At 60.4% G+C, this 95,390-nt stretch carries 92 protein-coding genes (1 of these 92 running past the window's edge); 56 read left to right on the forward strand and 36 right to left on the reverse strand.

The window, feature by feature from the left end:
• Window positions 1-1,574: the 3' portion of an ABC-F family ATP-binding cassette domain-containing protein gene (locus tag HGP17_RS25765; protein ID WP_168813322.1), read on the forward strand. It extends 25 nt beyond the left edge of the window; the window shows 1,574 of its 1,599 coding nt (coding positions 26-1,599); its start codon lies beyond the left edge, outside the window; the stop codon is at window positions 1,572-1,574.
• Between the two features lie 9 nt (window positions 1,575-1,583).
• On the opposite strand, the gene HGP17_RS25770 is transcribed toward HGP17_RS25765, so the two are convergent.
• The 3 genes from HGP17_RS25770 to HGP17_RS25780 all read right to left on the reverse strand — a co-directional run bounded on the left by HGP17_RS25770 (window position 1,584) and on the right by HGP17_RS25780 (window position 4,968).
• Window positions 1,584-2,462: an aldo/keto reductase family oxidoreductase gene (locus tag HGP17_RS25770; protein ID WP_168813323.1), complete on the reverse strand. Its 879-nt coding sequence runs from the start codon at window positions 2,460-2,462 to the stop codon at window positions 1,584-1,586.
• A gap of 127 nt (window positions 2,463-2,589) precedes the next feature.
• Window positions 2,590-3,459, reverse strand: a complete 870-nt coding sequence (locus HGP17_RS25775; RefSeq protein WP_168813324.1) for a DUF937 domain-containing protein — start codon at window positions 3,457-3,459, stop codon at window positions 2,590-2,592.
• A gap of 135 nt (window positions 3,460-3,594) precedes the next feature.
• Window positions 3,595-4,968 carry a glutamate--cysteine ligase gene (locus tag HGP17_RS25780; RefSeq protein ID WP_168813325.1) on the reverse strand — a complete coding sequence of 458 codons (1,374 nt, stop codon included), beginning with the start codon at window positions 4,966-4,968 and terminating at the stop codon, window positions 3,595-3,597.
• 243 nt (window positions 4,969-5,211) lie between these two features.
• Here HGP17_RS25780 and HGP17_RS25785 point away from each other — a divergent pair, with 243 nt between their 5' ends.
• Complete coding sequence (locus HGP17_RS25785; protein WP_168813326.1) at window positions 5,212-5,826, forward strand: LysE family translocator; 615 nt, start codon at window positions 5,212-5,214, stop codon at window positions 5,824-5,826.
• Window positions 5,827-5,830: 4 nt separating this feature from the next.
• On the opposite strand, the gene HGP17_RS25790 is transcribed toward HGP17_RS25785, so the two are convergent.
• The 3 genes from HGP17_RS25790 to HGP17_RS25800 all read right to left on the reverse strand — a co-directional run bounded on the left by HGP17_RS25790 (window position 5,831) and on the right by HGP17_RS25800 (window position 8,771).
• The gene (locus tag HGP17_RS25790; RefSeq protein WP_168813327.1) at window positions 5,831-6,568 is read right to left on the reverse strand and encodes a 16S rRNA (uracil(1498)-N(3))-methyltransferase; all 738 of its coding nucleotides are present in this window, start codon (window positions 6,566-6,568) and stop codon (window positions 5,831-5,833) included.
• 71 nt (window positions 6,569-6,639) lie between these two features.
• Window positions 6,640-8,175, reverse strand: coding sequence for an inorganic phosphate transporter (locus tag HGP17_RS25795; protein WP_168813328.1), 1,536 nt, complete (start codon window positions 8,173-8,175; stop codon window positions 6,640-6,642).
• A gap of 98 nt (window positions 8,176-8,273) precedes the next feature.
• Window positions 8,274-8,771, reverse strand: coding sequence for an NUDIX hydrolase (locus tag HGP17_RS25800; protein WP_205926133.1), 498 nt, complete (start codon window positions 8,769-8,771; stop codon window positions 8,274-8,276).
• 262 nt (window positions 8,772-9,033) lie between these two features.
• Here HGP17_RS25800 and HGP17_RS25805 point away from each other — a divergent pair, with 262 nt between their 5' ends.
• Together HGP17_RS25805 and HGP17_RS25810 are read left to right on the forward strand one after the other, a co-directional pair.
• Window positions 9,034-9,942, forward strand: a complete 909-nt coding sequence (locus tag HGP17_RS25805; RefSeq protein ID WP_168813330.1) for a LysR substrate-binding domain-containing protein — start codon at window positions 9,034-9,036, stop codon at window positions 9,940-9,942.
• 124 nt (window positions 9,943-10,066) lie between these two features.
• Window positions 10,067-11,230, forward strand: a complete 1,164-nt coding sequence (locus HGP17_RS25810; protein ID WP_168813331.1) for an adenosylhomocysteinase — start codon at window positions 10,067-10,069, stop codon at window positions 11,228-11,230.
• A 12-nt stretch (window positions 11,231-11,242) separates the two neighbouring features.
• Here the strand turns inward: HGP17_RS25810 and HGP17_RS25815 are convergent, their stop codons facing one another.
• Together HGP17_RS25815 and HGP17_RS25820 are read right to left on the reverse strand one after the other, a co-directional pair.
• Window positions 11,243-11,806, reverse strand: a complete 564-nt coding sequence (locus HGP17_RS25815) for an O-acetyl-ADP-ribose deacetylase (protein ID WP_168813332.1) — start codon at window positions 11,804-11,806, stop codon at window positions 11,243-11,245.
• 18 nt (window positions 11,807-11,824) lie between these two features.
• Window positions 11,825-12,721 (reverse strand): LysR family transcriptional regulator, encoded by an 897-nt coding sequence (locus tag HGP17_RS25820; protein WP_168813333.1) that lies wholly within the window; start codon window positions 12,719-12,721, stop codon window positions 11,825-11,827.
• A gap of 119 nt (window positions 12,722-12,840) precedes the next feature.
• On the opposite strand from HGP17_RS25820, the gene HGP17_RS25825 reads away from it, so the two are divergent.
• Genes HGP17_RS25825 through glcF form a run of 3 tightly spaced genes read left to right on the forward strand, consistent with a single transcriptional unit; the run spans window position 12,841 to window position 16,843 of the window.
• Window positions 12,841-14,280 carry an FAD-linked oxidase C-terminal domain-containing protein gene (locus tag HGP17_RS25825; RefSeq protein ID WP_168813334.1) on the forward strand — a complete coding sequence of 480 codons (1,440 nt, stop codon included), beginning with the start codon at window positions 12,841-12,843 and terminating at the stop codon, window positions 14,278-14,280.
• Complete coding sequence (locus HGP17_RS25830) at window positions 14,277-15,479, forward strand: FAD-binding protein (protein ID WP_168813335.1); 1,203 nt, start codon at window positions 14,277-14,279, stop codon at window positions 15,477-15,479. The genes HGP17_RS25825 and HGP17_RS25830 overlap by 4 nt, the downstream gene beginning before the upstream one ends.
• 44 nt (window positions 15,480-15,523) lie before the next feature.
• Window positions 15,524-16,843 carry a glycolate oxidase subunit GlcF gene (gene glcF / locus HGP17_RS25835; RefSeq protein WP_168813336.1) on the forward strand — a complete coding sequence of 440 codons (1,320 nt, stop codon included), beginning with the start codon at window positions 15,524-15,526 and terminating at the stop codon, window positions 16,841-16,843.
• An 8-nt stretch (window positions 16,844-16,851) separates the two neighbouring features.
• Here the strand turns inward: glcF and HGP17_RS25840 are convergent, their stop codons facing one another.
• The 4 genes from HGP17_RS25840 to HGP17_RS25855 all read right to left on the reverse strand — a co-directional run bounded on the left by HGP17_RS25840 (window position 16,852) and on the right by HGP17_RS25855 (window position 19,922).
• Complete coding sequence (locus tag HGP17_RS25840) at window positions 16,852-17,178, reverse strand: hypothetical protein (protein WP_168813337.1); 327 nt, start codon at window positions 17,176-17,178, stop codon at window positions 16,852-16,854.
• Between the two features lie 75 nt (window positions 17,179-17,253).
• Window positions 17,254-17,925, reverse strand: a complete 672-nt coding sequence (locus HGP17_RS25845; protein ID WP_168813338.1) for an outer membrane beta-barrel protein — start codon at window positions 17,923-17,925, stop codon at window positions 17,254-17,256.
• A gap of 298 nt (window positions 17,926-18,223) precedes the next feature.
• Complete coding sequence (locus HGP17_RS25850) at window positions 18,224-18,922, reverse strand: L,D-transpeptidase (RefSeq protein WP_168813339.1); 699 nt, start codon at window positions 18,920-18,922, stop codon at window positions 18,224-18,226.
• A 217-nt stretch (window positions 18,923-19,139) separates the two neighbouring features.
• Window positions 19,140-19,922 (reverse strand): L,D-transpeptidase, encoded by a 783-nt coding sequence (locus tag HGP17_RS25855; RefSeq protein WP_168813340.1) that lies wholly within the window; start codon window positions 19,920-19,922, stop codon window positions 19,140-19,142.
• 302 nt (window positions 19,923-20,224) lie between these two features.
• Between HGP17_RS25855 and HGP17_RS25860 the strand changes: the two genes are divergently transcribed.
• A complete protein-coding gene (locus tag HGP17_RS25860; RefSeq protein WP_168813341.1) occupies window positions 20,225-20,854 on the forward strand; it encodes a DNA-3-methyladenine glycosylase I in 630 nt (209 codons plus the stop codon).
• The gene (locus HGP17_RS25865; RefSeq protein ID WP_246704217.1) at window positions 20,851-21,372 is read left to right on the forward strand and encodes a hypothetical protein; all 522 of its coding nucleotides are present in this window, start codon (window positions 20,851-20,853) and stop codon (window positions 21,370-21,372) included. The genes HGP17_RS25860 and HGP17_RS25865 overlap by 4 nt, the downstream gene beginning before the upstream one ends.
• Window positions 21,373-21,375: 3 nt before the next feature.
• Here HGP17_RS25865 and HGP17_RS25870 read toward each other — a convergent pair whose 3' ends face one another.
• Window positions 21,376-22,080, reverse strand: coding sequence for an HAD family hydrolase (locus tag HGP17_RS25870; protein ID WP_168813342.1), 705 nt, complete (start codon window positions 22,078-22,080; stop codon window positions 21,376-21,378).
• Window positions 22,081-22,384: 304 nt separating this feature from the next.
• On the opposite strand from HGP17_RS25870, the gene HGP17_RS25875 reads away from it, so the two are divergent.
• Window positions 22,385-23,434 carry an aldo/keto reductase gene (locus HGP17_RS25875; protein WP_168813343.1) on the forward strand — a complete coding sequence of 350 codons (1,050 nt, stop codon included), beginning with the start codon at window positions 22,385-22,387 and terminating at the stop codon, window positions 23,432-23,434.
• Window positions 23,435-23,478: 44 nt separating this feature from the next.
• Here HGP17_RS25875 and HGP17_RS25880 read toward each other — a convergent pair whose 3' ends face one another.
• Window positions 23,479-24,504 (reverse strand): NAD(P)-dependent alcohol dehydrogenase, encoded by a 1,026-nt coding sequence (locus HGP17_RS25880; protein ID WP_168813344.1) that lies wholly within the window; start codon window positions 24,502-24,504, stop codon window positions 23,479-23,481.
• Between the two features lie 110 nt (window positions 24,505-24,614).
• On the opposite strand from HGP17_RS25880, the gene HGP17_RS25885 reads away from it, so the two are divergent.
• On the forward strand, window positions 24,615-25,517 hold the full coding sequence (locus HGP17_RS25885) for a LysR family transcriptional regulator (protein WP_168813345.1): 903 nt from the start codon (window positions 24,615-24,617) through the stop codon (window positions 25,515-25,517).
• Between the two features lie 9 nt (window positions 25,518-25,526).
• Here the strand turns inward: HGP17_RS25885 and HGP17_RS25890 are convergent, their stop codons facing one another.
• Complete coding sequence (locus HGP17_RS25890) at window positions 25,527-25,823, reverse strand: YciI family protein (protein WP_168813346.1); 297 nt, start codon at window positions 25,821-25,823, stop codon at window positions 25,527-25,529.
• 84 nt (window positions 25,824-25,907) lie between these two features.
• Between HGP17_RS25890 and HGP17_RS25895 the strand changes: the two genes are divergently transcribed.
• Window positions 25,908-26,792 (forward strand): LysR family transcriptional regulator, encoded by an 885-nt coding sequence (locus HGP17_RS25895; protein WP_246704218.1) that lies wholly within the window; start codon window positions 25,908-25,910, stop codon window positions 26,790-26,792.
• A 40-nt stretch (window positions 26,793-26,832) separates the two neighbouring features.
• Here HGP17_RS25895 and HGP17_RS25900 read toward each other — a convergent pair whose 3' ends face one another.
• Both HGP17_RS25900 and HGP17_RS25905 read right to left on the reverse strand, forming a co-directional pair.
• On the reverse strand, window positions 26,833-27,201 hold the full coding sequence (locus tag HGP17_RS25900; RefSeq protein ID WP_168813348.1) for a DUF305 domain-containing protein: 369 nt from the start codon (window positions 27,199-27,201) through the stop codon (window positions 26,833-26,835).
• Window positions 27,202-27,276: 75 nt separating this feature from the next.
• Window positions 27,277-27,654 carry a hypothetical protein gene (locus HGP17_RS25905; protein WP_168813349.1) on the reverse strand — a complete coding sequence of 126 codons (378 nt, stop codon included), beginning with the start codon at window positions 27,652-27,654 and terminating at the stop codon, window positions 27,277-27,279.
• Between the two features lie 307 nt (window positions 27,655-27,961).
• Here HGP17_RS25905 and hisS point away from each other — a divergent pair, with 307 nt between their 5' ends.
• The 3 genes from hisS to hisG are packed head-to-tail and all read left to right on the forward strand — an operon-like array spanning window position 27,962 to window position 31,289.
• Window positions 27,962-29,476, forward strand: coding sequence for a histidine--tRNA ligase (hisS, locus tag HGP17_RS25910; RefSeq protein WP_168813350.1), 1,515 nt, complete (start codon window positions 27,962-27,964; stop codon window positions 29,474-29,476).
• Window positions 29,476-30,594 carry an ATP phosphoribosyltransferase regulatory subunit gene (locus HGP17_RS25915; RefSeq protein ID WP_168813351.1) on the forward strand — a complete coding sequence of 373 codons (1,119 nt, stop codon included), beginning with the start codon at window positions 29,476-29,478 and terminating at the stop codon, window positions 30,592-30,594. The genes hisS and HGP17_RS25915 overlap by 1 nt, the downstream gene beginning before the upstream one ends.
• On the forward strand, window positions 30,594-31,289 hold the full coding sequence (hisG, locus tag HGP17_RS25920) for an ATP phosphoribosyltransferase (RefSeq protein WP_168813352.1): 696 nt from the start codon (window positions 30,594-30,596) through the stop codon (window positions 31,287-31,289). The genes HGP17_RS25915 and hisG overlap by 1 nt, the downstream gene beginning before the upstream one ends.
• 75 nt (window positions 31,290-31,364) lie before the next feature.
• On the opposite strand, the gene HGP17_RS25925 is transcribed toward hisG, so the two are convergent.
• Complete coding sequence (locus HGP17_RS25925) at window positions 31,365-31,808, reverse strand: DoxX family protein (RefSeq protein WP_168813353.1); 444 nt, start codon at window positions 31,806-31,808, stop codon at window positions 31,365-31,367.
• 198 nt (window positions 31,809-32,006) lie between these two features.
• Between HGP17_RS25925 and HGP17_RS25930 the strand changes: the two genes are divergently transcribed.
• On the forward strand, window positions 32,007-32,714 hold the full coding sequence (locus tag HGP17_RS25930) for a glutathione binding-like protein (RefSeq protein WP_168813354.1): 708 nt from the start codon (window positions 32,007-32,009) through the stop codon (window positions 32,712-32,714).
• Window positions 32,715-32,765: 51 nt separating this feature from the next.
• Here HGP17_RS25930 and HGP17_RS25935 read toward each other — a convergent pair whose 3' ends face one another.
• The 3 genes from HGP17_RS25935 to groES all read right to left on the reverse strand — a co-directional run bounded on the left by HGP17_RS25935 (window position 32,766) and on the right by groES (window position 35,697).
• Window positions 32,766-33,212 (reverse strand): hypothetical protein, encoded by a 447-nt coding sequence (locus HGP17_RS25935; protein WP_246704219.1) that lies wholly within the window; start codon window positions 33,210-33,212, stop codon window positions 32,766-32,768.
• A 476-nt stretch (window positions 33,213-33,688) separates the two neighbouring features.
• Window positions 33,689-35,329: a chaperonin GroEL gene (gene groL, locus HGP17_RS25940; protein WP_168813355.1), complete on the reverse strand. Its 1,641-nt coding sequence runs from the start codon at window positions 35,327-35,329 to the stop codon at window positions 33,689-33,691.
• A gap of 71 nt (window positions 35,330-35,400) precedes the next feature.
• Window positions 35,401-35,697: a co-chaperone GroES gene (gene groES, locus HGP17_RS25945; RefSeq protein WP_004109735.1), complete on the reverse strand. Its 297-nt coding sequence runs from the start codon at window positions 35,695-35,697 to the stop codon at window positions 35,401-35,403.
• Between the two features lie 251 nt (window positions 35,698-35,948).
• Between groES and chrA the strand changes: the two genes are divergently transcribed.
• The 7 genes from chrA (at window position 35,949) to HGP17_RS25980 (ending at window position 45,177) form a co-directional block, all read left to right on the forward strand.
• The gene (gene chrA / locus HGP17_RS25950; RefSeq protein ID WP_168813356.1) at window positions 35,949-37,433 is read left to right on the forward strand and encodes a chromate efflux transporter; all 1,485 of its coding nucleotides are present in this window, start codon (window positions 35,949-35,951) and stop codon (window positions 37,431-37,433) included.
• Between the two features lie 92 nt (window positions 37,434-37,525).
• On the forward strand, window positions 37,526-38,374 hold the full coding sequence (locus HGP17_RS25955) for a TIGR01459 family HAD-type hydrolase (protein ID WP_168813357.1): 849 nt from the start codon (window positions 37,526-37,528) through the stop codon (window positions 38,372-38,374).
• A 15-nt stretch (window positions 38,375-38,389) separates the two neighbouring features.
• Entirely contained in the window at window positions 38,390-39,373 is a 984-nt protein-coding gene (locus tag HGP17_RS25960; protein WP_168813358.1) for a bifunctional riboflavin kinase/FAD synthetase, read from the forward strand.
• Between the two features lie 132 nt (window positions 39,374-39,505).
• Complete coding sequence (locus HGP17_RS25965) at window positions 39,506-39,703, forward strand: DUF3311 domain-containing protein (RefSeq protein ID WP_168813359.1); 198 nt, start codon at window positions 39,506-39,508, stop codon at window positions 39,701-39,703.
• Window positions 39,693-41,168 carry a sodium:solute symporter family protein gene (locus HGP17_RS25970; RefSeq protein WP_168813360.1) on the forward strand — a complete coding sequence of 492 codons (1,476 nt, stop codon included), beginning with the start codon at window positions 39,693-39,695 and terminating at the stop codon, window positions 41,166-41,168. The genes HGP17_RS25965 and HGP17_RS25970 overlap by 11 nt, the downstream gene beginning before the upstream one ends.
• Window positions 41,169-41,464: 296 nt before the next feature.
• Window positions 41,465-44,416 carry an isoleucine--tRNA ligase gene (gene ileS / locus HGP17_RS25975; RefSeq protein WP_168813444.1) on the forward strand — a complete coding sequence of 984 codons (2,952 nt, stop codon included), beginning with the start codon at window positions 41,465-41,467 and terminating at the stop codon, window positions 44,414-44,416.
• A gap of 134 nt (window positions 44,417-44,550) precedes the next feature.
• Window positions 44,551-45,177: a hypothetical protein gene (locus HGP17_RS25980; protein WP_168813361.1), complete on the forward strand. Its 627-nt coding sequence runs from the start codon at window positions 44,551-44,553 to the stop codon at window positions 45,175-45,177.
• 130 nt (window positions 45,178-45,307) lie between these two features.
• On the opposite strand, the gene HGP17_RS25985 is transcribed toward HGP17_RS25980, so the two are convergent.
• Complete coding sequence (locus HGP17_RS25985) at window positions 45,308-45,766, reverse strand: nucleoside deaminase (RefSeq protein WP_168813362.1); 459 nt, start codon at window positions 45,764-45,766, stop codon at window positions 45,308-45,310.
• A gap of 72 nt (window positions 45,767-45,838) precedes the next feature.
• Between HGP17_RS25985 and HGP17_RS25990 the strand changes: the two genes are divergently transcribed.
• Genes HGP17_RS25990 through HGP17_RS26000 form a run of 3 tightly spaced genes read left to right on the forward strand, consistent with a single transcriptional unit; the run spans window position 45,839 to window position 49,369 of the window.
• Window positions 45,839-47,911, forward strand: coding sequence for a pseudouridine synthase (locus tag HGP17_RS25990; protein WP_168813363.1), 2,073 nt, complete (start codon window positions 45,839-45,841; stop codon window positions 47,909-47,911).
• A 6-nt stretch (window positions 47,912-47,917) separates the two neighbouring features.
• Complete coding sequence (gene rsmD / locus HGP17_RS25995; RefSeq protein WP_168813364.1) at window positions 47,918-48,484, forward strand: 16S rRNA (guanine(966)-N(2))-methyltransferase RsmD; 567 nt, start codon at window positions 47,918-47,920, stop codon at window positions 48,482-48,484.
• Between the two features lie 18 nt (window positions 48,485-48,502).
• Window positions 48,503-49,369, forward strand: a complete 867-nt coding sequence (locus HGP17_RS26000; protein ID WP_168813365.1) for a patatin-like phospholipase family protein — start codon at window positions 48,503-48,505, stop codon at window positions 49,367-49,369.
• Window positions 49,370-49,520: 151 nt separating this feature from the next.
• Here HGP17_RS26000 and HGP17_RS26005 read toward each other — a convergent pair whose 3' ends face one another.
• Entirely contained in the window at window positions 49,521-51,341 is a 1,821-nt protein-coding gene (locus HGP17_RS26005; RefSeq protein WP_168813366.1) for a monovalent cation:proton antiporter-2 (CPA2) family protein, read from the reverse strand.
• 150 nt (window positions 51,342-51,491) lie between these two features.
• Between HGP17_RS26005 and HGP17_RS26010 the strand changes: the two genes are divergently transcribed.
• The 6 genes from HGP17_RS26010 to lpxK all read left to right on the forward strand — a co-directional run bounded on the left by HGP17_RS26010 (window position 51,492) and on the right by lpxK (window position 57,365).
• Window positions 51,492-52,844: a TldD/PmbA family protein gene (locus HGP17_RS26010; RefSeq protein WP_168813367.1), complete on the forward strand. Its 1,353-nt coding sequence runs from the start codon at window positions 51,492-51,494 to the stop codon at window positions 52,842-52,844.
• A 28-nt stretch (window positions 52,845-52,872) separates the two neighbouring features.
• Window positions 52,873-53,682 carry a 3'(2'),5'-bisphosphate nucleotidase CysQ gene (locus HGP17_RS26015; protein WP_168813368.1) on the forward strand — a complete coding sequence of 270 codons (810 nt, stop codon included), beginning with the start codon at window positions 52,873-52,875 and terminating at the stop codon, window positions 53,680-53,682.
• 61 nt (window positions 53,683-53,743) lie between these two features.
• A complete protein-coding gene (locus tag HGP17_RS26020) occupies window positions 53,744-53,989 on the forward strand; it encodes a DUF4170 domain-containing protein (RefSeq protein WP_168813369.1) in 246 nt (81 codons plus the stop codon).
• A 178-nt stretch (window positions 53,990-54,167) separates the two neighbouring features.
• Entirely contained in the window at window positions 54,168-55,487 is a 1,320-nt protein-coding gene (waaA, locus tag HGP17_RS26025; protein ID WP_168813370.1) for a lipid IV(A) 3-deoxy-D-manno-octulosonic acid transferase, read from the forward strand.
• A gap of 12 nt (window positions 55,488-55,499) precedes the next feature.
• On the forward strand, window positions 55,500-56,231 hold the full coding sequence (locus HGP17_RS26030) for an HAD family hydrolase (RefSeq protein ID WP_168813371.1): 732 nt from the start codon (window positions 55,500-55,502) through the stop codon (window positions 56,229-56,231).
• Between the two features lie 84 nt (window positions 56,232-56,315).
• Window positions 56,316-57,365, forward strand: coding sequence for a tetraacyldisaccharide 4'-kinase (gene lpxK / locus HGP17_RS26035; RefSeq protein WP_168813372.1), 1,050 nt, complete (start codon window positions 56,316-56,318; stop codon window positions 57,363-57,365).
• A 28-nt stretch (window positions 57,366-57,393) separates the two neighbouring features.
• Here the strand turns inward: lpxK and HGP17_RS26040 are convergent, their stop codons facing one another.
• Window positions 57,394-57,624 carry a DUF2093 domain-containing protein gene (locus HGP17_RS26040; protein WP_168813373.1) on the reverse strand — a complete coding sequence of 77 codons (231 nt, stop codon included), beginning with the start codon at window positions 57,622-57,624 and terminating at the stop codon, window positions 57,394-57,396.
• 140 nt (window positions 57,625-57,764) lie between these two features.
• Complete coding sequence (gene mutL, locus HGP17_RS26045) at window positions 57,765-59,597, reverse strand: DNA mismatch repair endonuclease MutL (RefSeq protein ID WP_168813374.1); 1,833 nt, start codon at window positions 59,595-59,597, stop codon at window positions 57,765-57,767.
• 345 nt (window positions 59,598-59,942) lie between these two features.
• Here mutL and HGP17_RS26050 point away from each other — a divergent pair, with 345 nt between their 5' ends.
• On the forward strand, window positions 59,943-61,664 hold the full coding sequence (locus HGP17_RS26050; protein WP_168813375.1) for a response regulator: 1,722 nt from the start codon (window positions 59,943-59,945) through the stop codon (window positions 61,662-61,664).
• A gap of 126 nt (window positions 61,665-61,790) precedes the next feature.
• Complete coding sequence (locus HGP17_RS26055) at window positions 61,791-63,146, forward strand: EAL domain-containing protein (RefSeq protein ID WP_168813376.1); 1,356 nt, start codon at window positions 61,791-61,793, stop codon at window positions 63,144-63,146.
• A 62-nt stretch (window positions 63,147-63,208) separates the two neighbouring features.
• Here the strand turns inward: HGP17_RS26055 and HGP17_RS26060 are convergent, their stop codons facing one another.
• The 5 genes from HGP17_RS26060 to HGP17_RS26080 all read right to left on the reverse strand — a co-directional run bounded on the left by HGP17_RS26060 (window position 63,209) and on the right by HGP17_RS26080 (window position 67,404).
• Window positions 63,209-63,850, reverse strand: coding sequence for a PRC-barrel domain-containing protein (locus tag HGP17_RS26060; protein WP_168813377.1), 642 nt, complete (start codon window positions 63,848-63,850; stop codon window positions 63,209-63,211).
• 303 nt (window positions 63,851-64,153) lie between these two features.
• On the reverse strand, window positions 64,154-65,041 hold the full coding sequence (locus tag HGP17_RS26065) for an SMP-30/gluconolactonase/LRE family protein (RefSeq protein WP_168813378.1): 888 nt from the start codon (window positions 65,039-65,041) through the stop codon (window positions 64,154-64,156).
• A 3-nt stretch (window positions 65,042-65,044) separates the two neighbouring features.
• Window positions 65,045-65,680, reverse strand: coding sequence for a 2-dehydro-3-deoxy-6-phosphogalactonate aldolase (locus HGP17_RS26070; protein WP_168813379.1), 636 nt, complete (start codon window positions 65,678-65,680; stop codon window positions 65,045-65,047).
• Complete coding sequence (locus tag HGP17_RS26075) at window positions 65,680-66,612, reverse strand: 2-dehydro-3-deoxygalactonokinase (RefSeq protein ID WP_168813380.1); 933 nt, start codon at window positions 66,610-66,612, stop codon at window positions 65,680-65,682. Before HGP17_RS26075 ends, HGP17_RS26070 begins: the two co-directional genes overlap by 1 nt.
• Before the next feature lie 21 nt (window positions 66,613-66,633).
• The gene (locus tag HGP17_RS26080) at window positions 66,634-67,404 is read right to left on the reverse strand and encodes an SDR family oxidoreductase (RefSeq protein WP_168813381.1); all 771 of its coding nucleotides are present in this window, start codon (window positions 67,402-67,404) and stop codon (window positions 66,634-66,636) included.
• A gap of 131 nt (window positions 67,405-67,535) precedes the next feature.
• Between HGP17_RS26080 and HGP17_RS26085 the strand changes: the two genes are divergently transcribed.
• The 13 genes from HGP17_RS26085 to HGP17_RS26145 all read left to right on the forward strand — a co-directional run bounded on the left by HGP17_RS26085 (window position 67,536) and on the right by HGP17_RS26145 (window position 80,662).
• Complete coding sequence (locus HGP17_RS26085; RefSeq protein WP_168813446.1) at window positions 67,536-68,339, forward strand: IclR family transcriptional regulator; 804 nt, start codon at window positions 67,536-67,538, stop codon at window positions 68,337-68,339.
• A gap of 317 nt (window positions 68,340-68,656) precedes the next feature.
• Window positions 68,657-69,394, forward strand: a complete 738-nt coding sequence (locus HGP17_RS26090; protein WP_168813382.1) for a LuxR family transcriptional regulator — start codon at window positions 68,657-68,659, stop codon at window positions 69,392-69,394.
• A gap of 645 nt (window positions 69,395-70,039) precedes the next feature.
• Window positions 70,040-71,194, forward strand: coding sequence for an iron-sulfur cluster carrier protein ApbC (gene apbC, locus HGP17_RS26095; RefSeq protein ID WP_168813383.1), 1,155 nt, complete (start codon window positions 70,040-70,042; stop codon window positions 71,192-71,194).
• 414 nt (window positions 71,195-71,608) lie between these two features.
• A complete protein-coding gene (gene corA / locus HGP17_RS26100; RefSeq protein WP_168813384.1) occupies window positions 71,609-72,586 on the forward strand; it encodes a magnesium/cobalt transporter CorA in 978 nt (325 codons plus the stop codon).
• Between the two features lie 17 nt (window positions 72,587-72,603).
• The gene (locus tag HGP17_RS26105) at window positions 72,604-74,505 is read left to right on the forward strand and encodes a potassium transporter Kup (RefSeq protein ID WP_168813385.1); all 1,902 of its coding nucleotides are present in this window, start codon (window positions 72,604-72,606) and stop codon (window positions 74,503-74,505) included.
• A gap of 134 nt (window positions 74,506-74,639) precedes the next feature.
• Window positions 74,640-75,368, forward strand: a complete 729-nt coding sequence (locus HGP17_RS26110) for a hypothetical protein (protein WP_168813386.1) — start codon at window positions 74,640-74,642, stop codon at window positions 75,366-75,368.
• A 178-nt stretch (window positions 75,369-75,546) separates the two neighbouring features.
• Complete coding sequence (locus tag HGP17_RS26115) at window positions 75,547-76,725, forward strand: cell wall hydrolase (protein ID WP_168813388.1); 1,179 nt, start codon at window positions 75,547-75,549, stop codon at window positions 76,723-76,725.
• A gap of 304 nt (window positions 76,726-77,029) precedes the next feature.
• The gene (locus HGP17_RS26120) at window positions 77,030-77,368 is read left to right on the forward strand and encodes an AtpZ/AtpI family protein (RefSeq protein WP_168813390.1); all 339 of its coding nucleotides are present in this window, start codon (window positions 77,030-77,032) and stop codon (window positions 77,366-77,368) included.
• A gap of 85 nt (window positions 77,369-77,453) precedes the next feature.
• On the forward strand, window positions 77,454-78,206 hold the full coding sequence (locus HGP17_RS26125) for a F0F1 ATP synthase subunit A (protein ID WP_168813392.1): 753 nt from the start codon (window positions 77,454-77,456) through the stop codon (window positions 78,204-78,206).
• A gap of 66 nt (window positions 78,207-78,272) precedes the next feature.
• The gene (locus HGP17_RS26130) at window positions 78,273-78,500 is read left to right on the forward strand and encodes a F0F1 ATP synthase subunit C (protein WP_004109844.1); all 228 of its coding nucleotides are present in this window, start codon (window positions 78,273-78,275) and stop codon (window positions 78,498-78,500) included.
• 78 nt (window positions 78,501-78,578) lie between these two features.
• Complete coding sequence (locus HGP17_RS26135) at window positions 78,579-79,172, forward strand: F0F1 ATP synthase subunit B (RefSeq protein WP_168813394.1); 594 nt, start codon at window positions 78,579-78,581, stop codon at window positions 79,170-79,172.
• Between the two features lie 3 nt (window positions 79,173-79,175).
• Window positions 79,176-79,667 (forward strand): F0F1 ATP synthase subunit B, encoded by a 492-nt coding sequence (locus HGP17_RS26140; RefSeq protein ID WP_168813396.1) that lies wholly within the window; start codon window positions 79,176-79,178, stop codon window positions 79,665-79,667.
• Between the two features lie 440 nt (window positions 79,668-80,107).
• Window positions 80,108-80,662: a phosphotransferase gene (locus HGP17_RS26145; RefSeq protein ID WP_246704220.1), complete on the forward strand. Its 555-nt coding sequence runs from the start codon at window positions 80,108-80,110 to the stop codon at window positions 80,660-80,662.
• A gap of 21 nt (window positions 80,663-80,683) precedes the next feature.
• Here HGP17_RS26145 and HGP17_RS26150 read toward each other — a convergent pair whose 3' ends face one another.
• Window positions 80,684-81,343, reverse strand: a complete 660-nt coding sequence (locus HGP17_RS26150) for a ribonuclease HII (protein WP_168813448.1) — start codon at window positions 81,341-81,343, stop codon at window positions 80,684-80,686.
• A 117-nt stretch (window positions 81,344-81,460) separates the two neighbouring features.
• Window positions 81,461-82,618 (reverse strand): PA0069 family radical SAM protein, encoded by a 1,158-nt coding sequence (locus HGP17_RS26155; protein WP_168813400.1) that lies wholly within the window; start codon window positions 82,616-82,618, stop codon window positions 81,461-81,463.
• A gap of 207 nt (window positions 82,619-82,825) precedes the next feature.
• Here HGP17_RS26155 and HGP17_RS26160 point away from each other — a divergent pair, with 207 nt between their 5' ends.
• Window positions 82,826-83,344 carry a glycosyl transferase gene (locus tag HGP17_RS26160; RefSeq protein ID WP_168813402.1) on the forward strand — a complete coding sequence of 173 codons (519 nt, stop codon included), beginning with the start codon at window positions 82,826-82,828 and terminating at the stop codon, window positions 83,342-83,344.
• A gap of 71 nt (window positions 83,345-83,415) precedes the next feature.
• Here HGP17_RS26160 and moaB read toward each other — a convergent pair whose 3' ends face one another.
• From moaB to HGP17_RS26180, 4 genes are all read right to left on the reverse strand, one after another.
• Window positions 83,416-83,970 carry a molybdenum cofactor biosynthesis protein B gene (moaB, locus tag HGP17_RS26165; RefSeq protein WP_168813404.1) on the reverse strand — a complete coding sequence of 185 codons (555 nt, stop codon included), beginning with the start codon at window positions 83,968-83,970 and terminating at the stop codon, window positions 83,416-83,418.
• Window positions 83,970-84,884: a 4-(cytidine 5'-diphospho)-2-C-methyl-D-erythritol kinase gene (locus HGP17_RS26170; protein ID WP_168813406.1), complete on the reverse strand. Its 915-nt coding sequence runs from the start codon at window positions 84,882-84,884 to the stop codon at window positions 83,970-83,972. The genes moaB and HGP17_RS26170 overlap by 1 nt, the downstream gene beginning before the upstream one ends.
• Window positions 84,885-84,892: 8 nt before the next feature.
• A complete protein-coding gene (locus HGP17_RS26175) occupies window positions 84,893-86,749 on the reverse strand; it encodes a tetratricopeptide repeat protein (protein ID WP_168813450.1) in 1,857 nt (618 codons plus the stop codon).
• 123 nt (window positions 86,750-86,872) lie between these two features.
• Entirely contained in the window at window positions 86,873-87,889 is a 1,017-nt protein-coding gene (locus HGP17_RS26180; protein WP_168813408.1) for a polyprenyl synthetase family protein, read from the reverse strand.
• A gap of 108 nt (window positions 87,890-87,997) precedes the next feature.
• Here HGP17_RS26180 and HGP17_RS26185 point away from each other — a divergent pair, with 108 nt between their 5' ends.
• The 8 genes from HGP17_RS26185 to HGP17_RS26220 all read left to right on the forward strand — a co-directional run.
• A complete protein-coding gene (locus tag HGP17_RS26185; protein WP_168813410.1) occupies window positions 87,998-88,228 on the forward strand; it encodes a DUF2007 domain-containing protein in 231 nt (76 codons plus the stop codon).
• Between the two features lie 8 nt (window positions 88,229-88,236).
• Window positions 88,237-89,013 (forward strand): methyltransferase, encoded by a 777-nt coding sequence (locus tag HGP17_RS26190; RefSeq protein ID WP_168813413.1) that lies wholly within the window; start codon window positions 88,237-88,239, stop codon window positions 89,011-89,013.
• A 107-nt stretch (window positions 89,014-89,120) separates the two neighbouring features.
• Window positions 89,121-89,981 carry a S49 family peptidase gene (locus HGP17_RS26195; RefSeq protein WP_168813415.1) on the forward strand — a complete coding sequence of 287 codons (861 nt, stop codon included), beginning with the start codon at window positions 89,121-89,123 and terminating at the stop codon, window positions 89,979-89,981.
• 16 nt (window positions 89,982-89,997) lie between these two features.
• Entirely contained in the window at window positions 89,998-90,189 is a 192-nt protein-coding gene (locus HGP17_RS26200) for a hypothetical protein (protein ID WP_168813417.1), read from the forward strand.
• Window positions 90,190-90,310: 121 nt separating this feature from the next.
• The gene (locus tag HGP17_RS26205; RefSeq protein WP_106996775.1) at window positions 90,311-91,270 is read left to right on the forward strand and encodes a glycine--tRNA ligase subunit alpha; all 960 of its coding nucleotides are present in this window, start codon (window positions 90,311-90,313) and stop codon (window positions 91,268-91,270) included.
• 193 nt (window positions 91,271-91,463) lie between these two features.
• Window positions 91,464-92,015, forward strand: a complete 552-nt coding sequence (locus tag HGP17_RS26210) for a LemA family protein (RefSeq protein ID WP_168813419.1) — start codon at window positions 91,464-91,466, stop codon at window positions 92,013-92,015.
• Between the two features lie 88 nt (window positions 92,016-92,103).
• Window positions 92,104-93,360 (forward strand): 3-phosphoshikimate 1-carboxyvinyltransferase, encoded by a 1,257-nt coding sequence (locus HGP17_RS26215; protein WP_205926141.1) that lies wholly within the window; start codon window positions 92,104-92,106, stop codon window positions 93,358-93,360.
• Between the two features lie 90 nt (window positions 93,361-93,450).
• Window positions 93,451-95,390: DUF2207 domain-containing protein (locus HGP17_RS26220; RefSeq protein WP_168813422.1), on the forward strand; the 1,940-nt coding region annotated here is incomplete at its 3' end.

Here is a 95,390-nt window from a genome sequence, read left to right on the forward strand (position 1 = left end):
ATCTTTCGTGGTCCACGCCTGACGGCCGGCCGCTTCTTTCCAATCTCGATTTGAGCTTCGGTGCCGAACGCACCGGCCTTGTCGGACGCAATGGCGTCGGCAAGACGACGCTGATCAAGCTCGTCTCCGGCGAATTGCAGCCGCAATCCGGGAGCATTTCATTCAGCGGCCGTTTGGGGATCCTGCGCCAGAGCGTGCAGGTGGAGGCGGACGAGACCGTTGCCGATCTCTTCGGTGCGAGCGAGGCCCTTGCAGTCCTGAAGCGTGCCGAGGCCGGCGAGGCGACCAACGATGAACTCGCTGCTGCGGACTGGACGCTCGAGGCGCGCATCGCAGCCGCCCTTGATCGCGTCGGGCTCGACGTTACCCCGGAAACGCATCTGACTACTCTGTCCGGCGGCCAGCGTACGCGCTGCGGCCTTGCTGCGCTCATTGTCGACGATCCCGATTTCCTCATTCTCGACGAACCCACCAACAATCTCGACCGTGACGGACGGAGAGCCGTCATCGATCTTCTCGCTGGCTGGAAGGCTGGCGCCATCGTCATCAGCCATGACCGCGAATTGCTCGACACGATGGATGCGATCGTCGAGCTGACATCGCTCGGCGCGTCGCGCTACGGCGGCAACTGGACCCAGTATCGCGAACGCAAGGCACTGGAGCTGTCGGCCGTCGAGCATGATTTCGCCGAGGCGGAAAAGCGCGTCGCCGAGGTGGAGCGAAGCGCCCAGGCGACCGCCGAGCGTCAGGCAAGACGGGACAAGGCTGGCCGGAAAATGGCGGCCAAGGGCGGCATACCGCGCATCATGCTTGGCGGTTTGAAGGAGCGCGCGGAAATGACGGGTGGCGAGAACACAAGGCTTGCCGAGCGTCGTCGTACGCAGGCCTTGCAGGATGCCGCCACCGCCCGCGAAAAGATCGAGATCCTCCAGCCCCTGACTGTGAAACTGCCGACATCGGGACTGCCGTCAAACAGGATTGTCCTCAGAATGGAGGGGATCACAGCCGGTTACGAGCCCGAACGGCCGATCCTGCGCGATTTCGATTTCATCGTCACCGGGCCGGAGCGTATTGCCCTGACCGGCCCCAATGGATCGGGAAAGACGACGCTGCTGGCGTTGATTTCCGGTGTGCTGCAGCCGTGGACCGGAACAGTGCGGGTCGTCCATTTCGCGCTGCTGGACCAGAGCGTCAGTCTTCTCGATCCGTCGCTTTCGATCCGCGACAATTTTCGCAGGATCAATCCGGATGCGGATGAGAATGCTTGCCGAGCGGCCTTGGCGCGCTTCATGTTTCGCGCGGATGCCGCGCTCCAGATCGTTTCAAGCCTCAGCGGTGGTCAGCTGCTGCGCGCCGGGCTTGCCTGCGCGCTCGGCGGCTCGATACCGCCGTCTCTATTGATCCTCGACGAGCCGACCAACCATCTGGATATCGATTCCATCTCTGCAGTGGAGGCGGGGCTTCGAGCCTATGACGGCGCGCTTCTCGTCGTGAGCCACGACGAGGTGTTTCTCGACAATATCGGAATAGAAAGGCGGCTCGAGCTACCTGCCCGAGCCGCTTCGGATCGCTGAGAGGTGGTGTCAGGCGTGGCCGGCGCCGGCAATGCGATCGAGTTCGGCGAGCGCATCTTCCGGCAGCTTTAGTTCGGCGGCCGCGACGTTCTGCTTGAGGTGGGCAAGTGACGACGTGCCCGGAATAAGCAGGATGTTCGGCGCGCGGTGCAGCAGCCAGGCAAGCGCCACCTGCATTGGCGTTGCGTTCAGGCGGGTAGCGACATCGGAGAGGGCCGAGGATTGCAGCGGCGTGAAGCCGCCGAGCGGGAAGAACGGCACATAGGCGATGCCATCGCGACCGAGCTCGTCCACCATTGCGTCATCGGTACGCTGGGCCAGATTGTAGAGGTTCTGCACGCAGACGATATCCGTGATCGTGCGGCCCTCGGCGATCTGGTTGCGGGTGACGTTGCTCAGTCCGACATGGCGCACGAGACCTTGCCGTTGCAACTCCGCAAGTGCGGTCAGCGGCGCCTCGATCGAACCTTCCGTCGGATGATGGGGGTTGATCATGATGCGAAGATTGACGACATCGAGCACATCGAGCTTCAGGTTGCGCAGATTGTCATGCACCGCCTGCTTCAGCTCGTCGGCAGAAAAGGCCGGCAGCCAGGAGGCATCCGTGCCGCGCCGCGCCCCGATTTTTGTCACGATGACGAGATCGTCGCGGTAAGGGTGGAGCGCTTCCCGGATCAGCTGATTGGTCACATGCGGACCGTAGAAATCGCTGGTGTCGATATGATCCACGCCCAGGGCGATGGCTTCGCGCAGCACGGCAAGTGCTGTGTCGTGGTCCTTCGGCGGACCGAAGACCCCGGGGCCCGCGAGCTGCATGGCGCCGTAGCCAAGCCGTTTGACCTGAAGGTCTCCAAGCTTGAAGCTGCCGGATTGATCGATGCTGGACATGGCTATCTCCTTTTCAAGATGAAAACAGAAATAGGCCTCGTCTCAGTGTATGATAACTGGGTGCAATGTGCACGGGCTGTGCGGAATTCCGAACAATTCGCGCAGATCGAAGGAGGCCTTCAAGCTGTTACTCCGATTTCGGAGCAGGCTTATCCTGTGCCTTCAGGTAGCTGTCGAAGATTGCTTCCATGTTCTTCTGATAGGTCTTCTGTACCTCGAGGCCGCTATCGAACATGGCGTTGAACATGTCGGTATAGGCGGCCATGTCGACGCCGGCGGCAGGCTTGGCCTTCGGTTCCTCCTTCGCCGGCTCTGACGGCATGGGGAAGTTGCGCATCATGTCCTGGAAGGCCTTGGCAAAAGGATTGTCCAGGAAAGGATTGGCCTGCACCGGCTTCTCGCGCTTGACGGCGTCGGCCCCGAACATCAGCTCCATTGCCTGGGTGAAGGGGTTGTCGAAGATGCTGGCCTGCGGCGTCGGCTGCTGTTTGGGCGCGAAGCCGATGCTCTGCAGCCAGCCTTGCATCATCTCGCCCATATCGGTGTTGAGGAAGGGGTTGGCCATCTGCGGGATCTGGCCGCTGGTTTCCTTGAAGAGGCCGCCCATCAGCGTATCGGCCATGGCGGGCAGCATGCGCTTGTAGATTTCCTGGCCGATGCCGGTCATCTGCGCCGCCTGCGCCGCAACCGCGCGCGACACTTCCTTCGAGCCGAACAACCGCCCGAGCACGGCATTGCCGTCGGCGATGCCTTCTGGCGTGAAGGCCTTGGTCATGTCCTCGAAATATTTCGCGTAGTTACCGGACGAGATGTCCTGCATCACGCCGACGAAATTATAGGGATCGGTCGCGCTGCGTTTGAAGCCCGAGGAAAAGGCCGGCATCAGCGCGGCCATTGCCTTCGTCGCCTGCTCCTGCGCAAGATTGAACTGCTTGGCCATGGCCTCCGTGGCGGCGCCATTTTGTGCCTGCATCATCATGTCGAAGAGTGGCAGCATCGAAGTCCCTTTCCCCGCTATGAGGCCGCTTCGGAATCAGGCGGCGCTTGCTCGCAGCAGTATAGCGGGAAAAAAGAGACCGCATATCGGTTTCTGCCGACAGAGCATCAGGTTTTGCCGGCAGGTCGTCTGCTATCAGTATTGATATTCCTCGAAGATCGGCTCGACCGACTGGTTCCAGCGGCCGTTGTAGAGCATCAGCAGATCGTCGGCGAGCGTGCCCTTCTTGGCAAGCACCTCATCGAGCGGCGCGAGAAAGACGGTTTCGTCCTGGCCATCACCGTTCAAGCGATTGCGGTTCTTCAGACCAAGGCGGGAAACGCCGATAACTTCGCGCGCGACATCGAGCAGGCTATGACCCTTGATGGACGCTTTTAAGCCTTCGACCGGAACGACGTCACGCAGAGCGTTGACCTCTTCGAAGCTCCAGTCCCTGGTCAGTTCGTCGGCGGCCGTCAGCGCCTCGTCGTCATAAAGCAGGCCGACCCAGAAGGCCGGCAACGCACAGATACGGCGCCACGGGCCGCCGTCTGCACCACGCATTTCGAGGAAGCGCTTGAGGCGCACGTCGGGAAACAGCGTCGAGAGATGGTTCGTCCAGTCGCCCATCGTCGGTTCCCAATCGGCGATCTCGCCCTTCAGCGCGCCGTCCATGAACTGGCGGAAGGTGACATGGGTGCAATCGTGGTAACGACCGTCACGGACGACGAAATACATGGGAACGTCGAGCGCCCACTTTACATAGTCTTCAAATCCGAAATCGTCGCGGAACGTGAAGTCGAGCAGGCCGCCGCGCCGGTTGTCGGTATCCTTCCAGATTTCGCCGCGCCAGGAGGAAAGCCCGTTCGGCTTGCCTTCGGTAAAGGGCGAGGAGGCAAAGAGTGCCGTTGCCAGCGACTGCAGCTTCATCGAGACGCGCATCTTGCGGCGCATATCGGCTTCCGAGGAGAAGTCGAGGTTCACCTGGATGGTGCAGGTGCGGTACATCATGTCGAGACCCTGGGTGCCGACCTTCGGCATGTAGCGGGTCATGATGTCGTAGCGCGATTTCGGCATGCGCGGCGTTTCGGCCAGCGTCCACTTCGGGCTACCGCCGATGCCGAGGAAACGGATGCCCATCGGCTCGGCGATTTCGCGCACGGCGGCCAGATGATTGTTCGATTCCTTGCAGGTCTCGTGGATGGTTTCGAGCGGTGCGCCGGAGAGCTCGAACTGGCCGCCCGGCTCGATCGAGATCGCACCCATGCCCGTGGGTTCGCCAAGGCCGATGATGTTGTCGCCGTCCATGATCGGATCCCAGCCACTCTTCTTCTGCAGTCCCTTGAGGAGCGCGGAAATGCTGGCTTCGCCGAAGTAGGGAACCGGGCTGTTGTCGGCGCGGAAGAACACGAACTTCTCATGCTCGGTGCCGATGCGGAATTTCTCTTCCGACTTGTTGCCGGCGGCCAGATAAGCCGTCATTTCCGAGACCGAGGAGAGCGGAGTCTGGTCGGTGGTATCGCGCGCCATGGTATTACCTTAGATCTCGGAGGAGAACCCGCGCCAGCCGCAGGTCAATAGGAGGGTGATTGACGCGGATTGAGGTACGGTGCAAGTGAATTTCTTTCAAGGGTCGTTCAAAAAAATAGCATTCTGTGTCTCGAAAGTGCATCGCAACTGTGCAGCCGGTCGCTAGATCTGCACAAGCGTTCAAGACGTCTCGCTATTCGCGTCGATAAATTTGCCTCCACTGGTATCAAGCGGAGCACATCGATGAACGGTTCGAGTGGCCTTTATTATTCTATTCTGACGCTGCTTCTGGCTTCTCTGGTCGTCATGGGAAGTCCCGGCCCTTCGACGATCAGCGCCACGGCCATGGGGGCTGCCTATGGCTTCCGGCGATCGCTTGCCTATGTCTCCGGACTGATCGCGGGGACGGTCGTGGTTCTCTTCGCGGTGGCCGCCGGCGTTGTGGCGATCCTGCTGTCGGTGCCGCATGGCGCCTTCGTGCTCATGGTTATTTCGGCCGTCTATATTCTCTATCTCGCCTTCAAGATCGCAACTGCCCCGCCGCTGTCGCGCCGCGACGAACATGCCGCCGCTCCGGCGTTCTCCGGGGGCTTCCTGCTGGCCGTCGCCAATCCCAAGGCCTATCTCGCGATTGCCGCAGTCTTTGCCGGCGTCAGCCTGTTTCAGGACCAGCGGCTGCTGGATGCCGCCGTCAAAATGGGGCTGCTGACGGCGATGATCATCGCCATCCACATGGTTTGGCTTCTTCTCGGCGCTTCGCTGTCCCGCTTCCTGCAGGATCCGAGGGTATCGCGGATCGTCAACATCTCGCTGGCGATCCTGCTGGTCGTCGCGACCGCCGTTGCGGTTTTCGAGTGACGGCTCAGTACCAGTCGCCGATCGCCGCCTGTATCACCGCCATCGCGGCAACGGCGGCGGTATCGGCGCGCAGGATGCGCGGACCAAGCGGGATGGCGGTGACGAAATCGAGACTGCGCAACAGGCTGCGTTCTTCTTCCGAAAAGCCGCCTTCAGGCCCGACCAGCAACGCCAGATACTTCTCTTTCACCTGCGTCAGCAGCGGCAGGGGATTTTGACCTGCATCGCCTTCGTCGCAATAGATGATGCGCCGCTCACGCGGCCAGGCCGCCAGCAGATCGGCAAGCTTTGCCGGTTCGGCTACATCGGGAATACCGAGAATGCCGCATTGCTCTGCCGCCTCGATGACATTGGCCTTGACCTTGTCGAGATTGGTGATCTTGCCCTGTACGTGCTGCGTCATGACTGGTTGCAGCAGGCCGGCGCCCATTTCGACGGCCTTCTGCACGAGATAGTCGAGCCGTCCGACCTTCAGCGGTGCGAAAAGATAATGTAGATCCGACGGAGCCGGTTGCGGCCGGGCTAAATCGACCGGTGTCAACAGGATGCGCTTGCGGGTGGGAAAGGAGACGCTGGCCTTCCATTCCCCGTCGCGGCCATTGAAAACGAGCAGCTCGGCGCCATCCTCCATGCGCAGCACATTGGCAAGATAGTTGAACTGATCCTGATCGGCCTCGATGGCGGCACCGGCCTTGATGTCTGATGTCACGTAGAGCCGCTGCATGCGGAAATTGGCGCGCACGGAATACCCCCGGAATTGCTTGGCACAATGAAACGAAGCGGCTCGAAGATCCGGCGAGACACCGAACCGCCCTAAATGAAGAGCGCGACCATAACCCAATATACGGCGGCGGCAAGCATGGCCGCGACCGGCACCGTGATCGCCCAGGCAGCGACGATGGTCATGAAATGAGAGCGTCGCACCAGGCGGCGGCGATGCATCTCGTCGGGATTGCGCTCATCCGTATTATCAGGCTCGATCCAGGGAATGCCGGCGGCTTCGGCTTTCTTGCGCATATAGGCAAAGCGCTGCTTGGAGCGGACGCTGTACCATTCGCGGAAGAAGCCGACGCCGAAAACCGCGCCGACCGCGATATGCGTCGAACTCACCGGAAAGCCGAACCATGCAGCAACGATGACCGTAAGCGCCGCTGAAACAGCAACGCAATAGGCGCGCATCGGGTTGAGCCTGGTGATCTGTTCGCCCAGCAGGCGGATGAGACGCGGGCCGTAAAGCAGCACGCCGAGCGAAATGCCGCAGCCGCCGATCATGACGACCCAATAGGGAGCCTGATGCGTGGTCGCTTCAGCAATGACGTTGAGGGAGCCGCCAAGACCGACATCGCGCACGATCGCCGCGAGCGGGCCGATGGCGTTGGCAACGTCGTTGGCGCCATGTGCAAAGGACATCAGCGCGGCCGAGCAGATCAGCGGCAGGCGAAAGAGTTTTCGCAGCGAGCTGTTCTTGTTCTCAAGCCCCACCGATTGCGCTGCCACCAGCGGCCGGGCGCCAAGCCAGGCGACCAGGCCGACGACGATGCCGATCGCAAGGTTGAGCAGGTTGGGGATCGACCCCTTCGGCTCGAGCTGAACGATGAGATAGGCGGCGAAGGCGCCAGCCATCAAACCCATCAGGATCGGGATCCAATATCGGGCAGCGGCAATCTTGTCGTCGCGATAGACGATGAAGCTCTCGATGAAGAACAGGATGGTGGCCGCGATCGTGCCGCCGAGGAAGGGGGTTATGACCCATCCGGCGGAGATCGCCGCGAGCAAATGCCAGTTGATCAGCTCCGGACCGACGGCTGCGGCACCGGCGCCGACGACAGCACCGACGATCGTGTGCGTGGTCGAGACCGGCGCTTTCAGCCAGGTGGCGAAGTTGATCCAGAGTGCTGCGGCCAGAAGCGCAGCCATCATCAGCCAGGCAAGCTTGCCGATGTTGATGACGCGATCCGTATCGACGATATGCGTCGATATGGTGTTGATGACGGGTCCGCCGGCAATGGTTGCCCCGAGGATTTCGAAGATGGCCGCCATAACGAGCGCTTGCGTCATGGTGATGGCGCGCGCACCGACGGCCGCGCCGACATTGTTGGCCACATCTTTCGCGCCGATATTCATCGCCATGTAGCCGGCAAGCGCCACCGCGGCGAAGATGAGCGTCGCGCGCGGCTGGTCGAAAACATAGATGCCGGCAAAAAACATCGCCAGACCGAGGAAGAGCAGGCCGATACCCGGCGCGACAAGGCGTCTGGAGATATGGTGGGTCGCATCCTCGACATAGGTGAATTTGTCGAGGTCCTTGTCGAGCGTCCTTTTTACAGGTGTGGCCGGTCGGTCGGGCATGCAATTCTCTGAAATAAGAACTTGTCGTATTGCGCTGCCGGATTGGCCGCGCAATATCCGCTATTTATTCTGGCACAATTTCTTGTGAGTAATGTGGCTTACTTTGCCTGTACGATGGGAGTGGTTTGCGCCATCCGTGCGGCAAAGGCAAGGATGAGATCGCGCAGCTCCGGTTCGCGGACGCGTTTGGCGGCTTCCTCGCAGGAAACCCATTCCATCGAGCGCTCGCCCTTTTCCTTGAAGTGCTTGACGAGTTCGCTGACCTCGAGCGCGTAGACCTGCACGCGGCAGGGCACGGCGATCCCGTCCTTCAACACCTTGTCGTACCCGAACGTCCCGAGCGCCATGGTTTCGACGGTGCCCCGCACGCCGGCTTCTTCATAGGCTTCGCGGGCTGCGACCTCGTGCGAGAGCTTGCCGGGCATCGGCCATCCCTTGGGGATAACCCATCGGCCGGTGTCGCGGCTGGTCAAGAGCAACATCTCGACATCACCGGTCTTCTTCTTCACCCGATAACAAAGCGCGGCATATTGCTGTCGCGGCGGACGCCGAAACATGAGTTGCACATCATTTGCTATACGGCTGAAAATGGCCAATTGTCGGTTCACCTTTGGGGTTTGAGCGGGAGTTCGATTCTATATTAGCACTATGTGGAAGAATTTTGCGCTCCATAGAGTGCTATATGGTATTTCCCCACATATTTATTGAGTGGTGAGTATGTAAAAAGGCGCTGTTCTGTCTTCTGATATTCGCCAGCAATTGTGCTGAAAACGACATTGAACAGCATTTTGATGCCGCAGATGACGAGCTGCTTGTATGCAGAGTCAAGATTGACGAAGAGAAAGATTAATCCTTGCCATGTCCGATCCAGTTTCATCCAGACGCCTGCCGCCTTTGAACGCGCTGCGCGCCTTCGATGCTGTTGCTCGGCGGGGCACTATCCTGAAGGCGGCCGATGAGCTTGGCGTCGTGCGCGGTGCGGTCCGCCAGCAACTCAATTTGCTCGAAGCGCATTTCGGGGTGACCCTTTTCGATCGGGAAAACGGCAGGTTGGTTCTGACGGCAAAGGGCAGGGCATTTGCCGATTCCGTCGGCATTGCCTTCGGGATTCTGACGCGGGCTTCGGCGGAGCTTCTGGTGGGCGGTCGGCGGTCTATCCGGCTCGGTGTCCCCTCGGCTTTTGCCGTGTGGTGGCTGATGCCGCGGGTCGCCGCGCTGCAGGCGGCTCTTCAGGATATCGACATCGATATCGTGCCGATGGCGACGGTCGAGCCCCTCGCCAAGCGTGCTGACCTCGAAGCCGTCATCATGGGCGGCGAATACAGGCCCATGCGCGATATTACCGCCATCCGGTTCATGGAGGATGAGTTCGGCCCGGTCGCCACGCCTGATCTTGCCGATCGTCTTGGACTTGCCGCAGGCGTTCGGGCTCTTGCCGGAGGCGTCGCCCTCTCAAGCCGCTCGGCTCCAAGCCTGTGGGGTGATTGGTTCGCGGAAAGCGGCCACGCAGCCGTCGGCTTTGTCGGTAGTCGCGAATTCGAAGACCTGCTGCTCGCGATCGGTGCGGCACGGTCCGGGCTCGGGGTTGCCATCGCGCCGCGCACCGCGATTGGCGAGGATATCGATCGCGGCGCTCTTGTCGCACCATTCGGTTTCATCCGAAGGCCTGCGGGCTACAGCCTCAGTATCCGCAGCAGCGATGTGAAGGATCCCGCCCTCGTGCAATTGGCCGACTGGTTGAGCGCAGCAGGAGCAGAGCAGGGATAGCGAGGCGACTGCATCTCTGTTGGAATGGCAGATTTTCTGCCATATAACGCATTGCAATGTCCATCGACAGATGTTTTCCCGTCATGCGAGATCGCGGCATAAAACCAGCCGCCAGGAGCGCATCATGGATCAGTCCTCTTTTCTTTCCCGTATCGACTGGGTCGCGCGCAGCTGCCGGCTCCTCGCCGCAACGGCCGCAGAATTCCGCGATACCAAGCCGTTTGCCGGGCTGACCATCGGCACGGGCATTCATCTGGAGCCGAAGACGGTCGCGCTTTTGATGACGCTGCGAGCCGGCGGCGCGGACCTGGTCTGCACCGGCAATCTCAACAGCACCCAGCCGGAGACGGTGGAATATCTGCGCGCCCAGGGCGTCAAGGTCTTTGCGACGCAGACCCGCGACGCCGGCGAGCATGGGGCGAGCCTTGATGCGATCCTTGCGGAAAAGCCGGATCTGCTGCTCGACAATGGCGGCGATCTCTTCGCCCGCGCGGCCGACAAGCCTTATGCAAACCTGCTTGGCGGCACTGAGGAAACCACATCCGGTCGCACCCGCCTCATGCCGATGCGCGACAAGCTCAACATGCCGATCCTCGTCATCAACGACAGCCCGATCAAGCAATTCGCCGAAAACCGGCATGCCGTCGGCCAGAGCATGTTCGAAAGTTATCTGCGCTTCACCAATCGCTCCACCAACGGCAAGCGCGTTACCGTTTTCGGATACGGCGCCTGCGGCAAGGGCACGGCGGCATGCTTCCGCAATGCGTTCTCCGCCGTCAGCGTCGTCGACATCGACCCGGTCACGACGCTTGAGGCGCATCTTGACGGCTTTTCGACACCGCTGCGTGAGGCTGCGATCCGCTCCGCCGATATCCTCATCACCGTGACGGGCTATTCCAATATCGTCACCGTTGCCGACCTGCCTCTGATCAAGGATGGCGCGATCCTGATGAATGGCGGCCATTTCCCGCATGAGATCGATGTCGACGGGTTCCGTCACAGCCCCGATGTCGCCGGCGTCGACCGCTATGAAGCGGAGCAGATCGAGACTGTCCGCATGCGCGATGGCCGCGCCTTCCATATTCTTGGCGGCGGCCATATGGCCAATCTGGCCGGCCCGCGTCCGCTCGGGAATACTGTCGAATCCATGGATCTTGGCTTCGCGCTGCAGTCACGTTGCCTGGAACGGGTCGCCAAGGGCGGTCTCGGCAAGGAAGCCTGCGTCATCCCGGTGCCCGCAGATATCGATGCACTGGTCGCTTCTTCCTACCTCGATCTGGCGCGCTAAGGGTCGAAGCTTCTATGCCTTGGCGAGCGCTATGGTCAGGGCGTGGTCGTAGAGCCGGACGGTCGCGTCGTCGAAGCAGCAGAAGATGATTTCATTGAAGCCGCCGTTTGCGCTCTCAGCAATGGCGGTGCTTGTGGCAATCTCGGCGGCCGGCGCGGCGGGAAAGCGATAAATGCCCGTGGAAATGGCGGGAAACGCAATGGTTTTCAACGCGTTCTGCCGCGCAAGGTCAAGGCTGCTGCGATAGCAGTTTGCGAGCAAATCCTCCTCGCCATTGCCTCCACCATTCCACACTGGGCCGACGGTGTGGATCACATGCTTTGCCGGCAGGCGATATCCTTTGGTGATCTTTGCCTGACCGGTCTTGCACCCATGCAGCATCCGGCATTCGGCAACAAGCTCCGGCCCGGCGGCACGATGGATTGCGCCATCGACACCGCCTCCGCCGAGCAGGCTGCTGTTCGCGGCATTGACGATGGCATCGACCGAAAGCGCCGTGATGTTGCCGAGCGCGATGGTGAAGCGTGTCCCCGTTTTCGGGGAAAGATCGGAACGGATGGTTTCAACGGCGGACATGCTGATCTCCTCGCTGGCCTACCGTTCCCAATAGGGCACGGAGCCATAAAGTTCCGTCAGGAAGTCGATGAAGACGCGCACTTTCGCCGGCAGAAACTGCCTGCTTGGGTAGACCGCCGACAGCGTGACGCTATGCGACCCCTCATAGGCCGGCAGCACCTGCACGAGGCGGCCATCGCGCAGCTCGGGGCCGACATCCCAGGTGGAGCGCAACGCGATGCCAAAACCGGCGAGCACGGCCTCGCGAATGACTTCGCTGGAATTGGTGATCAGCTTGCCTTCCGGCCGAAAAGTCAGGCTGCCTTTCGGGCCGTCAAGCCGCCATGGATCGTGGTTGTGCGCCGGCAGGCAGATGTGACGGCGAAGATCGTCGATATCCTCGGGCATGCCATGCTCATCGATATAGGCGGGTGAGGCGCAGAGCACGCGGCGTACGGGGGCGAGCCGGCGGGCGACGAGGCTGGAATCGGTGAGTTCGGCGATACGGACGGCAAGATCGAAGCCGCCGCCGACGATATCGACGAACTCGTCGCTGAGCACGAGGTTGATGGCCAGTTCCGGATGGGCCTGCATGAAGGATTTCAGATGCGGGGCGATATGGAGCCTGCCAAAAGAGGTCGGGGCGGAGATCTTCAGCGTGCCCTGCATCTGCGCCGAACGACCGGCAATATAGGCTTCGGCCTCTTCCAGGCCGGCAAGAATCGCCAGCACGCGATCATAGAAACCCTGACCCGCCTCCGTCAGCGAAATCTGCCGGGTCGTGCGCTGCAGCAGGCGCGTGCCCAGCCTGTCTTCAAGCCGCTTGATGCGCTTCGAGATCACGGCCGGCGAAAAGCCGAGAGCCCGGCCGGTCAGCGACATGCTGCCGGTGGCAACGACGCTGGCAAAGATTTCGAGATCCCCTAGATTGGTCATGCACGATTATTTCCCATTTTGGAATAAATGCTTATCATTTGCGCCAATTCTGGGAAAGCGCTAAGCCTATTATGGGTTAAAAGGGGCTGCGCCGAGATCGGATGCAGGAGGAGGACGGCATGGCCGAGGCTATTGCATTTCTGGAGCCGCGTGCGGATGTTCTGGCTCGCCGCCGCACCATCGTTGCCGATCTTGCCGATATCCTGGCGCCGGAATGCCTCATTCATGAGGCGAGGGAGCTGGTTCCCTTCGAAACCGATGCTTTCGTTTCCTATCGGCGTGTGCCGCTCGCCGTAGCGCTGCCGCGTTCGACGACGGAAGTCGCGGCGGTGATGAAATATTGCCATCGATACGGCATCCCCGTGGTGCCGCGCGGCGCCGGCACCTCGCTTTCCGGCGGCGCCATCCCGCAGGAGGATGCCGTTGTCCTTGGCCTTTCCAAGATGAACCGCATCCTCGATGTCGATTACGCCAACCGCACCGCAACGGTACAGGCCGGCGTGACCAACCTGCATGTCTCCGAAAGCGTCTCCGCCGACGGCTTCTTTTATGCGCCCGACCCGAGCTCGCAGCTTGCCTGCACGATCGGCGGCAATATCGGCATGAATTCCGGCGGTGCGCACTGTCTGAAATACGGTGTCACGACCAACAATCTGCTTGGCGTCAAGCTGGTCCTCACGGATGGCACCGTCATCGAACTTGGCGGCAAGGCGCTGGATGCAGCCGGCTACGATCTGCTCGGCCTCGTATGCGGTTCGGAAGGCCAGCTGGGCATCGTCACCGAGGCGACGGTGAGGTTGATCGCCAAGCCGGAAGGCGCAAGGCCGGTGCTGTTCGGTTTCGACACGTCGGAGGAGGCGGGTGCCTGCGTTGCCGATGTCATCGCTGCCGGCATCGTGCCTGTGGCCATCGAGTTCATGGACAAGCAGGCGATCGAGATCTGCGAAGCCTTTGCCAAGGCCGGCTATCCCCTCGATGTCGGCGCTCTCCTCATCGTCGAGGTCGAAGGCTCGGAAGCGGAAATGGACGATATGCTGGCCAGCATTGTCGATATCGCCCGCAGGCACGGGGTCAAAACCGTCAGGGAGTGCCAGTCCGCGACGGAGGCGGCGCTGATCTGGAAGGGGCGCAAATCCGCATTCGGCGCCACCGGGCGCATCGCCGATTATATCTGCATGGACGGCACCGTGCCATTGAGCCAGCTGTCCCATGTGCTGCAGAAGACGGCCGAGATCGTCGATGGCTACGGCCTGCGGGTGGCCAACGTCTTCCATGCGGGCGATGGCAACATGCACCCGCTCATCCTCTTTAACGCGAATGATCCCGAAGAGGCTGCCAAGGCGGAAGCGGCGGGCAACGATATCCTGCGCCTCTGTGTCGATGCCGGCGGTTGCCTCACCGGCGAACATGGCGTCGGCATCGAAAAGCGTGACCTGATGCGGCATCAGTATGCCCAGATCGATCTCGACCAGATGATGGCGGTGCGATCAGCCTTCGATCCCGGCTGGATCCTCAATCCTTCCAAGGTTTTCCCGCTGGATGGGCGCAAAACGGCATGAACGAATTTTATCCGACAACCGAGGAAGAAGCGGCCTCCGTCATCAGCGATCACGCGGCGCGGGGCGCGGCTTTGTCGGTTGCCGGCGGTAATACCCGCTCCGGCTTCGGCAATGCCGTCGCCGCCGAAGCGATGCTATCTTCCCGCAGCCTTGCCGGCATCGTTTCATACAATCCCGGTGAGATGGTGATGACCGCCCGGGCCGGCACGCCAGTCGCCGAGATCGAAGCGGCCTTGAGCGAAGGTGGCCAGATGATGGCCTTCGAGCCGATGGATCATCGGGCGTTGCTCGCGACTGCCGGCGAACCCACCATCGGTGGGGTTTTTGCCGCCAATGTGTCCGGCCCGCGCCGCTTCGTCAGCGGTGCCGCGCGTGACAGCCTGCTCGGCGTTCGTTTCGTCAATGGCAGAGGTGAGATCGTCAAAGCCGGCGGCCGGGTGATGAAGAACGTCACGGGGCTCGATCTGGTAAAACTGCTGGCGGGTTCGCACGGGACGCTCGGTCTTCTGACGGAGGTGACGTTTCGTGTGCCGCCGCGACCAAAGACCGAGGAAACGATCGTCGTCTCCGGTCTGAACGACGCGGAGGCCGCCGACGCTATGGCGGCCGTGATGGCGCTGTCGCTGGAAGTGTCAGGCGCCGCCCATTTGCCAATGACGGTCAGCTGGAGCTTTCTCAATGGTCAGTTGCCGAAGGGTGAGGCTACCGTCCTGCGCATCGAAGGTCTGCCGGGCTCGGTTTCGGTCCGAGCTGAAAAACTGGCCTCCGCCTTGCTGCACCATTTCGGACCGGTAGCCCGGCTTGGAGAAGCCGAAAGCCGCGAGCTTTGGCGGCAAATCCGTGATGTGAAACCCTATGCCGACGGCACAACGCGGCCTGTCTGGCGCGTATCGGTCGCGCCGGGAACCGGCCACAAGCTTGTTGCCGCCCTTCGCCTCGAGGCAGGGGTCGATGCCTACTATGACTGGCAGGGCGGTCTCGTCTGGATGCGCATGGAAGCCGAGCCCGAGGGCGATGTGCTGCGCCATTATATCGATGTGCTCGGCGGCGGCCATGCCACCTTGCTGCGGGCCACACCGCAGCATCGCGCGATGACCGCAGCCTTCCAGCCGCAGCCGGACGCCGTCGCATTGCTTTCGGCGCGGGTGAAGGAGAAATTCGATCCGGCGGGTATTCTCAATCCGGGGAAGATGGCGTGACGTGGGTGAGGGGCAGGGCATTGCTCGAACGGGGATATCTGTAAATGCAAACCAATTTCACTCCCGAACAGCTTGCCGATCCGCATGTGGCCGAGTCCGAGGCCATTTTGCGAAAGTGCGTTCATTGCGGCTTCTGCACCGCCACCTGTCCCACCTATGTGACGCTCGGCAACGAGCTCGATAGCCCGCGCGGCCGCATCTATCTCATCAAGGACATGCTGGAAAACGGCCGTCCCGCCGATGCCGAGGTGACGACGCATATCGATCGCTGTCTTTCCTGCCTTGCCTGCACGACCACCTGTCCTTCCGGCGTCGATTACATGCACCTCATCGATCACGCCCGCGTCCACATCGAAAATACCTATAAGCGGCCGCTGATGGACCGGCTGACGCGCAATGTGCTTGCAGCCGTTCTGCCTTATCCCGCACGCTTCCGCATGGCGCTGCGCCTCGCGCAGTTCGGGCGGCCGTTCAAAAGCCTCCTTCGCCGCTCGCCCGCGCTGAAGCCATTTGCTGCGATGCTTGACCTTGCGCCGCGCAATATTCCCGCGCCGTCAACGCTTGCCAGTCCGGGGCATCATCAGCCTCAGGGCGAACAGCGCGGTCGCGTCGCAATCCTGACGGGCTGTGCCCAGCCGGTACTCGATCCCGCCATCAACGAGGCGACCATCCGCCTGCTCACCCGCCTTGGCGTCGAGGTCGTAGCACCGGAAGGAGAGGTTTGCTGCGGTTCGTTGGTTCATCACATGGGGCGCGAAGAGCAGGCGCTGGCCGCCGCTCGCGCCAATGTCGATGTATGGATCCGTGAAATCGATGCTGGCGGGCTCGATGCGATCATCATCACTGCGTCCGGCTGCGGTACGACGATCAAGGATTACGGCCATATGCTTCGCCTCGATCCGACATACGCCGAAAAGGCCGCCCGGGTCTCGGCTGTCGCCAAGGACATCACCGAATATCTCGCAGGCCTGGATCTGCCGACGCACATGCCGCGCGGCACCATCGTTGCCTATCATTCCGCTTGCTCCATGCAGCACGGGCAGAAGATTACGATGGCGCCGAAGCAACTGCTGAAGGCTGCCGGCTTTACGGTGCGCGATCCGGCGGAGGGGCACCTCTGTTGTGGCTCGGCGGGCACTTACAACATCATGCACTCGGACATTTCGGCGGAGCTGAAGGCTCGCAAGGTGAGGAATCTCGAAGCGACCAAGGCTGATATCATCGCGACCGGCAATATCGGCTGCATCACGCAGATCGCGTCCGGAACCGGTATTCCCATTCTGCACACCGTCGAGCTGCTGGATTGGGCGTATGGGGGCGATATGCCCGCGAAGCTGAAGGGATGGAAGCCAGCTGCTGCCTGAGGACAATCTCAGAGGCGATGCGTCCGCCACTCGGTCTCGAACTTGTCGGCGGCGATCCGCGTCATGCTGATACGCTCCTGGCCCTCCTCGAAGAAGATGCCGTCCACAAGGCCTTTGATGCCATCGTAGAACGAGCCTTCGACGAGGCTGGTGATGCGCCGCCTGTTCACGCCCAGCAGGGCGACATCGACGACGGCCATGCACTGATGACGGCCATCGGCGAACACGTCTATGAGCCGCGGCACGTCGCCGACGTCATCGACTTCATAATATATGACGACTGGCTCATCACTTTCAGGGTGAATCCAGTCGCATCGATAATAGGAAAAGCTCATGCGCCAATTCATAGCACATGAGCGCCTTACCCTGAACCTGCATGAAAGGACGGGGTGTCGTCCCCTGGCGTCGCTTTAGAAGTTGAACGAGACGCCGAAGTTCAAGGCGTGCGTGAACACCCTCGTCTTCAGCGTGTCACCGCTGTCGATCGAGACGTTGTTCACGAAATTATAGTTGCCCTTGTATTCGACAAAGGTCGACCAGTGCTTCGAGAACTGGTAGCTGACGCCGGCCTGCGCCTGCAGCGAAGCGCCACCGAATTCGTAATCGAAGGTGCGGCCGGATGCGCGCGTGACTTCGACGTGCGGTACGTTGATGCCGGCGCCCAGGCCAACATAGGGCGTCCAGTTGCGGCTCGAATCCTGAAAGCGATAGAGCGCGTTCAGCGTCAGCATGTTGAGGCCGTCGGTAAATTCGAAGTGCGACCAGCCGGGCGTGTTGCCGAGATCGCCATAGACCTTCGCATGGGTGTAGTCGAGCGACACGCCCCAGTTCGGCTTGTTGAAGTCTTCGAGCCACCAGATGCCACGGAAGCCGAAATAGGGCGGCATCTTGAAGGACTTGCCCGACCAGTTGGGGTCGAAATTGGCGCCGTCCGACGTGGTGACGTTGCTGCCGGTCGCGCCCTGGATGCCGCCGTAGCCGGAAAATTGCATTTCCGCCGAGGCTGAGCCGGCGGCGAAGAAGGCTGCTGAAATCGCAAGCGCGGCCAAGACCGGCTGTCCGACACGAAATGCACGATGCATGTGGAATCCCCCGATACCAAAGTCGCGCCATCTAAGCGTGCTTCCATGACACTTCTATTGCAGCTGATGGTGACGAAGGCCGGCTTAGGCAGGGGAACTGACAGTTAGCTGAATGCAAACGGCTATTTTGACGCCGTTGGGGCTAATAAGTTTCGCTCTGTAACAACGGCGCAACAGGTGTGCTTCGCTGTGATGCCACCGAAGGTGGTGCGTCGGGCTAAAGAAAACACCCCGAGCCTCACGCCTTGGGCTCGGGGTGTTCGTAGTGATCATGAATAGGTGAAGGATAGGCGGCTGCTCAACCGCCGAACATCGTTCTCAGCACATCGACGCCGCGATCCTGATAGCTGACCTCACCCTGCTTGTTGCCGGGACCGACGACGATGACCTTGGTGCCGATCGGCACGCGATCGTAGAGATCGGTGACGTCCTTGTTCATCATGCGGATGCAGCCGGACGACATGTTGAGGCCGATGCTCCAGGGCTGGTTGGTGCCATGGATGCGGAAGGCGGTATCGTTGCCGTTGCGATAGAGATACATGGCGCGTGCGCCGAGCGGGTTGTCCTCGCCACCTTCCTGATAGGCCGGCAGCTTGTGGCCTTTCTTGGCCTCGCGGACGCGCATTTCCGGAGGTGGTGTCCAGCCCGGCCATTCGGCCTTGCGCCCGACATTGACGACACCAGACCAACCGAAGCCGTCGCGGCCGACACCGATGCCGTAGCGTCTCGCGCGGTTGTTGCCCTCGACGAGATAGAGATACTTGTTGTTGGTATCGATGATGATGGTGCCCGGTGCTTCAGTGGTCGCAAGTCTCACCAGCCGCCGCTGGAACTGCGGCTTGACCTGGCCCTGCGGTTCCATCGCAACCCGGATCACATCCGGCCGCGTCGCGGGCGCCGCATGGGGAGCGGACGCGGTAAAGGCGGCGGCATTGGAGGCCACAAGAAGACCCGCCGCAACGACGCTCGCCGCGACCACGGATAGTGATGTTTTCATATGTCATTCCCCTCACTGGTATCACAAGGAAACTATCGAAACCTGCGGGGGGATCAAGATCAAAATGATGAAGGTGAAGAACGGCGTAAAGGAGCCGTTATCTCTTCTGTCGTCGGGTCAGCTATAGTTCGATCTATAGTGCCGGTTATTGATGGAGATTTGGGCGCGGCGAACTCCTGAAGAGGCGATCGCCGCGCATGTATCGAGAGACTGGGGATCACATCACGACAACGCGGGTCCCGACCTTCACGCGGTTATAGAGATCGGTGACGTCTTCGTTGCGCAGGCGGATGCAGCCGGAGGAAACGGCATTGCCGATCGTCCAGGGCGCGTTGGTGCCGTGAATGCGATAGAGCGTGGAGCCGAGATACATCGCGCGCGCACCGAGCGGGTTGCCTTCGCCGCCTTCCATATGGGCTGGCAGGTAGTGCCCCTTCGCCGCCTCACGCGCCACCATTTCGGATGGCGGCGTCCAATCCGGCCATTCCTGCTTGCGGGTCACGGTGTGAGCGCCGGCCCACTCGAAGCCGGGCTTGCCGACGCCAACGCCGTAGCGCCGCGCCTTGCCGCCTTCCATGACCAGATAGAGGAAGCGGTTGTTGGTATCGATGACGATATTGCCCGGCTTTTCCTTGGTTTGGTAGTCGACGATCTGCGGCAGGAACTGCGGATCGATTTGGCCGCGGATTGCCGGATATTGCGGGCGCACGACCGCGACCTGCTGCACGACGGGGCGAGAGAACAGCCCGCGCGGCTGCACGACCTGACGAACCTGCGGATTGGCCTGCTGTTCCATGGCCGGATTGGCCATGCGCTGCGCCATCGGCCGGGGATAAACGACCGGCTGCACATTGCCGCCGCCAAGCTGCGTCACCCAGGGTGCGGTCAGATCGGGGCTGACGATCACTGGCGGACGCGACTGATAGCGATCATTGGCGAAGGCGGTCGAGGCAAGCAGGCTCAGGGCGCCGGCAGCACACAGAACGGCATGTTTCATCATCGGACAAACTCTCTACACATGGGCCGAGGATGGGCGCGAAAGCACCCGGTCGGAGCCATGGTGCCACTTGGGCGCGAGCGAATGGTAAAGATCTATTCATCAAAATGCCGCGAAGCCGATAAAGCTTTGTCAGGGTTACCGCCTGGTTTGGAAAGATGGTTTGCGAATGGTAAATCATGAATCGGAATGCGCGATCCCCGGAATGTGTCTATGAATTTAAGCATTTGATTGATCTCAATTTATCCGATAGTTGCTTACCGGTTACCGGTGGCGCGCGCTGACATAGGGGGCGAATCGCAAAAATGTCCGAGACAGGCATCATCACCGGCGAGGACGGTAAGGACCGTTGCTTCTGGCACGGCAATCTTCCGGATTATCTGCACTACCACGATGAGGAATGGGGCCGCCCCGTCGTCGACGATATCAGGCTGTTCGAAAAGATTTGCCTGGAAGGTTTCCAGTCGGGCCTTTCCTGGCTGACGATCCTGCGCAAGCGCGAGAATTTCCGCGCTGCCTTTGCCGGCTTCGATTTCGAGAAGATCGCAGAATTCGATGAGGGCGACATCGAGCGCTGCGTCGCCGACGCTGGCATCATCCGTCATCGCGGCAAGATCGTTTCCACCATCAACAATGCCCGCCGCGCCATTGAGCTTCGCAATGAATTCGGCTCGCTTGCGCGTTATTTCTGGAGCCATGAGCCAGGCGCTGCCGAGCGCCCCGAGATCTTCGATCTCGCGCATCTGCGCGCCAACCCCACAAGCGCTGCTTCCGTCCGGATCTCCAAGGACCTGAAAAAACGCGGCTGGACTTTCGTCGGCCCGACTACAGTTTATGCCTTCATGCAGGCCATGGGCCTTGTCAACGATCACATCGAGGGCTGCTATTGCCGCAAAGAGGTAGAGGCGCTGCGCTGCACGTTGGTGCGGCCATGAGAGCCGCACTGTTCGGTCTTTCCGTTACGTTGCTTGCATTGCTCGGCAGTGTTCCGGCCCATGCCGCCGACGATACGGATCAGCAGCTGCCGCAGCTCGATCGGGGCGAGAAGCTTGAGAAGATCACCTTGCCGGCCGTTCTGGAGAAACTGACGGGCTGGACCAAATTCGGTAAGGGCAAGGTCTATATGCTGCCGCTCAAGAAGGGGCAGCATGTGCGGGTCACCTTCAGCTCGAAGAGCAAATATGCCTACATGGCGATTTTCGATCTTTCGTCGAACGACGATGAATCCTTCTTCGGCACGGACGAGGACGGCAACACCGCCGATGTGACCGTCAACGAGGACACGACCTGGCTGATCAAGCCTTACTACTCTCGTGTCACGCGTCGTCGCGGTCTCGGAGCGCCTTACGAAATCCTCATCGATCCCAATCCGCCGGCAGCACAGCAGCCCGCCGACCAGCAGAAGGATCAGGGGCCGATGCTCTTCCCGCCGCGTTCCAAGCAAGGGCAGTAACGATCAGGATATGCCCTCGATCACGGCCGCCAGCTCTCCGAGATGACCGATCTTGCGGAAACGCGGAGCTTCGGTCGGCTCATCGACGTGCTCGTAGGACCATGTAAGCTCGTGCGGCACGAAGACGCCGTAGCTTCCGGCTGCGAGCGCCGGCACGATATCCGATTTCAGCGAATTGCCGATCATCATCGCCCGCTCCGGCCCATCACCCACCTTGGCGAAGATATGGCGATAGGTGGAGGCGGTCTTGTCCGAGACGATCTCGACCGCATCGAAGAGGTCGCCGAGCCCGGATTGAGCAAGCTTCCGTTCCTGATCAAAGAGATCGCCCTTGGTGATCAGCACCAGCAGATACTTGCCTGAAAGCGCCTCCAGCGTCTCGCGCACATTCGGAAGGGTTTCGACGGGGTGGGCGAGAAGGTCTCGGCCGATATCGAGAATCTGGGCGATGACGCTCGACGGCACCCCGCCCTCGGTGATCTCGATAGCCGTTTCGATCATCGACAGGGTGAAACCTTTTATGCCGAAGCCGTAATGAGAAAGATTGCGCTTTTCCGCCTCCAGCAGCCGCGCGGCAATGACGTCGCTTGCGGCGTGATCGGCGAGAAGCTCCGTAAACTGCAGTTCCGTCAGCCGGTAGAATTGCTCGTTCTGCCAGAGCGTGTCATCGGCGTCGAAGCCGATCGTGGTCAAGGGGTGTTGCGTCATCGGTATGTCCGTTCTGCGCATGTCATGAAAACTGGAATCTAGCCCGCAGCAAGGCGGAAGCAAGAGCAGGCTCCGGTAACCGGATCGTGATCGATTGAGGGGCTCGCGTTGAAATCGGTTTCCGGTGCATTATGTTCACGTTGTCTCGATCGCCGTGGTGCCAGAACCGCGCCTCGATGACTGTCTTATGACCTCTCCATGGCAGCGCCAATAGCCACTGTCGTGCAGAGGCCAATCTATAGCGAAAAGATATGCATTCACCGGCCGAAAGCGACTTTCGGCTGATCAAAAGGGAATTTTTCCTATGCGTTACAATCAACTCGGCAATACCGGGCTGTTCGTCTCCGAACTTTGCCTGGGTACGATGACTTTCGGCGAAGCCAGTTCCACTGGCATTTGGGGCTCCATCGCCGACGTCGACCAGGCACTGGCTGATAAGATCGTTGGAAATTCATTCGCTGCCGGCATCAACTTCATCGACACTGCGGACGTCTATTCCTCCGGCAATTCCGAAAAGCTCCTCGGTCAGGCGCTGAAGAACCTCAGCATTCCCCGCAAGGATGTCGTCATCGCCACCAAGGTCTACGGCGTGATGGGCGACAAGCCGAATGATCGCGGCGCATCGCGCGGCCATATCATGGACTCGGTGCAGGCCAGCCTCGACCGCCTCCAGACCGATCATATCGATCTCTATCAGATCCACGGCACTGACCCCATCACTCCGATCGACGAGACTTTGCGGGCGATGGACGATCTCGTATCGCGCGGCCTCGTGCGCTACGTCGGCGTTTCGAACTGGCAGGCCTGGCGTATCGCCAAGGCACTCGGCATCTCCGATCGCCGCGGCTTTGCCCGGTTTGAAACCGTACAGGCCTATTACTCGATTGCCGGTCGTGATCTCGAGCGCGAAATCGTGCCCGTCATGGCTGAGGAAAAACTCGGCTTGATGGTCTGGTCGCCGCTCGCTGGCGGCTTGCTTTCGGGCAAATACGGGCCGGGCGCTCCCGGCAACGGCGAAGGTCGCCGCGCGACCTTCGATTTCCCGCCTGTCGACAAGGATCGTGCATGGGCTTGCGTTGCCGCCATGCGCGAAGTGGCGGAGAAGCATGGTTCCAGCGTTGCCACGGTGGCGCTTGCCTGGATTCTGGCAAAGCCTTTCGTCACCAGCATCATCATCGGCGCCAAGCGTCTCGATCAGCTCGATCAGAACCTGGCTGCCGTCAAGCTGAAGCTGGATGCAGACGATATGGCCAAGCTCGATGAAGTCAGCGCCCTTGCGCCCGAATATCCAGGTTGGATGCTTGGCCGCCAGAGCGCCAACCGCGTGCCGCAGCCGTTCGAGCCGAAGGCCTGATATAATGAAAGGCCGGGCCGCTTTCGCAGCGGCCCGGCTTGACGTCAAAGCTCGATGACGATCTTGCCGAAGGGGCCGCGATCAAGATGATCGAAAGCTGCCGGCACGTCGTCGAGCGCATAACGATGATCGATCACCGGCTTCAACCCGATGGTGTCGACTGCCCGCACGAAGTCTTCCAGCGAACGACGATGACCGACGCCGATGCCCTGCACGGTGGGGGACTTCAGAAGCAGCGGCGCCGCCGGGCCGGTAATGTCGAATCCCTCGAGGACGCCGATGACGGAAATCCGGCCATGCGGCGCGACGGCCTTCAGCGATTGACCGAAATTCGGTCCGCCCGCGATCTCGATGATATGGTCGATGCCCTGATCGTTGGTGAGGCGATAGACTTCTTCCACCCAATCGCTTTTGTTGCGGTCGATGCCGTGATGGGCACCCAGAGCCTTGGCCCGTTCGAGTTTTTCCGGTCCTGACGAGGTTACGAAAACCTCCGCACCTTGGGCGGTAGCGATCTGCAGGCCAAACAGCGCCACGCCGCCCGTTCCCTGAACCAGCACGCGGTCGCCGGGCTTGATCTTGCCGCGCTCGACCAGGGCGAACCACGCCGTCAGACCGGCGCAGGGCAGTGTGCTCGCCTCCGCATCATCAAGGCTTGTCGGCGCTGTTGCCAGCCAGTCCGCCGGTACGGAGATGTATTCCGAAAGGACACCCGGATAGAAGCCGCCAAACGTCTTGTAGGGAGGATTGCGGGCATCGCCGAGCGGCTTGCCGTCGATCCAGCCGGGATGGAAGGTCGATATGACGCGATCGCCGGCGGCAAATCGGGTCACGTCCGCGCCCACCGCCTCGACAACCCCAGCCATGTCGGAAGCCGGCACGAACGGGAATTGGATCGGCAGGCCCATGCCGGTTTCGCGTACCATCTTATCGCGATAGTTCAGTGAAACGGCTTTCACCCGGACAAGGACTTCGCCTCGCGCGGGCTGGGGCACCACCGTTTCCGTGAGGTTCAAGGGGGCGCCGACGGCGATCTTATCGAGGGTCCAGCGTTTCATGGTCTTCGTCATCATGATCTCCTGAGAGGAATTGGAAGCAATGAACGCAGCATATCGTTGCTTTTTGTTCGCCAGTGGCGATATTATTTCCGCTAACTGGTTCCCATTAGGAAGCAATCGCCATGAATGACATGCTCAGCGGTATTCCGGAATTCGTGGAGGCTGTGGAGGCTGGCGGCTTTTCGGCAGCGGCTGCGCACATGAACCTGTCTCGCTCGGCGATCGGCAAGACGATCGCCAAATTGGAACGTCGCCTGAATGTGCGCCTGTTTCACCGCACCACCCGTATGCAAAGCTTGACGGACGAGGGACACGCCTTTTACGAGCGCTGTCGGCGCGCGCTCGACGAGATACAATCCGGCGAGGCCATGCTGGAATCGGGCAAGCGCGAGGTCACGGGACGCCTGCGCATCTCCATGCCTGTGCTCTTCGGCCGCCGCTGTCTGACGCAGCTTCTGCTGGAGCTGGCTCGCATGCATCCGAAGCTGGAGCTTGATCTCTCCTTCAGCGATCGCGTCATCGATCTTTTCGACGAGAGCTTCGATCTCGCTATTCGCAACGGCGTGCTGCGCGATGAGGCGGGTCTTGCCGCACGCAAGATTGCCTTCCATCGCATGACGCTCTGCGCATCGCCGGCTTATCTGGCGGAAAGGGGAGCGCCACAAACAATCGCTGACCTCGATAACCATGACCTGATCGTCTATGCGCGCTCGGGAGAGACGAAGAAATGGACCTTCCTGCAGCATGACGGCACGGCCGTCGATTATTTTCCGCAGACGCGGCTGCGTCTCGATGATCTAGAGGTCATGGCGGATGTAGCGGCGTCGGGAATGGGCCTCGCGTGGCTGCCGTGCTGGCTTGTCCGGGATTATGTGGCAGCCGGCACGCTGACGCAGCCCATGAAAAATGTCTCCAGCCGGGCGGTGAACGTCTATGCCGTCTGGCCCCAGGTGCCTCAGGTCTCCCTGAAAATGCGCGCGGTGATTGATCTTCTGGCTGCACGCCTGCCTGACGTCATGGATTAGGGATCGCCATCAAACGAGGGCACCGTCGACAAAGACGCGGTTCCATCGAAAAATCTGCACGGATTTGCGCAGGCCTGCCGCCCAGAATGGATCTTCCTTTACCAAGCGATCGACGTCTTCTGCATTGTCCGCCTCGACCAGCCAGAGACCGCCGGCGAAAGCGTCGGCCTCTTTGCTCAGCGGCCCTGCGGTCCGGATTGAAGCGGCGTTCGCTTCCAGAAAGCCGAAGTGGCGTTGCAGGTAGGCCTTGCGGAGCGCGACGGCATTTTCCCGGTCATCCTCGAATAGAACTGCAAATAGGGTCATCATCATCTCCTTGCTGGATCTCGCCAGTCTAAGGCTGCAATAATGCTGAGACACGCGGTAACTTTGCCGACAGGAGCTGCAAAATTGCACGATATCGATTGGGGCGATCTGCGCCATGTTCTGGCACTTGCCCGAGGGGGATCCTTTGCCGCTGCAGGTCGCTTGCTCGGCACGGATGCAACGACAGTCGGTCGCCGTCTGCGCGTACTAGAGGAGCGCCTCGGCACAACATTGTTCTCACGTGCCGCAGGTGGCGCCCTGTTGCCGACGCCGGCAGGCGAGATCGCGCTGACGAAGGCCGAAGCGATAGAGGCCGAGGTCATGGCGCTCTCAGGCGCACTGGATGCGGTCGATCCCATGGCGCTCGGCAAAGTGCGCCTCACGGCGGCGCCATCCTTCATCAGCCGGCTGCTGATCCCCTCGCTGCCCATCCTGCTCGCGCGGCATTCCGGCTTACAATTGGAGCTCATCGGCGATCCCCGGAATTTCAACCTAACCCGGCGGGAGGCTGATATGGCGCTGCGCCTCGCAAGGCCGGCAGATATGGCGAATGCAAGAGTTGTCGCCAGGCGGATTGCGACGCTGGAGTATGCCGTCTACGTGGCTGCGGGGCAGGAGGGTCACACGGAGGATCTGCCCTGGATTGTCTACGAAGACGCGATGATGCATCTGCCGCACGCCCGCTGGATCGCGACGCAGGCGGAAAAATCAGGGCGCACCAGCCAGATCGCAGTCAATGATGCGGAGGCTCTGCTGCAGGCGGCGGCCGCCGGTCTGGGGCGCGCGCTTCTGCCGAAAATTCTGGCCGAGAGTGCGGGAGGCCTTCGCCGCCTGGACCAACAAGACAAAAATCCGCCGGTACGCGAAATGTGGCTGTTGATGCATGCCGAGCTTCGCCAGCTTACGCGCATCCGCACTGTATCCGATTGGCTCGATGGCGTCTTCCGTCGTCCCCACTGGGAGCGATGAGAGAGGCGGCACGAATGCCGCCTCTCATGTCCGGAGTGAATTACTTGCCGTGCTTCTTCAGCCAGGCTTTCATTTCCTTGATCTCGGCTTCCTGCGCGGTAACAACGGCCTCTGCCAGTTTGCGCATTTCCGGGTCTTTGCCGTATTTCAGTTCGATCTTGGCCATGTCGATCGCGCCCTGATGATGCGGGATCATGCCGCGGACGAAATCCGCGTCGGCATCGCCGCTATAGTTGATCATCATGTCCTTGTGCATCTTGCTCATGGCGTCGTTGTAAGCCTTGCTGGAGGCGCTCTGGTCACCCATCGGCTTGCGCATATCCATGCCTTTCATGTCGTCGGCAAAGGCAGGAAGGGCGATGGCAAAGGCGAATGCGCCGGCAAGCAGCAGCGATTTGGATGTAGACATAGGTATTCTCTCCGTTTCTGGACGGTATCTGGATTTGAGCGGCAGCCGCTCGTCGATTGCATGCAGATATGATCGTCAGACGAAACGGGGAGGAGGCGCCGTCGGCTGTGGGCGCAAGTCGGCAAGTCGCTGGCCGGAGGACGGGGCCGGATAGGAAAACAGGTTCTTGCCGCTTTCGATAGCAAGGGTTGGCGGCAAGGCAAGACAGGCAGCGCAAGACGCCACATGCGCCATGCCGCCGGCACACGGGTTTTCCGGCTGCTTCCGATGATGCTCAGCCATGTCTGCGTGGTCGGCCATGCCAGCCATTTTGGCCATGCTGCCGTGCATGATCATGCTCGATTCGGCAGGCATTGCGGTGACGGAATCGCAGATAGGACAGTTCGCCAGCGCAGGCATGGCACCGTAGAACATCCAGGCAATCATCATCATCAGGATCGCAAGCCAGCGCATGAACCAGAACCTAGATGCGCGAGCCGCGAAGGCAAGCGCAAATCATCATCATCCGCAATCTGAGAGCCGATCAAGGCAGCAGTTTGACATTTTCCATGATTTCGTCAGGCGGAAGGTCTCTGGATATCCATTGCTGGCGCGGCCGTTTCATTCGCGCATTTCAAAACGATTCCATGAGGCATGGTGAATGCGTCGCTTTCTCCCGCTTTTGTTGGTTTTGTCGCCAGCTAACCTATAACAATCCTTGCCGCATTCCGCCCAATCCGCTAGTTAACCGCCACTGTTCCCGTACCGGATTACCCTAGAGATGAGCGACAAACAAAAGAAACCGCAGAAGCTCAAGGCCCGCCTGCCGCGTGGCTTTGTCGATCGTTCGGCCAGCGACATTCGCGCCGTCAACGAGATGACCTCCAAGATCCGTAGGGTATACGAGCATTATGGTTTCGATCCTGTCGAAACGCCGCTGTTCGAATATACCGATGCGCTTGGCAAGTTCCTGCCCGACAGCGACCGGCCGAACGAAGGCGTCTTCTCGCTTCAGGATGAGGACGAGCAGTGGATGTCGCTGCGCTACGACCTGACGGCGCCGCTTGCCCGTCATGTCGCCGAGAATTTCAACGAGATCCAGCTTCCCTATCGTACCTATCGTGCCGGCTATGTATTCCGCAACGAGAAGCCTGGCCCGGGCCGCTTCCGCCAGTTCATGCAGTTCGACGCCGATACAGTCGGCGCACCGGGCGTGCAGGCGGATGCCGAGATGTGCATGATGATGGCCGACACGCTGGAAGCGCTGGGCATCAAGCGCGGTGACTACGTGGTGCGCGTCAACAACCGCAAGGTTCTCGACGGCGTTCTGGAAGCCATCGGCCTCGGCGGGGATGACAAGGCAGCCCAGCGTCTCAACGTGCTGCGCGCCATCGATAAGCTCGACAAGTTCGGCCCGGAAGGCGTGGCGCTATTGCTCGGCGCCGGCCGCAAGGATGAATCCGGCGACTTCACCAAGGGCGCCGGTCTCAATGCCGATCAGATCGAGAAGGTGCTCTTCTTCGTCGGCATCAAGGATTATGCTGAAAGTGCGGCCCAGCTCGCCGAGCTTGTGGCCGGCACATCCCGGGGCGGCGAAGGTGTCGAAGAGCTGAATTTCATCGGCAGCCTCGTGACCAGCGCCGGCTATCAATCGGATCGTATCAAGATCGATCCCTCCGTCGTGCGCGGCCTCGAATATTACACCGGCCCGGTCTACGAGGCCGAGCTTACCTTCGATGTCATCAACGAGAAGGGCGAAAAGGTCGTCTTCGGTTCGGTTGGCGGCGGTGGTCGTTATGACGGGCTCGTCTCGCGCTTCATGGGTCAGCCTGTGCCGGCCACCGGCTTTTCCATCGGCGTGTCGCGCCTGATGACGGCGCTGAAGAACCTTGGCAAGCTCGGCATGGATGAGGTGATCGAGCCCGTACTCGTCACTGTCATGGACGGCGATGTCGAGGCGATGGGCCGCTACCAGCGCTTCACGCAGCAGCTTCGCGCTGCCGGCATCCGCGCCGAAATGTTCCAGGGCAACTGGAAGAAGTTCGGCAATCAGCTGAAATATGCCGATCGCCGTGGTTGCCCGATCGCCATCATCCAGGGCGGCGACGAGCGCGCCCAGGGCGTCGTCCAGATCAAGGACCTGATCGAGGGCAAGCGCCTCTCCGGCGAGATCGAGGACAATGCCAGCTGGCGCGAGGCCCGCGTGGCACAGGAGACCGTGCCGGAAGCTGAGCTGATAGAGAAGGTCAAGGCGATGCTCGCAGCACAGGCGGAAGACCGGAAGAGGGCGGGCTGATGCCCCTGATCAACCTTCCGGATTTCGCCGGCGATCTGCTGGACGAGTTTGCCGGTCGCCGGACGGAGAGGGTGGATACGCCCATCATCCAGCCGGCCGAACCCTTTCTGGATATGGCCGGCGAGGATCTTCGCCGGCGCATCTTCATGACCGAAAGCGAAACCGGCACCAGCCTCTGCCTGCGTCCGGAGTTCACGATCCCGGTCTGCCTGCGCCATATCGAGACCGCGACCGGCACGCCGAAGCGCTATTCCTATCTGGGCGAGATCTTCCGCCAGCGCCGCGAAGGCGGCCATGAGTTCTATCAGGCCGGCATAGAGGATCTGGGCGATGGCGACACGGCCAGCGCCGATGCCCGCGCTATCGGCGATGCCATCGGCATTCTGAACCGGCTCGTGCCCGGCAAGCCACTCTCCGTGACACTGGGCGATCAGGCCGTATTCGAGGCCGTGGTACAGGCGCTCGGCCTGCCCACAGGGTGGCAGAAGCGGCTGATCCATGCCTTCGGTAATATGACGCAGCTGGAAGCTCTGCTGGAGCGTCTTGGAAGTCCGCAGCCGGTCACAGGGCTCGATGCAAATGTGCTCGATTTCCTGAACCGCGGCGACGAACAGGCGCTGATCAATCACATCGATGCCACGATGCAGGCGACAGGCTATTTCACCAATGCGAGCCGCTCGCCGCAGGACATTGCCCGCCGCCTTCGCGAGAAGCTTGTCCTGTCCGAAACGAGGCTGGACGATGCGGCCTATGGCGTGCTTGAGGAGTTTCTGTCTCTGAGCGTGCCGCTTGCGGACGCTTCCGCCGCCTTGGCCGGTTTTGCCGATGCGGCGGGGTTGAAGCTCGGCAGGGCCCTGGAAAGCTTCGATGCGCGCGTCAAGGCACTGGCTGCGGCGGGGGTTGACGCTTCGAAGATTGATTATCGCGCCGCCTTCGGGCGCCCGCTCGATTATTATACAGGCCTCGTCTTCGAAGTGACGGTCGAGGGATCGAGCGCGGTACTGGCCGGTGGCGGTCGCTTCGATCGGCTGATGACCCTGCTCGGGGCCAAGGACCATATTCCGGCCGTCGGTTTCGCGCTCTGGCTCGACCGTATCGAAACCGCGAGGGCAGCCTGATGACCATTACCATTGCGCTCCCCTCGAAGGGCCGCATGAAGGACGATTGCTCGGCGGTGTTCGAGCGTGCCAGCATGCCGATTGTGGCTGTCGGTAACGATCGCTCCTATCGCGGCCGCGTCGAGGGCTGGGATGGTGTCGAAATCGCCTTCCTGTCGGCCTCGGAAATCTCCCGCGAGATCGGCAATGGCGGCGTCGATTTCGGGATCACCGGCGAAGATCTCGTGCGCGAGGGGATGGCGGAAGCCGATCGCCGCGTGGAGTTCTGTGCGAGGCTTGGTTTCGGTCACGCCGATGTCGTGGTCGCCGTGCCGGAAATCTGGCTCGATGTCGACACCATGGCCGATCTCGGCGATGTCGCCGCCGATTTCCGCGCTCGTCATGGCCACAGGCTGACGGTCGCGACGAAATACTGGCGGCTGACGCAGCAGTTCTTTTCCAGCCAGCACGGCATCCAGCTTTATCGGATTGTCGAAAGCTTGGGTGCAACGGAAGGCGCGCCGGCAGCCGGCTCTGCCGATATTATCGTCGACATCACCTCAACAGGCTCGACCTTACGGGCGAACCATCTGAAGGTCCTGTCCGATGGCATCATCCTCCGCTCGGAGGCGTGTCTTGTGCGTGCCCGCAAGCCGAGCCACGACGGCGATCCGTTGGTGGAGCGTATCGTTTCGGCCGTGCGCGGCGCACTTTGATGTTTTTGAGATAGTTGACACGCAAAAGCCCGCCGGAACTTCCGGCGGGCTTTTTATCTGGGAGGAACTGGATGCTCAGGCGGCTGCGTAGACGCCGCGACGAGCATCGACCGAGTAGACGCCTGCGCCGTTCGTGGCGAGCATGATATAGGCGCCGGCCAGCGTGACGTTCTTCAGGAAGTTGACGAAGTTCAGGCCGTTGATCCAGCCGTTGGCTGCGGCCGGGAAGTCTGGAACATTGACCGTCGGCAGATGGAAGACGACGCCGGTGAAGACACAGAACGCGGCGAGCAGCCAGCCGATGATACGGACCTGGAAACCGATCAGCACACAGACGCCGGTGACGAATTCAAAGGTGCCGGCGAGATAGGTCAGCAGTGTGGAAGCAGGTAGGCCTGCGCCGGCGATCATGCCAGCGGTACCGGCTGGGTCGGTCAGCTTGCCGAAGCCCGCAAAGATGAACATGAAGGCAAGCAGAATGCGCGCCACAAGTATAATGATGTTGTTGCTGTTGGACATGACAGTCTCCAGTGAAAGCAGCGATAATTTCTGGAGATAATATTCGTGATTTCTTTGAGATTGAAAAGATAAACAACTGCGCACAATTTGTTCATTATCAGTGAACAATGACGCGGGAGGCGCTCTTCCCATCGGCTCGGTATTCGTTATGGTGGCGCGAATTCATCCGCATAATCATGCTCTTTGGAAGGAACTCCCATGGCCGATCTATCGTCGTTTCCAATTGCAAAGCGCTGGCCCGCCAGCAATTCGGATATCATCCAGCTCTATTCGCTGCCGACGCCGAACGGCGTCAAGGTTTCGATCGCGCTGGAAGAGCTGGGACTCCCCTACGAGCCGCATCTGATCTCGTTCGGCACCAACGACCAGAAGTCGCCCGAATTCGTTTCCTTGAATCCAAATGGCCGTATCCCCGCGATCATTGATCCCAACGGCCCTGACGGCAAGCCGATCGGTCTTTTCGAATCCGGCGCCATTCTCGTCTATCTCGCCGAAAAGACCGGCAAGCTCATGCCGCAGGACGCGGTTGGGCGTTACGAGGTGCTGCAATGGGTGTTCTTCCAGATGGCGGGCATTGGCCCGATGTTCGGCCAGTTCGGCCATTTCTTCAAATTTGCCGCCGACAAGGTCGCCAATAATCCATATCCGGTCGAACGCTACCGCGATGAAGCCAAGCGTCTCCTTGGCGTTCTGGAGGAGCGTCTCACCGGACGCCAGTGGATCATGGGCGATGAATATACCATCGCCGATATCACCACTTTCCCATGGGTGCGTGGCGTCGATGTGTTCTATGGTGGCCGCGAGGTCCTCGAGCTCGACAAGTTTCCGGCCGTCATGGCCTGGCTGGAACGTGCCGTCGCGCGCCCCGCAAGCCAGCGTGGATTGAACATTCCGAAGCGGGATTAACGATCATCGATACGCGGCGGCGGATTTTGCCGGCGCCGCGGTGGTCAACGCCTATTGCCGGGTTGCCAACTGGCTACCCGGCTCCAGCTTGAAGCGCGGAAACAGGAACACGCCCACGAGGCTGCCGGCGTGTTTTCCATCGGCGGCGATCGACTCGCCGACACAGAAGATCGGTTGACGATGGCCGTTGGCGCCGAGTGTCATGGTGGAGTAGCAGAAGCTGGATGTCGTCGTTGCAGCCTGTTCGAATAGATCGAGGATGCGGGCGCGATCCTGAGCGTCGTAGCAATGCATGAGGCTCAGCAGGCCGCATTCCGATGCGCTGAGGCCGTGCAGCATGGTGCTCCACTGACCGAGCTTGATAAGGCCGCTCGAAAGATCTCCCGTCCAGCCTTCCGAAACGCAAAACTGCGATAGAAGATCCGGATCATGGCTATTGAACGCCAGCGAGCCCGGCGCAAATGGCGCTGCAAAATTTGCTTTGGCAATCTTGAACAAGCTGATCCCCACCAGTTGAGCGCATGGCCCCCTGCGCTCGTTATTCGATTTCCTATATCTTCGACCGGAAGGACTGCTCCCTGTCTCACCTGATTGAGCGAGATGACAGCGTTCCGGCATTGTCTGCCTTTCGCGATCTCTTCAGCCGGTGGTCCGATCGATGAAGTTACTTCAAGTAATAAAGTCCGGCAGCGCCGACGTCTTAGGTTATGATTTCATCAAACCCCAGGTTAAGCCTGTCTAAAAGAAGTAAAATTTTCGTGCATTGCAGCTAACTCTCCACATCGCTGCGCTGCGATTTATAGGGGCTTTTGCAAAAACGGCAATGGGCGGCTTTGGTAAATTCGGTTCCTGGCGAAACCTGGCGGCCGAAGCCGAAAAGCCATGGTTCGTAAAAACGAAAAGGGCGACCCGAGGGCCGCCCTTCGTCAATTCCGAATGCCGGATTGAACGATCGTAATAAGGCTAAGGCCTTATCACATCATGTCCATTCCACCCATGCCGCCCATGCCGCCCGGCATGCCAGCAGGGGCATCCTTCTTCGGCAGTTCAGCGATCATGGCTTCGGTGGTGATCAGCAGCGAAGCAACCGAAGCTGCGTTCTGCAGAGCCGTACGAACAACCTTGACCGGGTCGACGATGCCCATGGCGATCATGTCGCCGAACTCAGACGTCTGGGCGTTGTAGCCGTAGTTGTCTTCGTTCTTGTCGAGAACCTTGCCGACAACGATCGAAGCTTCGTCACCAGCGTTTTCAGCGATCTGGCGAACCAGCGACTGCAGGGCGCGGCGAACGATGTTGACGCCGGCTTCCTGATCCTGGTTTTCACCCTTGGCAGTGATCTTCGTGGAAGAACGCAGCAGAGCGATACCGCCGCCCGGTACGATGCCTTCCTGAACGGCAGCGCGCGTCGCGTTGAGAGCGTCGTCGATGCGGTCCTTCTTTTCCTTCACTTCGACTTCCGTCGAGCCGCCAACGCGGATCACGGCAACGCCGCCAGCGAGCTTGGCAAGACGTTCCTGCAGCTTTTCGCGGTCGTAGTCGGAGGTGGTTTCTTCGATCTGAGCCTTGATCTGGGCAACGCGGCCTTCGATGTCGGACTTGGCGCCAGCGCCGTCGACGATCGTGGTGTTTTCCTTGGAGATCGAAACCTTCTTGGAACGGCCGAGCATGTCGAGGGTAACGGACTCGAGCTTGATGCCGAGGTCTTCGGAGATGACAGTGCCGCCCGTCAGGATGGCGATGTCTTCCAGCATGGCCTTGCGGCGGTCGCCGAAGCCAGGAGCCTTGACAGCAGCGATCTTGAGGCCGCCGCGCAGCTTGTTGACGACGAGGGTCGCAAGAGCTTCGCCTTCGACGTCTTCAGCGATGATGAGGAGCGGCTTGCCGGTCTGAACGACAGCTTCGAGAACCGGAAGCATTGCCTGCAGGTTCGAGAGCTTCTTCTCGTGGAGCAGGATGAACGCGTCTTCGAGATCGGCGATCATCTTTTCCGGGTTGGTCACGAAGTAGGGGCTGAGGTAGCCACGGTCGAACTGCATGCCTTCGACGACTTCGAGTTCGGTTTCAGCGGTCTTGGCTTCTTCAACCGTGATGACGCCTTCGTTGCCGACCTTCTGCATGGCTTCAGCAATATCGAGACCGATTTGCTTTTCGCCGTTTGCCGAGATCGTGCCGACCTGTGCGACTTCTTCCGACGTGTTGATCTTCTTGGCCTTGGCCTGGAGATCCTTGACGACTTCTGCAACAGCGAGGTCGATACCGCGCTTCAGGTCCATCGGGTTCATGCCGGCTGCAACTGCCTTGGAGCCTTCGCGAACGATCGCCTGGGCGAGAACGGTTGCAGTGGTGGTGCCGTCACCGGCGACGTCGTTGGTCTTCGAAGCAACTTCGCGGACCATCTGGGCGCCCATGTTTTCGAACTTGTCTTCGAGTTCGATTTCCTTAGCGACGGAAACGCCGTCCTTGGTGATGCGCGGAGCGCCGAAGGACTTGTCGATAACGACGTTACGACCCTTCGGGCCGAGCGTGACCTTCACTGCGTCAGCGAGGATGTCGACGCCACGAAGCATCTTTTCGCGAGCGCTGCGGCCGAATTTTACTTCTTTAGCTGCCATGTTTGAAACTCCTGAATTCGCGTTTTCCGGGCTTGTCGCCCGTCAGCTGTATCGGAAAGGGAACCGGCTGATTAGCCGATGATGCCCATGATGTCGGCTTCCTTCATGATCAGAAGGTCTTCGCCGTTGAGCTTGACTTCGGTGCCCGACCACTTGCCGAACAGAACGCGATCGCCAACCTTGACGTCGAGTGCTACGACCTTGCCGGACTCGTCACGAGCGCCGGAACCGACGGCGACGATTTCGCCTTCCTGCGGCTTTTCCTTGGCGGTATCGGGAATGATGATGCCACCCTTGGTCTTTTCTTCCGACTCGACGCGACGAACGACGACGCGGTCATGAAGGGGGCGGAAATTGGTGCTTGCCATTGTCTAATCCCTCGATCAAATGACATTCACGGATCAGCGGGGATCCGTATGGACTTTGTTAGCACTCAGCATCGGCGAGTGCTAGCGACCGTGATTTAGGGGTGGCTTCAGGACGAGTCAAGAACAGCACTGTGAAATTTTTGCAGCGTGCATCTGCTTGTTCCGCAGATGATTAACGGCCGCCGCTGTTCTCGCCCAAGAGTAAATGTGACGCGTTTAAGCGGCAAAATGATGACAGGCGCGATCCGCCGATGAATACGGGAGCAGGGGCCTTGGGGATCGCAGCGAAGAGAGACTGGCGTGACGGCCCGGTTTCGCCCCCGGATTTTATCGTGGCGCCGTCGCTTTCGGAAGCAAGCGGCGTGTGGGCGAGGGTGGGGCTGCTGAGCTTCGGTGGCCCGGCCGGCCAGATCGCCCTTATGCATCGGATGATCGTCGACGAGAGACGCTGGATCGACGAGGAGCGCTTTCTGCATGCGCTCAGCTATTGCATGCTGCTGCCTGGGCCTGAGGCGCAACAACTTGCGACCTATATCGGCTGGCTGTTCCATGGTTGGCGCGGCGGGCTGATTGCGGGCCTGCTGTTCATCCTGCCCGGTTTCGTCTTCATTCTCGCGCTGTCCGCCTTTTACGCGCTGTTTCATGATGCCGGCCTGCTTGCCACCATCTTCTTAGGCATCAAGGCCGGCGTGCTGGCCATCGTGCTGCAGGCGCTGATACGGTTGAGCGGCCGCGCCTTGAAAAGCCGTTTCCATGGAGCGATGGCGGTCGCCAGCTTTGTCTGCCTTTTCATCTTCGATCTGCCGTTTCCTCTCGTCGTGCTGCTTGCCGGCGTGACGGGCTACGGACAGGTACTTTGGCGTGCATGGCGGCGTGATCGCTGGCGGCAACATGTGCCGCGCCTTCCGGCATCCGGATTTCGGTTCGGCAGGCTTGTTCACGTGCAAGCCCGCTCGTCAGTGCTGACGATCCTGCTCTGGATCGCCATCTGGCAGGCGCCGCTGTTGCTGGTCGGCCGTCTGCACGGCCCATCGGATATCGTGGCCGAGACGTTGAGCGGCCAAGCCAGCGTCTTCGGCGCCATCTTCTCGTTCTTTTCCCGTATGGCGGTGGTCACCTTCGGCGGGGCCTATGCCGTGCTTGCCTATGTCGCCCAAACAGCGGTGCAGCATTATGCCTGGCTGAAGCCGGGGGAGATGCTCGATGGCCTGGCGCTCGCCGAGACGACCCCCGGTCCGCTCGTGCTGGTCCTTTGCTTCGTCGGGTTCATGGCCGGGTTCCGCAATCCTTTCGGCTTCGATCCGCTCTTCGGCGGCATTTTCGGTGCAAGTCTGGCAGCGTGGGCAACCTTTGCGCCGAGCTTTCTCTTCATCTTCGCGGGCGCTCCTTACATCGAGAAACTGCGCGGGCATGCAGGGCTTTCGGCATCCCTTGCGGCGATCACGGCGGCTATCGTCGGCGTCATGGCCAATCTCACTGTCTGGTTCGGGCTGCATGTGCTGTTTGCGGATGTCGACAGGCTGACACTGCTCAGCCGCTCCGTCAGGATCAGCGGCGGTGATATCGTGAACGTACCGATTGCCGGCATCGCTTGGCCGGATTGGAGTACCCTCGATATATCGGCTCTCTTGCTCTTCATGCTCGCCGTCGTCTTGGCCTTTCGTCACCGTGCAGGCGTTGCCGTAGTTCTAGGGGTTTCCGCTGCCGCCGGCATGGTGCTTCAGCACGCGTCCTGAGCCTGGTGCCATGCAAAAACCTGCGCATCGCTCTTGTAATTTGCCGGCCGGTTTGCGATGTCACCCCGTGATTTATTCGACGTGAGGACGGCATGGGCAAGCGTATCGAAAGCTTTCGCGAGATTGGCGGACTTTATGACGTGGCGCTCTGCGATGTCTGGGGCGTCCTGCACAACGGTGTCTCCGCCTACAAGGAGGCCTCGGTTGCGCTCGAGGCTGCTCGCGGCGAGGGACTGACCGTCGTCCTCATCACCAATTCCCCGCGCGTTGCTCCAAAAGTTGTCGAGCAGTTACGGGCGATCGGCGTTCCCGACAGCGTCTATGACCGCATCATCACGTCAGGCGATGTCACCCGCAAGCTGATCGCCGAAGGGCCGAAGAAGGTGTTCCTGCTTGGTCCGGAGCGCGACACCGGCATTCTAGAGGGGCTGGATGTCGTGCGGGTCGATGCCGGTGAAGCGGAGAGCATCGTCTGCACCGGCTTCTTCGATGACGAGACCGAGACGCCCGACGATTACACCGACATGTTGACGGCCTGGTCGGCCCGCAACGTGCCGCTGATCTGCGCCAACCCGGATCTGGTGGTTGAGCGCGGCCATCGGATGATCCCCTGCGCCGGCGCAATGGCCGCTTACTATGAGCGCCTCGGCGGCCAGACGCGTATCGCCGGCAAGCCGCACCAGCCGATTTATGATGCGGCGATCGCCGCGGCCCGCGAGGTCAAAAGCGAGTTTGCGCTGTCGCGCGTGGTGGCGATCGGCGACGGCATGCCGACCGATGTGCGCGGTGCTCTCGATTACGGCCTCGATCTTCTTTATATCAGCCACGGCATCCATGCTCGCGAATACGTCGTCGAAGGCCACACGGATGAAGCAGCGCTTGGCGCCTTCCTGGCGCGAGAGCAGGCCTCGCCGAGGTGGTGGATGCCGCGCCTTGTCTGAGCGGAGTGGTAGCCGATGACCGTTTTCCATCGTAACGAGACCCGCGAGCCGCTTCCCGATGCGCTCAAAGGTGGGGTTGTCGCCATCGGCAATTTCGACGGTGTACATCGCGGCCATCAATCGGTGCTCAGCCGTGCGCTCGAGATTGCACGGGAGCGGGGCGTTCCGGCTCTGGTTCTGACCTTCGAGCCGCATCCCCGCACCGTCTTCAGGCCGGACCAACCGGTGTTCCGCCTGACGCCGGCGCCGCTGAAAGCGCGGCTGCTGGAAGCGCTCGGCTTCAACGCCGTCATCGAATATCCGTTCGATCGCGCCTTCTCGCAGCGCTCCGCAGATGAATTCGTTCATTCGATCCTGATCGATTGGCTGCACGCATCCGAAGTCGTGACCGGCTTCGACTTTCACTTCGGCCATGAGCGCCAGGGCGGCCCGGCTTTCCTGATGAATGCTGGTAGCCGCAACGGGTTTGGCGTGACGCTGATCGACGCCTTTCGTGACGAGAATACCGAGGTTGTTTCTTCCAGCCGCATCCGCGCGCTTCTGGCCGAGGGCGAAGTGGTCGAAGCCGCGGGCATGCTCGGATATCGCTATACCGTCGAAGCGTCCGTCATCGGCGGCGAAAAGCTTGGCCGCACGCTCGGATTTCCCACGGCGAATATGCAGCTTCCGCCTGAGGTATCGCTCACACCGGGCATCTACGCCGTCAGGTTCCGCGCGGCTGATGGCATCATTCGCGATGCGGTCGCAAGTTATGGCCGCCGCCCGACGGTGACCGATAATGGCGCGCCGCTGCTTGAGACCTACGTCTTCGATTTCAGCGGCGATCTCTACGGCCAGATCTGCTCGGTTTCCTTCTTCGGTTATCTCCGTCCGGAATTGAAATTCGACGGCCTGGATCCGCTGGTTGCCCAGATCCGCAAGGACGAGGAAGAGGCGAGGGCTTTGCTTGTCGGTGTCCGCCCGATTGGCGACCTCGATCGACTGATCGCGTTTCCCTGATTTCATTTGCCAAACTGCGCGCAGGGATTGCGGCGCTGCAATATCTTTTTGCCTTGAGCGGGTGGAAAGATGCTGCAATTGTCGCAATGCCGGGTGCGAGTCGCCGCGCCCATTTTCCGAAAGGCGCACGAAATGGACAAACGTTTCGGGACGGCGGCCTGCTGGCTGCTCGTCATCCCTTATATCGGCTTGCTATGGGTCCCCTTCTATAACGGCCACGATCCGGTTCTGCTCGGATTTCCCTTCTTCTATTGGTATCAGCTGGCCTGGGTGCCGATTACCGCCATCCTGACGTGGATTGCTTACCGGAGCATGCGCGATGATGACTGATACCGATACGACCGCACTTGCCGTCTTCATCTTCTTCCTCGCGCTGGTGACCGTCATGGGCTTTGTCGCCGCGCGCTGGCGCAGGCCGAAGACCCTGGCCCATATCGACGAATGGGGCCTTGGTGGCCGTACCTTCGGCACCTGGATTACGTGGTTCCTTGTCGGCGGTGACTTCTACACCGCCTATACCGTGATTGCAGTCCCGGCCCTGGTCTACACCGTCGGCGCCTATGGCTTCTTTGCACTGCCCTATACGATCGTCGTCTATCCTTTCGTCTTCATGGTCATGCCGCTTCTGTGGCGGCGCGCCAAGGACCATGGATACGTCACGGCCGGTGACGTCGTGCATGGCCAATACGGTTCGCGTGCGCTCGAACTGGCGGTCGCGCTCACCGGCGTCATCGCGACCATGCCCTACATCGCCCTGCAGCTCGTCGGCATGACGGCGGTGTTCAAGGCTCTCGGGCTCCATGGCGAACTGCCGCTTGCCGTCGCCTTCATCATCCTGGCGCTCTATACCTATTCGGCCGGTCTTCGCGCTCCGGCGCTGATCGCTTTCGTCAAGGACATCATGATCTATATCGTGGTGATTGCAGCGATTGCGCTCATTCCGGCAAAGCTTGGCGGCTACGCCAATGTCTTCGCTGCCGCCGACGCGGATTTCAAGGCCAAGGGGGCAGGCAGCCTGCTGCTCGCCGGTAATCAGTACGTCGCCTATGCCACGCTCGCGCTCGGCTCCGCGCTGGCCGCCTTCATGTATCCGCATACGTTGACCGGCATTTTCGCCTCCAATAGCGGCAACACCATCCGCAAGAACGCGGTGCTGCTGCCGGCCTATACGCTGTTGCTGGGGCTGCTGGCGCTGCTTGGCTATATGGGCCATGCCGCACAGCTGAAGCTGGACAGCCCGAACGATGTCGTTCCGGCGCTGTTCCAGACCCTGTTCTCGAGCTGGTTTGCGGGCTTTGCCTTTGCGGCGATTGCGATCGGCGCACTCGTGCCGGCGGCCGTGATGAGCATTGGCGCCGCCAATCTCTTTACCCGCAACTTCTGGAAAGCCTACATCGATCCGCAGGTCTCCGATGCCGGCGAGGCGAAGGTGGCCAAGATGACGTCGCTGGTCGTCAAGGTCGGCGCGTTGCTGGTCATCATTTTCCTGCCGACGCAGTTCGCTCTCGACCTGCAGCTTTTGGGCGGCATCTGGATCCTGCAGACACTGCCGGCTCTGGTCTTCGGCCTCTACACCAAGTGGTTCCGCGCACCGGCTCTACTTGCCGGTTGGGTCGTCGGCTTCTTCGGCGGCACCTATCTCGTTTGGGATGCCGGCTGGAAGCCTTTGCATCTGGTTCCCCTCGGGGATGCAAGCTTCACGGTCTACACCGGCATATTGGCTCTCGCGGCAAATATCCTTGTGTCGGTTGTTCTCAGTGCGGTGATGCCGGCGCGCGAAGCAGCACGGGCCTGACACCAGGAATGACTATCGGCCGCGGGCGGAAACGTCCGCGGCCTTTCTATGGATCGCCCGCGTTGTTTCCTCTTCCTTTCCTTGGAAAAAACGCCTATGAACCGGCGATCATGACCCAATTTCGGCTGAGCCTCTCGATACGAATTATTGGCCCGGCCTTCCGCGCGCTTTGAGCTGCCGGAAGGTCCGGGTTCTTGGCGTCCGCTCCCAGGACGCTTTCCGCCGCCGAAAATCCCCACATGGCTGCGCCAGCTAAGGCGCAAGACGCCCGAGACACCGAGGCAATTGTCAGGACTATGACCGATACCGCTGAAAAGATGGATTACTCCAAGACCCTTTACCTGCCGGAAACCGAGTTTCCGATGCGCGCCGGCCTGCCGCAGAAAGAGCCGGAGCTGGTAAAGCGTTGGGAGGAGATGAGCCTTTACAAGAAGCTGCGCGCCTCCGCCGCCGGCCGCGAGAAATTTGTCCTGCATGACGGCCCTCCCTATGCCAACGGCCACATCCATATCGGCCACGCACTGAATAAGATCCTCAAGGACGTCATCACCCGCTCGTTCCAGATGCGCGGCTATGACAGCAACTACGTTCCCGGCTGGGATTGCCACGGCCTGCCGATCGAATGGAAGATCGAAGAGAAGTATCGCGAGAAGGGCAAGAACAAGGACGAGGTTCCGGTGAACGAGTTTCGCCAGGAATGCCGCGACTTTGCCGCCGGCTGGATCAAGATCCAGTCCGAGGAGTTCAAGCGCCTCGGCATCACGGGCGATTTCGACAATCCCTATCTGACCATGAATTTCCATGCGGAATCCCGCATCGCCGGCGAACTTCTGAAGATCGCCCGCACGGGTCAGCTTTACCGTGGCTCCAAGCCGGTCATGTGGTCTGTGGTCGAACGCACGGCGCTCGCCGAAGCCGAAGTCGAATATGCCGATGTCGAGAGCGACATGATTTGGGTGAAGTTCCCGGTGATTGACGCTGAACTGGCACAAAGTCCAAACTCAAGTTACAAGTCAATGGACGCCGCATTTGATGGCGCCGAGGACATGCGCAGGGCACTTGAAAGCGCGTCAGTTGTAATCTGGACAACAACGCCGTGGACGATTCCTGGCAACCGCGCGATCGCCTTCTCTTCACGCGTTGCCTATGGTCTCTACGAGGTAACAGAAGCCGCCAATGATTTCGGCCCGCGCCCTGGCGAGAAGCTTATTTTTGCCGACAAGCTCGCGGAAGAATCTTTCGCCAAGGCAAAGCTACAGTACAGACGCTTGGGTGACGTCCCAGCGGGCGTGCTCGCCCGTATCACCTGCGCGCACCCGCTCGCCTCGCTCGGTTATGACTTCAAGGTGCCGCTGCTCGATGGCGATCATGTCACCGACGATGCCGGTACGGGCTTTGTGCATACCGCACCGAGCCATGGTCGCGAGGACTTTGACGCCTGGATGTCCCATGCACGCGCCGTCGAGGCGCGCGGCATCTCGTCGACCATTCCTTTCCCGGTCGATGATGCAGGCTTCTACACCGCCGATGCCCCCGGCTTCGAAGGTGGCCGCGTCATGGACGACAACGGCAAGAAGGGCAATGCCAACGATCTCGTTATCAAGGCCCTGATCGAGACGAACACGCTCTTCGCGCGCGGCAGGCTGAAGCATTCCTATCCGCATTCCTGGCGCTCGAAGAAGCCGGTGATCTTCCGCAACACGCCGCAATGGTTCGTGTATATGGACAAGGACTTCGCGGATGGTTCGACGCTGCGGTCTCGCGCACTGAAGGCGATCGACGATACCCGCTTCGTGCCGGCTGCCGGCCAGAACCGCCTGCGCGCCATGATCGAGCAGCGCCCGGATTGGGTTTTGTCGCGTCAGCGCGCCTGGGGCGTGCCGATCTGCATCTTCGTCGACGAGCAGGGCAACATCCTGCAGGACGATAGCGTCAACGCCCGCATTGTCGAGGCTTTCGAGCAGGAAGGCGCCGATGCCTGGTTTGCAGAAGGTGCTCGCGAGCGCTTCCTCGGCGAAAAGGCCAATGAGGCCTGGACGCAGGTCATGGATATCCTCGACGTGTGGTTTGATTCCGGTTCGACCCACTCCTTCACGCTGGAGGACCGCCCAGATCTGAAATGGCCGGCCGACGTCTATCTCGAAGGCTCGGACCAGCATCGCGGCTGGTTCCACTCGTCGCTGCTCGAAAGTGCGGCGACCCGTGGCCGCGCGCCGTACGATACGGTCGTCACGCATGGTTTCACCATGGACGAGCAGGGCCGCAAGCAGTCGAAGTCGCTCGGCAACGTCGTTGCCCCGCAGGACGTGATGAAGGACGCCGGCGCCGATATCCTGCGTCTCTGGGTCATGACCACGGACTATTGGGAAGACCAGCGCCTCGGCAAGGCCATCATCCAGACCAATGTCGATGCCTATCGCAAGCTGCGCAACACCATCCGCTGGATGCTTGGCACGCTGGCACACGACAAGGGCGAGGTGATCGCCTATGCCGACATGCCGGAGCTGGAGCGGCTAATGCTGCACCGTCTCGCCGAACTCGACGAGTTGGTGCGCGAAAGCTACGACGCCTTCGATTTCAAGCGCATCGCACGCGCCCTGATCGATTTCGCCAATGTCGAGCTGTCGGCCTTCTACTTCGATGTCCGCAAGGATGCGCTTTACTGCGATGCGCCGTCGAGCCTGCGCCGTCGCGCGTCGCTCGCTGTCATCCGCACGATCTTCGACTGCATGGTGACGTGGCTGGCGCCGATGCTGCCCTTCACGACGGAAGAAGCGTGGCTGTCGCGCAATCCGTCGGCGGTATCGGTTCATCTCGAACAGTTCGTCACCATTGCCGCCGAATGGAAGAACGAGGCGCTGGCCGAGAAGTGGAAGAAGATTCGCGCCGTGCGTAGCGTCGTCACCGGCGCGCTGGAAATCGAGCGCAAGGACAAGCGCATCGGCTCCTCGCTTGAGGCTGCCCCGGTCGTCTATATCGCCGATCCGGAGCTACTGAAGGTGCTCGAAGGGCAGGACTTCTCCGAAATCTGCATCACCTCGGGCATCAGCATCGAGGGCGGCGAAGGCCCGGGAGATGCGTTCCGCCTTGACGATGGCGCCAAGGTCAGCGTTGTGCCGAGCCTTGCGGAGGGCCGCAAATGCGCCCGTTCCTGGCGTATCACCACCGACGTCGGCTCCGATCCGGAATATCCTGACGTCTCCGCGCGGGACGCAGCAGCGCTTCGCGAACTCGCGACTGTCAACTGAAGAAAATTGCCGGGTGAATTGCCTTTGCGGCGTTCATCCGGTAAAAGCTGCCTGAAATTGGCCTGATTTTTACGGCAGTTGCCGTTGAATGGGGTCCTGTTAAGTTTGTTCCGGCATGGCTGGGAAGGGTATTCATGAGAGCGATGCATAGCGTTCGTGTCGGCGTCAGCTTGGCGGCACTTGTGATTGGCTGCGGCGCGATGTCCGGTTGCCTGAGCAGCCCGACTTACGGCACCGACAAGACGGCTGGCGTGCAGCTTTTGGACGACCTTGGCGATATCGCTTCCGTTTCGGCCGCAACGCCGAAGGAAAAGGGCGTGAAGTATCCGAACCGCCCTGGCCTGGTGGTTGGTGGCGACAAGCAGACCTTGACTGCGCCGCAGCAGTCGCTGGCCAGCAAGGACAACCCGGCTTGGCTGGAATCGCCTGAAGATGCCCGCAAGCGTCTTGCGAGCGAAGCCGACGAGAAAAAGAACGACGTCAACTATCGTTCGCCGCTTGCCCAGGCCGACAGCAGCAGAAACCGCATGACTGAAGCGCAGCAGACTGCTGCCTATCGTGCCGCCCGTCAGGATCAGGCCGGTACCTACGATCAGCGCCGCTACCTGATCGATCCGCCGCAGCAATATCGCCAGGTATCCGATCCATCCGCACTTAACGACCTCGGCACGCCGGAGTCGAAGAAGGAAAAGCAGCGCAAGAAGGATGCGGAAGCCGCGCAGCAGACCAACAATAGCAGCTGGTGGAAGCCCTTCCAGTAAGGGGTCGCGCCACAGCAGCCTGCGGTATGAAGCTCGGGTCGGGATCGATCCGAGAGGAAATTATCCAAAGCCTCAACCTATTCGGGCGCTCGCGTGTCTAACGACATGGGGGCGCTTTAGTCCGTAAGCTTCAGTCCTCGGAGCGTTTCGGTTGAAAGAAGCCTCTGAGGATGTCGGCAGATACCGTTTCCCCGATACCTGAATAGACCTCCGGCGCGTGATGGCAGGTCGATTGATGGTAAAAGCGCACGCCGTTGTCGACGCCGCCACCCTTGGTATCTTCGGCTCCGTAGTAAAGACGGCGGATACGGGCAAATGAAATCGCTGCCGCACACATGGTGCAGGGCTCGAGCGTTACGTAGAGATCGGCGCCTGTCAGACGTTCCTGTCCAAGCTCCTCGCAGGCCAGGCGGATGGCGACGATTTCGGCATGGGCGGTCACGTCGTTCAGTTCCCGGGTGCGGTTGCCTGCCTTGGCAATGACCCTGTTGTCGAGCACGAGAACGGCACCGATCGGCACTTCACCGCGCTCGCCGGCGCTGCGGGCTTCGGCCAGCGCCAGCTCCATGAATTGATTTGTAACCGCCATTCAAGATTTTCCACTTAACTGCGAGGGCGTGACCTGATAGGAACACGCCTTAAAAATTCAGGCAAACAACAAATGACAATGAATGACAAGCCCAAGCGGCCTGGGCCGAAACCCTTTGCTGGCGACAAGAAGACGATGAAGCGCGAGAGCGGCGCAAAGCCGCCAAAGAACGCGGCCGCGCGCGCCGGCGATGAAACCACAGTTGCCGATGGAAAGGCCGAGCGCATTTCCAAGGTTATGGCGCGCGCCGGCGTGGCATCTCGCCGTGACATCGAGCGAATGATCTTGGATGGCCGCGTTACGCTGAATGGCGTGCTTCTCGATACGCCCGTCGTCAACGTGACCCTTTCGGACAAGATCGAAGTCGATGGCATGCCGATCCGCGGCATCGAGCGCACGCGCTTGTGGCTCTACCACAAGCCTGCTGGCCTTGTGACCACCAATGCCGATCCCGAGGGACGTCCGACCGTCTTCGACAATCTGCCGGAAGAGCTGCCGCGCGTCATGTCGATCGGTCGTCTCGATATCAACACCGAAGGCCTGCTGCTGCTGACCAACGATGGCGGTCTTGCCCGCGTTCTGGAATTGCCGACCACGGGTTGGCTGCGCCGCTACCGCGTGCGCGCCCATGGCGATATCGATCAGGAAGCACTCGACAAGCTGAAGGAAGGCATTGCCGTTGACGGCGTGCTCTATGGTTCGATCGATGCGACGCTGGATCGCACGCAAGGGTCCAACGTCTGGATCACCATGGGTCTGCGCGAAGGCAAGAACCGCGAAATCAAGAACGTGCTCGGCGCGCTCGGCCTCGAGGTCAACCGTCTGATCCGCATTTCCTACGGCCCGTTCCAGCTTGGTGAACTGCCGGAAGGACGCGTGCTCGAAGTGCGCGGCCGCACGCTTCGCGATCAGCTTGGCCCGCGTCTCGTTGAGGACGCCAAGGCGAATTTCGACGCACCGCTTTACAATGCTCCGGCAGTTGCCGAGGGCGAAGAGGACGATGCAAAGCCGGCGCGGACAGCCGCTGCCAAGGAAGAGCGCCCGAAGCGCGAGCGTCTCCGTCCCGAAGACAAGCGCGAGCGCGCTTTGAGCCGTCTCGACACCAAGCGCGACGATCGTCGCGAGGGTGGCCGTAAGGATGAGGATCGGCCGAAGCATCAGCCAGTTGGCCCACGTCGCAGCGCGAATGTCTGGATGGCGCCCGGTGCCCGCCCGCTCGGCGAAAAGGCCGCTGCGAAAGCGGCGAAAAATGCGAAGACGGCGGTCAGGCGTGGCGAGCCTGAGCGGCCGCAGCGCAGCGGTTTCGATCGCCCGGATGAAGGTCCGCGCGTTCGCGTCAATCGTGTCGATGAGGCGGATGGCGAGTGGATTCGTTCAAGCGAAGAGGCGCCGCGCCGCTCTCGTGGCGATGACGAAGGTTTTGACCGCAAGCGCTCCGACCGCCCAGGTGGTGATCGCTCGCGTGGTGATCGCCCATTTGGCGATCGTCCTTCGCGCGGCGACCGACCCTTTGGCGACAAGCCTCGCGGTGAGCGTTCCTATGGCGATAAGCCCCGTGGCGAGCGACCGTTCAGCGATCGTCCCCGTGGCGAACGTGGTTCTCGGCCGGAGGGTGGTGAGCGCCCCCGCGCAAAATCCTTCCAGGGTGAGGCTCGCTCGGAGCGCCCGCGTGGTGAACGTCCGTTTGGGGATCGTCCTCCCCGTGGCGACCGTCCGTTTGGCGACAAGCCTCGCGGTGAGCGTTCCTATGGCGATAAGCCCCGTGGTGACAGGCCCTTCAGCGACCGTCCTCGCGACGATCGTCGACCCCGCGCCGAGGGTGAAGAGCGTCCGCGTGCAAGATCTTTCGATGGCGAGCAGCGTTCCGAACGTCCTCGTGGCGACCGCCCGTTTGGTGATCGTCCTCCGCGCGGTGATCGTCCGTTCGGCGACCGTCCGCAGGGCGATCGGCCGGCTGGAAAGCCCTTCGGCAAGAAGCCCGGCGGCGGCAAATCCTTTGGCGGCAAGCCGGGCGGAAAGCCTGGTGGCTCGCGTGGGTTTGGCGGGAAGCCAGGCGGTGCCGGTCGTCCGTCCGGTGGTCCGGGCCGCGGTGGTCCCGGTCGTGGCGGCCCTGGTAGGGGCGGTCCCAAGGGCGGCAGGGGTTAACGCGGGGTGAGGATCGTCGGCGGAGAGTTTCGCGGTCGCTCGCTTGCAACGCCGAAGTCGAACGATATTCGTCCGACGGCGGATCGCACGCGCGAAAGCCTGTTCAACATCCTGAGCCATGCCTATCCGGAAGCCATCGACGGAACGCGAATGATGGACGTCTTTGCCGGCACGGGCGCGGTGGGGCTGGAAGCCGCATCGCGCGGCTGCCGCCACGTGCTTTTTGTTGAGAGCAGTGTCGAGGGCAGGGGCCTTCTCTGGGAAAATATCGATGCGTTGGGGCTGCATGGCCGCACGCGTATGCTGCGACGTGACGCGACCGATCTCGGCAGTGTCGGCAATCTGGAGCCTTTCGATTTTCTCTTTGCGGACCCGCCCTATGGCAAGGGTCAGGGCGAAAAGTCCTTCGCAGCGGCAGCGGCCGGCGGATGGCTGGTGCCGGGTGCTTTGGCCATCCTCGAAGAGCGAGCCGATGTCACCGTCGCCGCACCATCGGACTTCCTGTTTCTGGAAGAGCGCACCTTCGGCGACAGCAAGATGCATTTCTTCCGTTATCAGCCGCAGGCGGCCTGACAGTGGCAGGAGAAGGATATGGGCGACTACGCTGATTTCGTCGGCAGCGACTATACACTCGCTGCCTCCAGCACGCCGACTGTTGCCGTCGCCTTCGGTTGCGGCGGCGCCCGCGGCCTCGCCCATATTCACATCATCGAAGCGCTTGACGAGCTTGGCATTCGCCCGGTCGCCATTGCCGGTGCGTCCATCGGTTCCATCATGGGTGCGGCTATGGCCGTTGGCATGAGTGGTGCCGAAATCCGCGAGCATACGCTGGCAACTGTGGGCAACCGTCCGGCCGTGCTCAACAAGATCTGGAGCCTGCGCCCGGTCAACATGCGCAGCATCCGTTTCGGCCAGTTCAATCTCGAGCGCATTCTGCGCACCTTCCTGCCGACTGCTTTTCCGGAGAGCTTTTCGGAACTGCATATACCGCTGAAGGTGGTTGCCACCGATTACTACAAGCAGGCCGAGGTCGTGATCGAGAAGGGTGAGCTCTTCCCGGTGCTTGCGGCTTCCGCTGCCATTCCCGCCGTGTTCATGCCGGTGAGGCTTGGCGAGCACGTGATGATTGACGGTGGCATCATGAACCCCGTCCCGTACGAACATCTCGCCGGACTTGCCGACATCATCATCGGCATCGATGTCGTCGGCGGTCCGGAGGGTGACGGCCGCCATGTTCCGAACCGGATCGAAAGCCTTTTCGGTGCCGGCCAGCTGACCATGCAGTCCAACATCGCCTTGAAGCTGCGGCTGCAGGCGCCGCAAATTTTCCTGCGCCCGAAAGTTGGGCGCACAGGCGTCCTCGATTTCCTGAAGGCGCGCGATATCCTCGCCATGTCGGCGGGTATCAAGGACGAGCTCAAATTCGCGCTCGACCGCGTTATGACAGCGAAGAACTAGAGCAATTCCAAGGAAAAGTGCGCAGCGGTTTTCCGTCCGGAATTGTACGAAAACAAAGAGATAGAGCGGTTCGGGGATTCCGTGAAAAGCTGAACCGCTCTAGGCATCGGCGAAGCCGGATGCCGCGACATTTCCTTAGACACTGATACGCCTAGACCCGCTCCGGCTCCTCTTGCGGCAGCGCCACGAGATCGTCGGCGTCGCTGTAGGTGTCGGTTGGACGCTTGGGTTTGACCAGCGGCTCCGGCTTCACGGGGCGCGAATAGAGCATGTCGCGGCCGGCTTGCAGGCCTTCGCTGACCTGCAGGACCAGTCTTTGCTCGTCGCGCTTGCGAATATCCTCGCCGATCTCGTAGGCTTCCGCCTCGCTGACGCCAAGCGCTTCCAGCGTGCGGCGGCCGAAGAGAAGACCGGATTCGAGTGTTTCTCGCAGCTCGTAATCGACACCCTTCTGGCGCAGATCGATCGAATGCACACGGTCGTAGGAGCGCACGAAGATACGGGCATGCGGATAATCCGTCTGCACGAGTTCGACGATCTTGTCGGTGATATCTCGCTGATGCGTGCTCACGACGACGATCTTGGCGCGATCGATGCCTGCAGAGCGCAGCACGTCCTTGCGTGTGCCGTCGCCGAAGTAGATGCGGAAGCCAAAACTCGATGCCTGGCGGATACGGTCGGCGGAAAAGTCGATAACGGTGACGTCGCGGCCGCTGGCAAGTAGGATCTGCGCTGCGATCTGGCCGAAACGCGAGAAGCCGATCATCAGGACATCGGAGCCGGCGCCCTCGAAATCCTCGTCCAGTTCCTCGTGTGCATCGCCCTTCAACAGCCGCTTGGACAGCGCTGCGGTCAGCGGCGTCAACGCCATTGTCAGCGTGACGATGGCGATCAGCATCGATGCGGTATTGGCCGAGAATAGACCGCCGCTGGCGCTGGCCGCGCTGAACAGCACGAAGCCGAATTCACCGCCCTGCGGCAGAAGCCCGGCGATGCGCACTGCATCGTTATGCGCGGAACCAGCCACACGGCAGAGCGCGTAGATCACGACCGCCTTGATGATCATGACGACCGGCACCGCCAGAAGGATTGTAACCCAGTTGTCGAGGATGACATCCAGCTTGAGCGACAGACCGACGGCGATGAAGAAGATAGCGAGCAATACACCGCGGAAGGGCTCGATATCCGCCTCCAGCTCGTGACGATAGGAGGATTCCGCCAGCATCACGCCGGAAAGAAACGCGCCCATCGCCATCGAGAGGCCGGCCAGCTGCATCAGCGTCGCCGATCCCATGACGACGAAGAGAGCCGCCGCGATCATCGCTTCGCGCGCGCCCGTGCGGGCGATCACCTGAAACAGTGGTGTCAGCAGATAACGGCCGGCGATGACCATTCCCGCTACCGCGCCGATGGCGATGGCAAGATCCGGAAGCGGATTGGTCGTTTCCTTCGGTCCGTCGAGAACGGTGATGAGCGCTAAAAGCGGCACGATGGCGAGATCCTGCAGAAGCAGCATCGAGAACGAGCGCTGCCCGTACTTCGTGTTGACGTCGCCCTGTTGCTCCAGGATCTGCATGGCAAAGGCGGTGGAGGAGAGCGCCAGGCCGAAGCCGATGATGATGCTGCCTTTCCATCCGGCAATCCCGCCGAGATAGGCGGCAAGCATCAGGGCAAGTCCACTCAGGATCACCTGAGCGGATCCGAGGCCGAAAATGTCGCGCCGCATCTGCCACAGGCGTGAGGGCTTCAATTCGAGGCCGATGATGAACAACAGGAAGACGACGCCCAGCTCCGCCACGGCAAGCACGGCTTCGCTGTCGCCGATGCCATGGAGAACAGGACCGATCACGACGCCCGCTGCCAGATAGCCGAGCACTGTGCCCAGCCCGAGTTTCTTGAAAATCGGCGCCGTGACGACGGCGCCTCCGAGCAGCATGAGAGTTTCCGTGAAGAGGCTATTGGGGGCGGACATCGTCTGTTTCTTTCCGTGGGGCAGGCGGTGTTGCGGCGCATGGCCATCATAAACAACCATGCGTGAAGGGATTAGAACAAGAATCGGCTTTGCCGCCCTTGATGCTTTATGTAGTGCACAATAAATGGAACGCGAAGGAAAGGCCAAGTCATGACCTCAGAAATCGATTCCGCCACTCTGCTTTCCCGTGCCAGCCAGTTGATCGACCTCGCCCGGAAAGCCGGTGCGGATGCGGCCGATGCTGTCGTGGTCCGATCGCGAGCCAATTCCGTCAGCGTGCGTCTCGGCAAGGTCGAGGGCACAGAGTCCGCCGAGAGCGGCGATTTTTCTCTCAGGGTCTTCGTCGGCAACCGTGTTGCCAGCGTTTCGGCCAATCCCGGCTTCGATCTGAGCGCGCTTGCCGAGCGTGCGGTTGCCATGGCCAAAGTTTCGCCCGAAGATCCTTTTGCATGGCTCGCCGATGACGCGGATATCGCCAAGAGCTATCCCGATCTCGAACTGTTCGATCCGACCGAGGTTTCCTCCGAGCAGCTGCGCGAGGCAGCGCTTGCGACGGAAGCGGCAGCACTCGCCGTTCCCGGCGTCACCAATTCTTCCGGCGCCGGCGCTTCGGCCGGCATGGGCGGTTTGGTGCTCGTCACGTCGCACGGGTTTGCCGGCCACTATAAAGGCTCGCGCTTCGGCCGCTCCGTCAGCGTCATCGCCGGCGAAGGCACCGGCATGGAGCGCGACTATGATTTCGACAGCCGCCTCTACTTCGCCGATCTCGATGCCGCCGAAGACATTGGCCGCCGCGCCGGTGAACGTGTAATCAAGCGGCTCAATCCGCGCCAGGTTCCGACAGGCAAGAATGTCACCGTCGTTTTCGATCCGCGCGTTGCCCGCGGCTTCGTCGGCCATATTGCCGGCGCGATCAACGGCGCTTCGGTTGCCCGTAAGACCAGCTTCCTGCGCGACAAGATGGGTCAGCAGGTTCTGAAGGCCGGGCTTTCGATCACGGATGATCCGTTGATCGTGCGCGGGCCGTCGTCACGCCCCTTTGATGGCGAAGGTGTCTCAGGCAAGCGGCTCGTCATGATCGAGGACGGTGTGTTGCAATCCTGGTTTCTGTCGACGGCGACGGCCCGGGAAATCGGCGGCGGCTTGAAGACCAATGGTCGTGGCGTGCGCGGCGGGACGTCCGTATCGCCTGCATCCACCAATCTGGCGCTGGAGCCCGGCGACATCTCGCCGGAAGAGTTGATCCGGAGCGTCGGCACGGGCTTTTATGTTACCGAGTTGATCGGCCAGGGCGTCAACATGATCACCGGCGAGTATAGTCGCGGTGCCACCGGCTTCTGGATCGAGAACGGCGAACTGACCTTTGCCGTGTCGGAGGTGACCATCGCCTCAAACCTGAAAGACATGTTCATGCGCGTAACGCCGGCAAACGATATCGATCGCGATTTCGGCGTCGCCGCCCCAACGCTGGCCATCGAGGGTATGACGCTCGCCGGACGTTGAGGAGCAAGCAGAGATTGGAATTGTGTGAATGAGCGATAGCCAGAAGGCCGGCCGGCCGAGCGATGTGGACCTGATTGTCGAGGCCGCGCTCGCGGCGGGCAAGATCGCTCTCGGTTTCTTCCGTCAGTCGCCTGAAGTGTGGTGGAAGAACAACGGTCAGTCTCCCGTCAGCGCCGCGGATTTTGCCGCCAACGAAAGCCTTGCCGCCACGTTGCGCGCGGCCCGTCCGGAATATGGCTGGCTCTCCGAGGAAACGGATGATGATGCCGAGCGGCTGAACCATTCGACGGTATTCGTTGTCGATCCGATCGATGGCACGAGAGGCTTTATCGCCGGACTGGATCTGTGGTGCGTTAGCGTTGCCGTTGTCACCCACGGGCGGCCTGTTGCGGGCGTTCTCTATGCGCCGGCGCTCGATGAGCTGTTCGTTGCGACGGCCGGCGGGCAGGCGTTGAAGAACGGCAAGCCGATCAGCGTTTCCAGCAGGCTCGCCGACGACGTCAATCGACTGGCGACCGGCGAGGACATGATCAAGGGCTTCGATCCGGATTTCCGCAAGACGGTCGAGCGCGTGAAGCATGTTCCCTCGCTTGCCTATCGGCTCGCGATGGTGGCGGACGGACGGCTCGAGGGGACCATCGTCAAGCGCAACTCCCATGACTGGGATCTGGCGGCCGCCGATCTCATCCTGGAGCGTGCCGGCGGTGCGCTCGTGGACCTTTCCGGGAATGCCCTGCGCTACAACCGCGCCGAAGTTTCCCATGACGAGCTTTGCGGCGCATCGGCGGCGCAGTTGCCCGAGTTTCTCCGCCAGTTATCGAACCGACGAGACGGTTGACCTTTCGGTCAAAATCCCGCAGATGAAGGGCGGAGGGAGACGACAGTAGAAAGAGACGAAAATGACGAATACAAGCGGCAAAAAGCAGCTCCTGCACCTGGTCTTCGGTGGTGAATTGGAAAACCTCGAAGAGGTTCAATTCCGCAATCTCAACGAACTCGATATCGTCGGCATGTATCCCGATTATGCGAGCGCATTGACGGCATGGAAGTCCAAGGCACAGCAGACCGTTGACAACGCCCACATGCGTTATTTCATCGTCCACCTGCATCGCCTGCTCGACCCGCAGGAAAAAGCGGCGTCTTGAGCCGCCTGATACCAAACTTTGCATTTGATATTTCGTCTGGAGAGGCGTTATCGCTTTAATTCCGACGACGAAGCGGTATCTTTGACACAATAAGAACGAAAAATCGGCCGTCTATGCGGCCGTTTGATAATCGGGATTTGGTATCGATGATGTTCAGTTGGGATAGGAGTCGATCGAGATGAGCAGCCTCAGGGCGCGTCTTGCCTTGAGCGCCTATCGTTTCGGCGGCATCGCTGTCTATCCGTTTATCGGGCCGTATCTTTCGGTCCGTGCGGCGAAGGGCAAGGAAGACGGCGCGCGCAAGCTGGAGCGTTCCGGCTATGCGAGCGCCAACCGCCCACAGGGACCGCTGATCTGGTTTCACGCGGCAAGCGTTGGCGAGACATCGGCAATCATTCCGCTGATCCGCGAGATCCGCCGCCGCGACATCCACGTCATCCTGACGACGGGCACCATGACTTCGGCCAAGGTTGCGAACGAGCGCCTGGGCGACGAGGTCATTCATCAATATGTGCCTCTCGACCTGAGACCCGCCATTCGCCGCTTCCTCGACTATTGGCAGCCCGACTGCGCGATCTTCGCCGAATCCGAGATCTGGCCCACGACCATCACGGAGCTTGGCCGCCGGCGCATCCCGCAGATCCTCGTCAACGCGCGCATGTCGGATCGCTCCTATGCCCGCTGGAGCAAGCATCCCGCTCTTGCCGAGGCCCTGTTCGAAAATCTTGCCCTGGTCGTTGCCCAGTCCGATCTCGATGCGGAGCGCTTCCGTGATCTGCGCGCCGTGCAGGTCCTGAAATCAGGCAATCTCAAGGTGGATACCGACGCGCCATCCTATGACGCGCCGACGCTTGCCGGCTACCTGAAGCAGATCGGCGATCGCAAGACCTGGGCGGCGGCCTCGACGTTCGAGGGTGAAGAGAGCGCTGCAGCCTCCGTTCACACCATGCTCAAGGAGCACAATAACCAGCTTACGATCATGGTGCCGCGCCATCCCGAGCGCTGTGATGCGATCGAGGCAATGCTCGTCGAGCAGGGGCTGAAAGTAGCGCGCCGGTCGCGCAACGACGTCCTGTCGCCGGACATCGATGTCTTTCTCGGCGATACGATCGGCGAAATGGGTCTCTACCTGCGCATGACCGAGATCGCCTTCATGGGCAAATCGCTGTTCAACGAAGGCGGCCAGAATCCGCTGGAGCCGGCCATGCTCGGTTGCGCGATCCTGACCGGCGGCCATGTGCAGAATTTCCGCGATGCCTATCAGGTTCTTGCCCGCCGAGGCAGCGCCCGCATGGTGCGTGACACGGAGATGCTGGCGCGCGGCGTGCATTATCTGCTGACCAACGACACCGCGCGTCGCAGCATGATCGACGCCGGCTTCGTTGCCGTGCATGAAATGCGTGGAGCACTGGCGGCAACCGTGAAAGGGCTTGAGCCCTACATCAATCCGCTGTCAGTGAAGGCGCGGCTGATGCCGAAGACAACGGCGAACGGTTAAGAAGGGAAGAGCATGACGGCGGTCAAGCTGGGAGCGATTGCAGGCATTCTGTTCGACAAGGATGGCACGCTGCTCGACTATGACCAGAGCTGGCTGCCCGTCAATCGTGAGCTTGCCAGGATTGCGGCACAGGATGACCCGATCCTCGCGGATCACTTGTTGTCGTCCTGCGGCATGGACCCTATCACCGGCCATATCGTGCCCGATAGCCTACTGGCTGCCGGCAATACCCGTCAGATTTCCGAGGGGCTGGTGGCGGCCGGTTCGAAAGTGGATGTGTCCGAGCTGGTGGAAAAGCTCGATGCGCTCTTCGCACATGCGGCCGACTTTTCCTCGCCGGTGACCGATCTTGCCGCCTTCTTCGGTCGGCTTCATGCGCGCGGGTACAAGCTCGGCGTTGCCTCGAGCGACAACGAGCGCTCCATCCGCCAGACCGCACGCCGTTTCGGTTTCATCGACTATCTCGATTATATCGCCGGCTACGATAGCGGCTTCGGCACCAAGCCGGAGCCGGGTATGGTGCTCGGCTTTTATGCCGCCACAGGTCTTTCGCCTGCCCAGGTCGCCGTCGTCGGCGACAACAATCACGATCTCCATATGGGCCGCAATGCCGGCGTCGGTTTGACGGTCGGCGTCCTGACGGGGACCGGTTCGCGCGAGACGCTGACCGCCGCATCCGACTACTGCCTCAACGATATCACCGAGCTGGAGAGCCTGCTCGTGCCGGTCGCCCAGTCGGCTTGATCTTGGCAAAGACTTGCTTTTTCACGCAATCTGGCCTTTCTTGCCGCCTTGTCGAGGGCGCAAGGATAGGGCGGTATTAGGGATATGGTGTCGGAAGCCCCACCTTTCTGGTGGCGAAAACCGGATTGGCGTGCCTGGGGACTCTCGCCCTTTTCATTCCTATACGGCCGCATTGCCGGACGCCGCATGGTCAACGGCCGCCGCGCCTCCGTGCCGGTGCCGGTCATATGCGTCGGCAATTTCACCGTTGGCGGTGCCGGCAAGACGCCGACCGCGCTTGCGCTTGCCCAGAGCGCAAAGGCCAAGGGTCTGACGCCGGGATTTCTGAGCCGTGGCTACGGCGGCTCGCTGGATGTGACCACGGTCGTCGATCCCACGCATCATCATGCCACCGCCGTCGGCGACGAGCCGCTGTTGCTGGCGCGTGAGGCGTTGACCGTCATTGCCCGTCGTCGCGCTGAGGGTGCCGAGCGGCTGGTGCGCGAAGGTGCGGATCTCATCATCATGGATGATGGTTTCCAGAGCGCGCATCTTGCCATCGACTACGCCCTTGTTGTCATCGATGCGGGCAGGGGCATCGGCAATGGCCATCTCGTTCCCGGCGGCCCGGTGCGGGCACCGCTGCGCACCCAACTTCTCTTTGCGTCCGGCCTTTTGAAGGTGGGGGAGGGAACTGCCGCCGATCGCGTCGTCCGTCTTGCGGCAAGGGCCGGAAAGCCCTTCTTCAGCGCAAGCGTTCGGGTGCGCGGGCAGGAAGACTTGCGCGGCCGCAGCGTGCTTGCCTTTGCCGGTATCGCCGACCCCAGCAAGTTCTTTCGCACTGTCGAGGCGCTTGGGGCAAACATCGCAGTCGCCCGTAGCTTCGGGGATCATGAGCATCCGGGCGAGGATGAGGTCGCGGATATCCTCGATATCGCAACGCGCGAGAACCTGGAGATCGTCACGACCTCGAAGGACTATGTGCGCCTCATCGGCCATCATGGTCGCGCCGAGGAATTGCTTCGGCGCTGCCGGGTGATCGATATCGATATGGTCTTCGATGATCCGCGCGCACCGGAACTGATCATCGACAGGGCGATTGCGACAGCCCGCGAGCGTCGCTTGCGGGAAAAGCGTGATGGCAAAAACGCCTGAAGACTGAACTCGACTGTCGCTGAAAGGATCAGCGCTTCTGGTTGGGGAGGGCGCCGGCGCGCTTTTCCGCCTTGAGCGATGTCATGACATCGGCATATGGCTCCTGTCGGGCGACGCTCCAGTAGCGCAGTTCGTCGAGCGCGATGTGCTTGCCGGTCATGGCGCAAACGACATACGAACCCGGCATCAGGATCTGGAAATCACCGTCGAGATAGCGAATTTTCGCCTCGCGGTTTCCATGTCCTTCGAAAAGATTCATCTGATGCCGTCCTTCATCTCTGTCACCTGTTTGCCATACAGCGCCGACCAAGACTTTTCCAGAGCATTTCCGGGAAAAGTGTGGCACCGTTTCTCGTCCGACGGGCATAGATCCTGCAAATCGGGACCAAAACAGCCGTTTCAGCTGCGGCCGAACAGCCGTTCGATATCCGAGAGCTTCAGTTCTATGTAGGTCGGCCGGCCATGATTGCACTGGCCCGATCCCGGCGTCGCCTCCATCTGGCGAAGAAGCGCATTCATCTCCTCGGGCCGCAAGCGTCGCCCTGAGCGCACGGAGCCGTGGCAGGCCATGGTCGCGGCAACATATTCGAGCTTGGCGTTAAGCCCCGAGGCCGTATCCCATTCCGCAACCTCGTCGGCCAACTGCCGGATCAGCCCTTGCGCATCGACTTCACCGAGCATCGCCGGTGTTTCTCGAACGGCGATCGCGCCGGGGCCAAAGCGCTCGATGGCAAGGCCGAGTTCGCCGAGTTGGTCGGCAAACGCCATCAACCGGTCGCAATCTTCTTCCGGCAGATCGACGATTTCAGGGATGAGCAGCACTTGGGAGGACAAGCGCTTCGAGTGCAGTGCCTTGCGCATCGCTTCGAAGACCAGCCGTTCATGCGCGGCGTGCTGGTCGACGATCACGAGGCCGCTATCCGTCTGGGCGACGATGTAATTCTCGTGCAGCTGCGCGCGGGCGGCCCCCAGCGGAAAGCGGGAAGGTTCTTCGGCCTGTTTGGGTTCATTCAGTGGTACGTCCGCGCGCGCCGTCGGCATTGTGAGCCCATCGAAGGCAGCTTGTGGCTTTTCGGCAAACCCATAGGCGGCCCCCGTTACCGCTGCGGGCTCGAAAGGTCGCGATGGCGACGTTTCGCGCGTCCATGGGGTCGGTGCCGGCGACGGCCGCCAGCCGGGCTGGAAACCGGAGCGTCCGGCGCTGAAAGCGCGCAACATGCCATCCCCACCTGTCGTCGCTGCGCGGTCGCCCTCGCGCGCCAGCGCCTCACGAACCGCGCCGACGATCAGGCCTCGCACGAGGCCGGGATCGCGGAACCGCACATCCGACTTTGCCGGATGCACGTTGACGTCCACCAGCGCCGGATCAAGTCTCAAGGACAGGACGGCCACAGGGTAGCGGCCGGAAGGAATGGTTTCGGCATAGGCGCCGCGAATGGCGGACAGGATCAGCTTGTCCTGCACCGGCCGTCCGTTGACGAAGGCATATTGATGGGCGGAGTTGCCGCGATTGAAGGTCGGAACACCGGCAAAGCCGGTCAGGCTCACATCCTCGCGCACCGCGTCGAGCGCAATGGCATTGTCCTTGAATTCGCTGCCGAGGATTTGCGCCATCCGGGCGAGATGATCGTCACCCGTCGCGGGAAGTTCCAGCGTCGAGCGGTCGCTTCCCGACAGCACGAAGCGGACGCGCGGAAAAGCGATCGCCATGCGCTTGACGATTTCAGTGATAGCCGCCGCCTCTGCCTTCTCCGTCTTGAGGAATTTGAGGCGTGCGGGCGTCGCGAAGAAGAGGTCGCGCACCTCGACGATCGTGCCGGGATTGGCCGCGGTCGGGCGCAGATGCAAGACCTTGCCGCCCGCCACCGCAATCTCCGCTCCGCCCGCCGCGCCCGCCCTGCGGCTCGCGATCGACAATTTGGCGACGGAACCGATGGAGGGCAGGGCTTCGCCACGGAAGCCCAGCGTGCGGATATCGTCCAGCGTGTCCGAAATCTTCGAAGTGCAATGGCGCCTGACCGCAAGCTCCAAATCGACCTCTTCCATGCCGGAGCCATTGTCCGTCACGCGCAGCAGCGCCTTGCCGCCGCCAGCCGTGGCGATTTCGATCCGCGTCGCGCCGGCATCCAGCGCATTCTCGATCAATTCCTTGGCGGCGCTTGCCGGGCGCTCGATGACTTCGCCCGCGGCGATCTGGTTGATCAGGGTTTCGGAGAGTTGCTTGATGGCCATGGCGTCATTCTCGTGGATTCGCAGCGGTGTGTGAAGAGCAAAGGCAATCCGCGGTTCGTCATCCACCCGTTTCCGTTTCGGGGCTTTGTTAAGAAATTTAATCAATGTTTAAGGGAATGATGACAGGTTGCGGAAGAAGAACTTGAAATGACTGCAGGTGGCGCGCCTCGTGCACGCTGAGGGCTCTGGATGGCAGGTTGGTGGCCATCAATATTCATGAGCCAGGTTCCATCTGTTTCAAGTGCCCAGGCCAGCATGATATTTTCATAAATTTGCCTAGCAGAGCGAACATCGCCCTGTCGATTATTCATGCTGTGAAACGGGTTGAGTGTAGGAACAGAACGAATGACTGCCGGGACCGAGAAGGCAGCTTTGGCAATGATGGCGGAAGAATTGGCTTCCGGTGGCAATCTGCAGGCCATGGTCTTCGACGCGTTCTGTGATGGTCTCTCCAGCGCATTCTTCGCTTACGACAAAAACGATCAGCTGCTGTTCGCCAGCCGGCAGGTTCTGAATTTCTTCCCCGTTCAGCCGGAGTTCCTGCAGCCGCCGACGCGGCTGCGCGATTTCCTGGGCGCTGTCTTCGATGCTGGCATGCAGTATCAGGGCAAGGCATCCGGCAATCGCGATGACTGGATTTCGCAGCGCATCGCCTCGCACTGGCGCGAGCGCTTCGAGATGACCGAGCACTTCGCCGATGATCGCTGGGTTCGCATCATCAAGCGGCGGCTGCCGTCCGGCATTGGTCTGTGCATTCTCTCCGACGTGTCCGAAGTCAAGAAACGTGAAGAGCAGTGGCGTATCGACATGGAGCGCGTGCAGTTGACCGAGGATATTCTCGACAACCTGCCGTTTCCGCTCTTCGTCAAAGATCAGAACATGATCTATGTGGCGGTCAACCGCGCGTTCTGCGAGAAATATCAGACGGCTCCCGACGAGGTTCGCGGCCGCAAGAGTATCGATCTTTTCTCCACCGACCTTGCCCATCGCTTCGAAGAGAGCGACCGGCATGTCGTCGAGACCGGGGAAATGTCGATCTCGCGCCAGCGCCAGATCTCGCGCGATGGCGTCGAGCGCGACATCGTCACGCGAAAGCAGCGCATCGGTAAGCCCGGGCGTTATTTCGTCATCGGCACCATGCAGGATCTGCCCAAGGAGGGCAGCGATTTCGACGAGTTCGCACTGGCATCGAACATCAAGGAAAATAGCGATCGCTCCTATCGCCGCGCCTATGTTCCGATGGTTGCCCTGCAGACGATTTCACGGCGTCCCGTCGCTATGGAAACTTTCGTTCCCGAGAACTTCAACGGCCGCAAGATCCTGGTCGTGACACCGGATTTCGCCGCCGAGACGGCTGCGTTGAAGACACTTGGCAAATATGGCTTCGAGGCCTGTGTCGTGCACGATGAAAACGAGGAAGCGGCCTTTCTCGACGTCGCAAGCGCACATGGCGTCAAGATCGATCTGGTGATCGTCGACAACCAGCTCGGTAAACGCGGCATCGAGCTTGCCGAGCGCCAGAATGTTGCCGCCCTCTCTCTCGATGGCTCGCAACTCGCCAGCGAACTGACCTTCGTTATCGCCCGCCACTTCAATCGCAATATTCGCGACGGGATTGGCGATGGGATCGAACCGGTTGCGCAGGATTGGGGTCGCGGCGATGGGGATGGCCGTCGCGCGCAGATCCTGGTTGCCGAAGATAACGCCATCAACCAGATCGTCTTTGCGCAGATCCTGGATGGGCTCGGCTACAGTCATGTCATCGCGGCCAGCGGCGACGAGGCTGTACGGCTTTGGCAGGAGCATCAACCGGACCTGATCCTGATGGATATTTCCCTGCCGGGTCTGAATGGATTTGAGGCGGCAAGACTGATCCGTGGCACTGAAAAGGGCAGCGGCATGCATACGCCGATCGTTGGCGTTCTGACGCAGGCTTTCGAGCGCGATCGCAAGGAATGTGCGGAGGCAGGCATGGACGATGTGATCCTGAAGCCGGTCAGCCCCGATATCATCGAGACCGTCTTCCAGAAATACATGCGTACCGCGCGAAAAGCGCAAAATAGATAGTTTTTCCAATGAGATCGCGCACCACGCCAAATTATCGTATGCGTCGAATGGTTGTCGTCTCGCCATCCTTTTTTAAGACTTCGCCGTCATGCTTTTTCCAAGGGTGGAGAAACATCAGGACCGAATATGAAATCGGCTGAAATGCTGCTGGGGCCAGTCAGTCAGGAATCACAGACGATTGCTTACACTGATCCGCTGACGGGATTGGGCAATCGCCATCGAATGCGCGAACGCACGCGCTCACTTTCGCTCGAGCGCGCCAGCGATCCGGCTCCTTTTACCATCGGTATCGTCAATCTGGACTCTTTCAAGCCGATCAACGATCTGTTCGGTGTCGAGGCGGGTGACGAAATCCTGTGTCAGGTGGCGCACCGTTTGAGGGCCTGCATTCCCGATGGCGCGACGGTGACCCGCCATGACGGCGACGAATTCGCCTTCGTCCTGCCGCTCGTTTTCGAGCGTGTCGGCGCGGAAAAATTCGGCCAGATGATTCGGGAGGTGTTGTCCGCTCCCTATGACCTCGGCGACCGCAATGTCAGACTGTCCGCTTCCTTCGGCTTTGCCATTCATCCCTTCGCCGGCGACCAGTTCGACGATCTGCTGAAGAACGCCGATACGGCGCTCTATCGTTCCAAGCGTCGCGGCCGCGGCCAGATCACCGTTTATTCCAAGGAGATCGCCCAGGAGATGAAGCGGGCGACGCAGCTTGAGCAGGCGCTGCGAAATGCCATCATCTCCGATGCCATCGACGTGCATTTTCAGCCGATCGTCTCGCTCGCCAACAACATGGTCCTCGGTTTCGAGGCGCTGGCGCGCTGGAACGATGCGGATCTCGGCTTTGTGTCGCCTGCCGTTTTCGTGCCGCTGGCCGAAGAGCGCGGATTCATCGACGCCCTGTCGGAAGCGCTTCTGCGCAAGGCTGCGGAAGCCGCGCTATCCTGGCCGCGCGACGTCTTCCTGTCCTTCAATCTGTCTTCGGCGCAGCTCATGGACCCGGGCACCAGCAGCAGCGTGCTTGCCATTCTCGCGCGCGTCGGTCTCGACCCGCATCGCCTGGAACTCGAAATCACTGAAACCGCCGTCATGAGTTCGGCCGATACGGCTCACCGCATCATTTCCGACCTGCGTTCAGCCGGCGTTCGAATTTCGCTCGACGATTTCGGCACCGGCCAGTCAAGCCTTGGCCGCTTGCGTGAATTCAACTTCGACAAGGTGAAGATCGATCGTGCCTTCGTGTCGAGGATGAATTCGGATCGCGCTTCCGAACATATCATCAAGGCCGTTCTTGCCATGTGCGAGGGGCTGGAGCTACGCGTGGTTGCCGAAGGCATCGAGGAACATGCGGAAGCGGCCAAGCTTCGCGCGCTCGGCTGCGCCATGGGGCAGGGCTACTATTTCGGCAAGCCCGCAGACGCCGCTACCACGCTTCGATATCTGCAGGCGCATTATCTGGAATATACCCACGAGCGCGAAATCGCCTGAGCCCAAAGTGAAAGCGGCGGCCCTTTCGGACCGCCGCTCTTTGTTTCGTCTGACCATCCAATTTACTTGTTGGTGGTCGACGATGTCGTCGTATTGTCTGTCGCCGGCATGGTCGATGACGTGCCTGCACCAGCCGTGCTAGCGGCCTTTTCCGAGGCCTGCATCTGGAGCGTCTTGAACTCCGGAGCGGCCTTCAGCGAATCCGCCGTTTCCGTCGTCGTCAACTTGATCGTACCATCCTGTGCGTTCTGGGTGGCACTGATCTTGTCAAACGGAACAGCGACGTTCTTCTGGCCCATGCCAAGGAAGCCGCCTACACCGACAACCGCTGCGACCACACCGCCCTGCTTCTGCAGGATCAGGTCGTTGATGCTGCCGATGCTTTCATTCTGACCGTTATAGACCGATTGGCCCATATAGGTCTTGGCGCTGATCTGATCAGCCGACTGCTGGGTCAGATAGGTGCCGGCCTGCTCCGTGCCTGTTGCCGGAGCCGGTGCTTCGGCCTTGGTCTGCGGCGCCGCCGCGTCTGGCTTGGTGGCATCGGGCGTTGCTGCCGGAGCCGATTGCGTCAAGGGGGCATTGCCGCCGCCGGTGCCGCCATTCGATGGCTGCTGCGCTTGAGCGAAAGCCATCGGCGAAAGAACGGATGCAGTGGCAAAGATTGCGCCTGCAGCCACGGAAGTGAAAAGTTTCCCAGTCATCGTGAACCTACCTTTCATTCTGATGGGCATGGCTATTTGAAACACATGCATACCAGTACCACGTGTGGTCGGTTGCGCATCAACCGCCATCCGTACCGGTTGTAAGGCTAATGGCTCAGGAGGTTATTGGTTCCGTCAAAAGTTGCGGCAGATAGGCTGGCCTATACTGAAAGTCGCAGTAATTCCGCTGAAAATCAAAGGGTTGGTCATGATAAACTTTGGGCGGCGCACGCTTGCCAGCATGCACCGCCCAGATTGTCTGAATGCGCTGTTCGCCCTGTTGATGGCAAGGGCAAGCCGCAATCAAAGCTTGTACGGTGGATCGAAAACGCCTCGTACGGTCGGGCCCAGCTCCAGAAGAGCGCCTGCTTGGGGCTGCATGGAGCGTGCTTCGTCGTCCAGGCCTTCCCAGGCCGTAGTAACAGCCAGCCGATCAGCGTTTTTACCAATGAAGGCTGGGCACGAGGGCTGCATGGCAGGCACGCGGTAGCGTTCGATACGCAGACCATCCGGGCTATACTTGTCCACAAAGCCGGAACCCCATCGTGCGTTCCATATATAGCCGTCGGCATCGCACACGGAACCGTCGAGGCCGCCAGGATCTTCCATGCTGTCCACCATGACGATCGGCTCGCCCGCCGGAAGACCGGTTTCCGGATCGACGAGAACCCGCATCAACTGACTGACGCGCGTATCGGTGAAATATCCGATCGTTCCATCCGGAGAAAAGCAGATCGAGTTCGGAATGCTGATCTGATCGAAGATCTTCGTCACCTTGCCGCCTGCGACATGGTAGATGGCGCCAGCCTGCATTTCGGCGCGCTTGCCCATCGTGCCGATCCACAGGGAGCCGGATATATGGGTGCGGCCATCATTGGAGCGGTTCTCCGGCTTGTCGGCCTCGATCGCAGCATAAAAGCTGAGTTCGCCGCTGGCGATATCGCGGAGAAACAGTCCTTCTTCGGTCGCAATGATCTGTCGTTCCGCGTCGACGCGCGCCAGCACGCTTGCCATCATCGGCAGTTCGTGAACCTGCTTCTTGCCGGTCGGCAAATGCAACTCATGAAGTTCCTTGCCAAGGATATTGAACCACCAGACCGTGTCCGTATCGGGGTCATACGTTGGACCCTCACCCAGGACAGACGAGGTCTCGCAGAGTGTCTTGCCCTGAAAATCATGAATATCGGTCACAGATCACGCTCCTATGGCTACATCATAGGCATAGATGGTGGCCTTGGCGCGTTCGGCAACCTCTGCGGCCGTCATTCCCGGCTTGTAAAGGCTCGTTCCAAGGCCGAAAGCAAGGATGCCTGCCTTGGTGTAATCGGCGAAATTCTTGTCCGAAACACCGCCTACGGCTGCAATGACAAGCTCTGGAGGCAGGACGGCGCGGATCGCCGTGATGCCGGAAGCGCCAAGCACGCCGGCCGGAAAAAATTTCAGGCCAGTCGCACCGGCCCGGGCCGCCAACAGCGCTTCCGTGGCGGTGAAGACACCCGGCATCGTGACCATGCCCTTGTCCCTGGCGCGGCTGATGACCGCAGGCTCCACATTCGGCGTTACCAGCAATTTGCCGCCGGCTGCGTCGAGCCTGTCGACATCTTCGACCGTCAACACCGTGCCGGCGCCGATCAGGCAATCGGCCGGCGCCATCTTGGCTGCGGTTTCGATCGAGCGGAACGGCTCCGGCGAGTTCAGCGGGATTTCGATGGCTCTGAAGCCTGTTTCGATCAGCGTGCCGACGATGTCAGCCGTCTCCTCCGGCTTGATGCCGCGAAGGATGGCAATGAGCGGGCGCTTCATGGACGGGAAGGGGATGCGGGTTGTCATCAGCTTTTGCTTTCGTTCGTGAACCAGATGGCTTCGGCCGCAGCGGAAAGTCCGCGGCGGACAGCGGCATCGGCATCGATGGTCTGGTAGGTGAGGGAGAGGGCGCGGAATGCGTCCTCGTAGAGTGCCTGCAGGCGTCCGGAGGCAACGAGCGTGATGGACGCTCCTTGTCCAGCCGAAGAGAGTGCTCCGGCAATTTCGGCGCCGATCAATGTGCCGGAGATCAGCGCCTGCGCGCCGGCGGCTGTGGCGCCATGGAGAAGTTGTCCGGAACGGGCGGTAAAGAGCAGATTGGTGGCGAGTTGCGGCTTTGCGAAAGCCGCCTTGAGGGACGCTTCGAAAGCTGCGGTGTCTGCACTCATCTCCGCCGCGCCGGCAACCGCATGAGACAGGATGCTGTGCTTGGTGATGATGTCGAAAAGCTCGCCGGTCATGAAGGTCGAGAAGCCCGTTACCTGGCCATCGAGCACACGCACCCATTTCGAGTGCGTTCCCGGCATGCAGACGATCTGCTCGCCCTTGGCATCGGCAGGGATCGCGCCGAGCAGCTGGGTCTCTTCGCCGCGCATGACGTCGGGCGCATCCTTGCTGCGTTGGGCGAGGCCCGGGAGGATACGCACGTCGCGCGTCTGGTCGGGAACGGCGACCGCACCCGTCAGGATGGACGCAAGCGACGCCGGCGTGTCGATATACCCGGCTTCTATCCACCCCTGGCGTGCGCCTGCCATGCCGCAGACGATGACGGGAATATCCGACGGCGCGGAGGTGGCGTCCAGATGCGTCTGTAGCACCTTGGCAAAGCCGGCTTGGGCTGCCGTCGTCATGCCTTCGCCGCTGCGGCGCTCCGCAACGATGCTGCCATCCTTGCCGACGAGCCAGAGGCGAAAACTGCTGGTTCCCCAATCCACCGCGACATATGCGGGTTCAGTCATAGGAATTGCTCCAATTCATTACTAGAAAATGCCGCCATCGACGGTGATGGCCTGTGCCGTGATGCTGCCCGAGCAATCTGAGGCGAGAAAAAGTACCGGCCCGACAAGATCGGCGGCCTTCAGCACATGCTTCAGGCATTGTCGCTCGACGGTCTTCGCCATGCCTTCCTCGGTCAGCCAAAGCTCAAGCTGTCTCTCCGTCACGATCATGCCGGGCAGCACCGCATTGACGCGAATGTTTTCAGGCCCGAAACGGCCCGCAAAGCTCTTCGTCAGCCCGATGATGCCGGACTTCGCAGCCGAATAGGACGACAGAGCGGGCGGGTTCATCTTGAAGACGATCGAAGAGAAATTGATGATCGAACCGCCGCCCGCCGCCCGCATGCCGGGGGCTGCCGCCTGTGATACGAAGAAGACCTGCTTGAGATTGATTGCCTGGTTGTTGTCCCAATATTCCTCGGTTGTCGTGTCGATATCATGCCGGTCGTCCCAGGCGGCATTGTTGACGAGCACCCGGATCGCGCCGAGGTCGGATTCGACCGCAGCAACGGTGTTCTTGATGTTCTCCACGTCGCGCAAATCGGTGTGATAAAAGGAAACGGGATGCTCGGACTGCGCCGAAAGCCTTTCGACAAGCGCCTTGCTCGGCGCTTCTGCGATGTCGATGAAGGCCACCTTCGCTCCCTGCAGGGCAAAGCCTTCCACAAGAGCCGCGCCGATGCCCGAGCCACCGCCGGTGATCAGAACGGTGCGGTCTTTCAGATCGGGAAATTGCGCCTGTATCGCAGCCAAGGTCTTTCCTCCGAGATCGATCAAAGTTCCATTATTTGGAACTGAATTTGACTATGTGGAATTATCCGATTACCCTTCCATCGTGTCAAGGTTGCCATGACGGCGCGAGTGATAAATGAGGAGAAGCGGTTCTGAATTCCGAAAGCGAAAAATCGAGCCATCGCCGCAATACGGAGACCGGAACGCTCGGCAAGCTCGTCGCGCTGCTGGATCTCGTTGGACTTGCCGATGGGCCGATGCGCTTCACCGACATCCTTTCCCTATCCGATCAGCCCCGCGGGACGCTCCATCGCCAATTGTCGCATCTCGTCGAGGAAGGGCTTCTGGAGGTCGATCGCGATGGCCGTTACACGATCGGCATCAGGCTTTTGAAACTGGCTTCGCGCAGCTGGTCGCGCAACGAGTTCCGGGCCCTTGCCGAACCGCATCTGCGCCGCCTTCAGGACGTCACGGGAGAGACGGTGCATCTGGGTATACTGCGAGGCTTTGAGGTGATCTATCTCGACAAGGTCGAAGGTCGGCAGTCCGTGCGGATGTATTCCCAGATCGGCAATGCGTCGCCTGCCTATTGCACCGGTGTCGGCAAGGCCGCCCTTTCGGTGCTTGACGATGCAGAGCTTGCCGAGCGGATCACCGCTATCGAGTTCCGGCGCTACACGGAGCATACGTTGTGCAGCAAGGCGGAACTGCTCGCGGCCATCCAGCAGATCAGGGCGCGGGGCTATGCATTCGATCGGGAAGAACATGAGAGCGGCATATGTTGCGTGGCAGCACCCATCGGCACCGATCGCGACCATATGCTTGCCGGAGTGTCGGTCACAGGACCGGCATATCGCGTGACGACGGCCAAGCTGGAGGAATGGGCACCGCTCGTGGTTTCCGCAGCCGACTCCATCATGGCCGATATGTACGACCGCATGGGACCGAAGCGATAACAACCGTGAGCTTTTCGGCAACTGTCACGTAAAATTCGTCATTTTCACACTGGACCTTCGCGGAATTGCGTATTTATCTTAAATTTGATTGTTGAGATGTGCGTAAGAACTGCCATTATCTTCGAATGATTGCCGGGAATGCGAAGGAATTGGTGAAGTGCCGACCACACATTGCAGTAACGGACATTGAACCCCACGGAATCCTGTCAAATTTATATTTCGGCAAGTGCCGGTTATCTGGCGCTGCTACGATGATCCCAAAGCGGAAGAGACGGAAATTACGTATTTTTTCCTCTTTTACATAAAGAAGACTGATAATGGCGGCATTGGTGCAGGCAGGTGCATTCCCTCAAGGTGAGGATTACATCAAGGAAATCGGCAAGCTGAAAACACAGTTCGATGTGTTTCGTTTCATGAAGGGACTGGCAGAGGCCTATCGTTGCCGGGCTTTCATGGTCGTCAATCTGCCGGCGGTGACGTCCTTCGAATTGCAGAGCAATTCGGTTATCAACAACTGGCCTGCCGAGCTTCTGTCGATCTACGATCAGGAAGGATTGCTGCCAACAAGCCCCGTGCTGCGACGCCTGCGCACGTCGACCTTGCCTTTCGTTTACGAGGTTGCATCCAGCCCGAACCGTGAAGAGCATAAATCTCAGCTCGTCATCGCCCTGTTCGAGCGGTTCCGCATGACGCGGTTCATCTATCTGCCCACCCACGATGCGTCGGGAATTCGCGGTGCGGTATCGCTGGCCGGGGATCGCGAAGCGTTTTCCTCCCAGGAAATCAAGGATCTCTTCTACATCGCCATTCACGTCTTCGATCGCCTTGCGGAAATCCGCAGCCTCGATGTGCGCGTCATCGATGCCCTGACGGATCGCGAGATCGATTGTTTGAATTGGACTGCCGCCGGCAAGACGAGCGCCGAAATCGCCGATATCCTCTCGCTCTCTGAACACACGGTCAATCATTACCTGAACCGCGCCACCAAGAAGCTCGACACCGTCAACCGCACGCAAGCCGTCGCCAAGGCCTTGCGCATCGGCCTGATCAAGTAGCGACAGCATCGCCCCACCAAAACCAAAGTATGTCTCGCTTCATCGCTGCGCGATGATCGTGATTCGAGCAGTCTGCTGCGCGAATTTTGTGCGTTGCGAATAAAATATGCTGAGACGTTGAGTGCGGGGATGCCGATGATCTTGGTTGAGCTTTCGCCAGACCGTTGAAATACAGCGATTTTTACAGTTTTGTGAAAACTGGCACGCTTCCTGCTTTGTATATGGGAGAGGTCCAGAGGGGACTTTGATAACAGCGCCGATCAACGCGCGCGGATCAAATGGCCGTCGCCGACATTCTTGCCAAGCTTTCCGCGCAAGAGGTGTCGGCGGCGGCTGTTGCTTATTTGGCACGCGGGGCGAGATCGAAACCCATTACATAAAATTTTTTGCATTCGTGCCTTACTCATTCCCGCCACGTGCCCTATGTCGGCCCCCGAATACGTCTTTCCCGTTTGGGGAGACCGTTGCGGCTGGTAGGGTCATAGACCCGGCGGACCTGCCGGCCGCAACGAAGACGCTTTTTATGGCCAGCGCTCCGAATTTCGTTTGGCGAACTCCTGCCGCTCTACTATCTACACCGGATGGATATCTGGACGTCTGTGGCGAATGCCGCGGTCTGGAACAGAAGCGCGCAGTGAGGATAGAATGTCTGACATCACCAAGGAACAGGTGCTGGAAACGTTGAAGACGGTTCGAGGCCCGGACCTGGAGCACAATATCGTTGAGCTCGGCATGGTGTCGGATGTCTTCATCTCGGACGGCAAGGTCTATTTTTCCATCACCGTACCTGCCGATCGCGCCAAGGATCTGGAGCCGCTGCGGCAGGCCGCCGAACGTGCGGTCAAGAATATGCCAGGCGTCAAGGGCGCTCTCGTGGCTTTGACCGCCGACAAGAAGGCCGGCGCGCCCGCTTCTCGGCCGGCTCCCTCACAGCCCGCTCCGCACGCCCATTCTCATCCGCATCCTCATGGACAGCAGCAACAGCCGCGCGCCGGCAAGCTCGGCGTTCCGGGCGTCGGCGCCATCATTGCCGTTGCCTCGGGCAAGGGCGGCGTCGGCAAGTCGACGACGGCGGTCAATCTCGCCCTTGGTCTGGCGGCCAATGGTCTGCGTGTCGGCATTCTCGACGCGGACATCTATGGCCCGTCCATGCCGCGCCTGCTGAAGATTTCCGGCCGTCCGACACAGATCGACGGGCGCATCATCAACCCCATGGAGAATTATGGCCTGAAGGTCATGTCGATGGGCTTCCTCGTCGAAGAGGAAACGGCCATGATCTGGCGCGGACCGATGGTTCAGTCGGCTCTTCTGCAGATGTTGCGCGAGGTTGCCTGGGGCGAACTCGACGTGCTTGTCGTCGATATGCCGCCCGGCACCGGCGATGTGCAACTGACCATGGCGCAGCAGGTGCCGCTGGCCGGCGCCGTCATCGTTTCGACGCCGCAGGATCTGGCTCTCATCGACGCACGCAAGGGTCTTAACATGTTCCGCAAGGTCGAGGTCCCCGTGCTCGGCATCGTCGAGAACATGAGCTATTTCATCGCTCCGGATACCGGCGCGCGCTACGATATCTTTGGGCATGGCGGCGCACGCAAGGAGGCGGAGCGCATCGGCGTGCCGTTCCTCGGCGAAGTGCCGCTGACGATGGGCATTCGTGAAACCTCCGACGCCGGAACGCCGCTCGTGGCCGCCGAGCCGAATGGAGTCGTGGCCGGCATCTATCGCGAGATCGCCGCCAATGTCTGGAAGCAAGTTTCAGGCTCTCCGCAGCGCGCTGCCCCCTCGATCGTGTTCGAATAATTCACAGAGGCTTTGCGGCTTTCTGTATAGCGACGGATTGTCTTGCCTGTAGCCTGTGCTATGACTTCGCAACATTACGGAATCTGCGGTGAAAGCACGCGATAAAGGGGTTGTGACTTGATTCTTTGCGAGCTTTGCTGCATATGCGCCGCCGGCGTGGAACTGGTCGGGCATTTCCGATGACCGCCCTCCGCCGAATGGTGGTTCTGTTTCGTCCGAGCAGGCAGCTTGGCCAGGACGGACGAAGGATTGGTACAGCAGCGCAATGGAACATAGACACGGATTCCCGGCCGGACGGGCGGGATACGACCGGGGTTTCATGAGCTTCTTTCATTGGCCATTGGGGGGAACGCGGCGGGCGCGCGCAACGTGCCGTGCCTCTAGCTGTGTCTCCGCTGCCCTGGGAGCGAGCAGTTGATAACTGCCTATTGCTCAGACTCGAAGCCGCTCGAGCTGCCCGACCTTTCGGCCGCTGCCAGATTGCCCGACAACGCCGTCTGGATCGACATGGTCGACCCCACGCGCGAGGAAGAGGCCAATATCGAGCGTCTGCTCGGGCTTGAAGTGCCGACCCGCGAGGACATGAAGGATATAGAGCCGTCGAGCCGGCTCTATATCGAAAATGGTTCGGTATTCCTGACGGCGTCGTTGCTGTGGAGGGCCGACAGTGATCTGCCGACGTTGACCGATGTCGCCTTCATTCTGACGGGCCAACGCCTCGTCACCATTCGCTACGCACAGCCGAAATCGTTCGCGCTCTTCATAGCCGCCCTGCAGCGCATTCCCCAGGAGCGACGCACCGGCGTCGCGCTGCTCGCCAAGCTGCTGGAAACAATTGTCGACCGCACTGCCGAGATCCTTGAACAGACGGTGGCGAGTATCGATATATTGTCGGTGCACGTGTTCGGCGATCGAGTGAAGAAGATCCGCCGGCCGGCCAATTATCTGGAAGAAAAGCTCAAGGACATCGCAGGCTATCACCGCACGCTCAGCAAGCTGCGCGACAGCCTGAGTTCGCTATCCCGCGTGCTGACCTTTCTCAATGCCATCCCTGCCATGCAACAGGACCGCGAAGCCAAGGAGCTGTGTCGGAATGTCGCGCGGGATGTTCAATCCCTGTCCGAGCATGCATCTTTCGTCGCTGGGAACATCACGTTCCTGCTGGATGCGTCGCTCGGGCTGATCAATATCGAGCAGAATGCCATCATCAAGATCTTCTCGATCGCATCGGTGGTGTTTCTGCCCCCGACGCTTGTGGCGTCTGTGTATGGCATGAATTTCGAGCTTATGCCCGAATTGCATTTCGCTTACGGCTACCCGGCTTCGCTGATGCTGATGGTCGTATCCGCCGTCATCCCGTTTTTCTTTTTTCGCTGGAAAGGCTGGCTCTGAGAGTCTAGTGATCCTGAATGTCTAACCAAACCGATCATTCTCCCGACGGGAAAATGAACCCTCGCAAGCTTGCTTACCTCGCCCTCGGATCGATCGGCGTTGTCTATGGCGACATCGGCACGAGCCCGCTCTATGCCTTTCGCGAGGCTCTCAAGCCGGTGGCGGCCGACGGACTGACGCGCGGCGAGGTCATCAGCGTCGTCTCGCTGATGTTCTGGACGCTGACCATCATCGTCACGATCAAATATGTCCTTTTTCTGCTGCGCGCAGACAATGACGGGGAAGGCGGCACGCTCTCCCTGCTGGCGCTGTTGATGAAGACGGCGAACGGGCATACGGCCGTTCTGATGCTGCTGGGCTTGCTCGGTGCGGCGCTGTTCCTTGGCGACGCGATGATCACGCCGGCCCTTTCGGTTCTTTCGGCCGTCGAAGGTCTGAAGCTCGTCACGCCGTCATTGTCTGACTATATCGTTCCCATATCCGTCGCGATCATGGCGTTGCTGTTTGCGATCCAGTCTCACGGCACCGGCGCTGTCGCCCGTTTCTTCGGTCCGATCACTGCGCTCTGGTTCATCATCATGGGCCTCGCCGGCATCATGCACATCTCGGATGACTACAGCATTCTGGCGGCTCTCAATCCCTGGTATGCGGTGAGCTTTCTGTTGAGAGAAGGCTTTCTCGGTGTCGTCGTGCTCGGCGCCGTGTTCCTGACCGTGACCGGCGCTGAAGCGCTTTATGCCGATCTCGGCCATTTCGGTCGTCGTCCCATTCAGTGGGCGTGGTTCGTGCTGGTTTTCCCCTCGCTGGCGCTCAACTACTTCGGTCAGGGCGCGCTCGTGCTGCGCGATCCCATGGCCATGTCCGACCCGTTCTTCCTGATGTTTCCGCATTGGGCGATCCTGCCGGTGGTCATTCTCGCCACTTTGGCGACGATCATCGCCAGCCAGGCGGTTATCACCGGCGCGTTCTCGCTGACGCGTCAGGCGATCCATCTCGGCTTCCTGCCGCGCATGGAAATCCTCTTCACGTCGGAAACCAACACCGGCCAGATTTTCCTGCCGTCGGTCAACACCATCCTGTTCTTCGGCGTCATCTTCCTCGTCTTGAGCTTCAAGACCTCGGATGCCCTGGCGACCGCCTATGGTATTTCCGTTACCGGCGCGATGGTCGTCACCTCGATCATGGCCTTCGAATTCGTCCGCGTCCGCTGGAATTGGACGCTGCCGATGGCTGCTGCCGTGCTGACGCCGCTGCTTCTTCTGGAATTCGTGTTCCTCGGCGCCAACCTGCTCAAGATCCATGATGGCGGCTACGTTCCGGTGCTGATCGCCACGGCCTTTACCGTCATCATGTGGACCTGGCGTCGCGGCACCGCGATCCTCATGGAAAAGACGCGGCATACCGATATCCCGCTCTCGTCCTTCGTCAGTTCCATCGAGCGCAAGAGCGACCACTCACCTGCGCATGTACCCGGCACGGCGATCTTCCTGACGAGTGACCCCGAATCCGCGCCTGCCGCCCTGCTGCACAATCTCAAGCACAATCATGTTCTGCACGACAAGAATGTGATCCTGACGATCCGCACCATCAACAAGCCGCGTGTCGCCCAGGAAGACCGCTATACGGTCGAAAAGGTTTCGGATCGTTTCTCCCGCGTCGAGCTGCGTTTCGGCTTCATGGAATCGCAGAATGTCTCGCAGGCACTCGCCACTTTGCGCAAGACCGGATTGAAGTTCGACATCATGTCGACGTCCTTCTATCTCGGTCGCCGCAAGCTCGTGCCCGATGCGAAGTCTGGCATGCCGCACTGGCAGGATCGGCTCTACATCGCGCTCGCCAATGCCGCGACAGACCCTTCGGACTATTTCCGCCTGCCGGCCAACCGCGTGGTGGAACTCGGATCGCACGTCATCATCTGATCCTGATATAGCTATTGTTTTGCAGGCCCGGTGGATATCCGCCGGGCCTTTGCATTTTTCTATTGCGCAAGTAGCGCGTTGGCTTATTCAATTTAAACGGGAACTGGCGCTTTGTATTCCGGGGGGAGGGGCGAATGCTCAAGCAAACCTTGTCGATTACACGTAATAATCTGGCGTTTTATGCGATGTTTATCGGATGTTCGGCGGGCATCGCGATTTTCGATCAGTATTCCGGCAAGTCCACCACTGGCGGTGTAATTCTCTTTCTAACGTGCTTGCTATCGATGAATGTGCAGAATTCTGTCCTGCGAAATCTGAACTTCACGGCAGCGGCGAAAGTCGCGAAGCTTCCAACGGGTGGATACGTGTTCAGAACCCTGGCGCTGAGTTTGCTCACGCTTTGTCTGATGGCAATTCCTGTGATCTTTCTTGTCGGCGCAAGCAACATTGACAGGGCCTATCTCGGGTTATTGGCGGTGCTGATATTCCTAGTGGCACTCACCATCGTCTTCTCCCTTCTCGGAACATGGTTGCCTGCGCGTATACACGGCACCAATGCCGGTATAGGCGATGCTCTGCGAAGAGGCGTGGCGCGATTTCCCTCGACGGTCCTATTGGTATTTTTGGGCTTAGCCCTTCCGCTTGTTGCCGGAATCATTTTGATGCTCATCGCGAGCACTCTTAGTGGTACAGATCCACTGGCCTCGGGTCACGTGAACATTCCCCTCGTTGCATCTTCATTGATATCCAACGCCTTACAGGCCCTCGGCTGGACCTACATATCGGTGTTATTGACACGGCGCTATATGGAGGCCGAACACATTGCTCCTGCGTCTCAAGAGTTGATGAAAGTTTTCACTTGATTGGCGGGCTTCCTTCGGGCGGTTTGGCTGCTTTAAGACTGCTTGGTTCGTGCAACGGTCATGAATTCGTGGCCACTTCGTCACACTCGTGAATCATCGATCGGACCAATTAACCATCCATCAAGGTTAATGGGAGATTATTCCGGCTCATGGTCTCGAGTGCCGTTGGAGTCCGGTGTTGTCTCGTTCGCGTAATGTCAGCCGAAAATTGAGGTTTCTGCCACAAAACTGGACGTCGCCTGCCGTGTTCGGATTGTGTGCCTGGTTAATCTTCCCATCGCCTGCGGCCTATGGCGATCTTGCCGGCCTTCTCGCCGGCATCGACAGGGAAGGGGCCAATTGGCGTATGGTGATGACCAATTCGCCGGCCGGCTCCACGCATCAGGCGGAACTCGCCTTCGGTGATACGAAGACGTCGGCTGCGATCGGCGATGGCGGCCTGACGCTGCCGGATGGGCGCCGCGTTGCCTTCCAGTCGGAAGAAAAGGGCAGTGACCCGCGCTCGGATGAAGATCGCGTCAACCGCCAGGAAAAGAAGGGCAGGGTCGTCGCCGTCGCGCCCATGCAGCCGCCCAAGGATTTCTCGGCCGGCTCGGTGTTGCAGCGCCAGAGCATGCTGTTCAGGCCGAATTCCGCCACCGGCGAACGCACGGCTTTTCTGAAGCCGAAGCTCGGCGGCCGGGAAATCGAGATCGCCACGGCCTTTTATAAGAAGCAGCCGCCGAAGCCGGATGACGGCGTGCCGGAATACATCGCCAATCTGGTCACCAACCAGCACGCCGATATTTTGGCCGCCGCCTATGCGTCGCCGGCGCCGGATTATGCGCGCACGTCGCCATTCGATTCGATCCTGGCCACGGATCAGGATGGCGAAGGGCGCTTCGTGCCGCAGATCGGGCCGAAAGATCATGCCTGGGCTGCCAACGTCCTGCCGCCCTCCGTATTTTCGTCGGATGAGCAGCAGTGTCTTGCGACCGGCATCTATTTTGAGGCGCGGGGCGAATCCGTCAAAGGACAGGCGGCCGTCGCCCAGGTCATTCTCAATCGCGTGCGCAATCCCGCCTATCCGAAAACCATTTGCGGCGTCGTTTATCAGAATGACGATTGGCACAATGCCTGCCAGTTCTCCTTCGCCTGCGACAGCGTGAAAGACCGCGTCAATTCGCCCGAGCATTGGCGGATCGCCCGTCAGGTTGCCATGGCGGTCACCGCCGGCAAGATCTGGCTGCCCGAAGTCGGATCGGCCACGCACTACCATGCCGTCTATGTCCGCCCGAAGTGGGCGGCGGAGATGGTGAAGGTCGGTCGCATCGGCATGCACATCTTCTACCGCACCTATGGCGGCGGCTGGAGCTGACGCAGCAGGCGAATTCTGCGGCACCTGACACTGCCTTGGATGGCAAAAAAGCAACAACAAGGCATGGGCTGAAGAGGATTCTTCGGCTCAGTTTTCACCCGATATGGCTGCTTCGCTTTAAGCTCATGATTTAATTGGGCTAATTTATGGCTGGACAGATGACGTCTACGCCTTGACTATGCTTTTTCCTAAAACTATGTTGCGCGCGACTTCAAAACGGGCCGAAAGGTGGCGAAACCTGCTGTTCGTTCACGCGTTGACCGGGGTATATGGGTAACGCGCAACGAAAGGGGAGGACATCACCATGACGGATGACCGCGACGAAAGTCTGGAAGAGCGACGAGCGCAGCTGGGTGCCGAACTGGCAAGCAAGCGCGCTTCGGTGAGAGAGGATGAACGCGGGGAGGTTCGCGCCGAGGAAAGCCGTAAGGGCTACGCTCAGGCGATGAAGCTTTCCAGCGAATTCATAGCCGCTATCATCGTCGGTGCTGTTCTGGGTTACGTCTTCGATCGTTTTGTCGGTACGGCGCCGTGGGGCATGATAATTTTGCTGCTTCTCGGATTCTGTGCCGGTGTACTGAATGTGCTGCGCTCTGCGGGCAAGGTGGCGACACCGGTTCTTGATGAGCGTCGGCCAAAGTAAGAAATGAGCGGAAGCGGCGTTAAGGCGCTGTTTCCAGATGAGAGGCATCCGCTCGCCCGAGCGGAAAAATGAAAGAGAACCAGCGGTGGCAAACGGTCCTACCCATCAGTTCCTGATCTTCAAGATTATCCCGATCGATATCGGCGGAATTGATTTTTCGTTCACCAATGCTTCCCTGTTCATGGTTGCTTCCGCAGTGCTGTCTGCCGGCTTCCTTTATCTAGCCGCCGCACCGCGTAGCGTCGTTCCCGGGCGCGCCCAGTCTGTCGCCGAGATGTCCTACGAGTTCATCGCGTCGATGCTGAAAGAGGGCGCGGGAACGAAGGGAATGAAATTCTTCCCGCTGGTCTTTTCGCTCTTCATGTTCGTGCTGACGGCAAACCTGCTCGGCATGGTTCCATACTTCTTCACCGTCACCAGCCAGATCATCGTCACCTTCGCTCTGGCGCTGCTGGTTATCCTGACGGTCATTCTCTACGGTTTCATCAAGCACGGCTTTGGCTTCCTCAAGTTGTTCGTGCCACATGGTGTTCCCGGTATTCTGCTGCCGCTGGTGGTGGTGATTGAAATCATCTCCTTCCTGTCCCGGCCGATTTCGCTTTCCGTTCGTCTCTTCGCCAACATGCTGGCTGGTCATATCACGTTGAAGGTGTTCGCAGGCTTCGTTGCCTCGCTCGGAGCCCTCGGCGCGCTTGGCATCGGTGGTGCTATTCTTCCCCTCATTATGACCGTCGCCCTCACCGGTCTCGAGTTCCTAGTCGCCTTCCTCCAGGCTTACGTCTTTGCGGTACTGACTTGCATGTACCTCAACGACGCAGTCCATCCGGGTGGCCACTAAGGATAAAGACATTGGCGTCTAAGGGCGTCAGTTATTCACCGCACAACCATTTCAAAGGAGTTCAACATGGACGCGGAAGCAGCAAAGTTCATCGGCGCAGGTTTGGCTTGCTTTGGTATGGCCGGCACGGCTCTTGGCCTCGGCAATATCTTCGGCAGCTACCTGTCCGGCGCACTGCGCAATCCGTCTGCCGCTGACAGCCAGTTCGGCCGTCTGGTATTCGGCTTCGCCGTTACGGAAGCTCTGGGCATCTTCTCGCTGCTCATCGCTCTCCTCCTGCTCTTCGCCGTCTGATATCAGCGGCGTCATAGATCACGGTTCGCGGGTAGCGAGCCGTGATTCTTTGTATTTGCAGACCACCTGGAGGTGAGCATGTTTGTGACCCCGGCATACGCTGACGAAGCACCGCCGGCCGCCGGCGAGGTGCATACGGAAACGGGTGCGCCGAGTGAAGGCCATCACGGCGGCGTATTCCCGCCGTTTGACCATACGACGTATCCGTCACAGCTGCTTTGGCTGGTGATCACCTTCGTTATCTTCTATCTGGCCATGCAGAAGATGGTCATTCCGCGCGTTGGCAAGATCCTGGAGAGCCGGCATGACCGTATCGCCCAGGATATCGAAGAAGCCTCGCGTCTGAAGGCCGAAGCCGACGCTGCCGTTGCAACTTACGAAAGCGAATTGGCCGCTGCGCGCGCCAAGGCGAATTCGATCGGTGCGACCGCTCGCGATGCTGCCAAGGCGAAGGCTGAAGAAGATCGCAAGGCGATCGAAGCAAGCCTTTCCGAAAAGCTGAAGGCTGCCGAGGCTCGCATTGGCGAGATCAAGGCAAAGGCATTCGGTGATGTCGGCGCAATCGCGGAAGAAACGGCGTCAGCCGTTGTAGAGCAGCTCGTCGGCAACGTCGCCGGCAAGGCTGATGTCGCCTCGGCCGTTGCTGCAGCATCCGCGAAGCAGGAGGGTTGATCCATGACATTTGCTCTTGATGAAACTTTCTTCGCTTTTGTCGGCCTTATCCTTTTCCTGGCTCTGATCGTCTATCTGAAGGTCCCGGGAATGATGGCGAAGTCGCTTGACGACCGTGCCGATCAGATCCGTAACGAGCTGGCGGAAGCCAAGCGTCTGCGTGAAGAAGCACAGCACCTGCTGGCTGAATATCAGCGCAAGCGGAAGGAAGCCGAAGCGGACGCAGCCAACATTGTTGCTGCTGCCGAGCGTGAAGCTGAAATGCTGACGGCGGAAGCCCGCAAGAAGACCGAGGAATTCGTCGCCAACCGTACGGCGCTTTCCGAGCAGAAGATCAAGCAGGCCGAAGCCGATGCGATGAAGGCGGTTCGTTCCGCTGCCGTTGACCTGGCGATCGCTGCCGCTGAAACCGTGCTTGCGAACAAGGCTGGCGGAGCCGTTCAATCCGGTCTCTTCAACGACGCTGTCAATGAAGTGAAGACCCGGCTGAATTGAGCTTGAGACATTCAATTTGGATGTTTAGAGACCCCGCTTCGGCGGGGTTTTTTGTTGCGAGCACACCTCGGGCATTTGACGGAGGCCGGCTTTCGCGCCTAGAGCAATTCCAGGAAAAGTGCGCAGCGGTTTTCCGTTCGGAATTGCGGGAAAACAAAGAGATAGAGCGGTTCGGGGATTCCGTGAAAAACTGAACCGCTCTAGCTCTTCCAGACGGGTAAAAAGGCGGATGGAGGCAGACAATGGACGAAACGCCGTTTCGGCGGGGTGACACGATCCTGCGGCCCGTTCGGCCGTGGACGAAGAGTGTTCATGCCCTGTTGGGCTCACTGAGGCGTCATGGTTTCCAGGCCGCGCCAATCCCTATGGGATGCGATGAGGTCTGGGAGACGGTGAGCTATCTGCCGGGAACGACAGGCGATATCGACAGCAATGACGCCATGGGCTCCGAAGCGATCCTGAAATCGGCGGCGGCGCTGCTTCGTCGTTATCACGATTTTTCCGCTCTCTGCTTGCCGGATCTTTCCAGCGTCGGTCCTTGGCAACTGCCGGGGAGGGAGCCTCGGGAGATCGTCTGTCACGGCGACTTTGCACCGTATAACGTCGTTCTGAACGGCGATGAGGTCACAGGCATCATCGATTTCGAAGCGGCGCATCCCGGCCCGCGCAGCTGGGATTTGGCCTATGCCATCTATCGCTGGGCACCACTGTCCTCGCAAATCTCAGTTGAAGGGCTGGACAAGTTTGATGCTCAGATCGGCCGCGCCCGGATTTTCGCCGATTCCTACGAAATGGCAGTTGACGCCCGCAACGCTCTACCGACAGCCATTATCGCCAGGTTGAAGGCCCTGCTTGACTTCATGGAGCATGAGGCGGCGTGTGGTGTGGAGAAATATCGCCTGAATATCGAGCAAGGACACGATCGCGTCTATCGTCTCGATATTGATTATATCTCGGCCTTTTCGGCAGAAATTGCCCAAGGACTGAGCCAATAATCCGCGCTGCGGGAGTCCATGTTAGACGGCTTCCTTTTTCAACGGCCTGAAGCTCATGCGATGCAGGGAGCAAGGTCCATGCTCCTCGATGCCGGCACGGTGCTGGCGCGTGCCGTAGCCGGCATGCGAATCAAATCCATAAGCGGGAAAGACGACACCGGCGCGCACCATCATGCGGTCGCGTGTCACCTTGGCGACGATGGAAGCGGCGGCGATCGAGAAGGAGCGTGCGTCGCCCTTCACCACGGCCTTCCCCGGACAGGCAAGGCCAGCAGGCACATCCAGGCCATCTGTGAGCACAAAGCTTGCCGGCATGGCCAGGCCGCAGATGGCCCGGCGCATCGCGTCGAGGCTCGCCTTGCGGATATCCGTCGTGTCGATGCGGGAGGAACTCGAGGAGGCGATGGACACAGTTGCCGTCGCCAGGATCTCGACAAACAGCGCCTCGCGTCGCGCTGCCGTCAGCTGCTTGGAATCGTTCAGACCCTGCGGAATGCGATCGGGATCGAGGATGACGGCTGCGGCCACGACCGGTCCCGCCAACGGCCCACGGCCGACTTCGTCAGCGCCGGCAACCGGCCAATGTCCGGCACGGCGGGCCATCAGCTCCAGCTCGAAGCTCGGAACGATCGGTGCTTCGTCGAAAAGCATGGGAGAATCGGGTGATGTGCTGCGTGGCATGCGGCGAAGCTCGCACACCACCCGATCTCCTGCAAGCCCCCGGTGGATCAGGGCGGCGAACCTGAGGGGCTTATCCAGCGGGTAAGGGAAAACCCGCAAGGAAGGCTTGATGAAAAATCAGAGCAGTGAGAGCTGGACGCCGCTGCCATCCGGCGGCACGAACAGATCGTCGCGCAAGGCAATATTGCGCCGGGTGAGCTCGAGCCGCCGTGTCGCCATCTCGAAGCGGCGGCTGATCTGCCAAGCATAGGGCCCGGCACCCTTCATGCGCTTGCCGAACTCCGCATCGTAATCCTTGCCGCCGCGCATCGAGCGGATCAGCGACATGACGTGTCGATAGCGATCCGGATAGTGCTGAAGCAGCCAGTCGCGAAATAGCGGGCTCACCTCCAGCGGCAGCCGCAGGATGACATAGCTTGCCTCCTGTGCGCCGGCTGCCTTGCCGGCGTCGAGAATGCGCTCGATCTCATGATCGTTGAGGGCAGGGATGATCGGCGCCACCATGATCGCGGTGCGGATGCCGGCCTCGCTGAGCGCCTGGATCGCTTCGAGCCGGCGCGGCGGCGTCGCGGCCCGTGGTTCCATGGTCCGCGCGAGCTTCCGGTCCAGCGTCGTCACGGACAAACCCACCCGCACCAGGTTCTTGGCGGCCATCTCCTTGAGGATATCGATATCGCGAATGATCAGCGCCGATTTAGTGACGATCGCGACCGGATGGTTGGCTTTGTTCAACACTTCCAGGATCTGGCGCATGATGCGCCATTCCTTCTCGATCGGCTGATAAGGGTCCGTGTTGGTGCCGATTGCAATGACGCGTGGTTTGTAACCGGGCTTTGCCAGTTCGCGCTCCAGCAGCTTGGCGGCATCCGGCTTGGCGAACAGCTTTGATTCGAAATCCAGCCCGGCCGACAGGCCCATATAGGCATGCGTCGGTCGCGCGAAGCAATAGATGCAGCCATGCTCACAGCCGCGATAAGGATTGATCGACCGGTCGAAGGGAATATCGGGAGATTCGTTACGCGTGATTGCCGTGCGCGGCTTCTCCACCTGCACCTCGGTCTTGAAGGGCGGAAGCTCCTCCCAGCTTTGCCAACCGTCATCGAAGGCCTCCCGCTGTTGCGGCTCGAACCGGCCGCTGGGGTTCAATCCGGCACCCCGTCCACGGCGGCGCTCGACATCGATCCGAAGCGCAGAATCGGCGATCATAGCATTGGCAACATCTGCCGTATTGGCAGGCGCGAAAGCGGCCTGCCCTGCAAGGGACTGCTCGTTCATCGGTAGCTCCAGGGCGGCCCATGCCATTGCATGCCGCGTCTAAGATGATTAAATTCCTATCCGATGGATGAGAACATTGCAAGAACAAAAATGCAAAGTTCCACCGTTTCCATGAGCCGGTTTGTGATAGTCAGCCGTGCCGGTGAAACATCCGAGCTTTGCGGTTAGGCGCTGGCAATAAATTGTGCGCCGCTCTATAAATGGGCAATGTTGACAGTCATCATCGAATGCCAGGATCAGGAACCGGAACTGGCACAAACATTGGCGGCATTGGTGGCGGGCGCAATTGAAGGGCTCGTCTGCGATGTCGTCGTGCTCGATCACGGCTCGCGCGATGGCACTTCGCGTGTGGCGGATGCCGCTGGCTGCCGCTTCTATTCGCAATGGGATATGAAGGACATATTGCGCTCGGCGCGCGGTGACTGGCTGCTATTGGTCGAGCCGGGTGCCCGTCCGCAGGCCGGCTGGATCGACGAGATTGCGGAGTATGTCTCGCTCAACAAGGCGCCGGCGCGTTTCACCGCTTCGCGTGGATATCGCAGGCCTTTTCTGCAGCGGATTCGCCAAAGCACGCCACCACTGGAATTGGGCCTGTTGCTATCCAAACCGCAGGCCATCGCCGCAGCAACAACAGGCATGCGGCTTGCGGAGTTTGCAAAAGGTCGAAAAGGCCGCAAGCTTGCAAGCGAGCTTATCCCGTCATGGGTCGCCCGCGCTGCGCGTTAGAGCTTCGTTCTATTCCTGGATATTCTGAGGATTGGGAATAAATTCTCTCGGTCATCGCGAGCGAATAGGCGCTATAAGGCGCTGGAGCCACGCTTCAGATGCTCATCCAAGCGCGGCATGATCTCCACGAAGTTGCAGGGCATGTGCCGATAGTCGAGCTGCGCTTTCAGAATGCCGTCCCAGGCATCCTTGCAAGCACCTGGCGAGCCGGGCAGCACGAAGATGAAGGTGGCGTTGGCGACGCCGCCGGTTGCGCGGGACTGGATCGTCGCTGTGCCTATCTTGTCATAGGAAATGCGGTGAAAGACTTCGGAAAAGCCGTCCATGCGCTTCTCGAACAGAGGCTCCAGCGCCTCCGGGGTCACATCGCGACCGGTAAAGCCCGTGCCACCTGTCGTGATCACCACATCGATCGCATCGTCTTTCGTCCACGCCTCGACTTGTGCGCGGATGCGTGCCTTGTCATCCGGAACGATGGCGCGGGAGGCCAGCCTGTGGCCGGCATCGGTAATCCGCGCAACCAGCGTATCGCCCGATTTGTCATCGGCGAGCGTGCGCGTGTCGGAAACGGTCAGCACGGCAATGCCAACGGGAATGAATGGTCTGTCGCTGCCTGCATTCGCCATCATGCCTCTCCCGTTATCGTTTCCGTCGCCTGGAAATACCAGTCCGGCCTTCGTCTGTGAAGCGAATCGGCCGCCGCCTCTGCCTGCTCCATGCTTTCGAAAATGCCAAAGCAGGTCGCCCCGGAGCCCGACATGCGCGTTATCGTGGCATGCTGGCTTTCGATCAGGCCGCTAAGTGTTGAAATCTCGCGGCAAATCATGCGGGCGGGCGCTTCCAGGTCGTTGCGCAAATTCTTGATCGTCGCGATCCATTCCGCACGGCCTTGCGGCAGTCTCGCCGTGAAAGTGAGCGGCGGATTGTCCTTGCGGGCGAGATTCCGGAACACCTCGGGCGTCGATACGCCAACAAGCGGATTGCCGAGAACCAGTGCGAGGGATGGAAACTGCGGCAGGAGTTCGATGGCCTCTCCGATCCCTTTCGCGACCAGTGGGCGGCTGGCAAGACACATGGGCACATCGGCGCCAAGTTTGAGCGCGATCGCTTTCAGCGTCTCGTCCGGCAGCGCGAATTCCCAGAGACGCATCAGCCCGCGCAAGGTCGCCGCGGCATCCGCCGATCCTCCGCCGATGCCAGAGGCGATCGGAAGATTTTTCTCAAGATGGATGTGAACGGCGGGGGCTTCGATGCCGATAGCGTCAGCCGCCTGCCGTAGCAGATCGCGCGCCTTGAGCACGAGATTGTCGCCGGCCTCGGCATCTGCGGAAAGAAGCGGGCCGAAGCGGCCGGAGAGACTGAAGCCATCCTGCTCGGCGAGCCGAAAACCAAGGCGATCGCCATGGCGGGTAAAGCTCACCAGCATGTCCAGCAAATGATAGCCGTCAGCGCGACGGCCTGTGACATGCAGCGCAAGATTGATCTTTGCGGGCGCTTCCTCTGTGAGATCGAAATCGCCCGCAGCCAAGATCGTGTTCATCGGAAGTCTTAGGACTTCTTATCGACCGGTGCCGGCGTGTTCGAATCGGGCGAGGGAGCGGGAGCGGGATCTGGCTGCTTGCTCTTGTCGACCGTCTTTGCATCCGTATCAAGCGGCGGCAGGCCCTTTTCGACCTTCTCCTTGATCTTCGGAATATCCGCCTCTTCAGGCTTGGAAGCGAGCGCGCGGTTCCACTGGTAGACGGCTTCGAGCTTGCGATTGACACGCCAGTAAGCATCGCCGAGGTGATCGTTGATCGTCGGATCGCCTGCCTTCAGCTGTGCAGCCCGTTCCAGCTCGTTCACCGCATCGTCGAAGCGGTTCAGTCGGAAATAGGCCCATCCGAGCGAATCGACGATATAGCCGTCATCCGGCTTCAGATCGACGGCCTTCTTGATCATGTCGAGGCCCTGGTCGAGGTTCATGTTCATGTCGACCCAGGAATAGCCGAGATAGTTCAGCACCTGCGGCTGATCCGGGTTCAGCTCGAGCGCCTTCTTGAAGTTAGGCTCGGCGTCCGGCCATTTCTTCAGCCGTTCGTAAGCGATGCCGCGCTGGAAGAACACGGCCCAGTCGCTCCGCTTCGGCACCGGACCAATGATCTTTACGGCCTTGTCGTAATTGTCGGCCATGGCCTGAAAGTCCTTGGCATCGGACAGGACGCTGCCATAGGCAAGATAGCTGCGGACGTCGTTGGGATCGGAATCGATCAGCGACTTCAGATGCTTGCGCGCATCGTCCACTTTGCCCGATTGAGCGAGCGCAAGGCCGAGTTGCAGCTCGGAAATGCGGGCCATCGGCGAATTGTCCGGCACCTTCTTGTAGAAGGCGATGGCGCGGTCGGTCTGCTCCTGCTTTTCAGCAAGCCCACCAAGAAGCACCAGCGTGTCAGCCGCCTTCGGATCGAGCGAGTTGGCGATCTGCAGGTACAGCGAGACCACGTCTTCGGCGCCGTCGCGGTTCAGGGCGGCGCCAATGGTGAAGAGCACGGCCGCAGCGCCTTCGCTGGCGTTGGTCACCTGCTGGTCCGGCGTGTCGCCCTTGGTGATGCTGTCGCGCAGTGCATTGAGCGGTGCATAGTTGCTGACGAGATTGTCACCGACCGAGATCGCGTCGAGGGCCTTCTGCTTGTCGCCGGCCTTGGCTTCGAGGCGCGCAAGCGCCATGACGGAACGCATGAAGGTGTCCGGCGCGGTTGCGCCGCCCGTCTTGTCGAGGATAGCGTCGTTCAGGTGCGAGCGAGCCGACTTCAGGTCACCGATGGTCAGCGCGATGGCGCCGGCATGATAATTCTTGAAGATGTTGAACCAGTCTGGGCCCTTCATCTTGTCGATCATCGAGATCGCTTCCTTGCCGCGACCGGATCCGGCGCGAGCCCAGGCGGCGAGCAGGTTGGTCATCATCCGGTCGAGATCGTTTGGTCCGTTATACTTCAGGATTTCCTGAGCGGTCCGGTATTCGTGGCGGCGGATTGCGTCCATGCCGCGCACGATCGTCGTCACCCGCTCGACCGACGGATCGCTCTTCAGCTCGTTGGCGTATTTCACACCCTCTTCCAGATTGCCGTTGAGCAGCAGCGAAATCATCAGTCGCTGGCGGATTTCCGGGTTGCTGGGGTCGATCATCAGCGCTTTTTTGTAGAGCGCGATGGCCGTGTCATAGTCGTGATCGACATCGGCCGTACGGGCAGCCAGGAAGGCGCCTGCGAATGTGTCGACACTATCCGTATCGAAGGCGACCGGGGCGCTGGCCTCCGGTGCCGCTGCCGGCTTGTCGTCGGCCCGAGCGACACTCAGGGCGGACACGGAAAGAACCGCCGCCAAAGCTACGCCCGAGAGGAAACGGATGGCAAGTCTTTGCCGCATTAGAAAGCCTTTCATCGAGGGACGGCCAGCGAAGACGCCGGCGGCATAAAGCGTTCGTGTCAACTGATTCACAACAGGATGGCTTTTTTGAAGCGGCCCTGCAACAAATTCGGGCCGCTGCTGTCAATTAACGCGTTCGATGCAGAAATCGATCACTTCGAGAAGTGCTGATTTCCAGGGCGTTTCGGGCAGCGGCGCCAGGGCGTCACGGGCGATTGTGCCATAGTGCACGGCACGGGCAATTGTGTCGGCCAGCGCGCCATATTTTGTGATCAGGCCGAGAGCCTTCTCGAGATTCTCGTCGCTGCTATTGCCGGTTTCGATGGCGTCACGCCAGAAGGCGCGCTCCTTTTCGGTGCCGCGGCGATAGGCGAGGATGACCGGAAGCGTGATTTTTCCTTCGCGGAAATCATCGCCGACATTCTTGCCGAGATCGGCAGCCTTGCCGCCGTAATCGAGCGCATCATCGACGAGCTGGAACGCGAGGCCGAGATTGGTGCCGTAGGATCTCAGGGCGTTGCGCTCGGCCTTGCCGGCATTGGCGACGATCGGGCCGACTTCGGCCGCGGCTGCAAAAAGCGCTGCGGTCTTGGCGCGGATAACCGAGAGATAATCGTCTTCCGTCGTTTCCATGTTCTTGGAAACGGAGAGCTGCAGTACCTCACCTTCTGCGATGACGCAGGCAGCCGAAGATAGAACGTCGAGCGCTTCCAGCGAGCCGACTTCCACCATCATGCGGAAGGCCTGGCCGAGCAGGAAGTCGCCGACCAGAACGCTTGCCTGGTTGCCCCAGATCATGCGGGCCGTGGAGCGGCCGCGACGCAGATCGCTTTCATCGACCACATCGTCATGCAACAGCGTTGCCGTATGCAGGAATTCGACCGAGGTCGCCAGCTTGATGTGATTGTCGCCCTGATAGTTGTACAGCGCCGCCGAAGCGATCGTCAGCATCGGGCGCAAACGCTTGCCGCCGGAGGAGATGAGATGCTCCGCCACTTCGGGGATCATCTGCACATCAGAGCCGGCCTTGGACAGGATAAGCTGATTGACGCGTTCCATGTCCGCCTTGGTCAGATCCACCAATGGCTTGATGGATGCCTGTTTATTCTTGCTTTCTTCCAGCGGTATCACGACGCCCAACGATCCGGACTCCTGTTCATTTTCTGCAAAGCACAATAAGAAGGGGCGAAACGGGCGGCAAGAGGCGAATTGTCTCGTCGCGTAAATTTGACAGGAAACCCGACGCTTATGCACGAGCTGATCCGCACGAATGACCCCGTTCTTCTTTCCTTTGCGGAAAGCCTAATGAAGGATGCCGGAATTCATTGCTTTGTCGCGGATCAGGCTATGAGCATTCTTGAGGGTTCGCTTGGCATGCTGCCGCGCCGCTTCATGGTCGAGGAGGAGCGTGCCGATCAGGCGAGACGCATCCTCATCGACGCCGGTCTCGGCGACGAGCTGCGGCCGGCGCGCGCCTGAGGTCGATCATGGCCGACAGTCCTTCTGAAACAATCGATGCCTTTCATCGCGGCGCGTTTCATATCGTGCAGCCGAAGGGCAGGGGACATCGTTCCGGCATGGATGCCATGCTTCTGGCGGCCCTCGTGGCCGACGAGCGCGCCATCAAGGTCGCCGATCTCGGCGCGGGCGCGGGTGCCGCCGGCATGGCCGTGGCGTCAAGGCTCGGCCAGGCCGAGGTCGTGCTTTTCGAGCGCTCGCCCGATATGGCCGAATTTGCCCGCAAGAGCCTCGCGCTGCCCGAAAACGCGCGTTTCGCCGATCGCGTCTCCGTCATCGAGGCAGACGTGACCTTGACCGGCAAGGATCGAAACGAGGCGGGGCTCGTCGACGACAGCTTTCATCACGTCATCATGAATCCGCCTTTCAACGATGCTAATGACAGGTTGACGCCCGATGCCCTCAAAGCAGAGGCGCATGCGATGACGGAGGCGCTTTTCGAGAGATGGATCCGCACGGCCGGTGCCATCATGATGCCCGGTGGTCAACTATCGCTGATTGCCAGGCCGGAATCGATCGGCGAGATCATCGCTGCCTGTGGCCGCCGCTTCGGTGGACTTGAGATCACGCCGATCCTTCCACGCGAGGGTGAGAATGCGGTGCGTATCCTGCTGACGGGAATAAAGGGCTCGCGGGCACGGCTGGCACTGCGTGCACCCTTGATCATGCACGGCGAGGGAACCCATAAATTCTCCGATTTCGTCGACGATATGAACAATGGCCGCGCCCCATATCCACGCCGATAGCCGTCGCTGGTTGAGTGTCGGGGCATGAAAAGCGATCGGCAATGTTGCGTTTGCCGTTTCCGTGCATACATCACGGGGCAGCAAACTTTGTGATTTAGGGATGACGAATGGTTGGGTTCTTGAGACGCATACTTCCGAAGCGCTTCCGCAAGGAGGGGGTAGTCGTTCCCGTCGTGCGTCTGAGCGGCGTCATTTCCTCTGGCGGCGGCCCGCTGCGCCAGTCGCTGAATCTGGCAGGCGTATCCCAGGCGCTTGAAAAGGCCTTCGGCATGAAGACGGCCCCGGCAGTGGCCATCGTCGTCAATTCGCCGGGCGGTTCTCCGGTGCAGTCGCGCATGATCTATAATCGCATCCGCGATCTGGCCGTCGAGAAAAACAAGAAGGTTCTTGTTTTCGTCGAGGATGTTGCGGCGTCCGGTGGCTATATGATCGCGCTTGCGGGCGATGAGATCATTGCCGATGCCACGTCGATCGTCGGCTCGATCGGCGTCGTCTCCGGCGGTTTCGGCTTTCCCGAGCTATTGAAGAAGATCGGCGTCGAGCGCCGCGTCTACACCGCGGGTGCGAACAAGGCGATCCTCGATCCCTTCCAGCCGGAAAAAGAAAAGGACATCGAATATCTCAAGAGCCTGCAGCTGGAGATTCACAAGGTCTTCATCGACATGGTGCTGGAGCGGCGCACGGGAAAGCTCTCGGCGGACGAGACGGTGTTCTCGGGCTTGTTCTGGACCGGCAGTCGCGGGCTGGAGCTCGGGCTGATCGACGGTCTCGGCGACATGCGCCAGGAATTGCGGAAGCGCTTTGGCGACAAGGTCAAGCTCTCGCTCGTCAGCACGCCACGCAGCCTCTTCGGCCGCAAGGCACCGGGCGTCTCCCTCTCGGGTCTGGATGGCATCGGCGCCGGTCTGGCGTCCGGGCTTGCGGAAGCGGCAGAGGAAAAGGCATTGTGGGGCCGGTACGGATTGTAAGCGGGAGCGCGGGGTCATGCCCCAGATCATCTTCTTCATCATCGCCGCCGGCGGAATCTGGCTGCTTTATCGTCGCTTCGTTCGCGATGCGCAGAGACTTGCCGAAAAATCCCGCCGCGCCGAGAGCGAGCGGCGCACGGGGGCGATCGGAACGTTGGTCAAGGACCCGAAGACGGGGGAATATCGCGTCAAGCGCGATGACGAGTAGCGATCCACCTGCCTTTCGCCCAAAAAATGCCAAGTGAGAGTTTGTGCGTCAAAGCCTTGACCCTTCAGCCCTCTCGTGGCACCTGTCCGCCAACCATTTGCTATCAGAAGAAACCAGCTCCATGACTGCCAACGTGCCCGACCACATGAACCCGAAGCGCTCGTTTCAGGCGCTGATCCTGACGCTGCACAATTATTGGGCTGACAAGGGTTGCGCCGTTCTGCAGCCCTACGACATGGAAGTCGGTGCCGGCACGTTTCATCCTGCGACCACGTTGCGCTCGCTCGGCCCCAAGCCGTGGCGCGCCGCCTACGTGCAGCCGTCGCGCCGTCCGTCCGATGGCCGCTATGGTGAAAACCCGAACCGCCTGCAGCACTATTATCAGTATCAGGTCATCCTGAAGCCCAATCCGCCGAACTTGCAGGAGCTCTATCTCGGCTCGCTCAAGGCGATCGGCCTCGACCCGCTACTGCATGACATCCGCTTCGTTGAGGACGACTGGGAGAGCCCGACGCTCGGCGCCTGGGGCCTCGGCTGGGAATGCTGGTGCGACGGCATGGAAGTCTCGCAGTTCACCTATTTCCAGCAGGTCTGCGGCATTGAATGTGCGCCGGTTGCAGGCGAGCTGACTTATGGTCTGGAGCGCCTCGCCACTTACGTTCAGGGCGTCGACAGCGTCTATGACCTGAACTTCAACGGCCTCGAAGGCGAAGACAAGATCACCTATGGCGATGTCTTCCTGCAGGCCGAACAGGAATATTCCCGGCATAATTTCGAATATGCCAACACCGAGATGCTGCATCGTCACTTCATCGATGCCGAGAAGGAATGCCAGGCATTGCTGGCTGCCGGCGCACCCGGCGACAGTGAAAATCATCGCCTGCACAAGTGCGTTTTCCCGGCTTACGATCAGTGCATCAAGGCGAGCCATGTCTTCAATCTGCTCGATGCGCGCGGCGTCATCTCGGTCACGGAGCGCCAGAGCTACATCCTGCGCGTGCGTACGCTGGCCAAGGCCTGCGGCGAAGCCTTCCTGCTGACCGATGCAGGCGGCGCCAACTGGAATCAGCAGGCGGCCTGAGCCTAAGCCAGGACTGAAGCGCGTGTTTCGCGCGCCTCCCCCGTTGTTTGCATCTTGCAAAGATTTCCAGGGAATTTATAAAGAATATCAGCGCATTGGCCGATATAATATCGCTCTTGCGCCGAAAGCCGGGTGACATTGCCGGCAAATCTGCCTAGTGTCCCTGTGGTTGCAGTCGCCATGGGGATTTCAGATGCTCATTCTTCTAGCGGTCGTCGTTCTGATCGCGCTTTATGTCATCTTCATCTATAACGGGCTCGTTCGCTCGCGCCAGGTCGCGGAAGAGGCGTGGTCCGGTATCGACGTGCAGCTGAAGCGCCGCGCCGATCTCATTCCTAATTTAGTCGAGACGGTCAAAGGCTATGCCGGCCATGAAAATAAGACGCTCGTGGAGGTCACGCAGGCGCGCGCTGCGGCGCAGGCCGTGCCTGCAGGCGATGTCGCTGGCCGTGCCGCAGCCGAAGGCGTTCTGAGCCAGGCGCTCGGCCGCCTGATGGTCGTTTCCGAATCCTATCCGGATCTGAAAGCGAACACGGGTTTCGTCGAATTGCAGCAGTCGCTGGAGCGGACCGAAAACGAAATCCAGATGTCGCGCCGCTATTACAACGGTGCCGCACGCGATCTGAACGTCAAGGTCGAGACCTTCCCGAACAATCTCATTGCCGGCCCCTTCGGCTTCGTCAAGAAGGCCTATTTCGAGATCACCAACGAGGCCGATCGCGCCGTTCCCACGGTCAAATTCTAAGATTTTCGCTATCGGTTTTTCATGCAAGGCGGTAAAGGATGGCCGACCGCCGGCCATCGGCCGTTTTCCTGACTGACCAAAGAGAATGATGATGGGTAGAGCCAAACTCACGATTATCCCGCCGGGCAAGCCTTTGACCGGACGCGCAATGCCGCCGGGATCGAAGTCGATCACCAACCGCGCATTGCTGCTCGCCGGCCTCGCCAAGGGCACGAGCCGGCTAACCGGTGCGCTGAAGAGCGACGATACCCGCTATATGGCCGAAGCGCTACGCGCCATGGGTGTAACGATCGACGAGCCCGACGACACCACATTCATCGTGACAGGCAGCGGCAAGCTGCAGCCGCCGGCAGCCCCGCTTTTCCTCGGCAATGCCGGCACGGCAACGCGCTTCCTGACGGCGGCCGCGGCACTGGTGGACGGTAAGGTCATCGTTGACGGCGATGCCCACATGCGCAAGCGGCCGATCGGCCCGCTGGTCGACGCGCTGCGCTCGCTCGGTATCGATGCCTCGGCTGAAACCGGCTGCCCGCCGGTCACGATCAACGGCACCGGCCGCTTCGAGGCAAGCCGCGTGCAGATCGATGGCGGCCTGTCCAGCCAGTATGTCTCGGCGCTCCTGATGATGGCAGCCGGCGGCGATCGCGCTGTCGATGTCGAACTGCTCGGCGAACATATCGGCGCTCTCGGTTATATCGACCTGACCGTTGCCGCCATGCGCGCTTTCGGCGCGAAGGTTGAGCGCGTGAGCCCGGTCGCCTGGCGCGTCGAGGCCACCGGCTATCATGCGGCCGACTTCGTCATCGAGCCGGATGCCTCTGCCGCGACCTATCTCTGGGCCGCCGAAGTGCTGAGCGGCGGCAAGATCGATCTCGGCACGCCGGCGGAACAGTTCTCGCAGCCGGATGCGAAAGCCTATGATCTGATTTCGAAATTCCCGCATCTGCCTGCCGTCATCGACGGGTCGCAGATGCAGGACGCCATCCCGACGCTCGCCGTTCTCGCCGCTTTCAACGAAACGCCGGTGCGCTTCGTCGGTATCGAAAACCTGCGCGTCAAGGAATGCGATCGTATCCGCGCGCTCTCGAGCGGCCTGTCTCGCATCGTTCCGAACCTCGGCACAGAAGAGGGCGACGACCTCATCATCGCCTCCGATCCGAGCCTTGCCGGCAAAATCCTGCCCGCAGAGATCGACAGCTTTGCCGATCACCGCATCGCCATGAGCTTTGCGCTGGCCGGCCTGAAGATCGGCGGCATTACCATTCTCGACCCTGATTGCGTCGCCAAGACATTCCCGTCCTACTGGAATGTGCTGTCTTCGCTGGGGGTCGCCTACGAAGACTGACGCTCTGCTCCTATAGAGGCCTGAGCGCGGATTTATTCTTGACGCAAAGCGGCGCCGGCAACGGCGCCGCAGGCATCTTTTGGGGGAATGATGACACGGCTCTGCGGGTTTTTGCTGGCCTTGTGCCTGATGCTTTGTGCAACGGCGGTGACGGCCGCCGAACTCATCAGCAATTTTGATCAGGCAATTGCGTTGCATCGTGATGGCTCAATGCGGGTCGTCGAAACGATTTCCGTCAATGCCGAGGGGCGCGATATCCGCCGCGGCATCTTCCGCGATTTCCCGCTGACCTTCATCGACGCCAAAGGCCGTGAGAGCGAGGTTGATTTTGCGGTCGTCTCCGTCGAGCGCGACGGCGAGCCGGAAGAATGGCGTATCGAACGCATCAAAGGTGGTGAGCGCATCTATATCGGCAATGCGCAAACATTCCTGGATAGTGGTCCTCACACATATCGCATCACCTATGACACCAATCGTCAGATCCGTTTTTTCGACGATCATGAAGAGCTGTATTGGAACGTCACCGGCAATGGCTGGCTGTTTCCTATCCTGAATGCGAAGGCAACGGTCACGTTGCCCGATGGCGCGAAACCTCAGCAACTCGCCTTCTTCACCGGCCCGCTCAGAGCCACCGATAAGAACGCGAGCGCCAGCGCGCAGGGCAACATCGTGACGTTCGCCACGACAAAGCCATTGGGCGTCGGCGAAGGTCTGACGATCGCCGTCAAGCTTGCGAAAGGGACGATTCCCCCGCCGACTATGAGCCAGCAATGGGGCTGGTTCTTCCGGGACCACCTCGACACGAGCATTGCCGTGGGCGGGCTGATCCTGCTGTTCGTCTATTACATGCGAAGCTGGATCGCGGTCGGGCGCGATCCACGCCCCGGCGTCATGGTCCCGCGTTGGGATCCGCCGGAGGGGCTGTCGCCGGCGCTCGTCAACTATATCGACAACAGGGGCTTTGCTCGCTCGGGCTGGACAGCGCTTTCGGCAACGGCAATCGATCTGGCTGTGCGTGGCTACGTCATCCTCGATGATCTCAAGCAGAAAGTGATCATTCGGACCACAGGCAAGGCCGGTAGCGGCCTGACCGGCGGCGACAAGGTTCTGATGCAGGCCATCGGGCCATTCTCGCCGCTTGTGATCGACCAGGCGAATGGCGAGGCAGTCCAGCGGCTGGGGTCGAAATTTCGCAGCGCCATCGAGCGGGATCATCGCGGCGAATATTACAAGGCCAATTCGCTCTACGTTTTCGGCGGCATTGTCCTATCGGTGCTGATTCTGGCCAGCATCGTCATTTTCGGCCGACTGCATGAAAATGCGGTGCCGCTCATCATCGTGCCGGGCTTCCTGTCGATTTTCGTCACCTTCTTCGCAAGCTCCATCGGCCGCCGGTTCCGAGGCCAAAATGCCGATCTCGTTCGGCGCATCATTTCCGTTCTGTCCTTTGCCTTCTTTGGCTTCGTCTTTGTTTCAACGGCCGTGAGCGGCTTGGCTGCGGCCGTCGTGCCTCTCTGGGAGGCTGGCCTATTGCCGCTGCTGGCCGGCATCGTCGGCATATTTGCGTTGAACGTCGTCTTCTATTTCCTGATGGGCGCGCCGACGCCGCTCGGGCGCAAGATGATGGATGGCATCGCCGGCCTGCGGCAATATCTGACGCTTGCCGAACGCGACCGCATGAACATGCAGGGCGCGCCGCAAATGTCGCCGCAGCATTTTGAAACGCTGCTGCCCTATGCAGTCGCGCTCGGCGTCGAAAAACCCTGGTCGAGTGCTTTCGAAAGCTGGCTCGCAACCGCAGCCGGCGCGACCGCAGCGGCGGCCTACTCGCCCATCTGGTTCTCCGGCGATTTCAGCCCCGGCAATATCGGCGGCACCCTCGGCGATTTCTCTTCCTCGATGGCCTCCACCATCGCCTCGACCATTCCCGCCCCCGTCTCCAGCTCGTCCTCCGCCTTTTCGGATAGCGGCGGAGGACGAGCTGGAGACGGGGGCGGGAATGGTCGAGGCGATGGTGGAGGCCATCGAGG

The organism is Rhizobium sp. P38BS-XIX (assembly GCF_012641435.1).
Taxonomy (GTDB): domain Bacteria; phylum Pseudomonadota; class Alphaproteobacteria; order Rhizobiales; family Rhizobiaceae; genus Rhizobium.

Bases quoted from the DNA above. Each gene is read 5' to 3' on its own strand.
- HGP17_RS25825 (WP_168813334.1), top strand. From the start codon at position 12,841: ATGGCCGAGGCTATTGCATTTCTGGAGCCGCGTGCGGATGTTCTGGCT.
- HGP17_RS25850 (WP_168813339.1), bottom strand. From the start codon at position 18,922: ATGAAAACATCACTATCCGTGGTCGCGGCGAGCGTCGTTGCGGCGGGT.
- HGP17_RS26105 (WP_168813385.1), top strand. From the start codon at position 72,604: ATGTCTAACCAAACCGATCATTCTCCCGACGGGAAAATGAACCCTCGC.
- waaA (WP_168813370.1), top strand. From the start codon at position 54,168: ATGAGCAGCCTCAGGGCGCGTCTTGCCTTGAGCGCCTATCGTTTCGGC.
- HGP17_RS25890 (WP_168813346.1), bottom strand. From the start codon at position 25,823: ATGACCCTATTTGCAGTTCTATTCGAGGATGACCGGGAAAATGCCGTC.
- HGP17_RS25965 (WP_168813359.1), top strand. From the start codon at position 39,506: ATGGACAAACGTTTCGGGACGGCGGCCTGCTGGCTGCTCGTCATCCCT.
- HGP17_RS26060 (WP_168813377.1), bottom strand. From the start codon at position 63,850: ATGACTGGGAAACTTTTCACTTCCGTGGCTGCAGGCGCAATCTTTGCC.
- HGP17_RS25840 (WP_168813337.1), bottom strand. From the start codon at position 17,178: ATGAGCTTTTCCTATTATCGATGCGACTGGATTCACCCTGAAAGTGAT.
- HGP17_RS25905 (WP_168813349.1), bottom strand. From the start codon at position 27,654: ATGCGCTGGCTTGCGATCCTGATGATGATGATTGCCTGGATGTTCTAC.
- HGP17_RS26020 (WP_168813369.1), top strand. From the start codon at position 53,744: ATGACGAATACAAGCGGCAAAAAGCAGCTCCTGCACCTGGTCTTCGGT.
- HGP17_RS26155 (WP_168813400.1), bottom strand. From the start codon at position 82,618: ATGAACGAGCAGTCCCTTGCAGGGCAGGCCGCTTTCGCGCCTGCCAAT.
- HGP17_RS25820 (WP_168813333.1), bottom strand. From the start codon at position 12,721: ATGACCAATCTAGGGGATCTCGAAATCTTTGCCAGCGTCGTTGCCACC.
- HGP17_RS26200 (WP_168813417.1), top strand. From the start codon at position 89,998: ATGCCCCAGATCATCTTCTTCATCATCGCCGCCGGCGGAATCTGGCTG.
- HGP17_RS26170 (WP_168813406.1), bottom strand. From the start codon at position 84,884: ATGAACACGATCTTGGCTGCGGGCGATTTCGATCTCACAGAGGAAGCG.
- HGP17_RS25805 (WP_168813330.1), top strand. From the start codon at position 9,034: ATGTCCGATCCAGTTTCATCCAGACGCCTGCCGCCTTTGAACGCGCTG.
- lpxK (WP_168813372.1), top strand. From the start codon at position 56,316: ATGGTGTCGGAAGCCCCACCTTTCTGGTGGCGAAAACCGGATTGGCGT.
- HGP17_RS25880 (WP_168813344.1), bottom strand. From the start codon at position 24,504: ATGACGAAGACCATGAAACGCTGGACCCTCGATAAGATCGCCGTCGGC.
- HGP17_RS25925 (WP_168813353.1), bottom strand. From the start codon at position 31,808: ATGTCCAACAGCAACAACATCATTATACTTGTGGCGCGCATTCTGCTT.
- HGP17_RS25870 (WP_168813342.1), bottom strand. From the start codon at position 22,080: ATGACGCAACACCCCTTGACCACGATCGGCTTCGACGCCGATGACACG.
- HGP17_RS26050 (WP_168813375.1), top strand. From the start codon at position 59,943: ATGACTGCCGGGACCGAGAAGGCAGCTTTGGCAATGATGGCGGAAGAA.
- HGP17_RS26075 (WP_168813380.1), bottom strand. From the start codon at position 66,612: ATGACTGAACCCGCATATGTCGCGGTGGATTGGGGAACCAGCAGTTTT.
- HGP17_RS26110 (WP_168813386.1), top strand. From the start codon at position 74,640: ATGCTCAAGCAAACCTTGTCGATTACACGTAATAATCTGGCGTTTTAT.
- HGP17_RS26175 (WP_168813450.1), bottom strand. From the start codon at position 86,749: ATGCGGCAAAGACTTGCCATCCGTTTCCTCTCGGGCGTAGCTTTGGCG.
- HGP17_RS25915 (WP_168813351.1), top strand. From the start codon at position 29,476: ATGCCCCTGATCAACCTTCCGGATTTCGCCGGCGATCTGCTGGACGAG.
- HGP17_RS25955 (WP_168813357.1), top strand. From the start codon at position 37,526: ATGGGCAAGCGTATCGAAAGCTTTCGCGAGATTGGCGGACTTTATGAC.
- HGP17_RS25855 (WP_168813340.1), bottom strand. From the start codon at position 19,922: ATGATGAAACATGCCGTTCTGTGTGCTGCCGGCGCCCTGAGCCTGCTT.
- HGP17_RS26150 (WP_168813448.1), bottom strand. From the start codon at position 81,343: ATGCCACGCAGCACATCACCCGATTCTCCCATGCTTTTCGACGAAGCA.
- groL (WP_168813355.1), bottom strand. From the start codon at position 35,329: ATGGCAGCTAAAGAAGTAAAATTCGGCCGCAGCGCTCGCGAAAAGATG.
- HGP17_RS25990 (WP_168813363.1), top strand. From the start codon at position 45,839: ATGACAATGAATGACAAGCCCAAGCGGCCTGGGCCGAAACCCTTTGCT.
- HGP17_RS25845 (WP_168813338.1), bottom strand. From the start codon at position 17,925: ATGCATCGTGCATTTCGTGTCGGACAGCCGGTCTTGGCCGCGCTTGCG.
- HGP17_RS26070 (WP_168813379.1), bottom strand. From the start codon at position 65,680: ATGACAACCCGCATCCCCTTCCCGTCCATGAAGCGCCCGCTCATTGCC.
- HGP17_RS25865 (WP_246704217.1), top strand. From the start codon at position 20,851: ATGAGAGCCGCACTGTTCGGTCTTTCCGTTACGTTGCTTGCATTGCTC.
- HGP17_RS26015 (WP_168813368.1), top strand. From the start codon at position 52,873: ATGAGCGATAGCCAGAAGGCCGGCCGGCCGAGCGATGTGGACCTGATT.
- glcF (WP_168813336.1), top strand. From the start codon at position 15,524: ATGCAAACCAATTTCACTCCCGAACAGCTTGCCGATCCGCATGTGGCC.
- moaB (WP_168813404.1), bottom strand. From the start codon at position 83,970: ATGGCGAATGCAGGCAGCGACAGACCATTCATTCCCGTTGGCATTGCC.
- mutL (WP_168813374.1), bottom strand. From the start codon at position 59,597: ATGGCCATCAAGCAACTCTCCGAAACCCTGATCAACCAGATCGCCGCG.
- HGP17_RS26205 (WP_106996775.1), top strand. From the start codon at position 90,311: ATGACTGCCAACGTGCCCGACCACATGAACCCGAAGCGCTCGTTTCAG.
- HGP17_RS25885 (WP_168813345.1), top strand. From the start codon at position 24,615: ATGAATGACATGCTCAGCGGTATTCCGGAATTCGTGGAGGCTGTGGAG.
- HGP17_RS26185 (WP_168813410.1), top strand. From the start codon at position 87,998: ATGCACGAGCTGATCCGCACGAATGACCCCGTTCTTCTTTCCTTTGCG.
- HGP17_RS25770 (WP_168813323.1), bottom strand. From the start codon at position 2,462: ATGTCCAGCATCGATCAATCCGGCAGCTTCAAGCTTGGAGACCTTCAG.
- HGP17_RS26130 (WP_004109844.1), top strand. From the start codon at position 78,273: ATGGACGCGGAAGCAGCAAAGTTCATCGGCGCAGGTTTGGCTTGCTTT.
- HGP17_RS26215 (WP_205926141.1), top strand. From the start codon at position 92,104: ATGATGGGTAGAGCCAAACTCACGATTATCCCGCCGGGCAAGCCTTTG.
- HGP17_RS25785 (WP_168813326.1), top strand. From the start codon at position 5,212: ATGAACGGTTCGAGTGGCCTTTATTATTCTATTCTGACGCTGCTTCTG.
- HGP17_RS26030 (WP_168813371.1), top strand. From the start codon at position 55,500: ATGACGGCGGTCAAGCTGGGAGCGATTGCAGGCATTCTGTTCGACAAG.
- HGP17_RS25815 (WP_168813332.1), bottom strand. From the start codon at position 11,806: ATGTCCGCCGTTGAAACCATCCGTTCCGATCTTTCCCCGAAAACGGGG.
- HGP17_RS26210 (WP_168813419.1), top strand. From the start codon at position 91,464: ATGCTCATTCTTCTAGCGGTCGTCGTTCTGATCGCGCTTTATGTCATC.
- HGP17_RS26000 (WP_168813365.1), top strand. From the start codon at position 48,503: ATGGGCGACTACGCTGATTTCGTCGGCAGCGACTATACACTCGCTGCC.
- HGP17_RS26055 (WP_168813376.1), top strand. From the start codon at position 61,791: ATGAAATCGGCTGAAATGCTGCTGGGGCCAGTCAGTCAGGAATCACAG.
- HGP17_RS26135 (WP_168813394.1), top strand. From the start codon at position 78,579: ATGTTTGTGACCCCGGCATACGCTGACGAAGCACCGCCGGCCGCCGGC.
- HGP17_RS26160 (WP_168813402.1), top strand. From the start codon at position 82,826: ATGTTGACAGTCATCATCGAATGCCAGGATCAGGAACCGGAACTGGCA.
- HGP17_RS25970 (WP_168813360.1), top strand. From the start codon at position 39,693: ATGATGACTGATACCGATACGACCGCACTTGCCGTCTTCATCTTCTTC.
- HGP17_RS26040 (WP_168813373.1), bottom strand. From the start codon at position 57,624: ATGAATCTTTTCGAAGGACATGGAAACCGCGAGGCGAAAATTCGCTAT.
- HGP17_RS25960 (WP_168813358.1), top strand. From the start codon at position 38,390: ATGACCGTTTTCCATCGTAACGAGACCCGCGAGCCGCTTCCCGATGCG.
- HGP17_RS26010 (WP_168813367.1), top strand. From the start codon at position 51,492: ATGACCTCAGAAATCGATTCCGCCACTCTGCTTTCCCGTGCCAGCCAG.
- HGP17_RS26190 (WP_168813413.1), top strand. From the start codon at position 88,237: ATGGCCGACAGTCCTTCTGAAACAATCGATGCCTTTCATCGCGGCGCG.
- HGP17_RS26145 (WP_246704220.1), top strand. From the start codon at position 80,108: ATGGGCTCCGAAGCGATCCTGAAATCGGCGGCGGCGCTGCTTCGTCGT.
- ileS (WP_168813444.1), top strand. From the start codon at position 41,465: ATGACCGATACCGCTGAAAAGATGGATTACTCCAAGACCCTTTACCTG.
- HGP17_RS26195 (WP_168813415.1), top strand. From the start codon at position 89,121: ATGGTTGGGTTCTTGAGACGCATACTTCCGAAGCGCTTCCGCAAGGAG.
- HGP17_RS25875 (WP_168813343.1), top strand. From the start codon at position 22,385: ATGCGTTACAATCAACTCGGCAATACCGGGCTGTTCGTCTCCGAACTT.
- HGP17_RS25830 (WP_168813335.1), top strand. From the start codon at position 14,277: ATGAACGAATTTTATCCGACAACCGAGGAAGAAGCGGCCTCCGTCATC.
- chrA (WP_168813356.1), top strand. From the start codon at position 35,949: ATGAATACGGGAGCAGGGGCCTTGGGGATCGCAGCGAAGAGAGACTGG.
- HGP17_RS25780 (WP_168813325.1), bottom strand. From the start codon at position 4,968: ATGGCGCGCGATACCACCGACCAGACTCCGCTCTCCTCGGTCTCGGAA.
- groES (WP_004109735.1), bottom strand. From the start codon at position 35,697: ATGGCAAGCACCAATTTCCGCCCCCTTCATGACCGCGTCGTCGTTCGT.
- HGP17_RS25930 (WP_168813354.1), top strand. From the start codon at position 32,007: ATGGCCGATCTATCGTCGTTTCCAATTGCAAAGCGCTGGCCCGCCAGC.
- HGP17_RS25775 (WP_168813324.1), bottom strand. From the start codon at position 3,459: ATGCTGCCACTCTTCGACATGATGATGCAGGCACAAAATGGCGCCGCC.
- HGP17_RS25860 (WP_168813341.1), top strand. From the start codon at position 20,225: ATGTCCGAGACAGGCATCATCACCGGCGAGGACGGTAAGGACCGTTGC.
- HGP17_RS25810 (WP_168813331.1), top strand. From the start codon at position 10,067: ATGGATCAGTCCTCTTTTCTTTCCCGTATCGACTGGGTCGCGCGCAGC.
- HGP17_RS26005 (WP_168813366.1), bottom strand. From the start codon at position 51,341: ATGTCCGCCCCCAATAGCCTCTTCACGGAAACTCTCATGCTGCTCGGA.
- apbC (WP_168813383.1), top strand. From the start codon at position 70,040: ATGTCTGACATCACCAAGGAACAGGTGCTGGAAACGTTGAAGACGGTT.
- HGP17_RS25795 (WP_168813328.1), bottom strand. From the start codon at position 8,175: ATGCCCGACCGACCGGCCACACCTGTAAAAAGGACGCTCGACAAGGAC.
- HGP17_RS26120 (WP_168813390.1), top strand. From the start codon at position 77,030: ATGACGGATGACCGCGACGAAAGTCTGGAAGAGCGACGAGCGCAGCTG.
- HGP17_RS25980 (WP_168813361.1), top strand. From the start codon at position 44,551: ATGAGAGCGATGCATAGCGTTCGTGTCGGCGTCAGCTTGGCGGCACTT.
- HGP17_RS25900 (WP_168813348.1), bottom strand. From the start codon at position 27,201: ATGTCTACATCCAAATCGCTGCTGCTTGCCGGCGCATTCGCCTTTGCC.
- HGP17_RS25985 (WP_168813362.1), bottom strand. From the start codon at position 45,766: ATGGCGGTTACAAATCAATTCATGGAGCTGGCGCTGGCCGAAGCCCGC.
- hisG (WP_168813352.1), top strand. From the start codon at position 30,594: ATGACCATTACCATTGCGCTCCCCTCGAAGGGCCGCATGAAGGACGAT.
- HGP17_RS26090 (WP_168813382.1), top strand. From the start codon at position 68,657: ATGGCGGCATTGGTGCAGGCAGGTGCATTCCCTCAAGGTGAGGATTAC.
- hisS (WP_168813350.1), top strand. From the start codon at position 27,962: ATGAGCGACAAACAAAAGAAACCGCAGAAGCTCAAGGCCCGCCTGCCG.
- HGP17_RS26140 (WP_168813396.1), top strand. From the start codon at position 79,176: ATGACATTTGCTCTTGATGAAACTTTCTTCGCTTTTGTCGGCCTTATC.